The 112320-nt window shown below is 54.6% G+C and carries 113 protein-coding genes, 2 tRNA genes and 2 pseudogenes; 51 read left to right on the plus strand and 66 right to left on the minus strand.

Annotation, left to right across the window (positions count from 1 at the left end; translation table 11 throughout):
- From ACOTX5_RS12665 to ACOTX5_RS12695, 7 genes are all read left to right on the plus strand, one after another.
- Positions 1-101, plus strand: a 101-nt coding sequence (locus ACOTX5_RS12665) for a hypothetical protein (RefSeq protein WP_230391880.1), incomplete at its 5' end; no start/stop codon positions are given.
- A gap of 429 nt (positions 102-530) precedes the next feature.
- Positions 531-1061, plus strand: coding sequence for a fimbrial protein (locus ACOTX5_RS12670; protein ID WP_015570717.1), 531 nt, complete (start codon positions 531-533; stop codon positions 1059-1061).
- 56 nt (positions 1062-1117) lie between these two features.
- A complete protein-coding gene (locus tag ACOTX5_RS12675; protein ID WP_047727410.1) occupies positions 1118-1795 on the plus strand; it encodes a fimbrial biogenesis chaperone in 678 nt (225 codons plus the stop codon).
- A 27-nt stretch (positions 1796-1822) separates the two neighbouring features.
- Positions 1823-4366, plus strand: coding sequence for a fimbria/pilus outer membrane usher protein (locus ACOTX5_RS12680; RefSeq protein ID WP_045911648.1), 2544 nt, complete (start codon positions 1823-1825; stop codon positions 4364-4366).
- A 1-nt stretch (position 4367) separates the two neighbouring features.
- Positions 4368-5315, plus strand: coding sequence for a fimbrial protein (locus ACOTX5_RS12685; RefSeq protein ID WP_045339484.1), 948 nt, complete (start codon positions 4368-4370; stop codon positions 5313-5315).
- Positions 5316-5326: 11 nt separating this feature from the next.
- On the plus strand, positions 5327-5839 hold the full coding sequence (locus ACOTX5_RS12690) for a fimbrial protein (protein ID WP_026094315.1): 513 nt from the start codon (positions 5327-5329) through the stop codon (positions 5837-5839).
- 41 nt (positions 5840-5880) lie between these two features.
- Positions 5881-6534: a helix-turn-helix transcriptional regulator gene (locus ACOTX5_RS12695; protein WP_032103715.1), complete on the plus strand. Its 654-nt coding sequence runs from the start codon at positions 5881-5883 to the stop codon at positions 6532-6534.
- Between the two features lie 49 nt (positions 6535-6583).
- Here the strand turns inward: ACOTX5_RS12695 and fdhF are convergent, their stop codons facing one another.
- The 4 genes from fdhF to ycgZ all read right to left on the minus strand — a co-directional run bounded on the left by fdhF (position 6584) and on the right by ycgZ (position 9795).
- The gene (fdhF, locus tag ACOTX5_RS12700; RefSeq protein WP_045907495.1) at positions 6584-8734 is read right to left on the minus strand and encodes a formate dehydrogenase subunit alpha; all 2151 of its coding nucleotides are present in this window, start codon (positions 8732-8734) and stop codon (positions 6584-6586) included.
- A 188-nt stretch (positions 8735-8922) separates the two neighbouring features.
- Positions 8923-9201 carry a biofilm/acid-resistance regulator YmgB/AriR gene (locus ACOTX5_RS12705; RefSeq protein WP_003857748.1) on the minus strand — a complete coding sequence of 93 codons (279 nt, stop codon included), beginning with the start codon at positions 9199-9201 and terminating at the stop codon, positions 8923-8925.
- A 29-nt stretch (positions 9202-9230) separates the two neighbouring features.
- Positions 9231-9551 (minus strand): hypothetical protein, encoded by a 321-nt coding sequence (locus ACOTX5_RS12710; RefSeq protein ID WP_045339481.1) that lies wholly within the window; start codon positions 9549-9551, stop codon positions 9231-9233.
- Positions 9552-9555: 4 nt separating this feature from the next.
- A complete protein-coding gene (ycgZ, locus tag ACOTX5_RS12715; protein ID WP_017384632.1) occupies positions 9556-9795 on the minus strand; it encodes a regulatory protein YcgZ in 240 nt (79 codons plus the stop codon).
- Between the two features lie 339 nt (positions 9796-10134).
- Here ycgZ and ACOTX5_RS12720 point away from each other — a divergent pair, with 339 nt between their 5' ends.
- Together ACOTX5_RS12720 and ACOTX5_RS12725 are read left to right on the plus strand one after the other, a co-directional pair.
- Entirely contained in the window at positions 10135-11355 is a 1221-nt protein-coding gene (locus tag ACOTX5_RS12720) for a diguanylate phosphodiesterase (protein ID WP_015570710.1), read from the plus strand.
- Positions 11356-11543: 188 nt separating this feature from the next.
- The gene (locus ACOTX5_RS12725) at positions 11544-12272 is read left to right on the plus strand and encodes a MerR family transcriptional regulator (protein WP_015570709.1); all 729 of its coding nucleotides are present in this window, start codon (positions 11544-11546) and stop codon (positions 12270-12272) included.
- Positions 12273-12381: 109 nt separating this feature from the next.
- On the opposite strand, the gene ACOTX5_RS12730 is transcribed toward ACOTX5_RS12725, so the two are convergent.
- Entirely contained in the window at positions 12382-12834 is a 453-nt protein-coding gene (locus ACOTX5_RS12730) for a DUF3828 domain-containing protein (protein ID WP_017384630.1), read from the minus strand.
- A 633-nt stretch (positions 12835-13467) separates the two neighbouring features.
- On the opposite strand from ACOTX5_RS12730, the gene sufA reads away from it, so the two are divergent.
- The 7 genes from sufA (at position 13468) to ldtE (ending at position 20096) form a co-directional block, all read left to right on the plus strand.
- Positions 13468-13836 (plus strand): Fe-S cluster assembly scaffold SufA, encoded by a 369-nt coding sequence (sufA, locus tag ACOTX5_RS12735; RefSeq protein WP_045911652.1) that lies wholly within the window; start codon positions 13468-13470, stop codon positions 13834-13836.
- Positions 13837-13844: 8 nt separating this feature from the next.
- The gene (gene sufB, locus ACOTX5_RS12740; RefSeq protein ID WP_045911653.1) at positions 13845-15335 is read left to right on the plus strand and encodes a Fe-S cluster assembly protein SufB; all 1491 of its coding nucleotides are present in this window, start codon (positions 13845-13847) and stop codon (positions 15333-15335) included.
- A gap of 9 nt (positions 15336-15344) precedes the next feature.
- Positions 15345-16091 carry a Fe-S cluster assembly ATPase SufC gene (gene sufC / locus ACOTX5_RS12745; protein ID WP_003857736.1) on the plus strand — a complete coding sequence of 249 codons (747 nt, stop codon included), beginning with the start codon at positions 15345-15347 and terminating at the stop codon, positions 16089-16091.
- Positions 16066-17337: a Fe-S cluster assembly protein SufD gene (gene sufD, locus ACOTX5_RS12750; RefSeq protein WP_045911654.1), complete on the plus strand. Its 1272-nt coding sequence runs from the start codon at positions 16066-16068 to the stop codon at positions 17335-17337. Before sufC ends, sufD begins: the two co-directional genes overlap by 26 nt.
- Complete coding sequence (gene sufS, locus ACOTX5_RS12755; protein WP_017693567.1) at positions 17334-18554, plus strand: cysteine desulfurase SufS; 1221 nt, start codon at positions 17334-17336, stop codon at positions 18552-18554. The genes sufD and sufS overlap by 4 nt, the downstream gene beginning before the upstream one ends.
- 14 nt (positions 18555-18568) lie before the next feature.
- A complete protein-coding gene (gene sufE / locus ACOTX5_RS12760; RefSeq protein ID WP_015570705.1) occupies positions 18569-18985 on the plus strand; it encodes a cysteine desulfuration protein SufE in 417 nt (138 codons plus the stop codon).
- Positions 18986-19082: 97 nt separating this feature from the next.
- Positions 19083-20096, plus strand: coding sequence for a L,D-transpeptidase LdtE (gene ldtE / locus ACOTX5_RS12765; RefSeq protein ID WP_017384625.1), 1014 nt, complete (start codon positions 19083-19085; stop codon positions 20094-20096).
- 60 nt (positions 20097-20156) lie between these two features.
- On the opposite strand, the gene lpp is transcribed toward ldtE, so the two are convergent.
- From lpp to ACOTX5_RS12790, 5 genes are all read right to left on the minus strand, one after another.
- Complete coding sequence (gene lpp / locus ACOTX5_RS12770) at positions 20157-20393, minus strand: murein lipoprotein Lpp (RefSeq protein ID WP_001082307.1); 237 nt, start codon at positions 20391-20393, stop codon at positions 20157-20159.
- Positions 20394-20705: 312 nt separating this feature from the next.
- Positions 20706-22127 carry a pyruvate kinase PykF gene (gene pykF / locus ACOTX5_RS12775; protein ID WP_045911655.1) on the minus strand — a complete coding sequence of 474 codons (1422 nt, stop codon included), beginning with the start codon at positions 22125-22127 and terminating at the stop codon, positions 20706-20708.
- A 7-nt stretch (positions 22128-22134) separates the two neighbouring features.
- Entirely contained in the window at positions 22135-22467 is a 333-nt protein-coding gene (locus ACOTX5_RS12780) for a hypothetical protein (protein WP_418235933.1), read from the minus strand.
- A gap of 36 nt (positions 22468-22503) precedes the next feature.
- Positions 22504-23649 carry a trans-sulfuration enzyme family protein gene (locus ACOTX5_RS12785; protein ID WP_045911656.1) on the minus strand — a complete coding sequence of 382 codons (1146 nt, stop codon included), beginning with the start codon at positions 23647-23649 and terminating at the stop codon, positions 22504-22506.
- A 12-nt stretch (positions 23650-23661) separates the two neighbouring features.
- Positions 23662-25032, minus strand: coding sequence for a pyridoxal-phosphate dependent enzyme (locus tag ACOTX5_RS12790; RefSeq protein WP_017693563.1), 1371 nt, complete (start codon positions 25030-25032; stop codon positions 23662-23664).
- Between the two features lie 399 nt (positions 25033-25431).
- Between ACOTX5_RS12790 and ACOTX5_RS12795 the strand changes: the two genes are divergently transcribed.
- The 4 genes from ACOTX5_RS12795 to fumD all read left to right on the plus strand — a co-directional run bounded on the left by ACOTX5_RS12795 (position 25432) and on the right by fumD (position 28269).
- Positions 25432-26454 (plus strand): methionine ABC transporter ATP-binding protein, encoded by a 1023-nt coding sequence (locus ACOTX5_RS12795; RefSeq protein ID WP_015570701.1) that lies wholly within the window; start codon positions 25432-25434, stop codon positions 26452-26454.
- Positions 26447-27115 (plus strand): methionine ABC transporter permease, encoded by a 669-nt coding sequence (locus tag ACOTX5_RS12800; protein WP_045334087.1) that lies wholly within the window; start codon positions 26447-26449, stop codon positions 27113-27115. Before ACOTX5_RS12795 ends, ACOTX5_RS12800 begins: the two co-directional genes overlap by 8 nt.
- A gap of 23 nt (positions 27116-27138) precedes the next feature.
- Entirely contained in the window at positions 27139-27951 is an 813-nt protein-coding gene (locus ACOTX5_RS12805; protein WP_003857677.1) for a MetQ/NlpA family ABC transporter substrate-binding protein, read from the plus strand.
- A gap of 108 nt (positions 27952-28059) precedes the next feature.
- A complete protein-coding gene (fumD, locus tag ACOTX5_RS12810; RefSeq protein WP_003857676.1) occupies positions 28060-28269 on the plus strand; it encodes a fumarate hydratase FumD in 210 nt (69 codons plus the stop codon).
- Here the strand turns inward: fumD and ACOTX5_RS12815 are convergent.
- From ACOTX5_RS12815 to ACOTX5_RS12830, 4 genes and pseudogenes are all read right to left on the minus strand, one after another.
- Positions 28250-28936, minus strand: coding sequence for an amino acid ABC transporter permease (locus tag ACOTX5_RS12815; protein ID WP_045911657.1), 687 nt, complete (start codon positions 28934-28936; stop codon positions 28250-28252). The genes fumD and ACOTX5_RS12815 overlap by 20 nt on opposite strands.
- On the minus strand, positions 28920-29666 hold the full coding sequence (locus ACOTX5_RS12820; protein ID WP_045911658.1) for an amino acid ABC transporter permease: 747 nt from the start codon (positions 29664-29666) through the stop codon (positions 28920-28922). The genes ACOTX5_RS12815 and ACOTX5_RS12820 overlap by 17 nt, the downstream gene beginning before the upstream one ends.
- Entirely contained in the window at positions 29666-30481 is an 816-nt protein-coding gene (locus ACOTX5_RS12825) for an amino acid ABC transporter ATP-binding protein (protein WP_032103702.1), read from the minus strand. The genes ACOTX5_RS12820 and ACOTX5_RS12825 overlap by 1 nt, the downstream gene beginning before the upstream one ends.
- Position 30482: 1 nt before the next feature.
- Positions 30483-31313: pseudogene (locus tag ACOTX5_RS12830) on the minus strand (ABC transporter substrate-binding protein).
- 244 nt (positions 31314-31557) lie between these two features.
- Between ACOTX5_RS12830 and ACOTX5_RS12835 the strand changes: the two are divergent.
- Positions 31558-31725, plus strand: a complete 168-nt coding sequence (locus ACOTX5_RS12835; RefSeq protein ID WP_032653328.1) for a hypothetical protein — start codon at positions 31558-31560, stop codon at positions 31723-31725.
- A gap of 144 nt (positions 31726-31869) precedes the next feature.
- Complete coding sequence (locus ACOTX5_RS12840; RefSeq protein ID WP_045911659.1) at positions 31870-33276, plus strand: DUF1996 domain-containing protein; 1407 nt, start codon at positions 31870-31872, stop codon at positions 33274-33276.
- Positions 33277-33335: 59 nt separating this feature from the next.
- Here the strand turns inward: ACOTX5_RS12840 and ACOTX5_RS12845 are convergent, their stop codons facing one another.
- On the minus strand, positions 33336-33476 hold the full coding sequence (locus tag ACOTX5_RS12845; protein WP_003857665.1) for a hypothetical protein: 141 nt from the start codon (positions 33474-33476) through the stop codon (positions 33336-33338).
- Positions 33477-33601: 125 nt separating this feature from the next.
- Here ACOTX5_RS12845 and ACOTX5_RS12850 point away from each other — a divergent pair, with 125 nt between their 5' ends.
- On the plus strand, positions 33602-34384 hold the full coding sequence (locus tag ACOTX5_RS12850) for an MBL fold metallo-hydrolase (protein WP_045911660.1): 783 nt from the start codon (positions 33602-33604) through the stop codon (positions 34382-34384).
- Between the two features lie 72 nt (positions 34385-34456).
- Positions 34457-35092 carry a carbonic anhydrase gene (locus ACOTX5_RS12855; RefSeq protein WP_015570694.1) on the plus strand — a complete coding sequence of 212 codons (636 nt, stop codon included), beginning with the start codon at positions 34457-34459 and terminating at the stop codon, positions 35090-35092.
- 28 nt (positions 35093-35120) lie between these two features.
- On the opposite strand, the gene ACOTX5_RS12860 is transcribed toward ACOTX5_RS12855, so the two are convergent.
- Positions 35121-36716, minus strand: coding sequence for an FAD-NAD(P)-binding protein (locus tag ACOTX5_RS12860; RefSeq protein ID WP_045911661.1), 1596 nt, complete (start codon positions 36714-36716; stop codon positions 35121-35123).
- 749 nt (positions 36717-37465) lie between these two features.
- Here ACOTX5_RS12860 and ACOTX5_RS12865 point away from each other — a divergent pair.
- The 3 genes from ACOTX5_RS12865 to ACOTX5_RS12875 all read left to right on the plus strand — a co-directional run bounded on the left by ACOTX5_RS12865 (position 37466) and on the right by ACOTX5_RS12875 (position 38610).
- Positions 37466-37588: a hypothetical protein gene (locus tag ACOTX5_RS12865; RefSeq protein WP_254909560.1), complete on the plus strand. Its 123-nt coding sequence runs from the start codon at positions 37466-37468 to the stop codon at positions 37586-37588.
- Positions 37589-37767: 179 nt separating this feature from the next.
- Positions 37768-37968: a cell surface composition regulator GlgS gene (gene glgS, locus ACOTX5_RS12870; protein ID WP_023296382.1), complete on the plus strand. Its 201-nt coding sequence runs from the start codon at positions 37768-37770 to the stop codon at positions 37966-37968.
- A gap of 171 nt (positions 37969-38139) precedes the next feature.
- Positions 38140-38610, plus strand: coding sequence for an Hsp20 family protein (locus tag ACOTX5_RS12875; RefSeq protein WP_026080712.1), 471 nt, complete (start codon positions 38140-38142; stop codon positions 38608-38610).
- 179 nt (positions 38611-38789) lie between these two features.
- On the opposite strand, the gene ACOTX5_RS12880 is transcribed toward ACOTX5_RS12875, so the two are convergent.
- From ACOTX5_RS12880 to mdtK, 3 genes are all read right to left on the minus strand, one after another.
- A tRNA-Val gene (locus tag ACOTX5_RS12880) sits at positions 38790-38866 on the minus strand.
- A 4-nt stretch (positions 38867-38870) separates the two neighbouring features.
- Positions 38871-38947 (minus strand) — tRNA-Val (locus ACOTX5_RS12885).
- A gap of 153 nt (positions 38948-39100) precedes the next feature.
- Positions 39101-40474, minus strand: a complete 1374-nt coding sequence (gene mdtK, locus ACOTX5_RS12890) for an MdtK family multidrug efflux MATE transporter (RefSeq protein WP_017384611.1) — start codon at positions 40472-40474, stop codon at positions 39101-39103.
- Between the two features lie 225 nt (positions 40475-40699).
- On the opposite strand from mdtK, the gene ACOTX5_RS12895 reads away from it, so the two are divergent.
- Positions 40700-41341: a riboflavin synthase gene (locus ACOTX5_RS12895; protein WP_017384610.1), complete on the plus strand. Its 642-nt coding sequence runs from the start codon at positions 40700-40702 to the stop codon at positions 41339-41341.
- A gap of 31 nt (positions 41342-41372) precedes the next feature.
- On the opposite strand, the gene cfa is transcribed toward ACOTX5_RS12895, so the two are convergent.
- The gene (gene cfa / locus ACOTX5_RS12900) at positions 41373-42521 is read right to left on the minus strand and encodes a cyclopropane fatty acyl phospholipid synthase (RefSeq protein WP_017384609.1); all 1149 of its coding nucleotides are present in this window, start codon (positions 42519-42521) and stop codon (positions 41373-41375) included.
- Between the two features lie 298 nt (positions 42522-42819).
- Entirely contained in the window at positions 42820-44019 is a 1200-nt protein-coding gene (punC, locus tag ACOTX5_RS12905; protein WP_017693555.1) for a purine nucleoside transporter PunC, read from the minus strand.
- Positions 44020-44130: 111 nt separating this feature from the next.
- On the opposite strand from punC, the gene punR reads away from it, so the two are divergent.
- The gene (gene punR / locus ACOTX5_RS12910; protein ID WP_234101239.1) at positions 44131-45042 is read left to right on the plus strand and encodes a DNA-binding transcriptional activator PunR; all 912 of its coding nucleotides are present in this window, start codon (positions 44131-44133) and stop codon (positions 45040-45042) included.
- Positions 45043-45059: 17 nt separating this feature from the next.
- Here the strand turns inward: punR and purR are convergent, their stop codons facing one another.
- Positions 45060-46085 (minus strand): HTH-type transcriptional repressor PurR, encoded by a 1026-nt coding sequence (gene purR / locus ACOTX5_RS12915; protein WP_003857634.1) that lies wholly within the window; start codon positions 46083-46085, stop codon positions 45060-45062.
- A gap of 297 nt (positions 46086-46382) precedes the next feature.
- Here purR and ACOTX5_RS12920 point away from each other — a divergent pair, with 297 nt between their 5' ends.
- Both ACOTX5_RS12920 and ACOTX5_RS12925 read left to right on the plus strand, forming a co-directional pair.
- Positions 46383-46472, plus strand: a complete 90-nt coding sequence (locus tag ACOTX5_RS12920) for a YnhF family membrane protein (protein WP_003857632.1) — start codon at positions 46383-46385, stop codon at positions 46470-46472.
- Between the two features lie 161 nt (positions 46473-46633).
- The gene (locus tag ACOTX5_RS12925) at positions 46634-47800 is read left to right on the plus strand and encodes an MFS transporter (RefSeq protein ID WP_017384607.1); all 1167 of its coding nucleotides are present in this window, start codon (positions 46634-46636) and stop codon (positions 47798-47800) included.
- A 37-nt stretch (positions 47801-47837) separates the two neighbouring features.
- On the opposite strand, the gene sodB is transcribed toward ACOTX5_RS12925, so the two are convergent.
- Together sodB and ACOTX5_RS12935 are read right to left on the minus strand one after the other, a co-directional pair.
- The gene (gene sodB, locus ACOTX5_RS12930; RefSeq protein WP_023296387.1) at positions 47838-48419 is read right to left on the minus strand and encodes a superoxide dismutase [Fe]; all 582 of its coding nucleotides are present in this window, start codon (positions 48417-48419) and stop codon (positions 47838-47840) included.
- 122 nt (positions 48420-48541) lie between these two features.
- The gene (locus ACOTX5_RS12935; RefSeq protein ID WP_023296388.1) at positions 48542-49300 is read right to left on the minus strand and encodes a C40 family peptidase; all 759 of its coding nucleotides are present in this window, start codon (positions 49298-49300) and stop codon (positions 48542-48544) included.
- A 338-nt stretch (positions 49301-49638) separates the two neighbouring features.
- Between ACOTX5_RS12935 and grxD the strand changes: the two genes are divergently transcribed.
- Complete coding sequence (grxD, locus tag ACOTX5_RS12940) at positions 49639-49986, plus strand: monothiol glutaredoxin 4 (protein WP_003832760.1); 348 nt, start codon at positions 49639-49641, stop codon at positions 49984-49986.
- A 77-nt stretch (positions 49987-50063) separates the two neighbouring features.
- Here grxD and rnt read toward each other — a convergent pair whose 3' ends face one another.
- The 5 genes from rnt to eptA form a co-directional block, all read right to left on the minus strand.
- The gene (rnt, locus tag ACOTX5_RS12945; RefSeq protein WP_003857625.1) at positions 50064-50723 is read right to left on the minus strand and encodes a ribonuclease T; all 660 of its coding nucleotides are present in this window, start codon (positions 50721-50723) and stop codon (positions 50064-50066) included.
- A 96-nt stretch (positions 50724-50819) separates the two neighbouring features.
- Positions 50820-51227: a lactoylglutathione lyase gene (gene gloA, locus ACOTX5_RS12950; protein ID WP_003857623.1), complete on the minus strand. Its 408-nt coding sequence runs from the start codon at positions 51225-51227 to the stop codon at positions 50820-50822.
- Positions 51228-51326: 99 nt separating this feature from the next.
- Positions 51327-52424, minus strand: a complete 1098-nt coding sequence (locus ACOTX5_RS12955) for an alkene reductase (protein WP_023299948.1) — start codon at positions 52422-52424, stop codon at positions 51327-51329.
- A 53-nt stretch (positions 52425-52477) separates the two neighbouring features.
- Positions 52478-53077, minus strand: coding sequence for a TetR/AcrR family transcriptional regulator (locus tag ACOTX5_RS12960; protein ID WP_017384602.1), 600 nt, complete (start codon positions 53075-53077; stop codon positions 52478-52480).
- A 41-nt stretch (positions 53078-53118) separates the two neighbouring features.
- Positions 53119-54744: a phosphoethanolamine transferase EptA gene (gene eptA, locus ACOTX5_RS12965; RefSeq protein WP_045911692.1), complete on the minus strand. Its 1626-nt coding sequence runs from the start codon at positions 54742-54744 to the stop codon at positions 53119-53121.
- 147 nt (positions 54745-54891) lie between these two features.
- Between eptA and ACOTX5_RS12970 the strand changes: the two genes are divergently transcribed.
- From ACOTX5_RS12970 to sodC, 3 genes are all read left to right on the plus strand, one after another.
- A complete protein-coding gene (locus tag ACOTX5_RS12970) occupies positions 54892-55131 on the plus strand; it encodes a DUF1289 domain-containing protein (RefSeq protein ID WP_032619785.1) in 240 nt (79 codons plus the stop codon).
- Between the two features lie 48 nt (positions 55132-55179).
- A complete protein-coding gene (locus ACOTX5_RS12975; protein ID WP_017693550.1) occupies positions 55180-56076 on the plus strand; it encodes an aldo/keto reductase in 897 nt (298 codons plus the stop codon).
- A gap of 81 nt (positions 56077-56157) precedes the next feature.
- Positions 56158-56676 (plus strand): superoxide dismutase [Cu-Zn] SodC, encoded by a 519-nt coding sequence (gene sodC / locus ACOTX5_RS12980; RefSeq protein ID WP_023303563.1) that lies wholly within the window; start codon positions 56158-56160, stop codon positions 56674-56676.
- On the opposite strand, the gene ACOTX5_RS12985 is transcribed toward sodC, so the two are convergent.
- The 3 genes from ACOTX5_RS12985 to ACOTX5_RS12995 are packed head-to-tail and all read right to left on the minus strand — an operon-like array spanning position 56655 to position 59787.
- The gene (locus ACOTX5_RS12985; RefSeq protein WP_045911693.1) at positions 56655-58688 is read right to left on the minus strand and encodes an FUSC family protein; all 2034 of its coding nucleotides are present in this window, start codon (positions 58686-58688) and stop codon (positions 56655-56657) included. The two genes, sodC and ACOTX5_RS12985, sit on opposite strands and share 22 nt — an antisense overlap.
- Entirely contained in the window at positions 58688-59548 is an 861-nt protein-coding gene (locus tag ACOTX5_RS12990) for an HlyD family secretion protein (RefSeq protein WP_026080710.1), read from the minus strand. Before ACOTX5_RS12990 ends, ACOTX5_RS12985 begins: the two co-directional genes overlap by 1 nt.
- 2 nt (positions 59549-59550) lie before the next feature.
- The gene (locus ACOTX5_RS12995) at positions 59551-59787 is read right to left on the minus strand and encodes a DUF1656 domain-containing protein (RefSeq protein WP_045911664.1); all 237 of its coding nucleotides are present in this window, start codon (positions 59785-59787) and stop codon (positions 59551-59553) included.
- A 187-nt stretch (positions 59788-59974) separates the two neighbouring features.
- On the opposite strand from ACOTX5_RS12995, the gene slyA reads away from it, so the two are divergent.
- Positions 59975-60415 (plus strand): transcriptional regulator SlyA, encoded by a 441-nt coding sequence (gene slyA / locus ACOTX5_RS13000; RefSeq protein WP_006808997.1) that lies wholly within the window; start codon positions 59975-59977, stop codon positions 60413-60415.
- 35 nt (positions 60416-60450) lie between these two features.
- Here the strand turns inward: slyA and ACOTX5_RS13005 are convergent, their stop codons facing one another.
- Positions 60451-61815: a sensor domain-containing diguanylate cyclase gene (locus ACOTX5_RS13005; RefSeq protein WP_045911665.1), complete on the minus strand. Its 1365-nt coding sequence runs from the start codon at positions 61813-61815 to the stop codon at positions 60451-60453.
- A 192-nt stretch (positions 61816-62007) separates the two neighbouring features.
- On the minus strand, positions 62008-62475 hold the full coding sequence (gene slyB / locus ACOTX5_RS13010; protein ID WP_003857604.1) for an outer membrane lipoprotein SlyB: 468 nt from the start codon (positions 62473-62475) through the stop codon (positions 62008-62010).
- 255 nt (positions 62476-62730) lie between these two features.
- Between slyB and anmK the strand changes: the two genes are divergently transcribed.
- The 5 genes from anmK (at position 62731) to pdxY (ending at position 67313) form a co-directional block, all read left to right on the plus strand.
- Complete coding sequence (gene anmK, locus ACOTX5_RS13015) at positions 62731-63855, plus strand: anhydro-N-acetylmuramic acid kinase (RefSeq protein ID WP_015570673.1); 1125 nt, start codon at positions 62731-62733, stop codon at positions 63853-63855.
- Positions 63856-63942: 87 nt separating this feature from the next.
- A complete protein-coding gene (gene mliC, locus ACOTX5_RS13020; RefSeq protein WP_087924270.1) occupies positions 63943-64272 on the plus strand; it encodes a C-type lysozyme inhibitor in 330 nt (109 codons plus the stop codon).
- 57 nt (positions 64273-64329) lie between these two features.
- The gene (gene pdxH, locus ACOTX5_RS13025) at positions 64330-64986 is read left to right on the plus strand and encodes a pyridoxamine 5'-phosphate oxidase (protein WP_032648127.1); all 657 of its coding nucleotides are present in this window, start codon (positions 64330-64332) and stop codon (positions 64984-64986) included.
- Between the two features lie 125 nt (positions 64987-65111).
- The gene (gene tyrS, locus ACOTX5_RS13030; RefSeq protein ID WP_017384594.1) at positions 65112-66386 is read left to right on the plus strand and encodes a tyrosine--tRNA ligase; all 1275 of its coding nucleotides are present in this window, start codon (positions 65112-65114) and stop codon (positions 66384-66386) included.
- 66 nt (positions 66387-66452) lie between these two features.
- Positions 66453-67313: a pyridoxal kinase PdxY gene (gene pdxY / locus ACOTX5_RS13035; RefSeq protein ID WP_015570669.1), complete on the plus strand. Its 861-nt coding sequence runs from the start codon at positions 66453-66455 to the stop codon at positions 67311-67313.
- A 90-nt stretch (positions 67314-67403) separates the two neighbouring features.
- Here pdxY and gstA read toward each other — a convergent pair whose 3' ends face one another.
- From gstA to blr, 12 genes are all read right to left on the minus strand, one after another.
- Positions 67404-68009, minus strand: a complete 606-nt coding sequence (gene gstA / locus ACOTX5_RS13040) for a glutathione transferase GstA (RefSeq protein WP_047727407.1) — start codon at positions 68007-68009, stop codon at positions 67404-67406.
- Positions 68010-68114: 105 nt separating this feature from the next.
- Positions 68115-69623, minus strand: a complete 1509-nt coding sequence (gene dtpA / locus ACOTX5_RS13045; RefSeq protein WP_003857596.1) for a dipeptide/tripeptide permease DtpA — start codon at positions 69621-69623, stop codon at positions 68115-68117.
- 613 nt (positions 69624-70236) lie between these two features.
- Positions 70237-70872 (minus strand): endonuclease III, encoded by a 636-nt coding sequence (gene nth / locus ACOTX5_RS13050; RefSeq protein WP_015570668.1) that lies wholly within the window; start codon positions 70870-70872, stop codon positions 70237-70239.
- The gene (locus tag ACOTX5_RS13055) at positions 70869-71555 is read right to left on the minus strand and encodes an electron transport complex subunit E (protein ID WP_003857592.1); all 687 of its coding nucleotides are present in this window, start codon (positions 71553-71555) and stop codon (positions 70869-70871) included. Before ACOTX5_RS13055 ends, nth begins: the two co-directional genes overlap by 4 nt.
- A gap of 2 nt (positions 71556-71557) precedes the next feature.
- Complete coding sequence (gene rsxG, locus ACOTX5_RS13060) at positions 71558-72178, minus strand: electron transport complex subunit RsxG (RefSeq protein ID WP_017384591.1); 621 nt, start codon at positions 72176-72178, stop codon at positions 71558-71560.
- Between the two features lie 10 nt (positions 72179-72188).
- Entirely contained in the window at positions 72189-73241 is a 1053-nt protein-coding gene (gene rsxD, locus ACOTX5_RS13065; RefSeq protein WP_045911668.1) for an electron transport complex subunit RsxD, read from the minus strand.
- Positions 73242-75263, minus strand: a complete 2022-nt coding sequence (gene rsxC / locus ACOTX5_RS13070) for an electron transport complex subunit RsxC (RefSeq protein ID WP_015570665.1) — start codon at positions 75261-75263, stop codon at positions 73242-73244.
- Positions 75256-75834: an electron transport complex subunit RsxB gene (gene rsxB, locus ACOTX5_RS13075; protein WP_015570664.1), complete on the minus strand. Its 579-nt coding sequence runs from the start codon at positions 75832-75834 to the stop codon at positions 75256-75258. Before rsxB ends, rsxC begins: the two co-directional genes overlap by 8 nt.
- Positions 75834-76415: an electron transport complex subunit RsxA gene (rsxA, locus tag ACOTX5_RS13080; protein WP_000133206.1), complete on the minus strand. Its 582-nt coding sequence runs from the start codon at positions 76413-76415 to the stop codon at positions 75834-75836. The genes rsxB and rsxA overlap by 1 nt, the downstream gene beginning before the upstream one ends.
- A gap of 76 nt (positions 76416-76491) precedes the next feature.
- Complete coding sequence (locus tag ACOTX5_RS13085; RefSeq protein ID WP_033487090.1) at positions 76492-76932, minus strand: DUF2569 domain-containing protein; 441 nt, start codon at positions 76930-76932, stop codon at positions 76492-76494.
- An 85-nt stretch (positions 76933-77017) separates the two neighbouring features.
- On the minus strand, positions 77018-77233 hold the full coding sequence (ydgT, locus tag ACOTX5_RS13090; protein WP_000217941.1) for a transcription modulator YdgT: 216 nt from the start codon (positions 77231-77233) through the stop codon (positions 77018-77020).
- 229 nt (positions 77234-77462) lie between these two features.
- Positions 77463-77588, minus strand: a complete 126-nt coding sequence (blr, locus tag ACOTX5_RS13095; protein ID WP_151884424.1) for a division septum protein Blr — start codon at positions 77586-77588, stop codon at positions 77463-77465.
- Between the two features lie 239 nt (positions 77589-77827).
- Here blr and ACOTX5_RS13100 point away from each other — a divergent pair, with 239 nt between their 5' ends.
- Positions 77828-78868, plus strand: coding sequence for an oxidoreductase (locus tag ACOTX5_RS13100; protein WP_032648137.1), 1041 nt, complete (start codon positions 77828-77830; stop codon positions 78866-78868).
- Between the two features lie 56 nt (positions 78869-78924).
- On the opposite strand, the gene add is transcribed toward ACOTX5_RS13100, so the two are convergent.
- The 3 genes from add to malX form a co-directional block, all read right to left on the minus strand.
- Positions 78925-79923 carry an adenosine deaminase gene (gene add / locus ACOTX5_RS13105; protein WP_033487089.1) on the minus strand — a complete coding sequence of 333 codons (999 nt, stop codon included), beginning with the start codon at positions 79921-79923 and terminating at the stop codon, positions 78925-78927.
- 96 nt (positions 79924-80019) lie between these two features.
- Positions 80020-81192, minus strand: a complete 1173-nt coding sequence (locus tag ACOTX5_RS13110) for a MalY/PatB family protein (protein ID WP_033487087.1) — start codon at positions 81190-81192, stop codon at positions 80020-80022.
- A gap of 49 nt (positions 81193-81241) precedes the next feature.
- Positions 81242-82834, minus strand: a complete 1593-nt coding sequence (gene malX / locus ACOTX5_RS13115) for a maltose/glucose-specific PTS transporter subunit IIBC (protein WP_015570659.1) — start codon at positions 82832-82834, stop codon at positions 81242-81244.
- Between the two features lie 179 nt (positions 82835-83013).
- Between malX and ACOTX5_RS13120 the strand changes: the two genes are divergently transcribed.
- Entirely contained in the window at positions 83014-84042 is a 1029-nt protein-coding gene (locus ACOTX5_RS13120) for a Mal regulon transcriptional regulator MalI (RefSeq protein WP_045911669.1), read from the plus strand.
- A 101-nt stretch (positions 84043-84143) separates the two neighbouring features.
- Here ACOTX5_RS13120 and ACOTX5_RS13125 read toward each other — a convergent pair whose 3' ends face one another.
- Entirely contained in the window at positions 84144-85670 is a 1527-nt protein-coding gene (locus ACOTX5_RS13125) for a YdgA family protein (RefSeq protein ID WP_033487085.1), read from the minus strand.
- A gap of 99 nt (positions 85671-85769) precedes the next feature.
- A complete protein-coding gene (manA, locus tag ACOTX5_RS13130; protein WP_032648147.1) occupies positions 85770-86945 on the minus strand; it encodes a mannose-6-phosphate isomerase in 1176 nt (391 codons plus the stop codon).
- A 199-nt stretch (positions 86946-87144) separates the two neighbouring features.
- Between manA and fumA the strand changes: the two genes are divergently transcribed.
- Positions 87145-88791 carry a class I fumarate hydratase FumA gene (gene fumA / locus ACOTX5_RS13135; protein WP_063945189.1) on the plus strand — a complete coding sequence of 549 codons (1647 nt, stop codon included), beginning with the start codon at positions 87145-87147 and terminating at the stop codon, positions 88789-88791.
- Positions 88792-88973: 182 nt separating this feature from the next.
- On the plus strand, positions 88974-90368 hold the full coding sequence (gene fumC, locus ACOTX5_RS13140) for a class II fumarate hydratase (protein WP_017693543.1): 1395 nt from the start codon (positions 88974-88976) through the stop codon (positions 90366-90368).
- On the opposite strand, the gene tus is transcribed toward fumC, so the two are convergent.
- The 3 genes from tus to ACOTX5_RS13155 all read right to left on the minus strand — a co-directional run bounded on the left by tus (position 90369) and on the right by ACOTX5_RS13155 (position 93180).
- Entirely contained in the window at positions 90369-91298 is a 930-nt protein-coding gene (gene tus, locus ACOTX5_RS13145) for a DNA replication terminus site-binding protein (RefSeq protein WP_045911672.1), read from the minus strand.
- A 74-nt stretch (positions 91299-91372) separates the two neighbouring features.
- A complete protein-coding gene (gene rstB, locus ACOTX5_RS13150) occupies positions 91373-92671 on the minus strand; it encodes a two-component system sensor histidine kinase RstB (RefSeq protein ID WP_023303638.1) in 1299 nt (432 codons plus the stop codon).
- A gap of 281 nt (positions 92672-92952) precedes the next feature.
- Positions 92953-93180, minus strand: a complete 228-nt coding sequence (locus ACOTX5_RS13155; RefSeq protein ID WP_017384578.1) for a hypothetical protein — start codon at positions 93178-93180, stop codon at positions 92953-92955.
- A 151-nt stretch (positions 93181-93331) separates the two neighbouring features.
- On the opposite strand from ACOTX5_RS13155, the gene ACOTX5_RS13160 reads away from it, so the two are divergent.
- Positions 93332-93496 carry a YnfU family zinc-binding protein gene (locus ACOTX5_RS13160; RefSeq protein ID WP_213083756.1) on the plus strand — a complete coding sequence of 55 codons (165 nt, stop codon included), beginning with the start codon at positions 93332-93334 and terminating at the stop codon, positions 93494-93496.
- A gap of 161 nt (positions 93497-93657) precedes the next feature.
- Here the strand turns inward: ACOTX5_RS13160 and ACOTX5_RS13165 are convergent, their stop codons facing one another.
- The 3 genes from ACOTX5_RS13165 to rstA form a co-directional block, all read right to left on the minus strand.
- The gene (locus ACOTX5_RS13165) at positions 93658-93876 is read right to left on the minus strand and encodes a cold shock domain-containing protein (protein WP_017384577.1); all 219 of its coding nucleotides are present in this window, start codon (positions 93874-93876) and stop codon (positions 93658-93660) included.
- 387 nt (positions 93877-94263) lie between these two features.
- Complete coding sequence (gene iraM, locus ACOTX5_RS13170; RefSeq protein ID WP_063438844.1) at positions 94264-94683, minus strand: anti-adapter protein IraM; 420 nt, start codon at positions 94681-94683, stop codon at positions 94264-94266.
- A 390-nt stretch (positions 94684-95073) separates the two neighbouring features.
- Positions 95074-95790 (minus strand): two-component system response regulator RstA, encoded by a 717-nt coding sequence (rstA, locus tag ACOTX5_RS13175; RefSeq protein ID WP_015570649.1) that lies wholly within the window; start codon positions 95788-95790, stop codon positions 95074-95076.
- 127 nt (positions 95791-95917) lie between these two features.
- Between rstA and ACOTX5_RS13180 the strand changes: the two genes are divergently transcribed.
- Entirely contained in the window at positions 95918-96253 is a 336-nt protein-coding gene (locus ACOTX5_RS13180; RefSeq protein WP_017384576.1) for a GlpM family protein, read from the plus strand.
- Here ACOTX5_RS13180 and folM read toward each other — a convergent pair.
- The 3 genes from folM to ydgH all read right to left on the minus strand — a co-directional run bounded on the left by folM (position 96250) and on the right by ydgH (position 99524).
- The gene (folM, locus tag ACOTX5_RS13185; protein WP_003857550.1) at positions 96250-96972 is read right to left on the minus strand and encodes a dihydromonapterin reductase; all 723 of its coding nucleotides are present in this window, start codon (positions 96970-96972) and stop codon (positions 96250-96252) included. The two genes, ACOTX5_RS13180 and folM, sit on opposite strands and share 4 nt — an antisense overlap.
- A gap of 39 nt (positions 96973-97011) precedes the next feature.
- Positions 97012-98394, minus strand: coding sequence for an amino acid permease (locus ACOTX5_RS13190; RefSeq protein ID WP_003857548.1), 1383 nt, complete (start codon positions 98392-98394; stop codon positions 97012-97014).
- Between the two features lie 185 nt (positions 98395-98579).
- The gene (ydgH, locus tag ACOTX5_RS13195) at positions 98580-99524 is read right to left on the minus strand and encodes a DUF1471 family protein YdgH (RefSeq protein ID WP_000769339.1); all 945 of its coding nucleotides are present in this window, start codon (positions 99522-99524) and stop codon (positions 98580-98582) included.
- Positions 99525-100059: 535 nt separating this feature from the next.
- Here ydgH and pntA point away from each other — a divergent pair.
- From pntA to ACOTX5_RS13210, 3 genes are all read left to right on the plus strand, one after another.
- Positions 100060-101589 (plus strand): Re/Si-specific NAD(P)(+) transhydrogenase subunit alpha, encoded by a 1530-nt coding sequence (pntA, locus tag ACOTX5_RS13200; protein WP_047727403.1) that lies wholly within the window; start codon positions 100060-100062, stop codon positions 101587-101589.
- Between the two features lie 10 nt (positions 101590-101599).
- Positions 101600-102988: a Re/Si-specific NAD(P)(+) transhydrogenase subunit beta gene (gene pntB, locus ACOTX5_RS13205; protein ID WP_003857541.1), complete on the plus strand. Its 1389-nt coding sequence runs from the start codon at positions 101600-101602 to the stop codon at positions 102986-102988.
- Between the two features lie 107 nt (positions 102989-103095).
- Positions 103096-104205, plus strand: coding sequence for a mechanosensitive ion channel family protein (locus ACOTX5_RS13210; RefSeq protein WP_045911674.1), 1110 nt, complete (start codon positions 103096-103098; stop codon positions 104203-104205).
- A 42-nt stretch (positions 104206-104247) separates the two neighbouring features.
- Here the strand turns inward: ACOTX5_RS13210 and uspE are convergent, their stop codons facing one another.
- From uspE to ACOTX5_RS13240, 6 genes and pseudogenes are all read right to left on the minus strand, one after another.
- Positions 104248-105198, minus strand: a complete 951-nt coding sequence (gene uspE, locus ACOTX5_RS13215) for a universal stress protein UspE (protein ID WP_006808916.1) — start codon at positions 105196-105198, stop codon at positions 104248-104250.
- A gap of 137 nt (positions 105199-105335) precedes the next feature.
- Complete coding sequence (gene fnr / locus ACOTX5_RS13220) at positions 105336-106088, minus strand: fumarate/nitrate reduction transcriptional regulator Fnr (RefSeq protein WP_000611906.1); 753 nt, start codon at positions 106086-106088, stop codon at positions 105336-105338.
- Between the two features lie 183 nt (positions 106089-106271).
- On the minus strand, positions 106272-106787 hold the full coding sequence (gene ogt / locus ACOTX5_RS13225) for a methylated-DNA--[protein]-cysteine S-methyltransferase (protein ID WP_015570643.1): 516 nt from the start codon (positions 106785-106787) through the stop codon (positions 106272-106274).
- Between the two features lie 9 nt (positions 106788-106796).
- A complete protein-coding gene (gene abgT, locus ACOTX5_RS13230) occupies positions 106797-108323 on the minus strand; it encodes a p-aminobenzoyl-glutamate transporter (protein WP_045911675.1) in 1527 nt (508 codons plus the stop codon).
- 44 nt (positions 108324-108367) lie between these two features.
- A pseudogene (locus tag ACOTX5_RS13235) lies at positions 108368-109813 on the minus strand (M20 family metallopeptidase).
- Positions 109813-111123: a M20 family metallo-hydrolase gene (locus tag ACOTX5_RS13240; protein WP_045911677.1), complete on the minus strand. Its 1311-nt coding sequence runs from the start codon at positions 111121-111123 to the stop codon at positions 109813-109815. The pseudogene ACOTX5_RS13235 and the gene ACOTX5_RS13240 overlap by 1 nt, the downstream one beginning before the upstream one ends.
- Positions 111124-111298: 175 nt before the next feature.
- On the opposite strand from ACOTX5_RS13240, the gene ACOTX5_RS13245 reads away from it, so the two are divergent.
- Positions 111299-112204, plus strand: coding sequence for a LysR family transcriptional regulator (locus ACOTX5_RS13245; RefSeq protein ID WP_045911678.1), 906 nt, complete (start codon positions 111299-111301; stop codon positions 112202-112204).
- Positions 112205-112320 lie beyond the last annotated feature (116 nt).

Below are 112320 nucleotides of genomic sequence, written 5' to 3' on the forward strand. Positions count from 1 at the left end.
GGCATTCTGGCTACACAATAACAAGGGAAGACTTACTCGTGGCTGCAACCCTACTAGCTCAAAATTTATTCACACATGGTTACGCTTTGGGGAAATTATGAGGGGATCTCTCAGGGCTTAGCGCCGAGCACTGTTGACTTATCAATATCTGACTCAGGCGCGAAACGGGTATTCATGTGAAACCTCACTGACTGATGCGATCATTTTTTGATCGGCATAAAGAATTATCTTAAAAACCAGCAGATCAGGGAATGTTTGCGGCGAGTCTAATTATAGACTCGCTTTTTTTTGAGTCTTAATTAATTGAAATTGAAACCTTTTTTATTCAGGTCTAAAAGTAGACTTTGGCCATTATTCTTAAGGTGTTTCCGAGTGAATATGTTTTGTAATTGTTAAAAGAGAGTCTACAGCTAGACCTCAAAATTGATTGTATGCGGAAAAAGAGTTGTATAAATTTTGACTCGTCGGAAGGTCTTTTGTTTCTGCAACTGAATGTCGGTAATAAATAAAGTAATACGGGATATAAAATTATGAATACAAAATTGATGATGGCAATGTTAGCGGCAGGTTCTGTACTCACCATGACCAATGCATTCGCAGCGGCCGGTACCGTTAATTTTAACGGGAATATTCTGGATTCTGCCTGCGACGTTGATGTGGCATCCCAGAATCAGGTGGTGGTATTAGGCGATTATTATAAAACGGAATTCCCGACAACCGGGGCGAGAACGGCTGCGACGCAATTCAATATTATTTTGAAAAACTGTCCGGTAACGGTCACCAATGCAAAAGTCCGTTTTGACGGCACGCCGGATTTAACCAACGCCAGCCTGCTGGCGATTGATACGTCCGTGGCGGGGGCGGCCACCGGGGTGGCGATTAACCTGATGACGGCAGATAAAGCCGATCTGCCGCTGCACGGCAGCAACAGCTATATTTACCCGCTCAGCAGTACGGCTGATAATACGCTGAACTTCTACGCGCAGTATATCTCCACCGCGGCATCCGTGACCGCGGGCCCGGCTAACTCGGTCGCAAACTTCTCAGTGGTATACAACTAAGTCATTGCAGTAATCAGCAGGGGGCCGCCCGGCCCCTTGTTTTATGAGGTATTAAAATGCATTTTATCACGACAATGGGCCTGGCTATGGCGCTGTTACCGCTGACGTTAACATCCGTCAGTGCAGGCGTAATTATTGGCGGCACCCGTATTATTTTTGATGGGACTAAAAAAGAGGCGTCAATAGGTATTACTAATCCTGATAACGTTCCTTATTTAATCCAGTCGTGGATAGATGTTCAGGATGAACAATCGGGTAAAGCGCCTTTTATTATTACGCCACCACTGTATCGGCTGGACGGCGGGCAAAAGAACCTTGAGCGTATTGTCATGACCGGCTCACTGCCTCAGGGGCGGGAGAGTTTATTCTGGCTGAACATTAAAGCTATTCCTTCAGCCTCAAAGCAGATGAACTCGCTGCAAATTGCCGTCAAAACGCGCATCAAATTAATTTATCGACCAGAGACTCTTCGTGCGTCTACCCCCGAGGAGCAAGCCAATAAATTAACCTGGCGTCGTTCGGGAAATACCCTTCAGGTTAATAACCCTACGCCGTACGTTATCAATTTCAATGAAATTACGTTGGGTAATAAGAAGCTTGACGATGTCACGTACGTGATGCCTTCAGGCACAGCCCGTTTTCCGTTACCGAACGGAACCAGTGGCAATACGCTGACGTTTAAAGTCATTAACGATTATGGCAGCCCTGGCGAATTACACCGGGCCAGTTTGTGATCCTTACGCGTTAATCAGGTGTTCGTCATGACAACGGCATTGAATGCAATGCAGCCTGCGCGCCTGGCAATATTTATTGCCCTCGCGCTTGCTGGTGTCTCTCCCACACTGTATGCCAGTGAGACGTTTAATACGGAACTGGTAGAGCTGGATAATCCCGGAATGGGAAAAGCGGATTTATCTGCCTTTGAATCCGGCTCGCAGGCGCCCGGGACATACCACGTTGATATTATTCTTGACGATCGGCTGCTGGAAACGCGGGATATTCGTTTTATGGCAGTGAAGGATGCTAACGGCAGTGAAACGTTGCAGCCGTGCCTGAGTATCGGGCAGTTAAAAGCGTGGGGCGTGAAAACGGCGCTTTTCCCGCAGCTCGCCGCCGGGGAAGGTGAATGCGCCGATCTCAGGGCGATCCCACAGGCCAGCGCGGATTTCCAGTTTGGCGCCCAGCGTCTGGCGATTAGCATTCCACAGGCGGCTATAGACCTGCCAGCGAGAGGTTACGTTCCGCCGGATATGTGGGATGAAGGCATTACCGCGGCCATGCTCAACTACAGCCTGAGCGGGGCAAACGGCCGGGCAAGAAGCGGGGCAGGCACCCGCAGCGACAGCCAGTATGCAAACCTGCGGCCGGGGATCAACGTCGGTCCCTGGCGGTTACGCAACTACACCACCTGGTCCCGCGATGCGTCCGGCCAGGATAAGTGGGACAACGTCTATACCTTGATGCAGCGCGCGATTATTCCCCTGCAAGCCCAGCTTACGCTCGGAGACAGTTCCGCGTCTGCCGATGTCTTTGACAGCATGCCGTTTCGCGGCGTCCAGCTGGCGTCCGACGACGATATGCTGCCGGATTCCCTGAAAGGCTATGCGCCGGTGGTGCGCGGTATTGCGCGAACTAACGCGCAGGTCGTGGTGCGTCAGAATGGCTATCAAATCTACCAAAGCTATGTGGCGCCGGGCGCGTTTGAGATCGCGGATATGTATCCCACCGGCGGCGCGGGCGATCTTGATGTCACGATCGTCGAAGCTGATGGTAGTGAGCAACATTTCACCCTGCCGTACGCTTCGCTGCCGGTCCTGCAACGGGAGGGGCGCCTGAAATATGCCCTTACCGCCGGGCAGTATCGCTCGTATAACCGTAGCGTGGAGAAAACCCCCTTCGGGCAACTGACCGGAATTTACGGCCTCCCTCACGGTATTACGCTCTATGGCGGCGTCCAGGGGGCAGATAAGTACCAGTCGGCGGCTCTGGGGGTGGGCAAGAATATGGGCGATCTCGGGGCTGTATCCGCAGACGTCACTCAGGGCTGGTCAACGCCGGAGCATGCCGCGAAAACAAACGGTCAGTCGTGGCGGGCCCGATACAGCAAGAATTTTATCAATACCGGGACCAACTTTTCGATTGCCGGGTATCGCTACTCGACCCGCGGCTATTACGGGATGCAGGACGTCCTCGATTCTTACGGCGACAGCAGCGCGCTTCATGACAGGCGACGTAACCGTGCCGAGCTGACGATGAGCCAGACGCTGGGGGACAACCTGGGCGCGCTTACCCTCAGTGCGGCGCGGGAAGATTACTGGAATGACGGTAAGTCGATGGCTTCGTGGAGCGTCGGCTATAGCAACTACTGGCATAACATCAGCTATGGCCTGACATGGACTTACAGCAAAAATGTCCGCTCAGCGTCAGAAACCCGCGACAGCCAAAAAAACGCTGACCATGACCAGCTTCTGGCGTTCAACGTCAGCATTCCGCTGGATAAATTTTTGCCGCAGACATGGGCTAACTATGGCATGAACGCCAGCGGGAATAACGGGACGACGCATAACGTCGGCCTGAACGGGGTAGCGCTCGAGAACCGTGCCCTGAACTGGAACGTACAGCAGGGATACGGAACAGAGGGTGTGGGCTATACCGGCAATGTTAACGCGGACTACAAAGGCGCCTATGGCGAAGTCACGGCAGGTTATGGTTATGACAAAAACAGTGAACGCCTGAATTACGGGCTGCAAGGCGGCATTCTCGCCCATGCTGATGGCATCACGCTTTCCCAGCCGCTGGGGGAGACCAGCGTCTTAATCAAAGCCCCTGGCGCCCACGACGTGGATATCCGCAATCAGCCCGGTGTACGGACAGATTTTCGCGGATATACGGTCGTGAGCAACCTTTCTGTCTACCGGAAAAACGATCTCACCCTCGACCCGGAAACGATGCCGGACGATGTCGAGCTGGAGATCAACACCCGCACGGTGACGCCGACGCGGGGAGCGGTGGTGAGAGCCGATTATCTGCCGAAGTCAGGACACCGGGTGCTGATGACCTTGACCGACAACGACCGCGCCGTTCCGTTTGGGGCGGTGGTCACCCTTGTGGGTGATGACAGCGGCAGTTTTATTGTCGGCGATCGCGGTCAGGTCTATTTAACCGGGATGCGCGAGCAGGGAACGTTAGTCGCTACATGGGGAAGTCAATCCAGTCAGCAATGCCGCGCTGATTTCACGCTGCCGAATCACTCAACGTACGGTGGGATCGCTGATATGCGCGCCACCTGCCGTCAGGAACGCTAACATGAAATGTCTTAACGCGATGCTGCTGCTCTGTTTGCTCGCGGCGGCAAATATGGCTCGTGCCGGTACCTGCACCACCATCACCCCGCAGCTTTCCACCCTGTCCGTGGGGACGATCAACGTGCAGCGCGATGCGCCTGTCGGCACGGTGGTATTTTCTGGCGCGGCGTCAGCCACAGGCTCCTATCTTACCGGGTGTACTAATCCGCTGATGCTGGGATTTAGCCTGCGCTACAACGGCGCCACGTTGAGCAGCTACGGCAACCATGTTTACAACACGAACGTCAGCGGGATAGGGATACGCTTTTCTTCCAACGGCTATTTTGAAAACCCGAGCAATACGTTCTCGTACAATGCGCAGACCTCCTATGTGGACTGGTACGGCGGGAGGATTGAGCTGGTGGTGACGGGGCCGGTCTCATCGGGGGCATTAACGCCGGGGACGATCGGCGTCGTGACGCTACAGGGAAGCGATGGCCTCTACCGTGACGGTCTGACCACGCAGCTCACCTCCGGCACCATCAATGCGCTGGCGTGCACGGCGAATACGGCCCAGCTGACGTTTCCGATAGGGGATATTCCCGCCTCGGCGTTCGGCTCCACGGTGGGCACCACGCCAGCGGGAGCACAGAACACGCAAAACCTGGGCCTGACCTGCGCCGCCGGAACCAATATTACGGTCTCGCTCAGTGGAATACAGAACCCGGACAGCGCCAATACCAGCGTGATGGCCTTAACCGGGCAGGGAAATGCCGGCACTGCGAAAGGGGTGGGGGTGCAGCTTATCTATAACGGTGCACCGCTGGTGATGAACAGCCGACTATTCTTGCGGCAGTCTGCCGGGGGGCAAGAGACGTTGCCATTAACGGCCCGGTATTACCAGACGTTAACCCGCGTGGAGTCAGGTTCAGCGAATGCCTCCGCCACCCTTAATTTGACCTACCAGTAGCAGGTAAGAAGATGAAAATAAGATGCAGGACACTGCTTTTACTTGCCTTACTCAGCGGGAAGGTATGCTCCGCTGATAGCGTCAACATCGGTGTGACGGGAAATATCGTTGCGTCGCCGTGCATATTTAATGGCGGCAGTAACAGCCTCGATGTCAACCTGGGCAATATTCAGGCAACCAATATGGCGACGCCGGGCTCAACATCGGATCCGGTGCCTTTCAGTCTGCTGTTTACCCAGTGCCCAACGGGAACGCAGAGTGTGACCGTCGCTTTCACCGGCAGCCCCGATCCCGAGGCGGGAGCGGACTATTTCATGAACAGCGGTTCGGCCACGCATGTGGCGATAGCCATGCGCGATGCCCAAACCGGCGCGCTTAAAGGAACAGGCACCAGTATGACCCAGACCATTGCCGCGGACAGAACCGCGACATTGGCTATGCTGGCCTCGGTAAAATCCATGCCGGGAGGCGCCACGCCGGGAAGCATCAGCGCGGTTGTGGTAATGACGATGCAGTACAACTAAATGCCGGTGATAAGCCTTTTTTAAAGACGTTGGTGTGAACTATGTTAAATATTCTGATTCAGGAAACGGATCTGTTTTTTCAGGCTGGGCTACAGAGCTTTTTCGACGATTTTTTTAAGCATAACTTTCATCGCTCCATCACATTTCACCTGGCGCTGACCAATGAAAACGTCAGCCAGGCTGATATTATTGTTCTTTCATTATGTCAGGGGGAAACGCTGACCTGTTTTCCGGAGTTACTGGCCCGGCAAAAAGGAATTGTGATAGGTCTCGTCGACGATGAACTGCGCTTTTCGGCGCTGCCTTCCTGCTTTCAGGACATCATTTTTCTCCCGCGCCGGGCGTCGCTTGATCGTATTAGCGGCGTTCTGTTTATCGCGTGGTTCAGGACGCAATTACCAGGTTACACGTTGAATAAAAAGACCTGTTTCGACTGCCAGCATAAAGGGTTATCCCGGCAACAGATTCGTATTATGGTCAATTTTTACCGGGGGCTGTCGGTGGTGCAGACCGCGAACGCGTTGAAGATGAGCGAAAAAACGGTCTTTACCCATAAATATATGATGATGCAGAAATTTAATCTGCGAAGCGATTACGAGCTGATCGTACTGTTGAGAAGGCTGATGGAGAAAAAGAGCCGTCCGAACCTGCTTCGCGATTACCTGGAAAATAATTATGCACAACAAATAGCCTAAAACGGCAGCGGATAGCGGGCCGGGCAGCGATAGCTACCCGGCAATGCATTTAAACATTAACCGCAGCGATCAACCGCGTCTTCATGGTCTGGTATGCGGAAGCCGCAAAATCCTCCGCCCAGCGCTGGTCCTCGATCGCCTCCAGCTGCACGGCGCAATACTTCGTTTCCGGCGTTCTGGAGATCGGGTCGAGATTATCCTGCGTCAGCTCATTACAGGCGCCAATCCACCACTGGTAGGTCATATAGATTGCTCCCGCATTGATGCGCTCGCTGATGCTGGCGCGCGTGATCACTTTACCCCGGCGTGAACGTACCCAGACCAGTTGGCCCTCGGCAATCCCCCGTTCATCCGCGTCGGCCGGGTTGATCTGCACCCGGCCCGGCTCGTCGGCCAGGCTTTGCAGCGCCGCGCAGTTCCCGGTCATTGAGCGACAGGAGTAGTGACCCACTTCGCGCACCGTGCACAGTACCAGCGGGTAATCCGCATCCGGTGTCTCCGCCGGGGCGCGCCAGGGGGCGGCAAATAGCTGTCCTTTGCCAGTAGGGGTGTCGAACTGATTATCCTTGTACAGGTAGGGAGTGCCGGGATGATCGAGGGATGGGCAAGGCCACTGCACATGGCCCATCTCGCCCATTTTTTCGTAGGTCACGCCGTAGAAGAGGGGGCACAGCTCGCGCATTTCGTCCCAGATCTGCTGGTTATCCTCGTAATGCATGGGATAGCCCATCTCCGTGGCCAGCAGGCTGATGATCTCCCAGTCGCGCTTCACGTTGCCGCTGGCCTCAACGGCTTTGCCGAAACGCTGGAAGCCGCGATCGGCGCAGGTGAACACGCCGGCGTGTTCTCCCCATGAGGTGGCAGGGAGCAGCACGTCAGCCACCTCTGCCGTTTTGGTCATAAAGATGTCCTGAACCACCACAAAATCGAGCGCCTCAAAGCCGCGGCGGACCAGTCCCAGATCGGCTTCTGTCTGAAGCGGATCTTCCCCCATGATGTAATACGCTTTGATCTTTCCTTCCAGCGCGAGATGTGGCACTTCGGTGATACGCGTCCCGACGCGATCGTCCATCCGGTTGACATTGATTTTCCACGCATCGGCAAATTTCAGTCTGACCGCCGGGTCAGTGACGTCCTGGTAGCCGGGGAACATATTGGGCAGAACGCCCATATCGCAGGCACCCTGAACGTTATTTTGCCCGCGAACCGGACCCACGCCGACGGCAGGGCGGCCCAGGTTGCCGGTCAGCAGCGCCAGGCTGGAGAGACCTTTCACCACATCGACCGCCTGACCAAACTGCGTGACGCCCATCCCCCACATCACCGTTGCTGAAGGCGCCGCTGCGAACATGCGCATTGCCTGACGAACATCCCGCGCGCGGATCCCCGTCAGATGTTCAACCTGCTCGGGTGCGTAATCTTTTACCGTCAGCCGGTACGCCTCAAGCCCTTCGGTAAAGCGGGCAACGTAGTTTTTGTCGTACAGTTCCTCTTCCAGCAGGACATAGCCAAAGGCATTGACCAGCGCCATGTTACTGCCATTTTTTAGCTGAAGATGAAGATCGGCAATGCGTGCCGTTTCAATATGACGCGGATCGCAGACGATGATTTTAGCGCCATTTTCACGTGCTTTAAGCACGCGTCGGGCGACGATGGGGTGAGAGTCGGCGCAGTTATAGCCGAATACCAGCAGGCATTTTGAGTTTTCAATATCGTTAATGGAATTGCTCATGGCGCCGTTGCCGAGGGTCTCCTGTAAACCGGCAACGGACGGACCGTGACAGACGCGGGCGCAGCAGTCGACGTTGTTAGTATTCAGCACCGCACGGGCAAATTTTTGCATCACATAGTTGGTCTCATTGCCCGTTCCCCGTGAGGAACCCGTGGTCATAATGGACCGAGGGCCATACTGTTCTTTGATGCTTTTAAGCCTGTGAGCGGTATAACGAATGGCCTCTTCCCAGGTAACAGGGGTAAAGGCCTCGCCTTTGCTGTAGCGGATCATGGGCTGCGTCAGACGGGGGGTAAGCAGCCGTGTGTCGTTAAGAAAGTCCCAACCGTAGAAACCTTTCAGGCAAAGCGTGCCTTGATTGGTTACGCCATCAGCGGCTTCGGCACGGATAATCCGGTTATTTTTAACGACGAGGTTTAGTTTGCAGCCTGCACCGCAGTAGGGGCAGACGCTGGCGATTTTTTTCATCAATAACAGACCTGTTAAGAAATGAAGCAATGTTTACTGGAAAGCCCAGTCCCTTAGCGGACTAAGCAGGATCCATGCCACATTCAGCGTTCTTGATTAACAGGGCGTTTGTGGAGAGAGGGTGTGTCATCGTCAGTATGTTCGTCACAATTGACGATGACACGCTATCCGTAGGGATGGGGGAGGCATTAAAGATCGTCCATGGTGTAACCGACGACAATTTCCAGCGTCTTGCGGATCACATCCGCCTTAACGACATCGTCGGTGGATTCCAGCGTCTGGATTAGCCAGAGAATGATCGCTTTGTTGGTCAAATGACCTTCGGAAGCAAGAACACAACGAACCGCAGTCGAAAAAATGGCAGACTCTTCAGCAAAGCGATCGCCTGCGTGACGGAAATACTCCGACAACGCGCTATCTAAAAAGGCGGAATGGTATTCGGGTTGAAGCTGAATATTTTGTCTCATTTGTTCTCACCGTAGCTGTAAAGTTGTAGTCAATGTATCTTTTTAGGATCGGACGGTTTTCCATTTCCAAATAACGGCACTACATTGTCTCGGTTATTTTTGAGAGATCCCTCTCTCTGTATTCGTCCTTGTGCGGTTCTGCGACCTTTAAAAGCGACCGTGCCAGAGCTGATGTCAGCTATCACTCGCGCTAATGTCTCCCGCCGCTGGGGATCCGTTTCATATGCTTGCATGTTACGCAGACGCTGAACCAATCCCTCGGTCGTCACGGGATCGCGCTCCTTCAAAAGTGAAAGAGCGGCTTCTCCAATAAGCTGGTCGATCAGTCTGTCCGCATCACTGCTGTTCATGACATTAACGTTCGAAGAGCAGGCCAAGAAGCATGTGATAATGATGTTCCTCTTCCGGGCCATTGGCCTTTTCAAGGCGACTCAACAGTTTTGTGCAGAGCGATTTGCGATTCAGATTTCGCCCGTCGCTAAGGATTTCAACAACAACCTGACCCAATGTTTCCTGTTGGGTTGGAAGCGCGGCTTTTTCGAAATACTGCGCAATCGCTGTTGCCGAGTCTGCGAGGTGTCCGTTCTGCTGCATGTTTCGCTCCTGTAAATTTTAGTAATCAGTAACGTTACATTTAAGGTATACATAATTTTCAAATCTGTACATTTAAAATGTACAATTTTTTAAATATTTTATAATATATTTTATAAAATCATTATTTATCAGATACTTATTCTTATGCGATTTACTGCGGTATTCACAAGATATATTGTACAATCCGAAGCGGCGTCGCAGAGTTGTACAAGCCCGTAAATGACGCAAAAAAGCCGTGTAAATCGTTGAGATGTAAATTATTTGTTGGGCAATTAATGTGCTATAACAGAGTTTTCCCCACGTGTTTTCGTGGTCACCCCCTCAATCTTCAGGATTAGCATGCTCACAACCATCATTTACCGCAGTCATATCTGCGAGGACGTTCCAGTGAAAGCGCTGGAAGACATGGTCGCTGCTGCAAATTGTAGAAATCGCCAGTTCGATGTGACGGGGATTTTGCTGTTTAACGGCACACACTTTTTTCAGTTACTTGAAGGGCCCGCTGATAACGTTAAGGAGATCTATGAGCTCATCTGCCGTGACCCACGGCATCACAACGTGGTCGAATTGTTAAGCGATCACGGGCCTTCAAGACGTTTTGGCAACGTGGGTATGGAGCTCTTTGACCTTCGTCAGTACGATACCGACGAAGTGCTGCAACAGGTACTCGATAAAGGCACAACGCGCTATCAGCTGACCTATAACGATCGCGCCCTGCAATTTTTCCGCACCTTCGTTGAGGCCACTGAAAAAGCCAACTACTTTGAGCTGCCTCCGGCTGACGCCTGGGAGTTTGTCACCGAAAATACGCCGTTATCCTCCCAGCCGACAGTAGTGGCAAAGGGCGCGGACTGTAGTTTCGCATTTCAACCTATCGTCGATCCGTTTATGCAGCAGGTAGTTTCCTGGGAAGCCCTGATCCGCACGCCGTCCGGTGAGTCCCCGGAAAGCTATTTTGCCAACCTGTCGCGTGAGGCGCTGTACGAATCGGATCTGAAGAGTAAACAGGTGGCTTTGTCGATGGCCAGCGCGCTGGGCCTACAGACTCAAACGTTGTCCATTAATCTGCTGCCGATGACGCTGGTCAATGTTCCTGGCGCCGTCGATTTTTTACTGACGGCAATTGAGGCGAACGGTTTTGTGCCGGAGCAAATTGTGGTCGAGTTCACCGAGAGCGAGGCGATCTCGCGCTTCGAAGAGTTCACCAGCGCGGTCAGACAGCTTAAAAGCGCCGGGATCAGCGTGGCCATCGATCACTTTGGCGCGGGATTCGCCGGTCTGCAACTGCTGGCCCAGTTTCAGCCGGACAGAATCAAGATTAACCGTGACTTGATTGCCAACGTGCACAAGAGCGGCCCTCGTCAGGCGATCATTCAGTCAATTATTAAATGCTGCGCCTCCCTGGAAATTCTGTTCTGTGCGGTAGGCGTAGAGCTGGCTGAAGAGTGGATGTGGCTGGAATCTGCCGGGATTTCTCAGTTCCAGGGGCACCTTTTCGCCAGCCCGCGCCTGGGGGGCATACCGGCGATTGCCTGGCCCGAGAAAAAGTACGATTTATAAAAACCTGTACGTAACTCTTAAAAGTGACCTGTACGTACGGCTAAATTTATACAACAATACATTAACGAGTGAGTGGTTCGTTGAGCCATTCACTTGTCTCAGAACGAGGAGTTAGTTATACAAATGATTTGTACAATCTGATAAGGTTGGTTTGGTTAGGTATGGAAGTATTGTGCGTGAGGGAGTTAATGGCCTATTACAGTATCGGCGAAGTGGCCGAACGATGCGGTATCAACCCCGTTACGCTGCGTGCCTGGCAGCGCCGTTATGGATTGTTGAAGCCGCAGCGAAGCGAAGGGGGTCATCGTCAGTTTGACGATGAAGATATCCTGCGTATCGAAGAGATCAAACGCCTGATGAAAACGGGTGTTTCGGTCGGTAAAGTAAAAGCGCTTCTTGAAAATACAGAAGTAATGACTCAGGGGAACTGGGCATCTTTTCAGGAAGAGATGTTAACCGTTCTGCGCTATGCCAGTCCGGCAAAACTGCGCGCCAAAATCGGCGAGTTCCGCCGTGACCATGCGATGGATGTTCTGATAGATAACATCATCACCCCTGTGCGGCAGCGAATGAACCAGGACCAGAATACGGTGCGTCACATGGCGAGCCTGCTGGACGGTGTCCTGATTGAGTTTGCCGTTGCAAGCCTGGGTGAGTCGCGAAAAAAAGCAGGTAAGGATGCGCTGCTGATTGGGTGGGAGTGCGACGACCGTACGCATTTGTGGCTGGAAGCGGCCCGTCTTGCCTACAAAGGCTGGCATATCGACGTGCTGGCTGAGCCGATTGATTCTCCACGTCCTGAACTCTTCCCCGGGCAAAAAATCTTCGTCTGGACCGGTAAAGCGCCTACGCCTCGTCAACAGGAGCAGCTCGACCACTGGCGTGAACAGGGTTTCGCCGTTTCGTTCCATCACTGATGTTAAGGGGGCCAACGGTAAACCGCCAGTGCGGGATTTTGCCTTCTGGCGATACGACAGGGGTATCCGCGAAGATGCATAGCATCAGTACCCCTGTCATATCGTCGGTTTATTCCATCATCAGGTTGTCTGAAATATTCATACTGGCCACGGATTCAACTTTCCACACGCCATCTTCCTTGACCATGCAGTCAATCACGGTGTGATCCCGCTTTTTGCCGAATGAGATATAAACCTGCATACAGGCGGCATCGTAATCCAGCGCCCGCGCACTGACGATGCCCCAGTCATCTTCATATCCCTGAGCCTTGATGAACATATCGACGTCAGGCACGTCATATTCATCTGGATCCAGCTTATCCATGGCTTTGAGTTTGCTGATAGTTTCGCGGGTTACATATGGCCTCAGCGCTTCATAGTTTTTCAGGGGCTCTTTCCCGATAATAATTTGCGAGATGTACCACTTATTAAACTGAAGGGCAGCGGATACCTCAGGGGGGAACTTCTGTGCAGCGGATGCGAGAGTGGGCAGAAGCAGGATCGCCAGAATTATTTTTTTCATGTCAGTCATGCCTGTAAATTGCATATGCTGTCTTTACTTGCCGGTATTGCTATTAAAGAAAATTCTGCACATCTTTTCTGGCTATACTGACCTGCATGCTGGCGAGCATGAGCTGCGGCTTTATAGGTACTCCACATAATTTAATCCCTTATTGAATAAATGGTTAACAAGGGAAACATTACGTCGAAAAGGGATGAGTTTATGTAATTAATCATGATCGGAATTTAACCACTATCAGACTGATAAATAATGGTTAACTTATCCATCAAACGTCTTTATGCGCGCCCAGGTAAGGCAAAAAAGGATTAAAAAGAACCTGGCTTAAGGGGGAGGCATACGTAAAAAATGTATATGGTGCCTGCGCGTACTTTAGCTATCTTAAAAATAGGTATTTCCAATACAATTTTTATCATTGCCCGTCACCTTACCGCCTTTCTTATGAAATGCATTATTTATCAATACATTGAACAAATCTAACCATCCCATCCGCATCCCGTCACAGGGTCTATGCTTAATGAAAGTAGCCAAAAAGGGCGGTTTAGCCCAAAGCCCCTGCTCGCAGGGGGTTGAAGTGATAATCGTTATCACTAACATGGTGTTATGCCCTGGTGGCTTATCAGATGAGGTGGACCTATGGAACTGCATTCAGAAACCTTCAATCCGGCCGATTTTGCCTGGCGTGGCTTAACGCTGACGCCCGCGGCGGCGGCGCATATTCATGAGCTGGTGGCAAAAAATCCCGACATCCTCGGCGTACGCTTAGGCATTAAGCAGACTGGCTGCGCGGGATTTGGCTACGTGCTGGACACCGTAACCGAACCTCAAAAGGACGATCTGGTCTTTGAAACCGACGGTGCAAAGTTATACGTCGCGCTACAGGCGATGCCGTTTATCGATGGAACCGAAGTCGACTACGTTCGGGAAGGTTTAAACCAGTTATTCAAATTTCATAACCCGAAAGCCCAGAACGAATGCGGCTGCGGCGAAAGCTTTGGGGTATAGGCGGTACTATGTCTCGTAATACTGAAGCAACGAGTGATGTAAACACCTGGAGCGGCGGACACCTCAACTATAAAGAGGGTTTCTTTACGCAGCTGCAAACCGATGAGCTGGCGAAAGGCATCAACGAAGAGGTCGTGCGCGCCATTTCGGCGAAACGTAACGAGCCGGAGTGGATGCTGGAGTTTCGTCTGAGCGCATTCCGCGCGTGGCTGGAGATGGAAGAACCCCACTGGCTGAAAGCGCATTACGATAAGCTGAACTATCAGGATTATAGCTACTACTCCGCGCCCTCCTGCGGCAGCTGTGATGATACCTGTGCCTCGCAACCCGGCGCGGTTCAGCAAACTGGCGCGGATAACAGCTTCCTGAGTAAAGAGGTGGAAGAGGCGTTTAATCAGCTCGGCGTGCCCGTGCGCGAAGGCAAAGAGGTGGCGGTAGACGCCATTTTTGACTCCGTCTCGGTGGCAACCACCTACCGTGAAAAACTGGCGGAGCAGGGGATCATTTTCTGTTCCTTTGGTGAAGCCATTCACGATCACCCCGAGCTGGTGAAAAAGTATATTGGTACCGTGGTGCCGAGTAACGATAACTTCTTCGCGGCACTGAATGCGGCGGTGGCGTCAGACGGTACTTTTATCTACGTGCCGAAAGGCGTGCGCTGCCCGATGGAGCTCTCGACCTATTTCCGCATCAACGCGGAAAAAACCGGCCAGTTTGAACGCACCATCCTGGTGGCCGATGAAGGCAGCTACGTCAGCTATATCGAAGGCTGTTCGGCACCTGTGCGCGACAGCTACCAGCTGCACGCGGCGGTGGTAGAGGTGATCATCCATAAAGACGCGGAAGTGAAATACTCTACGGTACAGAACTGGTTCCCGGGCGACGGCAACACCGGTGGTATTCTGAACTTCGTTACCAAGCGTGCGCTGTGCGAAGGCGAAAACAGCAAAATGTCCTGGACGCAGTCAGAAACCGGCTCCGCCATTACCTGGAAATACCCGAGCTGTATTCTGCGCGGCGACAACTCCATCGGTGAGTTTTACTCAGTGGCGCTGACCAGCGGTCATCAGCAGGCCGATACCGGCACCAAGATGATCCACATCGGTAAAAACACCAAATCGACCATCCTCTCCAAAGGGATCTCTGCCGGTCACAGCCAGAACAGCTATCGCGGGCTGGTGAAAATCATGCCGACGGCAACCAACGCGCGTAACTTCACCCAGTGCGACTCCATGCTGATTGGCGCGGACTGCGGGGCGCATACCTTCCCGTATGTCGAATGCCGCAATAACAGCGCCCAGCTTGAGCATGAGGCAACTACGTCACGTATTGGTGAAGATCAGCTTTTCTACTGCCTGCAACGCGGGATCAGTGAAGAAGATGCGATTTCAATGATCGTTAACGGCTTCTGTAAGGACGTGTTCTCTGAACTGCCGCTGGAATTTGCCGTTGAAGCCCAGAAACTCCTCGCCATTAGTCTTGAACACAGCGTCGGTTAAGGAAAGCACATGTTAAGCATTAAAGATTTACAGGTTAGCGTGGAAGAGAAAGAGATCCTGCGTGGCCTCAATTTTGACGTCAAACCGGGTGAAGTTCACGCCATCATGGGGCCAAACGGCTCCGGGAAAAGTACGCTTTCAGCGACGCTGGCAGGACGCGAAGATTATGAAGTTACCAGCGGCTCCGTTGAGTTTAACGGCAAAGATCTGCTGGAGATGTCGCCGGAAGAGCGTGCCGGCGAGGGCATCTTTATGGCCTTCCAGTATCCGGTGGAAATTCCGGGCGTCAGCAACCAGTTCTTCCTGCAAACCGCGCTGAACGCGGTGCGCAAGTATCGCGGCCTTGAGGCGCTGGATCGCTTTGACTTCCAGGATCTGATGGAAGAGAAGATCAAGCTGCTGAAAATGCCGGAAGATCTGCTGACCCGCTCGGTAAACGTGGGTTTCTCCGGCGGTGAGAAGAAACGTAACGATATTCTGCAAATGGCGGTTCTGGAACCGGCGCTGTGCATTCTCGATGAGACCGATTCAGGGCTGGATATCGATGCCCTGAAGATCGTTGCCGACGGGGTGAACTCCCTGCGTGACGGCAACCGCTCATTTATCATCGTGACTCACTATCAGCGAATTCTGGATTACATCAAACCGGACTATGTCCACGTGCTTTACCAGGGACGCATTGTGAAATCCGGTGACTTTACGCTGGTTAAACAACTGGAGGAGCAGGGTTATGGCTGGCTTACCGAACAGCAGTAATGCACTTCAGCAGTGGCACCGGCTGTTTGAAGCGCAGGGTGGAGTGCGCTCTGAACAGGCTCAGCACCATCTCCAGCAGATGCTGCGTCTCGGTTTACCGACGCGTAAACATGAGAACTGGAAATATACTCCGCTGGATGGCCTGCTGAACGGCGAGTTTGTCACCCGTCTGGCGCAGGTCAGCCCCGATCAGCGCGACATGCTGGCGCTGAGCGTGGATGCCGTGCGTCTGGTGTTTGTCGACGGTCTGTTCCGTGCGGAGCTGAGCGACAGCGTGCAGGAGAGCGGGTTCGATATCGTCATTAACGATGAACGTCAGTCGCTGAACGCGCCCGTTCAGCCTGAAGTCTTCCTGCACCTGACAGAGAGCCTGTCGCAATCTGTCACCCATATTCGCGTTAAGCGTAACCAGCGCCCGGCGAAACCGTTGCTGCTGATGCATATCACCCAGGGCGTTGAGGGTGATGAGATTAACACCGCCCACTATCGCCACCATCTTGAGCTGGCAGAAGGGGCGGAGGCGACGGTGATCGAGCATTACGTCAGCCTTAACGACACCCGTCATTTTACCGGTTCGCGTCTGACGATGAACGTGGCGGCCAATGCCCAGCTGCACCACATCAAGCTGGCGTTTGAGAATCCGCTCAGTCACCACTTCGCCCACAACGATATTCTGCTGGGCCAGGATGCCGCGGCGTACAGCCATAGCTTCCTGCTTGGCGGCGCGGTGCTGCGCCACAATACCAGCACCCAGCTGAACGGTGAAAACACTACGCTGCGTATTAACAGCCTGGCGATGCCGGTGAAGTCAGAAGTGTGCGACACGCGCACCTGGCTTGAGCATAACAAAGGCTACTGCAACAGCCGTCAGCTGCACAAAACCATCGTCAGCGACAAAGGACGTGCGGTGTTTAACGGCCTGATAAACGTGGCGCAGCACGCCATCAAAACTGACGGGCAGATGACCAACAACAACCTCTTGCTGGGACGTCTGGCAGAGGTGGACACCAAACCACAGCTGGAAATCTATGCGGACGATGTGAAATGCAGCCACGGCGCGACGGTCGGGCGTATTGACGATGAGCAGATGTTCTACCTGCGCTCGCGCGGGATAGACCAGCAGGCCGCGCAAAAGATGATTATTTACGCCTTTGCGGCTGAGCTGACGGAAGCGCTGCCCGATGGCGGACTTAAACAGCAGGTGCTGGCCCGTATCGGTCAGCGGCTGCCTGGAGGCGAAGCATGACATTTCCCGTAGAGAAAGTCCGGGCAGATTTTCCGGTACTGACCCGTGAAGTGAACGGTCTGCCGCTGGCCTATCTCGACAGTGCGGCCAGCGCGCAAAAACCAAATCAGGTGGTGGATGCGGAAGCCGAGTTTTATCGCCACGGTTATGCGGCGGTACATCGCGGGATCCACACCCTGAGCGCCGAGGCGACCCAGCGCATGGAAAACGTGCGCACGCAGGTTGCGGCCTTCCTCAACGCGCGTTCGCCGGAAGAGCTGGTGTTTGTGCGTGGCACCACCGAAGGGATCAACCTGGTGGCTAACAGCTGGGGCAATGCGCAGGTGCACGCGGGGGATAACATCATCATCACCCAGATGGAGCACCACGCCAACATCGTGCCCTGGCAGATGCTCTGTGAGCGTGTGGGGGCGCAACTGCGGGTGATCCCCCTGAATGAAGACGGCACGCTCCAGCTGGAAAAGCTGGACGCCCTGCTGGACGACAGAACGCGGCTGGTGGCGGTGACCCACGTTTCAAACGTGCTGGGGACGGAAAATCCGGTGGCGCTGATCGTCGACAAAGCCCATCAGGTTGGTGCGAAAGTGTTGATTGATGGCGCCCAGGCGGTGATGCACCATGCGGTTGACGTTCAGGCTCTGGACTGCGATTTCTACGTCTTCTCCGGGCACAAGCTGTATGGCCCGACGGGCATCGGCGTGTTGTATGTGAAAGAGGACATTCTCCAGGCCATGCCGCCGTGGGAAGGGGGCGGGTCAATGATCGCCACCGTCAGCCTGACGGACGGCACAACCTACGCCCGTGCGCCCTGGCGCTTCGAGGCGGGTACGCCCAACACGGGCGGGATCATCGGGCTGGGCGCGGCCATTAGCTACGTCTCTGAAACGGGGCTGGCGGCGATTCAGGAGTACGAACAGCAGCTGATGCATTATGCCTTGCAGGAGCTGGCCAGCGTCCCGGAACTGACCTTATATGGCCCTGCTGACCGTCTGGGTGTGATAGCCTTCAACCTCGGCAAGCATCACGCCTATGATGTGGGCAGTTTCCTTGATAATTACGGCGTCGCCGTGCGTACCGGGCATCACTGCGCGATGCCGTTGATGGCGTATTATCAGGTACCGGCTATGTGCCGCGCATCGCTGGTGATGTACAACACAACGGAAGAGGTCGACAGACTGGTGGCGGGACTAAAACGTATTCACCAGCTGCTTGGCTAACGGAGAGGCGAGAGATGGCAGATTTGCCGGACAGAGATAAATTGCTGCGCAACTTTGGGCGTTGCGCAAACTGGGAAGAGAAATACCTTTATATCATCGAGCTGGGTCAGCGCCTGCCGCCGCTCAGCGAAGAGGCGCATAACCCGGACAACATCATTCAGGGCTGCCAGAGCCAGGTCTGGATCCTGATGCAGCAGACGGATGAAGGCGTAATTCAATTACAGGGTGACAGCGATGCCGCCATTGTGAAGGGGCTTATTGCCGTCGTATTTATTCTTTATCACCAGATGTCGGCACAGGATATTGTCGCCTTTGACGTTCGCCCGTGGTTTGAAAAAATGGCCTTAACTCAACACCTCACCCCGTCCCGATCCCAGGGGCTGGAAGCGATGATCCGCGCCATACGCGCCAAAGCCGCAATCCTTAGCTAAACTGACAGAACAGCATTCATTCTGTTTCGCGGGGTGGTTTCCACCTCGCTGGTTTTTCAGCTTTCTGACGTTTGGTCAGTGAATAAGGAATCTCAGCATGAAGCGCGCGTCTCTAATAACTCTATTACTCCTTGGTTCGCTCAGTGCTGTTAATTCAGCCTGGGCGGTTGATTATCCTTTACCGCCCGCAGGCAGCCGCCTGATTGGGCAAAACCAGACATACACCATTCAGGAAGGTGACAATAAACTTCAGTCTATCGCTCGTCGCTTTAATACCGCCGCACAGCTGATCCTTGAAACCAATAATACCATTGCTCCGGTGAACCCTGCGCCAGGAACGGTCATTACCATCCCTTCCCAGATGCTACTGCCGGACACCGAGCGTGAGGGCATTGTGGTGAATCTGGCGGAGCTGCGTCTTTACTTCTATCCGCCAGGCGAAAATATCGTGCAGGTCTATCCGCTGGGTATTGGTCAGCTTGGGCTGGAAACACCGGTCAGTACCACCCGTGTGAGTCAGAAAATCCCTAACCCTACCTGGACCCCCACAGCGGGCATCAGAGCGCGCTCACTGGCCCAGGGCATTAAACTGCCGCCTGTGGTACCCGCAGGGCCAAATAACCCGCTGGGGCGCTTTGCGCTTCGTCTGGGTATCGGGAATGGGGAATATCTTATTCACGGCACCAGCGCGCCGGACAGCGTAGGGTTGCGGGTCAGCTCGGGTTGTATGCGAATGAATGCGCCGGATATCAAAGCGTTGTTTGAGCAAGTGCGCGTCGGCACGCGGGTGCAGATCATCAATGAGCCGGTGAAGTTCTCCGTCGAGCCGGACGGCAAACGTTATATCGAAGTGCACAGGCCGCTGGCGCAGGCTGAGGGCGAAAACCCACAGACGGTGCCGTTCACGCACTCGGCGGCGTTTACCGCCTTTGCAGCGGAATCAGGTAGCGATAAAACGCTTATCGATAAAGCCCTGGCGCGCAGAGCGGGGATCCCGGTGGCCGTTTCAGCAGGCAGTGGTTCGTCAGCCAGCAATTCTGTCCTGTCGGTGCAGAACAGTCGTGTCTCAGCGGCGGTGGCGGAAGGCGAGGGAGAGAAGGCGCTTCAGTAGAGGTTTGACGAAGGCAAAAAAAATGGCGCACAATGTGCGCCATTTTATTAACAGGTACTATTACTTACGGTATTTAGTAGCCTGGTTGTCCAGACGCTGGTTAGCGCGAGCTGCGTCGTCTTTAGCAGCCTGAACGTCGGAACGCATTGCGTTCACGTCGTTGCTCAGCTGGTCAACTTTAGCGTTCAGAGTCTGAACGTCAGAAGACAGCTGATCGATTTTAGCGTTGCTGGAGCAACCTGCCAGCAGAGTAGAACCCAGGATTACCGCGCCCAGTACCAGTTTAGTACGATTCATTATTAATACCCTCTAGATTGAGTTAATCTCCATGTAGCGTTACAAGTATTACACAAAGTTTTTTGGGTTGAGAATATTTTTTTGATGGGATTACGCCTATTTTTGATCGTTCGCTCAAAGAAGCAACGAAATCGGCAATTTTGACGAAAAAGCTATGTTAAAAAAGGCATTTTTCATCGGATTCATCTTAGATAAATCGCGATTAAATAGAAAAACCCGATTTGCTTTTTGAATAGTTCTGGTTAAAGGCGGGAATAAAAAAAGCGCCCCGAAGGACGCTTTTTAACAAAACAATAATTTGTTCGTGAAATATTACAGCACGTGGACAGATGCCGTGTTGGTGGTGCCGCTTGGAACCAGTGCACCAGAAACCATAACCACCACGTCGCCTTTCTGAGCCAGGCCACAATCAACCAGTTCCAGCGCCACTTCTTTACCCAGACGATAGAAATCATCGGTAGAGGCAATCTCTTTCACCAGGTGTGGGATCACGCCTTTGCTCAGCACCAGCTGACGCGCGGTGGTTTCGTTGGTGGTCAGCGCCAGAATGGTCGCATCCGGGAAGTATTTACGCACGGCACGCGCAGATTTACCGCCCTGGGTCGCCACGACAATCAGTGGGGCTTCCAGTTTTTCGGCGGTTTCTACCGCACCACGGCACACGGCTTCGGTGATGCGCAGTTTACGGCTGTCGTTGTTGTAATCCAGACGGCTTTTCATCACGCGGTCGGTACGCTCACAGATGGTCGCCATGATGCTGACCGCTTCCAGAGGGTATTTCCCTTTTGCAGATTCGCCAGACAGCATAACGGCATCGGTACCGTCGAGGATGGCGTTTGCTACGTCGCCTGCTTCAGCGCGGGTAGGGCGTGGGTTTTTGATCATGGAGTCCAGCATCTGCGTTGCGGTGATAACCACTTTACGCGCGCGAACACATTTCTCGATCATCATCTTCTGCGCGAAGATCACTTCTTCAACCGGGATTTCAACGCCCAGGTCGCCACGCGCTACCATGATACCGTCAGACGCTTCGAGGATTTCGTCGAAGTTGTTCAGGCCTTCCTGGTTTTCGATCTTGGAGATGATCTGAATGTTCTCGCCGCCGTGCGCTTTCAGGTGCTCACGGATCTCAACCACGTCAGAACGTTTACGGATAAAGGAGGCAGCAACGAAGTCCACGCCTTGTTCGCAGCCGAAGATCAGGTCTTGTTTGTCTTTTTCAGCCAGCGCTGGCAGAGCAATGGAAACACCCGGCAGGTTAACGCCTTTATTTTCGCCCAGATCGCCGTTGTTCATCACTTTACAGATAACCTTGTTACCTTCGATCGCGGTCACTTCCATGCCGATCAGGCCGTCATCCACCAGCACGGTGTTGCCAACGGACAGATCGCTGGTGAAGCCTTCGTAGGTCACGGCAACGATTTCGTTATTACCTACAACGGATTTGTCGGTGGTGAAGGTGAAGGTCTGGCCCGCTTTCAGGGAAACGTCGTTACCGCCTTCCAGTTTGATGGTGCGGATTTCAGGACCTTTGGTGTCGAGCAGGATTGCCGCTTTTTTCCCGGTCTTGCTCATCACGTTGCGCAAGTTCTGGATACGCTGACCGTGTTCAGCATAGTCGCCGTGGGAGAAGTTCAGACGCATCACGTTCATGCCGGCATCCAGCATTTTGCTCAGCATCTCTTCGGATTCGGTTTTCGGGCCGATAGTACAAACAATTTTCGTCTTTTTCATGACAGTCTTAGTCTTTAAGTTGGGAAGGATATGGAAATCTCGCTCCGGGGGCGCACCGCCGCGGAGTCAAACCTGTGTTGCGAAAGAGTATATGACACGCACTAAGAATAGGTGACATCAAATGAGCGTGCAGAAGAAAGTGTGCCTGAGTGCCAGCCCAACGAAGGAGAGGAGAAGTTGTACGTTGTTTTTTGTATTCCAAGCGCTGAAACCATTCACCAGGGATTTGGCGCGCATTATACGCTGATTTACAGTAAAAAGGAAAATGGAAACAGCGTTTCAAAACAATCTGTGCAGATTCACATAAGTTTGTTATCAAGGCGTTAAGGTCTAATGTCATCTTATGACGGCAGGCGCAACGCCCGCCGTTTTTTGCTCACTTTTCCAGCGCCTGCTGAAGGTCGGCGATCAGATCCTTCGCATCCTCAATCCCCACCGACAGGCGGATAAGCTGCGGCACAATGCCGTTTGCAAGACGCTGCGCCAGTGGTATGGAGGCGTGGGTCATGCTGTAGGGCTGGCTCACCAGACTCTCCACACCGCCCAGACTTTCCGCCAGGGTAAAGAGCGTAAGATGACGGATCACCTCTGTCGCGCGTTGCGCATCGCCTTTAATCACAACGGAGATCATGCCGCCCGGCAGCGCCATTTGTCTGCGGGCCAGCGCATGCTGGGGATGTGACGCCAGCCCGGGATAGAACACGCGGTCTACCTGTGGATGCTGCTCCAGCCATTGCGCAATTGCCAGTGCGTTGGCGCTGTGCTTCTCAACGCGCAGTGAGAGGGTGCGAATCCCCCGCTGCGTCAGGAAACTGCTGAACGGATCCAGAACGCCGCCAACCGCGTTTTGCAGATAGCCCAGACGCTCCGCGAGATCCTTATTTGCCCCGACAACAGCCAGCCCGGCAACCACGTCTGAATGACCGTTGAGATATTTAGTGGCGGAGTGGACCACTATATCGAACCCCGCCTCCAGCGGCCGGTGAATGACCGGGGAGGCGAAGGTATTATCCGCCACGCTGATCGCATTATGGCGCCGGGCAATGTCCGCGATGGCCTCCAGGTCGGCCAGTTTCAGCAGCGGGTTCGTTGGCGTTTCCACCCAGATCATGCGCGTGTCCGGGCGAATGGCGGCCTCAAGCCCGGCTACATCGTCCGGCTTAACCCAGCTCACCTGTAACCCGGTGCTGCGCTTGCGCACGTTTTCGATCAGGCGATACGTACCGCCATACACGTCGTCAATGGCGACGATATGGCTGTCTTTATCCAGCAGTTCGAGCACGGTGGAAATGGCTGCCAGCCCTGACGCGAAAGCGTACCCGCGCGTGCCGACTTCCAGTTCGGCGATGGCGGTCTCCAGCGCGTGGCGGGTTGGATTGCCGCTCCGGGAGTATTCGTAGCCGGTATGTTCACCCGGTGCCGGTTGCGCAAACGTCGACGTGGCGTAAATTGGCGGCATCACGGCGCCGTGCGGGTCGTGATACTCACCGCTGTGAACGCTGAGGGTGGCCAGGTTTTTCATCTTTTGCTCCTTTTATTTTGTCAGGCGGTTACGCCAGGCGGTGAGTACGTCACTGCGTGTGATCAGACCCAGAAAGCGATCTTCGTCATAAATAATCGCCACCAGGCCACGGTCAAAGATGGCGTACAGGGCGCTCTCCGGGGCCTGCTTATCCAGATATTCGACCTGACGCGTCATGGCTGCCGTCACGGGGAGAGAGAAGCGATCGGCATCTCCCCCAATGTGTCGCAGCAGGTCCCACTCGTCGATGATGCCGACGACCTTGTCGTTATCGAGCACCGGCAGCTGGGAGATGTCGTACAGGCGCATGCGGGCCAGCACGGTGGAAAGCGTGTCGTCCGGGGCGGCAGTCACCGTCGCGCCTTCATCGTGGCGCAGGGCAATATAGTCCGAGAGATCGCCTGCCTGCGGACGCGAAATCAGCCCCTGCTGGCGCATCCAGTCGTCGTTGAACATCTTCGAGAGGTATTTATTGCCGCTGTCGCAGGCGAAGGTGACCACACGTTTTGGCGTAGTCTGCGCCTGGCAATATTTCAGCGCCGCCGCCAGCAGCGTGCCGGTGGAAGAGCCCGCCAGGATCCCTTCCGTTTTTAGCAGATCGCGGGCGGTGGTGAACGCCTCGCCATCGGTAATGCGCCAGGCGCGGTTAACCCCTTCGATGTGCGCCAGCGGAGGGATAAAGTCTTCGCCAATCCCCTCAACCAGCCACGATCCGGCATCGTGATGGCGTCCGGTCTCAACCTGGTCCGCCAGCACCGACCCGGCCGGATCGGCAAGCACAAATTCCGTCTGCGGCGAATGTTCTGCAAACCACGCCTGTAAGCCGCCCAGCGTACCGCCGGACCCCACGCCGACGACGATGGCATCGATCTGGCCGTCAAGCTGTTCAAACAGTTCCGGTGCGGTAGTGGTGCGGTGCGCCAGCGGATTGGCCGCGTTATTGAACTGATCAATATAAAACGCGCCTGGCAGTTCGTTCGCCAGCCGCCGGGCATAATCCTGGTAGTAGGCCGGATGCCCTTTATTCACATCTGAACGGGTCAGCACGACCTGCGCCCCTAACGCGCGCAGGTGGAAAATCTTCTCGCGGCTCATTTTGTCCGGCACCACCAGGATCAGCGAGTAGCCCTTCTGCGCCGCAATCAACGCCAGCCCCAGGCCGGTGTTCCCCGCCGTGGCTTCAATAATGGTGCCGCCGGGCCGTAGCTGGCCCGTACGCTCGGCTTCATTAATCATCGACAGCGCGACGCGGTCTTTAATCGAGCCGCCGGGATTCTGGTTTTCCAGCTTCAGAAACAGCGAGCAGGGGCCGGTGTCCAGCTTGTGCAGCTGGATGAGTGGCGTACGGCCAATCAGTTCGGTGACGGAGTGGTAAAGCGTCATGGTCATGTCCTGTGAAGAGGTGATGACCGGATGATAGAACCATGAAATTTTCTCAATAAAGAACCTTTCACTGAGTTTTAGAACGGAAAGGAATAATTCTTGTGTTTTCAGATGGAAAGACAGCAAGACGTAAAGTTGTCCGGATGTGAGGATGGCTATATCCGCATAAAGTGCTGCAAAATTAGCCGATTTCGTCGGGTGAGTAAGACCTGATATGCAAATGGCAGATAATTATTGCTGATATTCATCTAAATGCTTTTCACCCGCCAGTTCGCTGCTTATTCCTGAGCATTATAAGAAATTCTTTTTTGGTCATTTAAAAGCTGATAACGGCTGTTTACTATCTTTTGGACATCCATACTGCTAAACCGCTATATGCGAAACGGATAACGAATAAGAATGATTGTACTCAGCAATATTTCGAAGGTTTTTGACAACGGGAAACAGGCGCTGACAGCCGTAGATAACGTCAACCTGACGATAGAGCAGGGACAGATTTACGGGATCATCGGTTACAGCGGGGCCGGGAAAAGTACGCTGATCCGTCTGCTGAACGGTCTGGAAAAGCCCAGCGCCGGCAGCGTCAACATTAACGGTCAGGATATCTCCGCCGCGAAGGGAGAAGCGCTGCGTCAGGCACGCCTGAAAATCAGCATGGTGTTCCAGCACTTTAATCTGCTCTGGTCACGCACGGTGAAGGAAAACATCGCCTTTTCAATGCAAATTGCCGGTGTGCCAAAAGCGCAAATTCAGGCTCGCGTTGCCGAGCTGGTGGAGCTGGTCGGCCTGAAGGGGCGCGAGAATGCCTACCCATCCCAGCTGAGCGGCGGGCAAAAACAACGTGTGGGCATTGCCCGCGCGCTGGCCAATCATCCGGACGTACTGCTGTGTGACGAAGCCACCTCGGCGCTGGATCCGCAGACCACCGATCAGATCCTCGATCTGCTCCTGGACATTAATCGTCGCTTTAACCTGACCATCGTACTCATTACGCATGAGATGCACGTGGTGCGCAAAATCTGCGACCGCGTGGCGGTGATGGAAAACGGCAAGGTGGTGGAAGAGGGGGACGTGCTGAGCGTGTTTACGCATCCGCAGCAGCCGATCACCCGGCAGTTTGTCCGCCAGGTGAGCCAGTACGCGGAGGAAGAGACCTTCAACACCGAACTGGCAAACGATCTGGAAGGCACGGTAATCAGGCTGACCTTCACCGGGCACAGCACGCACAGGCCGATCGTCGGTGAACTGACCCTGCGCTACGGCCTGCCGTTTAACATCCTGCACGGCAAAATGACGCAAACCGCCCACGGTGTTTTCGGGCAGCTCTGGGTGCACGTGGTGGCATCGGACGAACAACTGAACAATATCCTCGCCGACCTGAAGCAAAGCGATATTGAAGGCGAGGTAATCAAGCATGGCTGAAGAACTCTTTCCGCACCTGAAGTGGGATCAGCTTTGGGCTGCAACCCAGGAGACGCTTTACATGACCGCGCTTTCCGGCGTGGCAACGTTTGTCCTGGGGATCGCGCTCGGTCTGGCGCTGTTTTTAACCGCCCGCGGCGGGTTATTCCACAACCGCACGGTCTACAGCGTGATGTCGATTGTGGTGAACGTGTTCCGCTCGATTCCGTTCATCATTCTTATCGTTCTGCTGATCCCGTTCACCAAGACCGTTGTGGGGACCATTCTTGGCGCTAACGCTGCGCTGCCCGCCCTGATTGTGGGTGCGGCGCCGTTCTACGCCCGTCTGGTCGAGATTGCCCTGCGAGAAGTGGACAAAGGAGTCATTGAGGCCACGCGTTCGATGGGCGCGCGGCTGAGTACGTTAGTGTTTCGGGTTTTATTGCCGGAATCTTCACCCGCACTGGTTTCAGGTATGACGGTGACGCTGATTGCGCTGGTGAGCTACAGCGCAATGGCAGGGGTGATAGGTGCTGGCGGTTTGGGAAATCTGGCTTATCTGGAAGGATTCCAGCGCAACCATGGTGACGTCACGCTGGTGGCAACGGTGACCATTCTGATCATCGTGTTCATTATCCAGTTCGTCGGCGATGCCATTACTTCACTGTTAGATAAACGCTAATAAATACACACAGGAACCACATCATGAAAAAGACACTGACACTGATCGCCGCCGCAACCCTGAGCGCCCTGAGCTTTGCCTCCTGGGCGGACACGCTCACCGTGGGGGCGTCCAACACCCCGCACGCGGAAATTCTGGAGCAGGCTAAGCCGATTCTGGCGAAGCAGGGGATCGATCTGGAGATTAAACCGTTCCAGGACTACATTCTGCCAAATACGGCGCTGGCGGGGCATGACATTGACGCCAACTATTTCCAGCACATCCCTTACCTGAACAGCGTCCTGAAAGATCACGCGGGCGATAAGGATTATGATTTTGTCAGTGCGGGCGCAATCCACATTGAGCCGATCGGGATCTATTCGAAAAAATACAAATCGCTGAAGGATCTGCCGGAAGGCGGCAAAATCATCATGCGTGATGCGGTTTCCGAGGAAGGGCGTATTCTCTCCATCTTCGAAAAAGAGGGCGTGATCAAGCTGAAGCCAGGCATCGATAAAGTGACCGCGCGCATCAGCGATATCGTGGAGAACCCGAAAAAGCTGCAATTCACCCCTAACGTCGAAGCGTCTCTGCTGCCGCAGATGTACAACAACGACGAAGGTGCTGCGGTGGTGATCAACGCCAACTACGCAATTGATGCCGGTCTGGATCCGGTGCACGATCCCATTGCGGTAGAAAGCGGTGAGAATAACCCGTACGCCAACATCATTACCGTTCATCGCGGTGACGAGAAGAAGAAGGATATCGTCGCGCTGGTGAACGTGCTGCACTCCAAAGAGATTCAGGACTGGATCCGCACCAAATACAAAGGCGCAGTGATCCCGGTAAACAACTAATCTGCTGATTTTCCAGACGAAGCCCGGCGAACAACACGCCGGGCTTCTTTTTTGTATCCAGCCGACGAATGATTTAAGCTGACGGTTTAGGGCAACGGAGTGATGGCAATGGGCAATGTGACCAAAGACGAAGCGCTGTACCAGGAGATGTGTCGGGTGGTAGGCAAGGTCGTTCTCGAAATGCGTGATTTAGGGCAGGAGCCGAAACATATTGTCATTGCGGGCGTTCTGCGTACCGCGCTGGCGAACCAGCGCGTTAAGCGCAGTGAGTTGACCACCAAAGCGATGGAAACGGTGGTTAAAGCGCTGGCCGGTTAACGCGCCAGCGCTTCGCGAGCAGCTCAAGCGAGCAGCAGAGCAGGTAATAGATCACACCCGTAAAGATAAAAATGGCCGCCGGGTAAATTTGCACCCGGTTGTTAATCTGTCCCGCCACCGTGGTCAGTTCAGGAACGTTCACGATAAATGCCAGCGACGTATCCTTCAGCAGGCTGATAAAAATCCCCACCAGCGACGGCAGAATATTTCTCAGCGCCTGCGGCAGCAGCACGCGCCACAGCGTTTGCTGCGTACTGAACCCTTGAGAAAGCGCGGCCTCATTCTGGCCCAACGGCAGGGCTCTCAGTCCGGCTAACACCGAATGCATCACCGCAGCCGCGGTAAACCAGGCCAGCGCCAGCGTGACGGTCGTCGCGCCCGGGAGATCCCTGCCGGTTATCAGTGGCAGCAGATACCACATCCAGAATATCACGAAGATCAGGGGGATCCCGCGAATCAACTCTGCCCACGCAAACAGCGCACTGCGCACCACGCCGGGATAGCGCCAGGCGACGCAAGCCAGCACAATCCCGCCGGGCAGGGCAAGCGCGGCGGCGCCTGCGGCCATCAGCAGTGAGAGCAGTACGCCGCCGGGTTCTCCCGCAGCCGCACGTCCCCAAAGCAGATAATCCAGGTTTTCGACAATAACGTTAAATCCGGGGATCATGATATTTCCTCCCTGAATGGGGGCCGAGCCGCACCAGCACGCTTCCCGTCACCATCCCGGTAAGCAAGTAGAGCACCGTACCGACGGTGAAGGCTTCCAGTGCATGGGCGTTGTAACTTTCTATCTGGCGGACCTGGTAGGTCAGTTCGGCGAAGCCAATCCCGCTCGCGAGCGAGGAGAGCTTCATCAGGTTAAGGTACTGGCCGACGACGGGCTGCCACGCGTTAGCGAGCCCCTGTGGCAGAAGAATGTAGCGAAACAGACGCCATGAGGAAAATCCCTGAGCGAGCGCCGCCTCCCGTTGCCCGGCAGGTACGGAACGCAGCCCCGATTCCACTTCTTCAATTAAAAACGCCGAGGTAAAGACGCCTAACCCCCAGGCGGAGCATAAAAACTCGGGCGTAAACCACCAGACGTCACCGGGTAAAATGGACCAGCTGTGGTCTGCGTTCACCGCGTCACGCAGCCCCTGCGGCAACCCGTTCCAGTCGGCGAAATACCAGAACAGCAGCTGTACCAGCAACGGCGTATTGCGAAACAGCGATACCCAGCAGCTGACGATCAATGTCCCGAAACGTCCCCCGGAAAGCCGCAAAAGCATAAAGAACAAGGCGAGCAGGCTGGCCAGCATAATCCCCGCCAGCGTCACCCACAGAGTGGTGAGAAATCCGGAGAGGATCCAGTGCAGGGGCTGTCCGGCCAGCACCCCCTGCCAGTCCAGAGCGGGCATTACAGTTGCTCCTGATGCAGCGGATCCAGCACTTTTTGCAGGAAACGCCTCGCACGGGGATGCGACGGTTGATTGAAAAATTGCGCCGGGGGCGCGGTTTCCAGAATTTTTCCGCCGTCGATAAAGACGATTCGATCGGCAATTTCCCGGGCGAACTGCATCTCATGGGTAACGACAATCATGGTGATCCCGCTGTGGGCGAGGGTTTTCATCACAAACAGCACTTCGCCAATCATTTCCGGGTCGAGTGCCGACGTCGGCTCGTCAAAGAGAATGATTTGCGGCGACGAGGCCAGAGCACGGGCAATCGCCACGCGCTGCTGCTGTCCGCCGGAAAGTTCAGCGGGGAAGCGGTGCGCCTTCTCCAGCATGCCGACCTTCTCCAGCAGCGCCAGCGCGCGCTCCTGGGCGGGCAGGGGTTTCCAGCCGTGAACGTGCTCCAGTGCCAGGGTGATGTTCTGACTGGCGGTAAGGTGGGCATAGAGATTGAACTGCTGGAACACAAACCCGACGCGGCTGCGTAACTGACGTAGCCTGCTGCCGGAAAGCTGTCCGGTCGGCTTGTGGTCGATCAGAATCTCCCCGCCGCTCAGGCTCTCAAGCTGGTTGATAAGCCGAATCAGGGTCGATTTTCCGGAACCCGAAGGGCCGAGAATGGCAACCACTTCACCCGGCATGATGGTGAGGTTAATGTCGGTTAAAACCGGATGGTCGCCGTAGCGTTTGTCCACATGGCGAAACTCAACGCTGGCCTGTTCCAGATGTGAAAAATCCGCGGCATTGGCCGCGGAGCGTGAAAATAAACCTGAGAGCATATTACCGGGCTTCTATTTTAAAGTTACGAGGCTGTGGAGCTGGGGTGCCTGGACCGAACCAGACGTCATAGATTTTTGCCGCCTGGCCGTTTTTCTCCAGGGTTACCAGCTCATCGTTAACGGCTTTCAGCAGCGCCGTTTCACCCTTTTTCACCCCCACGCCAATCTCTTCTTTACTGAGCAGGTCGGGCAGGATTTTGAAGTCGGCTTTATCCGGCGCCTGCGCCAGCAGACCGGCCAGAATGGTGCTGTCCTGGGTAATGGCCTGCACGTTGCCATTGCGCAGTGCCGTCAGCGCCAGCGGAATATCATCATAAGAGAGGACGCGGGTCTGCGGAAAACGCTGGTGCAGCGCCTGTTCACCCGTCGTACCTTTTACGGCGCCAATGCGTGCCCGGCTATAGTCATCAAGCTTGTCCGGTGATTTTGCCGGAACCAGGAACTGCTGGCCGGTGACAAAGTAAGGCGTTGAGAAATCAATGACCTGTGCGCGTTCCGGAGTGATCGTGATATCCGCCACGATGAGATCCGCTTTTCCGGACTGTAGCAGCGGAATACGGTTAGCCGGATTAGTGGCGACCAGTTCAAGCTTTACGCCGAGCGATTTCGCCAGCGCTTTGGCAAAGTCCACGTCGTAACCCACTATCTCATGCGTTTTGGCATCAATCGAGCCAAAGGGTGGATTGGCATCAAACGTGGCCACTTTCACCACGCCTGCTGCCTTGATATCCGCCAGCCGATCGGCCTGCGCCTGCGCTTAGACCAGGCCCCAGGCTGCCACTAATCCCAGAACCTGCGCCCGTTTTTTAAACCTTTTCATTTTTGCAGCCATAGTCATACGCCATCCCGTTGTTTTTGTTTTACCCCGTTACGCTCCCATAAGGGAAAGCTATCGCCAAATAAGAAATCGTTCTTTGCTATGAGAAAAAAAGCATGAGTGAACAAGGTGTTAAAGAAGAGAGCAGACGGCGGGGCGCTATTTGCAGATCCTGCACATCGACAGTGGATTTTGATATTTCCCCGGGCGCAATTTGGGTGTTTAACTGAGGACAGGTTAAGCGAGAAGGGTAATGACGATGAAAAAATGGATAAGCACGTTACGGCGGTTTTTTGCGCCCCGACCAGTGAATGCGGAGAACAGCGCGCAACGTGTTCTTGAGTCAATATTGCCTGTCGCCAGCCTGTATGGCGTGGACGTAGCCAACATCGACCCGGAGTGGTTCCATGATAAAACGTCACGCTGAACTGCGCCGGACGCGCGAAATGTACTGGAATGAGCTGTGCGTGGTGTCTGTAAAGCGAGGATGAAGGGAAAAATACCCAGGCTAATCCTCGGTAAATGATGGCCGTTTTGTTACCACTATCTCCTTTCACAGATGGAGATAATAATGAAACGGACAGTATTAACCCCCGCGCTTTCTGCCTCCGCACTTCTGCTTACCATGCAGGCGGTACACGCTGGTCCACAGGCGCATGTTGTATGTAGTTATTCCCACACCCTCGGCGATGATGCCATTATGATGTTCGGCATGCCCAATGAGGCTATGCTGCACGATTTTTTTGGTAACGTGCACGCGGATGCTTACTCCAGCCGTGAATCTCTGCGTACCCAGGAAAAGACCACCTGCGATAACAAAGCAGACAGCTCGGCCTACTGGGCTCCGTCGCTAAAATTGCCGGACGGAACGGTGGTCAAACCCGCCTATCAAAAAACCTATTATCAGGCATCGAACGTTGACGCCTGGCCGCTTCATCCGTTCCCGGCGGGGCTGTCGCTGCTGGCGGGCGATCACCACGGCACCGCGCCAAATCCGCATATCACCTTTTTATGCGCCAATGGCAAGGGCTACACCACCAGAACGGGTGAAGTCTGCGGCTTACGCAAGGCGAAGGATGCCGTGCAGTTTAATATCGGCATTCAGTTCCCGAACTGCTGGGACGGGGTCAACCTGAAGCCCGCCCACGGCCTGGCTAACGCCACCTACGATACGAAAGGACAGTGTCCGTCCGCCTTCCCGGTGAAGATCCCGACGGTGAACATGAATATTGCGTACGTGCTTCCGACAATTAGCTCTCTGGATACCAGCAAAGTCCAGCTTTCCCTCGACCCCATCATGCATGGCAGTGAGCGTGAAGAGCGGTGGGGGAGCCTGTATACGGCGCATGCTGACTTCATGAACGGCTGGACGGAAGATGCCGCGCGATTTATGACCGACCTGTGCATGAACCGGGGAATGGATTGCGGCACCACCGTGCCGTATGGTTATTCAAAAGCGAAGGCTAACGTCTGGCTCAGCAGCATGGAACCGGCACTTTCACAGCCCGATCCCCAGGTCTTACTGGTGCAGGATAACTGGAAGAACGGTGGACGCACGAAAAACAGCGAAACATTGTCGCTGGTGAAGTTCAACATCCCTCCGCTGCCTGTCGGACAGGATCCTGCCAAGTTTAAATACCGCGTGAGAATTTATGGCGGGAAAGTGGAAACTGACGGCGCGGATCAAATCTTCTTCTATCCGGCGAGTAACGACTGGGAACCGGCCACCGTGAGCTGGCAGTCACGACCGTCCTGCAACTATCGCTCGGATGCGGTGCTGTACCTGAACCACTCCCGCGAATACCGGATGGTGGACGTGGATAAAGCGGTGCGCAAGGCGCTGGCAGAAGGGAAAACCGACATTTCGTGGTATATAGGCGGCGATCGTCAGGGAAATCACTATCAGTTTGAGACGGGGTCATCTCCCCAAAGCCTGATCCTGATGCTGACCGGGTTTAGCAAAACGCCGGAGATCTGATAGCGGGTAGCAAAAGGCATTCATAAAAAAAAAGCACCGGGGAGCCCGGTGCTTTTTCTTCAGATCTTGCAGGCATCGCCGCAGTCGTCATCGGCGACAATCGCCTGGGCTTTTTTATCCGCATCGTCGAGACGTTCCGCGTTGCGCTCTTCTGCTTCATCCAGCCCGTTAAAGACTAAGTTATCGAGATCAATTTCCATGTGCCACCTGCGTTATTCAGTTTTTGATACTCGCACAGTATAAGTCAAAAAAAGCGGGCCAGGCACCCCTCAGCACATATGGATAATCCCTGCCATACTCAGTGCTTTATTGCTGAGGAAAGCCGATGATTACACTCTGTCAAACCTGCGGTACCGCTTACGATGAACAGCCTAAAAACTGCCCGATTTGTGACGATGAGCGCCAGTATGTCCCGGTGACGGGCCAGGCATGGACGGACTTCGACAGCCTTACGACCACGCACACCAACAAATGGCAACAGCTGGAGCCGCAGCTGTTCAGCATCAAAACTGTTCCCTCTTTTGCCATCAACCAGCGGGCGCTTCTGCTGCGTACGCCACAGGGCAATGTTCTGTGGGACTGCATCGCCAATCTTGACCCGGCGACCAGAGCGTTAGTTGACGCGCTCGGGGGAATCAGCGCGATCGCGATTTCGCACCCGCATTACTACACCACCATGCAGGAGTGGGCCGCGGCGTTTAACGCACCGATCTACCTGCACGCCAGTGATCGGCAGTGGGTGATGCGTGACAGCCCGGCGATACGCTTCTGGGAGGAGGACGCCCTGGAGATTATGCCTTTGGTGACTCTTCTGCGGCTGGGCGGGCATTTTGCCGGCGGCACGGTGCTGCACTGGCAGTCAGGCGACGGCGTGCTGCTGGCCGGTGATATTTTGCAGGTTACGCCCGGTCAGGACGCCGTGTCGTTTATGTGGAGTTATCCGAATATGCTGCCGCTGCCTGCCCGCACCGTTGAGTCGATGATCGGTCGACTGACAGGGAAAACGTACCAGCGCCTGTACGGGGCCTTTGAAGGGCAGAACATCCCGGCGAACGCGGATGAGATCGTGCAGCGGTCGGGCCAGAAATATATTGCTTGTCTCCGCTAAGGCGCGGTGGTTAAATTTTACGAGTGTGATCGCGATCATACCTAAACTAAAACAGATAAAAGAGAAATGGCTATGCAACATATCATTGAAGGTTTTCTCAGCTTTCAAAAAGAGATTTTCCCGCAACGTAAAGAGCTTTTTCGTAGTTTAGCGTCCAGTCAGAATCCCAAAGCGCTGTTCATCTCCTGCTCCGACAGCCGTCTGGTTCCGGAACTGGTTACGCAACAGGAGCCAGGACAGCTCTTTGTCATTCGAAACGCGGGCAACATTGTGCCACCGTTCGGGCCGGAGCCTGGCGGTGTCTCTGCGACCATCGAATATGCTGTTGTTGCCCTGGGCGTGACCGATATCGTTATTTGCGGCCACTCCAACTGCGGCGCAATGAAGGCGATTGCTGACAACGCCGATCTGGAGCCGATGCCGGCCGTTTCCCACTGGCTGCGCTATTCTGATGCGGCAAAAGCGGTGGTTGAGAAGAAAACCTGGGATAAGCCAATCGATAAGGTGAATGCGATGGTGCAGGAGAACGTCTTTGCGCAGCTGAGCAACATCAAGACCCATCCGTCGGTGGCGGTAGGCCTGCGCAACAACGCCATTCGCCTGCACGGCTGGGTATATGACATCGAAAGCGGCAAAATCCTTGCCCTGGACAAGAACACTAAATCGTTCGTGTCGCTGTCGGAAAACCCGGACGTCTTCTTCGAGTAACCCGACCCCGCAGGGCAGGGAAGCTCTGTTAAAATTCCATGAATGGTAACTTCCTTCGCACGCCCGACGCAGGTTTTCCAGCCGCTTTCGCCATCGCTTTACCAATTTCAGCGCACTCAGACAAACCCTGAACAAAGGGATGATCGTGCATCAGCCAGGGGATCGCCCCAAAAGCGATGCGCCCCCGCAGTGATGCAGGCGCCAGCAACGTATAGTCTTCCCCCACGTCCGGGACGTCATCGCCGGTTTCCGCAAGCTGTTTACGCAGGGTGGGGAAGGGAATGTCCTTGTTTCTGAGCGGCTTTTGCCCGCGCGCATCAATAAACACGTCGAAGCGGTAACGCTTTTCTGCCGTGGTGATGACGGTCTGATCGCTGCCGATATCCAGGTCGTAATCATCACCGAGTGCGACCACGCTAATGATCCCTGCCTCGCGCAGCGCCAGTAAACGGTGGATAGACTGCGGTGGAATGGCGGCATAATTATCGATAAACACACGCTCCAGCCCGGATTTAAACCGCTCTCTGTCATGCTCACTGAGTGAAGGGACGATGGCCTGAACCACTTCATGCAGACGAAGCACGGTATAGCGCCAGGCAACGGTGCGTTTTTCGCGCTTGTTGCGCTCCACTTCTTTCAGATTCGCTTCGGCCCAGGTGAAAGGGCCATGCTTTTTACGATCCTCAAACCAGACATCACGAAGCGTGTCGGCATTCAGCGTACCGAGCGATATCGCCTGGCACCAGCGCGGATCGGCCAGCTCGAGCTCTTTCACCATCAGCGCAAAGATGCGGTCAAGCAGCCCTTCCGGGCCTTTGGCGATTTCGCTCTCCGCCACAGGCTCCGTTAACACGGACAGCGGTTCATAAGGGATAGGGCAGTAAAAGTCGGCCTCCGGCAGAACGCCCGTGCGGGACATCAGCGTGATTTTTAGCCCTTCGCTGCCTTTATTGACAACGAACTGCTCCCCGCTAAACCGGCCATGCTGCATCACAACCGCCATTGCAGCGTCCAGGCCGCTGAGGGAAGTACCCATGATCCCCACCTCACAGGCTCGGACCTCCGCGTCCATCAGCCCTGACCATGGGCTTGGGAAATATGCGCGGGTGGTATCATCTTCATCAGGCCAGACGTGGCCGGTGGCAACAACCGCAAGATCAAACCGCCTTGAGAAAGGGGCATCGTTCACTGAAAGGGCCACGCCGTCTGCATCAGCCTTAATATCCGTGACTTCTGCGTTGGGGTGCACCTCGACATTAAAGCCCGACTTTTTCGCCTCAGCAACGACGGCGAGAAAGCGGTCGTGAAAATATTCACCCAACAGAATACGCGGCAGGAATTGCCGGTCATGCAGTTTCTCACTGTCGACGTTATAGCGGGCAAGATGGGCCGCACTCTGCTGTTTGAGCCAGTCGAGATAGGTAATAAAAATGGGCGGGATTTCGATACTGGCGATGTTCGCCAGCATCAGCCGGGAATTATCCTCGTCGCTGTAGGGCATCCCGACACCGGGTTGGTCTGCCTTTTCGAACACGGTGATCGAAAGCGGTGCTGCGTTGTTAAGAAGTGAGTAAAAGGTATAAATCCCTGTTGGGCCTGAGCCGATAATGGCGATTTTTTTCATCGAAAGCGTTCCTGCATTTCTGAACCATAAAATAAGCGTAGCAGGAGAAAGGTTAAATCATTCAATGAAGGGAGAAATTAAGACGTTTAGAAGAGGGGATGTTGCGCCCCTTCCTGAACTTATGGGAAAGTCAATTCAATTGACCCTGGCTGATTAGATATGATTCTGCCTGATTTCTGAAAGGAAAGACTGTTTGGTCCCAGGTTTAACGATTATCTGTATGTGATGGGGGTTAAAAAGTACGGTAACTTCGCCGGCGGGCTTGACCTGCACAGCGTCAGTGAGGAGAACCAGCTGATTTTATCAGGAGAATTCTCCATCTTACGGTCAGTGTACTTTTTAACATGCAGGCTGATGCCGCCCGTGGAAGACAGCCCTGCTCGTGCTCAAAAGGTGGCATAGCACACTGTACATCGGATGGTCGTTTTGTCTGCAATGACGGAAGTCTGAGCCAGTCGAAGCGATTCTGTTCAGGTTATGGTGCCTCCGAACTGCCCCCGCAGGTAAAACCCTCCCCCTCCGCCAGGAAAGCGCAGACGAAAAAGAGAATAGCCGTGAAAGGCCAGGAGCAGCGTGTTGTAGAAAACAATGCGCAGTTCGATACACAACCGCGGCAACCTACATGCGCCCTTCTCTATATGGCCAACAAGCCCGGATTCACCCATTTACCCGTTTGTTCAGGAAATCAGTATTAATCCGCCAGTGTAAACGTTCTTTGTCTGTTATTCGAACTGATAAGACGCTTGCAGGTGGAAACCCACCTGAACGCGCTGGGCGACCTGTTACAGCGTCTGGCATTAAAGCATGCCGTTCGCACCTTCCGGCTACATGGCGAACTTACTGCATGGCTGGCGTTTATGTTTTCTGCATGATTGATAAAAGGGAGGGAAAATTATGACCAGGGCTGAAGAGTTTTGTCGTTCCTGAAATGTGAACACTGGCAGATGGATGCGCACGCATCGCTCAAAAAACGATCTTTTTCGGGCGGATACTGAGATCAGAAAAGCATATGACCTTGAACAGTAATCACAATGACTGGAGGGATATGCTAATGAAGCGACAAGATATAAACGCATTAAAGAATTTTGATTTTCTGGCACGCAGTTTTGCCCGTATGTACGCCCTGGGCCAGCCAGTTGATATCGATGCCGTGACCGGCAATATGAGTTATGAACAGCAGGCATGGTTCCGGGAGCGATATGACCACTACCGAAAGCAGGCTGAGCGGGCGAGAGTGATAGAACTGCGATGATGTAACGAATAACGGGCTTAACGGCCCGTTGCGTTTTTTAAGTTCCAGCTACATTTTGCAGCTCCTGAGGTTGAAATATTGTGCGGTAACCTCATATAGAAAGCGGGTAAGGAATACCTGCCCGTAAGACATGAACTTTTTGAATATCCTTTTTTACTGTTCAGGAGGTACATGATGACTCTGAGAGCTTTTCCCATGTTGAACGATCTCTCCGACTCTCTGTTTGCGGACCGTTTTAACCGTATCGATCGCCTTTTTAGCCAGCTAACCGGCAGTACGCCGTTGCCCTCCACGCCTTCTTACAATATCCGGCGGGTGGGTGATAACCGCTATGAACTGACGCTGAGCGTGCCGGGCTGGAAAGAGAGCGAACTGGAAATTGAAACCGTTGGCGGTCAGCTGAATATCAGCGGTAAACGTGAAGAAGAGAAAACCGAAAACGGCGAAGAAGGGTGGATCCATCGGGGTATCAGCCGCAGCGACTTCCGGGCCAGCTATAGTCTGCCGGAGCATGTGAAAGTAACCGGCGCTTCGCTGGAAAACGGCTTGCTGGCGATTGAATTACACCAGGATATCCCGGAAGAAGAGAAACCGCAGCGCATCGCCATCAACAACAACCCGGCGATTGAACATAAGCCGTAATCATTGATTGACGTTGTTTTCACGCCCGGCAAACGCCGGGCGTTTTGCTAACCTGATGGGACTTATGCCATTCCGCTCTTTCGCTGCACGCGCGGGCTGGAGGTCACTTTCGATGTGCTTAAAAGGTTTGCTGCCTCTGCATGAGGCTGAACGGGAATGAAATGTGCGAGAAAACAGATTGGTGCGTCTGAATGGACTCGAACCATCGACCCCCACCATGTCAAGGTGGTGCTCTAACCAACTGAGCTACAGACGCAGAATGGTGCGTTCAATTGGACTCGAACCAACGACCCCCACCATGTCAAGGTGGTGCTCTAACCAACTGAGCTATGAACGCATTGTGTTGTCGGTGACAACGGGGACGAATATTAGCGGCACAGCCCCAAGGTGGCAAGAGGGAAAATGCATTTTTCTCTCTGATTTCACGCGATTGCTTCATTACCGCGCAAAGTGAAGAGAAAGTAGCCGCCAGGCGGCGGCTACTGTGTTATTAACGTGCAGCGCGCTGCAAAATTACCGCAGACGGCTGACGTTGCAGGAAGCGCATACGCAGCATCATCATAATGGCCGCAGACGTTAAGCCGATGATAAAGCCCATCCAGAATCCGGCTGGCCCCATGCGATCCACCACCAGATCCGTGAGCGCCAGAATGTACCCGCACGGCAGACCCAGCACCCAGTAAGCGATAAAGGTGATGAAGAAGATGGAACGCGTATCTTTATACCCACGCAGCACGCCGCTGCCAATCACCTGGATGGAGTCAGAGATCTGATAAATGGCCGCCAGCAGCATCAGATGCGAGGCCAGGGTCACTACCTCCGGGTTGTCGTTATAGAGCAGGGCAATTTGCTCACGCAACAGCACGGTAAAGAGCGCGGTACAGACTGCCATGCAGACGCCGACGCCGAGGCCGGTGCGGGCTGCCGTTTGCGCGTCCAGCGTCGAGCCTTGCCCCAGACGGAAGCCCACGCGAATCGTCACCGCGGCAGCCAGGGACATCGGCAGGACGAACATCAAAGAGCTGAAGTTCAGGGCGATCTGGTGTCCTGCGACATCAATAATCCCTAACGGCGAGACCAGCAGGGCGACGACGGCAAACAGCGTCACTTCGAAGAACAGCGCCAGCGCAATGGGTAACCCCAGCTGAATGAGACGGGTCATGAGCGTCCAGTCAGGTGCGCTGAACGAGGTGTCGTTACGAATGTCACGCATGGATCGCGCATGTTTAATGTAGGTGAGCATACAACCGAACATCACCCAGTACACCGCAGCCGTTGCCACGCCGCAGCCCACGCCGCCGAGTTCCGGCATGCCAAAATGACCGTAAATGAAGATATAGTTCACGGGAATGTTCACCAGCAAGCCGATAAAGCCCATCACCATGCCCGGCTTGGTTTTTGCCAGCCCTTCACACTGGTTACGTGCCACCTGGAAGAACAGATAGCCGGGCGCGCCCCAGAGCAGGGCACGCAGATAACCGACCGCCTTATCCGCCAGCGCCGGGTCGATATTATGCATGGCGCGAATAATATACCCGGCGTTCCACAGGACGATCATAATCAGGACGGAGACACCCCCGGCCAGCCAGAAGCCCTGGCGCACCTGATGGGCCACGCGGTCGCGTCGACCGGAGCCGTTAAGCTGCGCGATAACCGGCGTCAGCGCCAGCAGCAGGCCGTGACCAAAAAGAATGGCCGGAAGCCAGATTGAGGTTCCGATCGCCACGGCGGCCATATCGGTGGCGCTGTAACCACCGGCCATTACCGTATCCACAAATCCCATTGCGGTTTGGGCTACCTGCGCGACGATCACCGGTATGGCCAGTGCCAATAACTGACGCGCTTCGATCATATACTTCTGCACGTGAACACCTTTGTATTGTAGTTATTTGAGAGACTAAAAAGGCCGCCGTTACTGGCAGCAAGAAGAAAAAACAGAGGGATGCCAGCTATTGTAGCGGGGTTTAACTAATTATCTAGTGAAAAAATCGCCAGAAATTGCGCATCACTGGCAACCTGTTTTTTCAACTGTTATTGTGGTGGGATTATACGGTGTCATCGCCGTTCGGAATGAACAGGAGCTGTAAGCATGTTTACTGGTATTGTGCAGGGCACTGCCAAAGTGGTGTCCATTGATGAAAAACCGAATTTCCGCACTCACGTAGTTGAGCTGCCTGAATATATGCTCGACGGCATTGAAACCGGGGCGTCGATAGCGCATAACGGCTGCTGCCTGACGGTGACCGAAATTAACGGTAACCAGATAAGCTTTGATTTAATGAAAGAGACGCTGCGTATCACTAACCTGGGTGAGCTGGTGGTGGGAGATATCGTCAACGTGGAACGCGCGGCGAAATTCAGCGATGAGATTGGCGGGCATCTGATGTCGGGCCATATTATGACCACCGCAGAAGTGGCGAAAATCGTGACCTCGGAAAATAACCGTCAAATCTGGTTTAAGGTGCAGGATCCGTCATTAATGAAATACATCCTTTATAAAGGATTTATTGGCATCGATGGGATTAGTCTGACCGTCGGTGAAGTGACGCCAACGCGTTTTTGCGTGCATTTAATTCCTGAAACGCTGCAACGTACTACGCTTGGCGCAAAAAAACTGGGGCAGCGCGTAAATATCGAAATTGATCCTCAGACCCAGGCGGTCGTGGACACCGTTGAGCGCGTACTGGCGGCGAAAGAGGCGGCGATAATAAAAACCGTGGAAGAAGAATAAAAAATAACCCCGGTTAACCGGGGTTATTTTTTCAGCGAGCCACACGCAAACCGTGCTCAATCCCACGACTAAACACCACCTGCCACAGCTGTATATCCCGCGCACGGAACGCGCCCGCACAGGCATTCAGATAATAGCTAAACATCCGTTTGAATCGTTCCGAATAGTTGTCGGCGATTTCAGGCCATGCAGCCTGGAAACGTTCATGCCAGGCCATCAGGGTGGTGTCGTAATCTGCGCCGAAGTTATGCCAGTCTTCCACAATAAAATGCGGTTCGCTGGCGTTCGCAATCTGGCGAACAGAGGGTAAACAGCCATTCGGGAAGATATATTTGTTGATCCAGGGATCCACATTGTTATCGGTGCGTTTAGAGCCGATGGTGTGTAGCAGGAAAATTCCCTCAGGCTTCAGGTTACGATCGGCGACCTCGAAGTAAGTCTTGTAGTTCTTCGGCCCCACGTGCTCGAACATACCTACGGAAACAATGCGATCGAACTGCTCGTTCAGGTCGCGGTAGTCCTGAAGCCGAATATCAACATCCAGACCCAGACAGCGTTCCTGCGCCATCTTCTGCTGTTCAGCCGAAATCGTGACGCCGACTACGCTGACGCCGTAATTTTTAGCCATAAACCAGGCAAGACCACCCCAGCCACAGCCGATGTCCAGCACACGCATACCGGGCTGTAACTGCAATTTATCGCAGATCAGTTGCAGCTTGTCCTGCTGCGCCTCTTCCAGGGTCGTCGCTTTTTTCCAGTATCCGCAGGAGTACTGCATTAAAGGATCGAGCATACGGCTGAACAGATCGTTGCCCAGGTCGTAATGCTCTTTACCGACGATCCACGCCCGTTTTTTACTTTGCAGATTGAACAGGCGGGCGGAGGCAATACGTAAGGTATCTTTGAAATGACGAGGGAGCTGTTTTTCAAGACCGGCGCGTAATACGCTGGAGAAGAACATATCCAGCCGCTCACACTCCCACCAGCCGTCCATATAGCTTTCACCCAGCCCTAACGACCCCTCCTGTAACACGCGTTTGAAAAAATCGGGATGCTTTATCTGGGGATCGGAGGGGGATGAGCCATTAATCGTAATGCCCGCACGTCCCAACAGTTCACTGACGATCCGGGACCAGTTATCGTCCGGAACGCTGACTTCTTCTATACACGATGAACTCATAGCTTCTCCATCACCTTGCTGTGATCAGAACCTTAAAACAGCGTAGACGCTTTTTTGGTTTGTGAGAAATCTCACGGTAAATGCCCGCGAGGCTAATATCCGACGTAGAACAGAGGAAGGGAGATAACCCTTGCCGAAATGCCTTCCATGGTAAAACGGGAGCGCTCCGGCTCCCGTTAACACTTAATATTTATCGTATTTAATCGAACCAAATTTAGTATAGGCCGCAAAATTTGGTGATTCAACAGAAAATTGTTAGCAACCTAATCACTGGTATTTAACATAGTTTCCCGCGCAATCAGGCGTGCGACGTTTCTGTCTGCGCGTTTTCACTCTGCTCGCGATGGGCTGAGGACTGCATGCGATAGCCCAAACCCGACAGCGCAACGGTGACCAGCATCACGCTGGTAGTGGTGAGCAGCGGGGTTGCAATCAACGCAGAGACCACGAGACTTGCCAGGAAGCACAGGCCAAGTTGCAGGGTATTTTGCAGCGCGGCAGCGCGGCCTGTCGCCTGCGGAAATGGACGCAACGCCTGGGCTACAACAATAGGGTAGATGGCCCCGTTAGCGATCGCCATGACGCAGAACGGAATCAAAATTTCTGCAAGCCCGGCGCCGGGAATAAAGCCGACAGCCCAGGTCGCAATCACGCTTAGCGCATACAAAACCAGCAGCCAGGGCAGCATCTGTTGGCCTTCCCATTTTTGCAGCGCGGCGCGACAGCCATAGCCACCCACCAGGAAGGCGATGGTCTGTGGTACATAGCTCAGGCCGATAGCCGCCGGGCTGTAGCCCATGTCATGCAGAATGAACGGCGAACCGGTTAGCCAGGCAAAGAAGCTGGCAGAGCAGGCAGCATAAATCAGCACGTTACCGCGATAGGCTTTCGACCGCAGTAAAGAGGTAAAGGTGATGGGCTTTGCGTCCGGATGCGTCTCTTTTTTATGCGCAGGTTTAAGCCCGAAAGCAGGCAGCATCAGGACCAGCGTAATAGCAAAGAGCGTGGCGAAAATGGCCTGCCAGTCGAAATGCGCCAGGATCCAGCTGCCCAGTAACGGGGCAAGCGCCGGCGACAGGCCGACCAGCGGCATAATAGTGGCGAATATGCGGTTAGTGCGCGAGGCGGGGTAGTAATCGGTCACCAGCGCCTGCCAGGTCACCGCTGCGGCGCAGACACCGACCGCCTGAATAAAGCGCAGCGCCAGCAACCAGGCGGCATCGCGGACCCACAGCATGCCCAGACAGCCTACGGCAAAAATCGCCAGCCCCAACAACAGGACGGGCTTACGGCCAAAACGATCCGAGAGCGGCCCCCACAGCAATTGCGCAAAAGCAAAGCCGGCGAGGAACAAACTTAAACTGGCGCTGATGGCGGCGGCAGGGGTTTGCAAATCTTCCTGCATCGCGGCGAACGCGGGCAGATACATATCGGTCGCCAAAAAGCCCAGCACGCTTAAGCCGCCGAGCCAGACTAAAAATCCTTTCCTGGGTTGCACTTTTTTCTCCTGAGGAGGCAGGTGTACGTTGGCGCAGAGTGTAGGGAGTGCAAAGCGGCTTGTGAAACGCTAATATTTGGCGGGTGCGTTCAAAAAATTTGCAGGCTAAAGATGTGGTCAGATTATTCCCTTGAAGTGGTTGATGCCGTGGCGCGTAACGGCAGCTTTACCGGTGCCGCCCAAGAGCAGCATCGCGTTCCCTCGGCTATCAGCTATACGGTGCGCCAGCTGGAAGCGTGGCTGGCGGTCCCGCTGTTCGAGCGGCGCCATCGCGACGTGGAGCTCACGCCTGCCGGAGCGTGGTTTTTGAAGGAAGGGCGGTCTGTTATCAAAAAAATGCAGATCACCCGTGAGCAGTGCCAGCAGATCGCCAACGGCTGGCGCGGGCATCTCGCTATCGCGGTGGATAACATCGTTAAGCCGGAGCGGACCCGGCAGATGATCGTCGATTTCTATCGTCATTTTTCCGACGTCGAACTGCGTGTTTCGCAGGAAGTGTTCAACGGCGTCTGGGATGCGCTGGCGGACGGCAGGGCGGAGATGGCGATTGGTGCAACCCAGGCGATCCCGGTTGGGGGGCGCTACGCGTTTCGCGACATGGGCATGCTGAGCTGGACCTGCGTGGTCGCGCGCGATCACCCGCTGGCGGCGCTGGAAGGTCCGCTGAGCGATGACACCTTACGCAACTGGCCCTCGCTGGTGCTGGAAGATACCTCCCGCTCGTTGCCCAAGCGCATTACCTGGCTGCTGGATAATCAGCGCCGCGTGGTCGCACCGGACTGGGAGTCGTCGGCCACCTGTCTGAGCGCGGGGCTGTGCGTTGGCATGGTGCCGGTGCATTTTGCGCGCCCGCGCATCGACGCGGGAGAGTGGGTGGCTCTGACGCTGGAAAACCCCTTCCCGGATGCCGCGTGCTGTCTGACGTGGCAGCAAAACGACGTCTCGCCCGCCATGGCCTGGCTGCTGGATTATCTGGGCGACAGCGAAACGCTGAACCGGGAGTGGTTGCGGGAACCAGCATAGCTGGCCCCGTAATGAGATTAACGACGGTAGTCGCGGAACGGACCGTCCGCAACGGAACGGCGTTCAATCAGGCGCGGGTGAACTTCAATGGACTGGGACTGTTCACGCTTGTTGACGATCCTGTCCAGCAGCATATTGAAGGCCGTTTCACCCAGCGAATCTTTCGGCTGGTGAATGGTGGTCAGCGCCGGGGTAAAGAAGCGGGCGTTGCGCACGTTGTCATAGCCGATCACCGAGATATCCTGCGGGACGCGCAGGCCGAGTTCATCCGCCGCGCAGAGCGCGCCCATCGCCATGATGTCGCCGCCGCAGAACACCGCGGTAGGGCGATGCGGCTGGGAGACGATCTGCTGCATGGCGCGATAGCCCGACTCCGGCTCGAAGTCGCCCTGAACAATCCAGTTTTCCGGCACGGTGATCAGCGCCTCTTCCATCGCTTTCATGAAACCGGCCAGACGGCCAGCCCCGGTGTTACGCTCCAGCGGACCCGGGATCACGCCAATTTCACGATGACCGCGTTCTACCAGATAACGCCCCGCCATGTAGCCGCCTTCAAAGGCGTTATCAATAACGGAGTCGGTAAAGTCTGCGCGCGCTTCGCCCCAGTCCATGACCACCATCGGAATGTGGCGATACTCTTCCAGCATGGAAAGGACCGACTCGGGGTATTCAGAACACATTACCAGCAGGCCGTCGACGCGCTTTTGCGCCATCATTGACAGGTAAGCGCGCTGTTTTTCAATGTTGTTCCACGCGTTGCCCAGAATCAGGGTATAGCCTTTCTGGAAGCAGTTTTTTTCAACGGCTTCGATGATTTCAGCAAAGTAGGCCGCTTCACTGCTGGTGGCCAGCAGACCAATCGATTTGGTGTGATTAACCTTCAGGCTGCGGGCGACCGCACTTGGCGAGTAGTGCAGCTCTTTGATTGCCGCCCAGACGGCATTACGCGTCTCTTCAGCGACGAAACGCGTTTTGTTAATAACATGTGATACGGTTGTAGTGGAAACGTTTGCGCGTTTTGCTACGTCTTTAATTGTTGCCATTAAATGTCACTCCAGACCATATCCTAAGCTCCTGAAAAAATTGAAGGTAAACGTTTGCCTTCTCTCACCCTTATCACGCAAACATGAGTTGCGACACGCCGGGAAAACGACACAGGACGTCAGGAGGGGGTCAGTGGCCGGTACGCTAATAAATTTAGCGTGGAATTTTGTCCTATCTTGATGAAAAGGGGAAGAGGTAAAGTGGATATCCGTTTAAATCCTGGAAGATTTTTGACCTGAACTGTGTAAAAATGAGCAAGCTCACTTTTCGTAGGGTGAATAAAAGGAGAAAAATTGATGAGTACCGATCTGAAGTTTTCGCTGTTTACCACCATTGTTGTTCTTGCTCTGATTGTTGCCGGTGGTTTAACCGCTGCACTGCACTGATTCAGGCAGAGGGAGAACTTTCTCCCTCTCTTGCCGCTATTGTTACCTCTCCGGCAAAAATCTTTTGCCAAAATGTTAACTTCTCATTTTTTGTGATTGATGTCATGCTTTTGACTTCTTAGTTCTGTGCCGGGTTATGGCACGGTATCCGGAGTCTCTTCATGAAAATCAATTTTCCCCTGCTGGCCCTGGCGATTGGCGCCTTTGGGATTGGCACCACTGAATTCTCCCCTATGGGGTTATTGCCTGTTATCGCCCGGGGTGTGGACGTCTCTATCCCTGCGGCTGGTATGTTAATTAGCGCTTACGCGATTGGCGTGATGGTGGGCGCGCCGCTGATGACGCTGCTGCTTTCCCACCGCGCTCGCCGCAATGCGCTGATTTTCCTGATGGCGATTTTCACTCTCGGAAATGTGCTTTCCGCGATTTCGCCCGATTACACCACTCTGATGCTTTCGCGCATTCTGACCAGCCTCAACCATGGCGCCTTCTTCGGACTGGGCTCGGTTGTTGCCGCCAGCGTGGTGCCAAAACATAAGCAGGCCAGCGCGGTAGCCACTATGTTCATGGGCCTCACCATCGCTAATATCGGCGGCGTTCCCGCTGCCACCTGGCTGGGAGAAGCCATCGGCTGGCGTATGTCTTTCCTCGCAACCGCCGGACTGGGCGTGGTCGCGATGGTTGCGCTGTTCTTCTCACTGCCGAAAGGAAGTGCGGGAGAACGTCCGGAAGTACGTAAAGAGCTGGCGGTGCTGATGCGTCCTCAGGTGTTGTCCGCGCTGCTTACCACGGTACTGGGGGCCGGGGCGATGTTTACGCTCTACACCTATATCTCCCCGGTGCTGCACGACATTACCCACGCAACGCCACTCTTTGTTACCGCGATGCTGGTGCTGATTGGTGTCGGGTTCTCGATTGGCAACTATCTCGGCGGGAAATTTGCCGACCGCTCCGTCAGTGGAACACTGAAAGGTTTTTTAACGCTGCTGATTGTCATCATGGTGGCGATTCCGTGGCTGGCGCGTAACGAAGTGGGTGCCGCGATTGCCATGGTGGTGTGGGGCGCCGCAACCTTTGCCGTGGTGCCACCGTTGCAGATGCGCGTAATGCGCGTTGCGCACGAAGCGCCGGGGCTCTCTTCGTCGGTGAATATCGGTGCGTTTAACCTGGGCAATGCGCTGGGGGCCGCAGCGGGCGGGGCGGTGATCTCAGGTGGTTTGGGTTACAGCTTTGTGCCGGTGATGGGGGCGATCATTGCTGCACTCGGCCTGCTGCTGGTGATGATGTCTGGTCGTAAACAGCCTGAAGCGGTGTGTACGGCGGAATAAACAAAAACGCAGAAGGGCTGCCCCTTCTGCGTGTCTCTTACGCGGCGAAGTTCTTCGCAACAAATTCCCAGTTAACCAGTGCCCAGAAGTGTTCCAGGTAGTTCGGGCGCGCATTACGGTAATCAATGTAATAGGCGTGTTCCCATACGTCCACGGTCATCAGCGGCGTGGCGCTGGTGGTCAGAGGGGTACCCGCATTAGAAGTGGAAACGATAGCCAGTTTGCCATCAGCCTCTTTTACCAGCCAGGTCCAGCCGGAGCCAAAGTTTTTAACGGCTGCGTCAGTAAACTTCGTTTTAAAATCCGCGAAACTGCCGAACGCGGCGTTAATCGCTGCCGCCAGCTCACCGGTAGGTTCTCCGCCTGCATTGGGGGCCAGGCAGTGCCAGTAGAAGGTGTGGTTCCACACCTGTGCGGCGTTGTTGAATACGCCGCCGTCTGAACTGCGCACGATCTCTTCCAGCGTTTTGCCTTCAAAATCGGTGCCCTTGATCAGATTGTTCAGGTTGGTGACATAGGTCTGGTGATGCTTGCCGTAATGGTACTCCAGGGTTTCCGCGGAAATGTGCGGGGCCAGGGCGTCTTTTGCATACGGTAGTGCAGGTAATTCGAACGACATTGCTTCTCTCCTTATAGTTTTATACGTTGCCAATAACCCTACAGACAACAAGGACAGAATAGCAAATTGAAAGGGTATGCAAAAGAGGAACTTACCCTGCCATGGAGGCGGCACGGCAGGGTTTAGCGAATGGTTTTTGGCGTCATCACGCGGCGCGCACCCACATAGTGGCGCACCCAATAATCTTCGCTGAGAGAGGTGATCTGAATGTCCTGACCGCTGCGCGGTGACTGGATAAATTTACCGTTACCCACATACACCCCAACGTGATCGGCCGTACCGCGTCCCTGGGTGCGGAAGAACACCAGGTCGCCATTTTGCAGTTCGCCACGGTTTACAGGCGCGGCGTCGCGCAGATGGTACATCTCATTGGCGGTGCGTGGAATGCGAAACTTCACCAGATCTTTATAGGCATAATAAACCAGCCCACTACAGTCAAAACCGGTGCGCGGAGAGGTGCCACCCCAGCGATACGGTTTACCTATTTGCCCCATCAGTTTGTTCATCGCCGTTTTTTGCGCTTTCTGCATACGCGCTTTATGCACGTCAGCCAGCTTCGTCACTTTTGCGCATCTCGTTTTATGGCCTTTGCGCACGATGCATTTTTCATTCACCAGGCTGGCGGTCGTGCGGGTGGTTTTGTGCGTGCCGGAACGGAGAGTTTTGGATTTACTGGAGGCGGTCTTTTTGGTCTGAGCGGTGGTTTTCTTCTTTACTGTTTTACTGGTGGTTTTTTTCTTACGTTCTGTGGTTTTTGCCAGATGCGATTTTTGTACAGCAGAATGCCGCGCCTGTTCAGAGGCGTTCGCCGCTGGCGTAAATGAGAGTGTGGTAAACAGTAAAGCACAGAGCGTCATCGAGATTTTAGTTATCCGCGCCACTGGGCAGTCCCCTGATAAATGCAGGCCACAATGCATACCCGCGTGAGATTTACAAAACCTGTCGATTCTAATCCATAAATTCAGAAGAAGTTAATAGCATTTTTCATTCAAAAATTATGTTTCGTTAGCAAGTGCAAAAAAATTCACCATTCTGACGCACTCCTGTTCGCTCCTTAAGCAAAACCGCACCTCGTCTGGGGATAAACGACATTAGCAATGCAACTTTATGCGATAAGCGATAAAATAATTAGACGTGACAAAAATGTTATTTTCCGATGTCGGCCTGACCCGCTACAATGTCAGACTGATGCCGTAACAGAAGTTAAAGGAAGCAAGACATGAGCACCACTATTGAAAAAATTCAGCGCCAGATCGCTGAAAACCCGATTCTCCTGTACATGAAAGGTTCTCCGAAGCTGCCAAGCTGCGGCTTCTCCGCGCAAGCGGTTCAGGCGCTGTCCGCCTGTGGTGAGCGTTTTGCTTACGTTGATATCCTGCAAAACCCGGACATTCGTGCTGAACTGCCAAAATACGCCAACTGGCCGACCTTCCCACAGCTGTGGGTTGATGGTGAACTGGTCGGCGGATGCGACATCCTGATTGAAATGTATCAGCGCGGCGAACTGCAACAGCTGATCAAAGAGACTGCGGCGAAGTATAAAACCGAAGAGCCGGACGCAGAGTAAGTTTTCTGCGGATATAAAAAAGCGACCACATTATGTTGGTCGCTTTTTTTTGCCTGTGGGACTGTTGATTACCCAACCTACGATTGAAGATCGGCCTCGTCGCCCATCGGCAGCGGCCAGCCGCCGAGACGTTTCCAGCGGTTGACGATCTCACAGAACAGCTCCGCCGTACGCTCGGTGTCGTATAACGCGGAATGCGCCTGGGTGCCGTCAAACGCAATACCCGCCGTGATGCAGGCTTTAGAGAGCACGGTTTGCCCCAGCGCCAGGCCGCTCAGCGCGGCGGTGTCGAAGGTCACAAACGGATGGAATGGATTACGCTTGAGCGAGGCACGCTCGGCGGCAGCCATAGTGAAGCTGTGATCAAAGGTGGCATTGTGGGCCACCATGATGGCGCGGCTACAGTCATTCTCTTTCATGCCTTTGCGCACCATTTTGAAAATGGCGTGCAGCGCCTCGTATTCGCTTACCGCCCCGCGCAGCGGGTTTGTCGGATCGATACCGTTAAAGGCCAGCGCCTCTGGCTGTAAGTTTGCCCCTTCAAAGGGTTCAACGTGGAAATGCAGCGTGGTGTCCGGTACAAGCCAGCCCTGTTCATCCATCTTCAGCGTGATGGCGGCAATCTCAAGCAGCGCATCGGTTTTAGCGTTAAATCCGGCTGTTTCAACATCAATGACAACGGGATAAAAACCACGAAAACGGTCGCACAGACCGGTAAATTGAGCGTTATCGGACATCAGGGTCTCTTACAAGGGGGAAAAAGCAGTGCGCATTATGGCAAATTTTGAGAGGGGATGCAGCAAAACAACGGGCGCATAGTGCGCCCTGCGGGATCAATTGCCCAGGCCGCGACCAGCGTCTTTGGCTTCGATCAGTTCGATTTTATAACCGTCCGGATCTTCCACAAACGCAATTACGGTGGTACCGCCTTTAACCGGACCGGCTTCACGGGTGACGTTACCGCCATTGCTGCGGATACGTTCGCAGGCTTCGGCGGCGTTATCCACTTCCAGCGCGATGTGGCCGTAAGCTGTACCCAGCTCGTAGCTGTCCACGCCCCAGTTGTAGGTCAGCTCGATGACCGCTTCATCAGATTCCGGGCCGTAACCGACAAACGCCAGAGAGTATTTATATTCCGGATTTTCGCTGGTGCGCAGCAGCTTCATGCCCAGAACGTTAGTGTAGAAATCGATGGAACGTTGCAGGTCGCCAACGCGCAGCATGGTGTGAAGTAGGCGCATAATTTCCTCATTAACCAGTGGAATGGATTATCTTTTTGAACAGAAACGATGTTTTAGTATAGCGGCGAAAGGTCGCCGCTATCAATGTACAAAGCGGGATTACAGTGAAGGGTAGTCGGTATAACCTTCCGCGCCGCCGCCATAGAAGCTTTCAGGACGCTGCGGGTTCAGTTCGGCTTTTTTCTGCAAACGGGCAACCAGATCCGGGTTAGCAATGTAGTCACGGCCAAAGGCCACGGCGTCGATCAGGCCTTTACCGATCAAATCCTCGGCTTTCTCTGCCGTATACGCACCCGCCCCGATAATCACGCCGTGGAAGCGCTCGCGCACTTTCTGACGGAAGGCTTCACTGTAAGGCTTGCCGCCTGCCCAGTCCGGCTCGGACATGTGCAGATAGGCGATACCGCGTTTCGCCAGCTCTTCAATCAGATACAGCGCGTCTGCTTCTTCGTTCGGACCGTTGTCGACGTTCTGGAAAGTACCGATCGGGGAGACACGAATACCAATGCGGTCTGCGCTCCACTCATTACAGACAGCATCCACCACTTCAAGCACCAGACGCGCGCGGTTTTCAACGCTGCCGCCGTACTGGTCGGTACGCTGGTTGGAAGACGGGGACAGGAACTGATGCAGCAGGTAACCGTGCGCAGAGTGAAGCTCAACCAGGTCGAAGCCCGCTTCCCGGGCGTTGGCGACGGCCTGACGGAAATCATTCACGATACCCGGGATCTCGTCCAGCTCCAGCGCGCGTGGCGTGGTGGTGTCGACGCGGATCGCATTACCGTTTTCATCGCGCAGGGAAGTGCGGGTATTGGCGTTCAGGGCAGAGGCAGAAACCGGCGCCTGACCGCCAGGCTGGATGCTGCTGTGTGAGATACGACCGGTGTGCCACAGCTGAACCGCAATACGGCCATCTTCAGCATGCACGCCTGCGGTGATTTTTTTCCACGCGGCGATCTGTTCCGGGCTGTGCAGACCCGGTGCACCGGCGTAGCCTTTTGCCTGGGCAGAAATCTGCGTGGCTTCGGAGATAATCAGGCCCGAGCTGGCGCGCTGACGGTAATACTCACCCATCAATGGCGTTGGGATATCGCCCGGCTCGATGCTGCGCAGACGGGTAAGTGGGGCCATAAACACGCGGTTTGGGGCAGTAACGGCACCCACTTTCAGTGGGGTAAACAGCTTTTCAGCGGACATAACGGCTCCTGAGTAGACCAGTCGACTAGTAAAAGGGTAAATAAAAACGCCGGCTACACGCCAGGCGCGGTAATACAGTTTTTCACATGCGCCAGCGCGCTTTCGAGCGGCACGGCGCTGCGAGACATTTTTGCTTGCAGGTTGGCGCCTAACCAGAGGGAATAGAGCACCTGTGCCTGCGTGAGCGGATCGCCGGAGAAGGAGAGCGTTTTTTCATTGCGCCCGCTCTCCAGCGCCTGAGCCAACAGGGCAATAACGCCGCTGGCCCCTTTATCCATTGCGGTGCGCATATCTTCGGAGAGATCGCACACTTCGGCAGACAGTTTTACCGTCAGGCAGCCGCTGATGATGCCCTGCTGACAGAACTGCGTCAGCGTTTCCTGATAGTAGTTCAGAACACGATCCCGGTAGTCACCTTCACCGCTGGCGAAGTGGGTTGCCAGGCGCTGATGGTAGCTGGCGTAGTGCCGCTCCAGCATGGCAACGCCAAACGCCTCTTTGGATCGAAAATAGTGATAAAACGATCCCTTAGGTACTTCAGCGGTTTTTAACAACTCGCTCAGCCCCATACCGGTAAACCCGCGATGCATGCAAAGGCGCTCGCCGGTAGCCAGCAAATGTTCTCGTGTATCGTGTTCAGTGTGTCTGCTCATGCCCTTACTCTAATAGACCGTTCGGTCTAATGCAAGCCCGCTTAGCGACGACATTGCGACAGAATATCCAGCTGCGGTTGATAAACCGCTGATTTCACGTCCATCATGCCCAGAACGGTGGCGAATAAATTGTCCTGTGAAACCGCCTCTTTTGCGGCATGGTCACGCAGGCAATCCGTGTTTACGCCGAAGTTTTTCGCATAATCCGGGGAGAGCCAGAACATAAACGGAATATGCGTTTGCTGCTCCGGGGCCAGCATATACGGCGTACCGTGCAGGTAAATTCCGCTTTCACCCAGCGATTCACCGTGATCGGAGAGGTAAATGAGCGCCGTGTTCATGTTGGCCTGCCGGGCTTTTAGCGCGTCGATGGTTCGGCTGACCACGCTGTCGGTATACAAAATCGAGTTGTCATAGGTATTGATCAGCGACTGATGATCGCAATCCTGAATTTCATTGGTATCGCAGGTTGGGGTGAACTTGCGAAAGCTGTCCGGATAACGGTTGTAGTAGGCCGGACCGTGGCTGCCCATCAGATGAATAACCAGAACCGTATCCTGCTTTATTCCATCCAGTACGTTGTCCAGACGGTAGAGGTTGACGTCGTCGATACAGGATTTGTCCTTACAGAACTGATCCAGTTTCCACTGGGTCATGTCCGTGTGCGGCACGCGGTCGCAGGCGCCTTTACACCCGCCGTCGTTGTCGCGCCACAGCAGGTTGAAACCGGCATGGTTAAGTACATCGAGCAGACCTTCCTGGTGATGGGCGAGGTCCGCGTCATATTTTTTCCGCGTCATGCCGGAGAACATGCAGGGGACGGAAACGGCGGTTTCCGTGCCACAGGAGGAGGCCTGGGGGAAGCTGATGACATCCTGCTTTTTCAGCTCGGGGTTGGTTTCACGCGGGTAACCATTTAACGAGTAGTTTGCGGCGCGGGAGGCTTCGCCCACCACCACAATCAGCACGGTTTTCTTGCGTTGGCTGGAAATCAGCGCGCCTTTATGAGCATCCTCGCCAATGCGGACCAGCGTCTGGTCGCCGGCAAACCAGCGCATTTTGCTGTATTTCACCACGGCGCTCACGTAATTCGCCGGGGTGACCATTTTGACGATGCTTTTGTTATTGCGGAACAGCGAAGCATAGTCTTTATAAAACACCGCCGCGACCAGGATGATCACCAGCAGCGCACCCAGCATAGCGGCGACACGCGTCAGGAGGGCATACCACCATTTTCCGGTGCGAATGCGCGTCAGGGCTAAAATAATCGATGGAACCAGACCCGCAACGACCAGCCACAGGATCATCTGCGGCGTCACCAGGGCAGTCGCTTCCTGGGAATTAGTTTCGAACACGTTAACAATCATGTTCTGATCGATAACCGTGCCATAGGTATACATAAACCAGGTTGCGGCGGCGCATCCCAGGGTCAGGACAATCATGAGCGGCTTGCGAACAAAGGGAATATTCAGCAGGCTGAAGACAATCACCCAGCCGCAGAACAGCACCAGCGGCACGCTGGCAGCAAACAGGAGATCGTGCAGATGCGCAGGCGCAATGATTGACCAGCTGCGCTGGATAAACAGTGCATTCAGTACGGTGAAGAAAAGTGCACAGCCCAGAGTAAATTTTATATCGTTACAGTGTAACTTTTTAGTGAACCACATGATGACCAGACCATTCGTTATATCAATGCGGCGAGTATAAGAAGGGAAGATTAGCGAAACCTTAATGCTCTGTTTGTGGCGGACATCCTTGCATGCAAGCCATTTAGGGTCTTCACTGTAGGGAATAATGACGTTCTGGAGGTAGGTGTGGCAGAGCAACTGGAGTTTTTCCCTGTCCAGAGCCCGTGCCGGGGTATTTGCCAGGTAGATGAACGAGGATACTGTCGTGGCTGCATGCGCACGCGCGATGAACGTTTTAACTGGCAAAATTTCAGCGACGCGCAAAAGCAGGAGGTCTTACGGCTCTGTCGACAGCGTCTGCTGCGTAAAATTCGTGCAAACAAAGCGGTTGAAAGCGTAGAACCTCAGCAACCTTCACTGTTTTAGCAGGGTAATTGCGTATACTGGTGACATGACTTCCTTGAGGAAAATGTTATGGTTCAGCGTATTACCCTTGCCCCGCAGGGCCCGGAATTCTCCCGATTTGTTATGGGCTACTGGCGCCTTATGGACTGGAATATGTCTCCGGTCCAGCTGGCGGACTTTATAGAAGAGCATCTCGATCTCGGGATCACCACCGTCGATCACGCTGATATTTATGGCGGCTATCAGTGCGAGGCTGCCTTTGGCGAAGCGCTGAAGCGTGCGCCGGCGCTGCGTGAACGTATGGAGATTGTGACCAAATGCGGTATTGCCACCACAGCAAAACCGGAGCATGCGCTTGGGCATTACATCACTGACAGCGCGCATATCGTTAAAAGCGCCGAGCAGTCACTGATTAACCTGGCCACCGATCGTATCGACCTGCTGCTGATCCACCGACCCGATCCGTTGATGGATGCGGATGAGGTCGCGGAAGCCTTCCTGACGCTGCACCAGAGCGGCAAAGTGCGCCATTTTGGCGTGTCTAACTTCACCCCGGCACAGTTTGCGCTATTGCAGTCTCGCCTGCCGTTTACGCTGGCGACGAATCAGGTGGAGATCTCGCCTGTTCATCAGCCGCTGCTGCTGGATGGCACGCTCGACCAACTGCAACAGCTGCGCATCCGTCCAATGGCATGGTCCTGTCTGGGAGGCGGCCGCCTGTTTAACGATGAGGCATTCCAGCCGCTGCGTAACGAGCTTGAAACGGTGGCGCGCGAACTGAATGCGGAGAGTATCGAGCAGGTGGTTTACGCCTGGATCCTGTGCCTGCCGTCTAAACCGCTGCCAATTATTGGCTCCGGCAAAATTGAGCGCGTCCGCGCTGCGCTTGTGGCTGAGGAGCTGGATATGACGCGTCAGCAGTGGTTCCGCATCCGCAAGGCGGCGCTGGGCTACGACGTACCCTGAGCACGCCTGTACCTGACTTTCCGGTGAAATCTGCGCCGCTGGTATAGACTTAAGGTGCAAAAAATAACCCGTGGAGGTCTTATGAAGCGTTTTGCTCTGGCAATGGTCACGCTGGTTGTTTGTGCAGGTGCGCAGGCAGCCAGCGAGGACGTTGAAATGAATCTCGTCACTTCTCAGGGGGTAGGCCAGTCCATCGGGACGGTGAAAATCACCGAAACCGATAAAGGGCTGGAATTTGCTCCCGATCTCAAGGCTCTTCCACCCGGCGAACATGGTTTTCACGTTCATGCCAAAGGCAGCTGTCAACCCGCAATGAAAGAGGGGAAACCAACAGCTGCGGAAGCCGCAGGGGGGCATCTCGACCCGCACAACTCCGGTAAGCATGAAGGCCCGGAAGGGATGGGGCACCTCGGCGATCTGCCGGTGCTGGTGGTAAATAACGATGGTAAAGCCACCGATCCGGTTGTGGCGCCACGACTCAAAAAGCTTGACGAGGTCAAAGGCAAGGCGCTGATGGTCCACGTGGGCGGCGATAACATGTCCGATCAGCCTAAACCGCTTGGCGGCGGCGGGGCGCGCTATGCCTGCGGGGTGATCTGATCGCCAATCGTTCCGGGTGGCGGCGCCTGTTCCAGCTGTGACAGGGAGCAGTGCAGCCGCCAGATAATGGACGCCAGATCGCGGGCCGCAGGCTGATGATGGTGCGCCAGCGCGTCGCAAATACGCTGAAGCTCGGCGAGCGTGACGCTCAGGGGGCGCTGCTGCACCCCGCGCTCGCTCATCACATCTCGGAGCATGGAAATACAGTTATCACGGACCTGCGACAGCGGATCGGAACGCGTCTCCCAGGCGCGCAGTTGCCACACCACGTGCGAACAGTTTAACAGCACCACGCCCCAGCGCAGCAGCCAGCGACGGGAGAGTGAATCCTGGCTGTTGTTCAGCTGGCTGACATGATGGTAAACCAGCGATTCATACTCGCTTTCGCGCAGATGTGGCCTGCGGCTCAGCTGATCGACAAAACCCCTGCGCAACTCCCGAATATGCCTGCGGCTTTTACGCGCGTCCGAGCCCGGGCGTAGCACAGCGAAAGCCAGCCACGCCAGCCCCACGCCGAGGATCTTCGCCAGGTTGTCGTTGAGAAAATCAGCGTAATCGTAAACCGGTGGATTCGTTACAGAGATAAATGAGCCCATAAAAACAATCAACTGACCCCACAGACCGGCCAGTTTAGGCATTTGCAGTTTGAGCAACTGCATGGTGGTTAATAGCGGGAAGAGAAACAGCAGAAATTGCCAGAGGTCGGTTATCTGCACCATCAAACCAAATTTCACCACGAAGCTGAATAGCGACAGCAGTACCAGCGTACGCAGCAGAAGCGTAAGGGAATTAAAGGGGGAAGCGGCGACGGAATAGAGCACGCAGCTGATTGCCGCAAGCGTCAGGGCCGCACTGCCCGCATCCCATTGCGTGGTGATGGCCCATGCGCCCACGGCCATCAACGCACAAAACGTACGAAAACCGCTCCACAGCGCCTCCATTGCGTCGGTATGGCGCGCCAGAGCAGGACTACCGGGAACGGAAAATTCGGTGACGGGCGTGGCATTTTCGACGGCTTTTAACCAGCGGCTGCTACGCAGATACAGGCGGCAGAAATAGTTCAGACGCTGCCAGAAGGCACGATGCCTGTAGTCATATTCATCCGTTGGGGCGAGCGGCGCGATAATGCGGGCCACGGTATAGATATCGGCATCCGGACGCGCAAGAGCGGCGAGCAGCGCCTCGATAATCTCCCGGGTATGGGCTGGCGGTGCAGGCCAGTTCAGCAACATCCGGCGAAGGCTCGAGATCGCGCTCGTCATCCGCAATTGCTGGTGCAGTAAATAGTTCAGAAGCGTGTTCTGGCGACGAAAACGGTAGTGGCTCCAGAAAGCCTGGATGCGCAACAGGTTCATGGTCAGGATCTGGCCGATGACCTTTTCGTGCGCGAGGCGGATGTCATCGCTGCTGTCAGGCTGCCAGAGCAGGCTGGCATGTTCCAGCAAACGTGCGTGCATCGTTTTAAGGGCGGTGATAAGCGTAGTGCCATCTGAGGTACTGGGCAGGATCATCATCATGACGCCTCCGCACAGAATGCCGACCATCACTTCACACACGCGTGCCTGGGCGATATCCCACAGCTCGGTGGTATCCAGCACGTTGACGACCGGAAAGGCGATAATGGCCGCGGTGTAACCCGCCAGCTGAAACGCATAGGCAACGTTATTGGTAAAATGGGCGCAGGCCCAGGTACACAGCCCCAGCCATGCCGACATGCTTAACAGAAAGAGCCAGGGATCGTTCAGGGTATGGCCGGCAAGAAGCAGTGCGGCGGTTGCCCCCAGCAGGCTACCCGCCACGCGCCCGAGGCTTTTACTGATAACGCCCCCGACGGTAGGGAAGCTGACGACCGCCGCAGAGGTCATCGCCCAGTAAGGCTCATCCAGATTCAGATAATAGGCAACCGTAAGCGCAAGGCACATGGCGATGCCGTTGCGCAGCGCGTAACGCCACTGCGGCCGTGTCGCTTTTATCCACGGCGTATTGCGCCAGGAGAAAGCCCCCAGGTTCATCATCGCGATCCGATGGCGACGGTGCAGGTTGTGCCAGAGACCAGGGTAATGTCTTTCGGCAGTTGATCAAACTCGACGCGAACAGGCACCCGCTGAGCCAGGCGCACCCACGGGACGTTGGGTTTAATGTCAGGCACCAGGCCAGAATCGGTTTCCACGCTCTGATCGTATATTGCCCGACCTATGCTGCTAACGTGACCCTGTAACGTTTCTGCGCCGCTGTAAAGCGTGATCCGGGCAGGCGCTCCCTCGCGGATATGGCGCAGCTTGGTCTCTTCAAAATAACCTACAACATAGAAAGAGTGGCTATCGACCAGGGCGAAGACCGGCTGGCCTGTGGTGGCGTAATCACCCACACGGGTAGACAGGCTCGTGATCCATCCATCCACCGGGGCTTTGACCACGGTCTGGGTCAGTTGCCACTCGGCCTGTTTCAGCGTTGCCTCTGCAACCTTCAGGCTGGCCTGCATGGCTTTTACATTGATATTGGCGGTATCGAGATCCTCCGCAGAGATGTAATTTCTCGACAGATGGCGGCGGCGTTCGGCTTCGTTATTGGCTTTTGCCAGATCTGATTGAGCTTTTGCGAGCTGCGCCTGGGCATTAAGCACCGCAATGTGGAAAGGGGTCTCGTCGATGCGGAATAGCACATCGCCCGCATGAACGTACTGGTTGTCCTTCACCAGCAGCGCGCTGATACTGCCGGACACCTGTGGCGTGATGCTGACCTGTTCCGCGCGGATCTTGCCGTCACGCGTCCAGGGCGACTGCATGTAATAATTCCAGAGCCACCAGCCGGCCATCACCGCCAGCGCTAAAACGAAAAGAGTGGAAAAATATTTTAACGTTTTCAATGCTATTCTCACCACACGGTTAACACGGCAAGGCCAAGACAGACGGAGAGGGTAAACAGGGAGAGATCCATTAACATCGGGTGCCAGATTTCACCAGAATACATCCAGTCGCGCAGCAGACGATGCGCAATGAGCCAGATTACAAAACCGACCATCACGGCTTTAAACAGTGGCGGAAAGTAGACCGATGCGCCAACAATCAAATCCTGGAGGGGCAACCCTGGGGAGAAGGAAAACAACGTCACAAGCAGCGATCCTTTGCGGTGGAATGAGGGCCACATTGGCAGATTTCAATGCGATGGCGCATTACCATTCAGTGTAAATCATCCTTTAAGGAATGATGAATACCGTGATTGCATTTGTTTTGGCAATACAAATACTGCAAACTATTCTAAAATCACTATAATCACTTAGCAAGCTAATTATAAGGAGATGAAATTGGAATCGCCATTAGGTTCTGATCTGGCAAGGTTGGTACGCATCTGGCGTGCTCTGATTGACCATCGCCTGAAACCTCTGGAACTTACGCAGACGCACTGGGTTACGCTGCATAACATTCATCAGCTCCCGCCCGATCAGTCACAGATCCAACTGGCAAAAGCGATTGGTATTGAGCAGCCTTCTCTGGTGCGTACCCTTGACCAGCTGGAAGAGAAGGGACTCATCTCCCGACAAACCTGCGCCAGCGATCGTCGCGCCAAGCGGATTAAATTGACGGAAAAAGCGGCCCCGATTATTACTGAGATGGAGACCGTCATCAGTAAAACGCGAGGGGAGATCCTGGCCGGTATTTCCCCCGCTGAGCTGGAAATGCTGATCGGACTCATCGCCCGTCTTGAGCAAAACATCCACGATTTACAGTCGCGCGACTGACGTTGTTTACAGGCCTTGCTGGTGCAAGGCCTCTGTCATGTTCTGAACACCACCACCCGGTTGCGGCCCGTCTCTTTTGCCTCGTACATGGCTTTATCCGCGCTTTCCACACAGGTTTCAGCGCTGGTCTCCGGCGAGGTGGCGGTGAATACCCCCATACTGATAGTAATCGGTTCCGGGAGATAACCGCCGCTGCTGACGTTGTCGAAACCGCTCAATTTGAGACGTATGCGTTCGGCAACCTGTTGCGCAAGATCGGAAGGGGTATTTGTCAGCATGAGCACAAATTCTTCGCCGCCGATCCGCGCTGCGATATCCTGCGGTCGCACTGAATCGGTCAACAGGTTTGAGACAAACTGTAAAACCTTATCCCCCTGCAAATGGCCGTAGCAGTCGTTAATGCGTTTGAAACGGTCAAGATCGCTCACGAGCACCGATACCGGGTGCGCCAGGGTTGCTGTACTCAGCGCGTGGTTTAATGAATCATAGAAATAGCTACGATTATACAGACGGGTGAGGGGGTCGCGTATCGAGTTTTGATAAGACTGCTGATATTTTACATGCGAGTCACGATACAAATTAAATACATCGGAAAGTAAGATGAAGATAATGATTAATGTAGCGACAGTTTCGAATAACCGTGCCCGGTACCATGAAATATCTTCAGCGTGTCCGCCTAACAATAGCATGAGCAGGGTGACGATATAACAGACGCATAAAAAATTGCCGCCGACCCAAAACAAATTTCTCACGCGGGTAATGGCCATCAGGGTGATTAACGTTACTACCCACAGGACGATCAAAATAATATTAATCGCCTGGCTCCAGAGAACCATAAACTGTCGGGTTTCATTGTCTACCAGGTCCAGTGTGAGCAGGGTTGAATGGCTGGAATAGAACAATGCCAGCCCAAGCATACTGCCCGTAAAGAGCGAGGCGCCGACAACGATACCGATGTGGGTGCTTCGTGAGAGAGCGGACGTACGCAGGGTATACAGCAATGCCGAGATGATTATCAGCACCGCCATTAAAAAGTGGCGGAACATATAGAAAATCATGGCGTCATTATAGTTCGCCACGTTGAACTGATAGAGATCAAGCCAGGCCGGGAAGCTGGACAGAGTCCCCACCATCAATAACGCTGAGCCGGCAAAGGCCAGGGCAATGGGAACAAGATATAATCGCCTTCTGTCGCACCAGTATTTCATTGCCATAAAACAGGCAATAAACAGATGAAACACCAGAAGAAATATCGTCAGCGTAGGGAAAAACAAAGGTGAAAACGAAGGAACCCATTCAACAAGTTTTATAAAAAAAGCTTGTAATACGGCAATGATAACAATGCATCCAAGCGCGAAGGCCACAAAGCGGTTCTTTACAAATCGACAGATCGCAAGCATAGAGAATTTAAATATTAAAAAAGAAAAGAGATTGCGAAGAGTTTAAGTGAGGGAAATAAAAAATACTTTGCGCACGGACAAAAATAGATGAAATGAATAATTCACCGTGTGAATGTATTGTGCAAATATATTGTTGGAGACGATGATTTTGTTAAATGGATGCGGTCTGAACAGACCACATCCATCAGGATATTAGCGCGGGGAGACGGTAACCTGGCTGCCGTTGCTTGCCAGTACAACACGCTGGCCAGCAGAGAAGCGGGTGTTACCCTGTTTCTGCACAACCATAATGGTGCTGCCATCGTCTTTACGGATTTCCAGCTCAACGCCCTGAGTTTTGTTCATCGCACCCTGAACGCCCTGACCCGCTACGCCGCCTGCAACTGCGCCCGCTGCGGTAGCCAGAGAACGTCCGGTGCCGCCGCCAATGGTATTACCCAGGAAACCACCCAGCACAGCACCACCGATTGCGCCCACCACGTTCGTGTCATCGCCACCCTGAATCTGAACAGGACGGGCATTAACGATAGTACCGTATGTCACGTTCTGTACCTGTTTAGCTTCAGAAGCACTATATACGTCGCCGGAGAGTGAACTGTCATTCACACAACCCGCCAGTGTTAAACCAATCAGCGAAACGCCCAGTACACGTAAAATCATTTGACTCTCCTGTTCACCAAAAAACGCCCGGTTGGGGCATCCGTTATGGCTAAATTATATGGCATTCCTGACCACAGTTCATATCTTTGCATGCCGAATAGATAAATTTTACTTCAACAGGGCTTAACGGGACATAAACAAAAACCGTCTGTGCTACAGGTCTGAGATTGTTAAAAAATATTATCACCGCATAGCAAAGCCGCGTTATTTATGATGGAGTGTTTGCACTTAGCCCATGTAACGTAAGGAAAGCGCATGAAATCGGGTCGCTATATCGGTGTGATGTCTGGTACCAGTCTTGACGGTGTGGATGTCGTTCTGGCCGCCATTGATGAAAACATGGTGGCGCAGCAGGCAAGCCTGACCTGGCCTATTCCTGTCTCGTTAAAAGAAGAGATCCTGAACATCTGCCAGGGACAACAGCTGACGCTTTCCCAACTGGGCCAACTGGATGTGCGTCTGGGGGCGCTGTTTGCTGAGGCGGTACTGGCCCTGATGCAGCAGGAAAGACTCCACCCGCAGGATATCGTGGCAATAGGTTGCCATGGGCAGACCGTCTGGCATGAACCTGTCGGCGAGGCGCCGCACACGATGCAAATTGGCGATAACAACCAGATTGTGGCAAAAACCGGTGTGACGGTGGTGGGTGATTTCCGTCGTCGCGATATGGCCCTCGGCGGGCAGGGGGCGCCGCTGGTTCCGGCATTTCATCAGGCGCTGCTGGCGCACCCGGTAGAGCGCAGGATGGTCCTGAACATCGGCGGGATCGCCAACCTGTCGATGCTTATTCCCGGGCAGCCCGTGCGGGGGTACGATACCGGACCCGGTAATATGCTGATGGATGCCTGGATCTGGCGTCAGAGCGGTAAAGCCTACGACAAAGACGCGCAGTGGGCCAGCCAGGGGAAAGTGATCCTTCCCTTGCTGCAAACCCTGTTAAGCGATCCTTTCTTTGCTCTGCCCGCGCCGAAAAGCACGGGGCGGGAATATTTCAACTACGGCTGGCTTGAACGTCAGCTGGCGCGCTTCCCCGGCCTTGCGCCTCAGGATGTGCAGGCTACGCTGACGGAGCTCACCGCGGTGTCGATTTCTGAACAGGTGTTGCTGAGCGGCGGATGTGAGCGCTTGCTGGTATGCGGAGGCGGAAGCCGCAACCCGCTGGTGATGGCACGCCTCGCCGCCTTGCTGCCAGGCACCGAAGTCACGACCACTGATGAAGCCGGGATCAGCGGAGACGATATGGAAGCGCTGGCCTTCGCCTGGCTTGCCTGGCGTACGGTTGCCGGTCTGCCGGGGAATTTACCCTCCGTAACCGGTGCGCGGGAGGCGAGCGTCCTTGGGGCCATTTTCCCCGCAAACCCGCGCCATAATCAGAGTTAACTGAAATTCAGCGGGAGGCGTAACCCGTAAAATAGGGAAAAACAGGAGGGCGGTTAGGCCCTCCAGGACCAGGATAGTCTTCGGAATCTGCCCATGAAAAAACTTCTTCTCATTGCTGTACCTTTTCTTATGACCGGATGCAGCGCCTATAACCAGTTCGTTGAGCGTATGCAAACCGATACGCTGGAATATCGTTGTGATGAAAAACCGCTGACGGTGAAGCTGAACAACCCGCATCAGGAAGCCAGCTTTGTTTATGACAATAAGTTGTTAACGCTGAAGCAGGGAATGTCGGCCTCCGGTGCGCGCTACTCAGACGGGATCTACGTCTTCTGGTCGAAAGGCGACAGCGCCACCGTCTACAAGCGTGACCGCATTGTGCTGAACAATTGTCAGCTTGAAAATCCGAAGCGTTGAGATTTTTGAAGGGGGCGCGCACAATAGCGCCACCCAATCTCACTTTCAGCTAACGCCATGTCAGATAACGACGAACTACAGCAAATTGCGCATCTGCGCCGTGAATACACCAAAGGCGGTCTGCGCCGCCAGGATCTTCCCGCCGAACCGCTGGTGCTTTTTGAACGCTGGCTGAAGCAGGCCTGCGAAGCGAAACTGGCTGACCCGACGGCAATGGTCGTTGCCACGGTTGATGAAAATGGTCAGCCGTATCAACGCATCGTTCTTCTCAAGCATTATGACGAGAAAGGGCTGGTGTTCTACACCAACCTTGGCAGTCGTAAAGCGCATCACCTTGAAAATAATCCGCGTATTAGCCTGCTCTTCCCGTGGCATATGCTGGAGCGCCAGGTGATGGTCACCGGCAAGGCGGAGCGCCTCTCTACGCTCGAAGTGGTAAAATATTTCCACAGCCGCCCGCGCGACAGTCAGATCGGCGCCTGGGTCTCTAAACAGTCCAGCCGAATCTCAGCCCGCGGCGTGCTGGAGAGTAAATTCCTCGAACTCAAACAGAAGTTTCAGCAGGGTGAAGTACCGCTGCCGAGTTTCTGGGGCGGGTTCCGCATCCCCATTGAACAGATTGAGTTCTGGCAGGGCGGTGAACACCGTCTCCACGACCGCTTTTTATACCAGCGCGACAACGGTGGCTGGAAAATCGACAGACTGGCCCCGTAATCCCCAAAATTTGTTGATTTAAGCGCTAGCGCACACCGCGCTGGCGCTTTATTCTATGGTCCTTTCGCATCAGGCGAAAAGTCGTGTACCGGCAAAGGTGCAGTCGTTTATACATGGAGAATTTGATGGCAAGCAGTAACTTGATTAAACAATTGCAAGAGCGGGGCCTCGTGGCCCAGGTGACGGACGAGGAAGCGTTAGCAGAGCGACTGGCGCAAGGCCCGATCGCGCTCTATTGCGGCTTCGATCCCACCGCTGACAGCTTGCATTTGGGGCATCTTGTTCCATTGTTATGCCTGAAACGCTTCCAGATGGCCGGCCATAAGCCTGTCGCACTGGTTGGCGGCGCGACCGGTCTGATTGGCGACCCAAGTTTCAAAGCCGCTGAACGTAAGCTGAATACCGAAGACACCGTGCAGGAGTGGGTGGATAAGATCCGTAAACAGGTTGCACCGTTCCTGGATTTCGACTGCGGTGACAACTCTGCGATTGCGGCGAACAACTACGACTGGTTTGGTGGCATGAACGTGCTGACGTTCCTGCGTGACATCGGCAAACACTTCTCTGTTAACCAGATGATTAACAAAGAAGCAGTGAAGCAGCGTCTTAACCGTGACGATCAGGGTATCTCTTTCACCGAGTTCTCCTACAACCTGTTGCAGGGGTATGACTTCGCCTGCCTGAACAAGCTGCACGGCGTCTCTCTGCAAATTGGCGGTTCCGACCAGTGGGGTAACATCACCTCCGGTATCGATCTGACCCGTCGCCTCCACCAGAATCAGGTGTTTGGTCTGACCGTGCCGTTGATCACCAAAGCCGACGGTACCAAGTTCGGTAAGACCGAAGGCGGCGCGGTATGGCTGGATCCGAAGAAAACCAGCCCGTACAAGTTCTACCAGTTCTGGATCAACACGGCGGATGCCGACGTTTATCGCTTCCTGAAGTTCTTCACCTTTATGGATATCGAAGAAATCAATGCGCTGGAAGAAGAAGACAAGAACAGCGGTAAAGCACCACGCGCCCAGTACGTGCTGGCGGACGAAGTGACTAAACTGGTTCACGGCGAAGAAGGTCTGGCGGCGGCGAAGCGCATTACGGCTAGCCTGTTCAACGGAACCCTGAGCGATTTAAGCGAAGCGGATTTCGAACAGCTGGCGCAGGATGGCGTGCCGATGGTTGAGATGGAAAAAGGCGCCGATCTGATGCAGGCGCTGGTGGACTCCGAGCTCCAGCCGTCTCGCGGTCAGGCGCGTAAAACCATCGCCTCTAACGCGATCACCATTAATGGCGAAAAACAGGCCGATCCGGAATACACCTTTACCGAGAACGACCGTCTCTATGGTCGCTACACGCTGCTGCGTCGCGGTAAGAAAAATTACTGCCTGGTCTGCTGGAAGTAATTAAAAGTATGCAGGGGCGTGGGAAACCACGCCCCTTTTGTTTTGACAGGGTTTGGTAAGTACAACATGAAGAACATCCTCGCCATTCAGTCCCACGTTGTGTTTGGACATGCTGGCAACAGCGCTGCGGAATTCCCGATGCGCCGCCTCGGCGTTAACGTCTGGCCCCTCAATACCGTCCAGTTCTCGAATCACACCCAGTACGGTAAATGGACCGGCTGCGTAATGCCGCCGTCGCATCTGACGGAAATCGTTCAGGGGATTGCGGATATCGACCAGCTTAAACGCTGCGATGCCGTACTGAGCGGCTATCTGGGTTCGGCGGAGCAGGGGGAACATATCCTCGGCATTGTGCGCCAGGTGAAAGCGGCAAACCCCGCGGCGAAATATTTCTGCGATCCGGTGATGGGACATCCGGAAAAAGGCTGCATCGTAGCGCCGGGCGTTGCGGAGTTTCATGTCCGTCATGCATTGCCCGCCAGCGATATTATTGCCCCCAACCTGATTGAACTTGAGATCCTGTGCGAGCATCCGGTCAACAGCGTAGAAGAGGCTGTAAGCGCCTCTCGCGAGCTGATCGCCCAGGGGCCAGAGATTGTGCTGGTTAAGCACCTGGCACGCGCAGGGTTGAGCCAGGACCGTTTTGAGATGCTGCTGGTGACGAAGGATGAAGCCTGGCATATCAGTCGACCGCTGGTGGATTTCGGTGCACGTCAGCCTGTCGGGGTCGGGGATGTGACCAGCGGTTTGCTGCTGGTGAAGCTATTGCAGGGCGCGAGCCTGCGCGATGCGCTGGAGCACGTCACCGCAGCCGTTTATGAAATCATGATTGCGACGAAGACGATGCAGGAATATGAGCTCCAGGTCGTCGCGGCGCAGGATCGCATCGCGAAGCCGGAGCACTATTTTAGCGCAACGCAGCTTTAGAAAACGCCCGTCGCCGCTGCGCTTGCACGGGCCTACGGAATTTATAGGCCGGGTAAGCGTCAGCGCCACCCGGCAATCCAGGCCGCTCGGTTAATTCAACCCTTCCGCTTTCAGCGCCGCTGCCACCGCAGGACGCTCCGCCACGCGCGTCATATACGATGCGACATGGTCTAATCCTTCCATGTTCAGCTTAACCGCGCGCGCCCAGCGCAGAACGGTAAACAGATAGGCATCGGCGATGGTGAAACGCGAGCCACAGATCCACTGGTCGTCTTTCAGCGCGTCGTTAACGTACTGCAACTTTTTCTCCAGCAGCGCGCGCACGGTAGGTTTGTACTCTTCCGGCGTGTCCGGGCGGAACAGGGGCGTAAAGCCTTTGTGCAGTTCGGTGGCAATATAGTTCAGCCACTCCAGCGTTTTATAACGCGCAATGCTGCCGGTGGGGGCAAGGAGCTGACGATCCGGTACGTTGTCCGCCAGGAATTGCATAATCGCCACCCCTTCGGTCAGTAGGGTGCCATCATCCAGCAGCAGGGCCGGAACCTGGCCTTTTGGGTTAATCGCAAAAAAGTCATCCCCGTTTTCCAGACGCTTTTTCATCAGGTCAACGCCGTCCAGCGTGAAATCTTTACCGCTCTCGCGAAGCGTAACATGGGAAGCAAGAGAGCAGGCGCCCGGTTTATAGAACAGTTTCATCGGTAACTCCTTTTTGCTGAGGTTCCAGCTATGTTAGTGCGCGTTCGGATAAAAAAAAAGCCGCTAATCAATTAGCGGCTTCTGTTTAGTCGTTTCCCGATGACATTACGCGTTCGCGGTTTTGATCGCTTTAGCGGATTTGTCGTCGTCCTGCGTCATACGATTCAGTTTAGGTGCGGTCAGCAGCATCAGCACGGCAATCACGGCGGTCGCGATACCAATTTGCATGAACACGGTGCCGTAGACATTCAGGGAAACCAGCGGGTCGGTAACGTTGTCTGGTACCGCCATCAGGTTCGCAATCTTACCTGCGATGATAGCCGCGCCAGCGGTGGTCAGGAACCAGCTGCCCATGATGAAGCCCATCAGACGCTGAGGGACCAGCTGCGCAACCATCGCCAGGCCCAGACCGGAGATCATCAGTTCACCGATGGATTGCAGCGCATAGCTCAGGATCAGCCAGTTAACAGACACGATACCCGCGTCGGTCGCGAATTTCGTCCCCAGCGGCAGCACCAGGAATGCGCCAGAGCACAGCACCATACCGATAGCGAACTTGTGCGGCATAGGCAGACGGTCGCCCATCTTGTTATAGATAGCGGCCAGAATCGGGCTACCAATCATGATCCAGAACGGGTTCAGGGCCTGATACTGCTCCGGCTCGAACGCGATACCAAGGATGGAGTGCTCAACGTTGCGGATAGCGAAGAAGTTCAGAGACGTTGGCATCTGGCTGTACAGAACGAAGAAGATGATCGCTTCCAGCATCAGGATGAACGCCACAATCATCTTACGACGTGCCGCACCCTGCATCGCAAAGGCTTCTTTCGCGAAGATAATCACGATACCCAGCGCAACCACGCCCAGTACGGCACGTGCAACGCCCTGGTTGTGCAGCAGCCAGGTGGCGACAGCGGCCAGGATCACGATGCCGACGATGGTTGCCAGCAGTTTGCCCATGTGCACGGGTTCGAAGTCTGGTTTTGAACCATAGTCTTTAACCCAGCTACGGCAGAACAGGAAGTTCACAACGGTGATCAGCATACCCACGAAGCTCAGCGCAAACGCTACGCTCCAGCCGAATTTTGCGGCCAGCCATGGGGTTGCCAGCATAGAGAAGAAGGAACCGATGTTGATGGACATGTAGTACATGGTAAATGCACCGTCCAGACGTGGGTCATCTTTGCTGTAGCAGGTAGAGAGCAGGGAAGACGGGTTCGCCTTGAAGAGGCCGTTACCTACCGCGATGGTAGCCATGCCCATGTAAACCACACCTGCATCGTGCCCGGACCAGGCAACCAGCCCATAGCCAATCGCCAGAACAACGGCGCCCAGCATAATGACTCGTTTAGTACCGAGGACTTTATCGCCTAACCAGCCGCCGATAGCGACCAGGCCATACACCAGGGCGCTGAAGGAAGAGAACAGCGTGATGGAATCGGCTTCAGACATACCCAGCTGTTTAACCAGGTAAACCGCCATGATCCCTTGCAGGCCGTAGTAGCCAAAACGTTCCCATAATTCGATAGAGAAAATGAGATAGAACGCTTTAGGCTGTTTGAAAGCGTTAAGACTTACGCTCTCATCTGTTGGTTTATTGTTTGCAGTAGACACATATACCTCTTTTTTTACATCCCATATTAACGGGGGTGTTCATAGCGTGATGACCGTAGTCCATCCGCTTTATAGTTATATTGGGAGGGGAAACGGCGGGTAATGTTCACTATCCAGCCCCATCTGGCAATACGTTTGTAATAATCTGTTACATATAACTCTGGCGGTATAATCATCGGTTCATGCAAATGTTATACAGCGTTAAATCTCATCCGTTCAAAATTGATGGTTTTTTTCACTGTAATAGACCCTGTTTAATGGCTGTATGGCGATATGTTCTGCTATTTTGGGTGAATGGCAGTGATATAGCCCATATTCTGAAAAATGACTGGTCTTATGTTCGGTATGGAATCGATGAAATCTTGTCTGACAAAGGGGTTGGGCGGGTTTTAACAACAAAAATCCAACATCAGGTTATCAGAGTGATCGCGATCACAGATGTATAGAAATTTTTGGTGATGAAAAAACTATTAACCTGTTTGAGTGTTAAATGACCGAAGAATCGACAATGCGTAAAGGAGAAAGAGAGGGCAATTTATGGTCAATTGGGAAGATATCAGAGCCCTTGTTAATTTTAAGGGCTTGAACAGGTAAGAAGTAAGGTGGTTTACGCTCAGGGATAGACTTTTTCTTTGTATTCGCAGAGATCTTCGATAATGCAGGAACCGCAGCGTGGCTTACGGGCAATACAGGTATACCGTCCGTGCAGAATCAGCCAGTGGTGGCAGTCCACCTTAAATTCCGCCGGGACCACTTTTAACAGCTTCTCTTCCACCTCTTCCACGTTTTTACCCGGCGCGAACCGGGTGCGGTTAGAGACGCGAAAGATATGGGTATCCACGGCGATAGTCGGCCAGCCAAACGCCGTGTTCAGCACCACATTTGCCGTTTTACGCCCGACGCCCGGCAACGCTTCCAGCGCAGCGCGGTCTTCCGGGACTTCACCGCCGTGCTGCTCCAGCAGGATCCGGCAGGTCTTAATGACGTTTTCGGCCTTGCTGTTAAACAGGCCAATGGTCTTGATATAGGATTTCACACCTTCAACGCCCAGCTCCAGCATGGCCTGCGGCGTATTGGCGACAGGGTAGAGCAGGGCCGTGGCTTTGTTGACGCTCACGTCCGTCGCCTGTGCAGAGAGCAGCACCGCGATCAACAGTTCAAACGGCGAGTTAAAGTTCAGCTCTGTCGTAGGATGAGGATTCTCATCGCGCAGGCGCGTCAGGATCGCAATGCGTTTCTCTTTATTCATACTGCTTTCTCGGGGATCCCTTCCTGTACGCTGCGCTCAGCGGCGCGGCGTTTACGTTTTTCATCAATCAGGTATTTTAACGCCAGCATCATCCCAAGGCCAATGAAGGCGCCAGGCGGCAGCATGGCCAGCAGGAACGGAGTGTCCGTATGGAACACCTCAATACGCAGCGATTTCGCCCAGCCGCCAAGCAGCGCGTCCGCACCGTCGAAGAGCGTACCGTTGCCCAAAATTTCACGCAGAGAACCGAGAACGAACATGGCGGCAGTCGCGCCCATGCCGATGGAAAAACCATCCAGCGCGGATATGGCCGGATTGTTTTTCACCGCAAAGGCTTCAGCGCGGCCTACGACAATACAGTTAGTCACGATAAGCGGAATGAAAATCCCGAGCGACTGGTACAGGCCAAATGCGTAGGCGTTAATCAGCATTTGCACCACGCTGACCACCGACGCAATGATCATGACATAGATCGGAATACGGATTTCCGACGGCGTCCAGCGGCGCAAAACAGAAATGGAAAAGTTAGTCAGGGTCAGCACCAGCGTGGTCGCCAGCCCCAGCCCGAGCGCGTTGGTGGCGGTAGACGTCACCGCCAGCAGCGGACACAGCCCCAGCAGCTGTACCAGCGCGGAGTTGTTCTTCCAGAGACCCTGGACGATAACCTCTTTAACCTGGCTCATGGTCACTCCTCACAGGTGGAAAGATGATTGATCTGCGCGGGCAGCGTTTCGGCATACAGCCCGGCGCGCTTGACGGCGTTGACCACCGCGCGCGGGGTAATCGTGGCACCCGTGAACTGGTCAAACTCGCCGCCATCTTTTTTCACCGCGAAAGCAGGATCGTCTTCGCCATGAATCATCTTACCGGCGAAGTGTAAGATCCAGTCGCTTAAGCGTGTTTCAATTTTGTCGCCAAGGCCCGGCGTTTCGTGATGTTCCGTCACGCGCGTGCCCAGCACGGTGCCGGAAAAATCGCTGCCAACCAGCAGCTGAATCGCACCGGAGTAACCGTCCGGCGCGGTGGCTTCCATGACGGCACCCACGGGATTATCGCCCTTGCGGGCAATATAAACGCGATGGGGTCCTTTACCGAGCTGCGGAGCCTGCACGACAAAGCAGCTTTTTTGCAGGTCATTATCGTAGAGGTCGGATGGGATCACCTGATCGAACAGCGTCTTTTGCTGCTTCATTGCCTGCTCTGCAATGGTAGTTTTCGTCAGTTCATTTACCAGCGCGGTCAGCCCGGTGAGGGCGGCAGCGAAGATCGCCAGCGTAACGCCGTGTTTTTGCATTGTTTTTAGCATGGCGTGACCCTTAGCGATGACCGTACACGCGTGGCCGCGTGTAGTAGTCGATGAGCGGAACGGTGATGTTAGCCAGCAGCACGGCAAATGCCACACCGTCCGGATAACCGCCAAAGCTGCGAATAAGCCAGACCAGCAAGCCCGCCAGCGCGCCGAAAATCAGACGACCACGGTTGGTGGTAGACGCGGTGACCGGATCGGTCAGAATAAAGAATGCCCCGAGCATGGTCGCGCCGGAGAGCAGATGGAGCTGCGGGCTGGCCAGTGACTCAGGTGAGATGACCCAGCCGAGCGTCGAGCAGACGGCCAGCGTCACCAGGAAGCTCACCGGAATATGCCAGCGGATCGCCTTCTGTTGCAGCAGGAACGCGCCGCCCAACAAATAGGCCAGATTGACCCACTGCCAGCCAGCACCCGCCAGTACGCCGCTGTAAATAGACGATTCCATCGCCTGCTCCACGCTGTGTCCGGCACGCAGGGAGGTTTTGAAGGTATCGAGCGGGGTGGCCTGGCTGATGCCGTCCACGCCCATGCGAAGCGCGTTCATATCTGCGCCCAGCGCGGTGTGGCCGGTAAAGATAACGTGCAGGGCATCCATAAAGCCGGGGACGGTGGCGGCGATCTCATGCGGCGGCAGCCAACTGGTCATCTGTACCGGGAAGGAGATCAGCAGTACCACGTAGCCAATCATCGCCGGGTTAAACGGGTTATGGCCCAGCCCGCCGTACAGCTGCTTGGCGATGATCACCGCAAACACCGTTCCCAATACCACCATCCACCACGGGGCGAACGGGGGAATGCTGATGGCCAGCAACAGGCCGGTCAACAGGGCGGAGTTATCGCTCAGGATGCGAGTCACTTCCATTTTGCGCAGCTTCAGGATCGCAGCTTCCGCTGCGACGGCACTGGCGCAACCCAGAACTAACTGGAAAAGCGTACCCCAGCCGAAAAACCAACACTGTACGGCAATACCTGGCAGCGCGGCCAGGCACACCAGCATCATAATACGCGATGTCTGGCGCTGGTTATGGGTATAAGGGGAACTTGCAATTCTGAAAACCATTTAATCCTCGTTAACGGCTTGCTGCGCGGCTTTCTTTGCCTGAACGCGCGCAATCGCGGCGGCGACTGCGGCTTTGCGTGGATCGTCGTTGGCGGCCGCAGGCCGTTCGTCCTGCTGTGCCGCTTTTCGTGCTTTGGCACGGGCGATGGCCGCTTCAACGGCGGCTTTACGCGGGTCGACAGGCGCTTCACTCTCTTCGGCTGGCTGAACCTGTGCCGCTTTTCGTGCTTTGGCACGGGCGATAGCGGCTTCAACGGCCGCCTTGCGCGGATCCGTCGCTTCCTGTTCAACCACCACTGTCTGCTGACCGGCCTTACGGGCTTTTGCCCTGGCGATAGCCGCTTCCACCGCCGCTTTACGCGGGTCGATGTCGGCTTCCGGTTTGGCGTGTTGCGCTTTCTCCGCCTGACGCGCGCGAGCTTCGGCTTTACGCGCTTCGCGGGCCGCAATCGCTTCGCTGTTGTCCGGTCTTTCTCCCGGAGCGATCACAACCGTCTGGGCGGCGGTGGCTTTCTTCTCGCGCACGCGGGCCAGGGCTGCGTTAATGGCATCCTGATCTTTCGCCGCAGGCTGCACGGCAGCCTGCTTATGGCGTTCCTGACGGGCTTGTTTCTCGCGCTCCAGTCGCGCCTGACGCGCTTCAAAGCGGGCCTTCGCTTCAGCGGCACGTTTTTCTTCCATGGAGATGGCGTAGATTTCGGCTTTCTCCTGACGGAAGTATTGCACCAGCGGAATATTGCTTGGGCAGACCCAGGCGCAGGCACCGCATTCAATACAGTCAGCCAGGTTATGCGCCTGGGCTTTATCGTGCAGCTGGCCTTTGCTGTACCAGTACAACTGCTGCGGCAGTAAATCTGCCGGGCACGCGTCCGCACAGGCGCTACAGCGTATGCAGCCTTTCTCTTCCTGCGTTTCGCCCATCTCCGTTGGGGAAGGGGCGAGCAGGCAGTTGGTAATCTTCACCACCGGCACATCCAGCCACGGCAGGGTAAAGCCCATCAGCGGGCCACCCATAATGACCAGTTGATCGCTACCCGGGCAGAAGCCAGCCTGTTCCAGCAGATGACGCACCGGCGTACCCAGACGCGCCCAGACGTTGCCGGGACGGGAGACGGACTCGCCGGTCAGCGTGACGACGCGCTCGGTCAATGGCTCGCCGTCAATCACCGCACGTTTCACCGCGTAGGCGGTTCCCACGTTTTGCATCAGCACGCCGATGTCGGACGAACGGCCCCCGTGGGGGACCTGTTTGCCGGTCAGGATCTGCGTCAGCTGTTTTGCCCCGCCGGACGGGTATTTGGTCGGGATCACTCGCAGGGCGATATCGTGGCTGTCCGCCAGTACCGCACGCAGCATCGAAATGGCCTGCGGTTTATTGTCCTCAATACCGATCAGCACTTCGCGGGGTTGCAGAATATGCGCAAGAATGCGAATCCCTTCCACTACCTGCGCGGCACAGTCCTGCATCAGACGGTCATCGGCGGTGATGTACGGTTCGCACTCGGCGGCGTTGATGATCAGCGTTTCGATTTTATCGCCGCCGCCGTGAAGCTTAGCGCCGGTCGGGAAGCCTGCGCCCCCCAGACCCGCCACGCCGAACTGATGAATGCGTTCAATCAGCGCTTCACGACTGTGGGAACGGTAGTCGCTCCAGCCGTCACGATCGATCCAGCGGTCTTCACCATCGGCTTCAATGATCACGCTCAGCTCAGACAACGCCGACGGATGGGCAACGGTATGGGGGGCAACAGCCACCACCTTACCGGAAGTCGGGGCATGTATCGGCAACATCCGTCCGCGACCAAAGGTCAGCGGCTGGCCGCGAAGAACGCTATCGCCTTCTTTCACGCACAGTTCACCTTCCGCGCCGATATGCTGTTTAAGGGGCATAACGTAACGGGTCGCCAGCGGGATCTGGCGCAGCGGCGTGCCGTTAGACTGCGATTTCATCTCAGGCGGATGAATGCCGCCGTCGAAATCCCAGATCTTCTCTTTTCTGAAGGCAGAAAATAACTTAAGCATGTTGTTCCACAGGAATATTGCGAACCGGAATGGTCTGAAGGTCCCACTTCCAGCTTTCAGTAGTCGTTTCAACCGGGCGTAGTTCTATACACTGCGTCGGGCAGGGCGCCACGCAGAGATTACAGCCGGTGCACAGATCCGCCACAACGGTGTGCATCGCGCGCGTTGCGCCCACAATGGCGTCAACAGGACACGCCTGAATACATTTGGTGCAGCCAATGCAGTTGGCTTCGTCGATGACAGCAAGGGCACGAACGGGCTCCTGGGCCTGTTCATCGCCGTCGACAGGCTGGGGATCGACGTTCAGCAGGGCAGCTATTTTAAGCATGACCGCTTCGCCACCCGGTGCGCAGCGGTTGATCTTTTCGCCCTGCACGCCCACCGCCTCAGCGTAAGGGCGGCAGCCAGGGTAGCCGCACTGCCCGCACTGGCTCTGCGGTAAAAGTTCATCAATTTTTTCAACCACCGGATCGTCCTCCACCGCAAACCGGCGGGAGGCATAACCCAGAATGATGCCAAAGACGAGTCCCAGTACGCTGATGGACGCGATGGCAATCCAGATAGCACTCATTACAACTTCACCAGACCACTAAAGCCCATAAAGGCCAGAGACATTAAACCTGCGGTCACCAGAGCGATGGCGTTACCGCGAAACGGCGCGGGAATATCCGCCGCGGCCAGACGCTCGCGAATCGAGGCGAACAGGACCATAACAAAAGAGAAACCGACCGCCGCGGAAAAACCGTACAGCGCCGATTGCAGGAAATTATGCCCAAGGTTGATATTGAGCAGCGCCACGCCCAGCACCGCGCAGTTGGTGGTGATGAGAGGCAGGAAAATGCCCAGCAGGCGATACAGGGCAGGGCTGGTTTTCCGCACCACCATCTCGGTAAATTGCACCACAACCGCAATGACCAGAATAAAGGACAAGGTGCGCAGGTAGAGCATGTCCAGTGGGATCAGGATCCAGGTATCAATCAGCCATGCGCAAATGGAGGCCATCGTCATCACGAAGGTGGTCGCCAGCCCCATGCCCATTGCCGTCTCCAGCTTTTTGGAGACGCCCATAAACGGGCACAGGCCAAGGAACTTCACCAGTACGAAGTTATTAACCAGCACAGTTCCGACAAAGAGCAGTAAGTAATCGGTCATTATTTAGCCTGAAATAAAATAGCCGCCTATTATCGGATAAACGACAACAGGCCACAACAGGTTAACTGTAAGGTTATTACGGGTTGACAAAGGTCTTCTTAACGCGCGTCGAACGCTTGAAATAAGGGACCATAAGCGCCGTCGCCAGTAGCGGAAACAGTAACTGGCGAACCGCCAGCGCGTCAGACACTGGCGAGAAAGCGAATGCTTTGACAGCCAGCAGCACGGAGACCAGCAGCCAGATAATGTAATGTTTTGGCACGTTTTTGCGGCGTTTGAAGAAGGCGATAGTCAGCCACAGCGTGTAGTACCACATCGCGATCGCGAAAACGAACGACACAAACCACGTTGCAATATTGAGCGCACTCTGGGACATCAGTGCCTGGATAGCATGAGGCGTAACCAGTGCGGTGGTGTATAGCAACAGCGCCAGCGAAGCGCTTAATAATGCCACCAGCAGCCATGCCAGCGGGGCGATTAACCAGCCCCCAATTCTCTCTCCAGGCAATGCGGTCATACGCTCTCCCATAGTCTGCGCGAAATGTTATACAGAAATTTGCAGGGCGGAGAGTATATAACATTTCACGCCGAAGGCTACTTTCTTATACAACGTAACGCCATACGGATTTAGGCACTTCCCCCACATTGAACAGACGACCGCCAGAGACCAGTTCGGCGCGACGATGGTCAGCAGCGCGGTACATATTGATGATGTCCTGATTATCCGACAGCGTGTAGTTCAGATGGTCAAACAGTTTTTCCAGGCTTTCAAGGGAATTGATCTTGCGAAATTTTAATAAATAGTCCTGAACTGTCATATTAATAAGTTTCCATATAAAAGGGTAATACCCATAAAGGTAATGCGTTCGAATAATAAACGGATTAATAAAGACGTAAACTGTCCACTCGGGTAACGCGACGAAATTAGGAGTTTTCTTTGCGAAGAATCAGGCATCAGCAGATGCCTGGAAGAGAAGGGTAACTCCGTTCATTACGGCTGGCAATACGTTCCATGACGTAATGTGTCACGCTTTATGACGACACGGCTTACTTTTGTTGTGCGACAGTAACAGGCTCCGGCGGCTGGTAGTTATCGATATGGCTGGCAATGCCGAGCAACACGACTGAAACCCCAAGGACAATCCATCCCGCTAATTCAATGATTCGATTAATTATTGACGACATAATTTGTGTTTGTAATTTATCCATAAATACAGATTACAAATGTTACAGCGCCCTTTTCGCCAGAGCAAGCGCTTTGGGAACGATTCCTCGAACCCATATACACACTTTAATGCGAGGTAACAAAAAACGCTGTCGCGAGATGCTATTTTAACTCACAGGGCACATTATTAATCTGTGCGTTAAGCACATGGCCAGTGATAAATAAGCGCACAGCGAGGGGGCAAACGATGAGTGAAAACATACGCGTCGGTCTTATTGGCTACGGGTACGCAAGCAAAACCTTTCATGCTCCGCTGGTTGCCGGCACGCCGGGAATGGAACTGGCGGCTATCACAAGCAGCGATGAGACTAAGGTCCGCGCCGACTGGCCAGCCGTGCCGGTGGTAACGGAGCCTAAGCATCTGTTTAACGATCCTAATATTGACCTTATTATCATTCCAACTCCTAACGACACTCATTTCCCCCTGGCGAAAGCGGCGCTGGAGGCAGGGAAACATGTTGTTGTCGATAAGCCCTTCACCGTGACGTTGTCACAGGCGCGCGAGCTGGATGCGCTGGCGCGAAGTCTGGGTCGGTTATTATCGGTCTTTCACAATCGGCGCTGGGACAGCGATTTCCTGACGGTTAAGGCGCTGATAAACGAAGGCACGCTCGGCGAAATTGCTTTTTTTGAGTCGCATTTCGATCGTTATCGTCCGCAGGTGCGAGATCGCTGGCGCGAGCAGGCGGGACCGGGTAGCGGCATCTGGTATGACTTAGCGCCGCATCTTCTCGATCAGGCCGTTCATCTGTTTGGTTTGCCCGTGAGCATGACGGTCGATTTAGCGCAGCTCAGGCCGGGGGCGCAGACCACCGACTATTTCCATGCCATTTTGAGTTATCCGCAGCGGCGCATTGTGCTGCACGGGACAATGCTTGCGGCGGCGGAATCGGCCCGCTATATCATTCACGGGGCGCGCGGCAGCTATGTGAAGTTCGGCCTGGATCCGCAGGAAGAGCGCCTCAAAAATGGCGAACGCTTACCGCAGGAGGACTGGGGCTACGACATGCGCGACGGGGTGGTGACGCGTGCGGAGGGTGAGGTACTGGTTGAAGAGACGGTATTGACCCTGCCGGGGAACTATCCAGCGTATTACGCCGCCATTCGTGACGCGCTGAACGGTTCAGGTGAAAATCCGGTTCCCGCAAGCCAGGCAATCCAGATTATGGAGCTGATCGAGCTCGGGATCGAATCTGCCAAACATCGCGCAACGCTCTGTCTGGCATAAGTGCCAAACGCTTTCGTAGGCCGGGTAAGCGCAGCGCCACCCGGCAGTAAAGAGGACTACTGAACAACTTTATCGCGCAGCGCCTGTTTCTCTTCAGGCGTCAGGAAGGCGATCTCCAGCCCGTTGATTTGCGCCTGACGGATCTGCTCGCGGCTCAGCCCGGCCTGTGGTGCGGCGATGTTGTATTCGTGAATAATATCCACGCCCTGAACCGCCGGATCGTCCGTGTTCAGCGAAGCCAGCACCCCGTGTTCGAGGAAGGTTTTCAGCGGGTGTTGCGCCAGCGACGCTACTGTACTGGTCTGAATATTGGAGGTCAGGCAGGATTCGATTCCAATACGTTGTTCGGCGAGGAAATCCATCAGCGCGCGATCTTCAATGGCTTTCACGCCATGACCTATACGTTCCGCACCCAGTTCACGAATGGCCTGCCAGATGCTTTCCGGCCCCGCAGCTTCGCCCGCATGAACGGTAATATGCCATCCTGCATCACGTGCGCGGTTGAAATGAGACAGGAACAGACTGCCCGGGAAGCCCAGCTCGTCACCGGCCAGGTCAATGGCGGTGATCTGGTCGCGATGCGCCAGTAATGCTTCCAGTTCCTGAAGACAGGCCGCTTCACCGAAGGTACGGCTCATAATGCCGATCAAACGCGCCTGAACGTCAAAGGTTTTACAGCCTTCACGCACGCCTTCAATGACCGCTTCAACCACGCCCGCTACGGGGAGGTTGTGGGTCATCGCCATATAGCCCGGGGAGAAACGCAGTTCGACATAGTGCAGGCCGTTACGCGCGGCATCTTCGATGTTTTCAAAGGCGACACGGCGACAGGCATCGACCGAGGCCAGCATCTTCACGCCCCAGTCGAGCTTGCTCAGAAAACTCACCAGATCCGGTTCGTTCGACGTGACCTGAACATGCGGGATCAGGGTTTCAAGCGTTTCGGCAGGGAGGGTTAAATTGAACTGGCGACCAAGATCGAGAATGGTTTGGGCACGAATGTTTCCGTCGAGGTGGCGATGAATATCAGTTAAAGGCAGGCGTGTATCAATCATGGTCGCACTCTTTGCTGGTTAAAGTGCGCCATATTATAAAAACAAAACGGGGTAAAAAGCTATTTGCGCAAGGGAATATTCCGTTGCGCAAATGATTTACAGCAGAGTGTTGATGCCAGCGATAAGGCGTTGAACGCCCTGTTCAAGCTTACTACGCGGACAGCCAGCGTTCAGACGCACATAGCCTTTACCTTCATCCCCATAGGTATATCCCGGCATGATGGCCACTTTTTGCTGATCAATTAGCACGTTTTGCAGCGTATTGTCATCAATGCCAAGCGGGCTGAGATCGATCCATGCCAGATAGGTGGCCTCGGGCGGTTGCCAGTTGAGTGTCGGAAATGCAGTATTCAGTTCGTCAGCAATGTAGCACAGGTTTTCTTCGAGATAGGTCCGCAGCGCGTCCAGCCAGGGTTCTCCATGTCGGTAGGCAGCAATGTGCGCGGTCAGCGCCAGCACGGAAGGGGAAGAGAGTCCGTCCCGACCTTTTAATGCATTCAGATAGGCGTTACGGCTGGCGTCATCGGCGATAAGCCCCCAGGCACCCGTCAGAGCCGGAATATTGAAGCTTTTGGAACCCGAGGTCAGCAGCGCCCATTTATCGCGCGCAACCTCATTCCACGGGGTATGACGATGCGTGCCCCATACCATGTCCATATGAATTTCGTCGCTGATCACCGCTACGTCATAACGTTCACACAGGGCCGCCATTGTGGTCAGCTCTTCCCGCGTCCAGACTTTGCCGGTCGGGTTTTGCGGGCTACACAGCAGCAGCACCTTGTTTTCCGGTTTTGACAGCGCCGCTTCCAGCGCGGCCATATTGCCCTCCCAGCCATGCGCTGTTTTCTGCATCGGCACGGAAACAACGGTACGCTGGTTGCCTTCGATGGCTTTATAAAAGGCATCGTAAGCCGGGGTATGGACCACCACGCCGTCGCCAGGCGAGGACCAGAGGCGGATCAGCTCCGAGACCATATAAATGACCGACGGCCCATACACCACGGTTTCGGTATCAATCTGACTGTTAAAGCGTTGGCGGAACCAGTGCGCCACGGCGGCCAGAAATTCGTCATTTTTCCAGCGACTGTAGCCAAACACCCCGTGGTTTATTCGCTGGTGCAGCGCATCGGTAATGCAGGGGGCGGTGGCGAAATCCATATCAGAGATGGTGAAGGGCAGCAGGTCGGCAGCGCCAAAACGGTCAGCGACATAATCCCACTGGGTACACCAGGTGCCGTGTCGATCCACGACGGTAGAAAAATCAAACATGACGGTGCTCCGTAAAGTAAAACCCCCTCATGACGAGGGGGGCGAGGCATCAGGCTTCGACGGTTCGCATCAGGGTTGCCAGCTCATCCTTCACTGACTGTACCTGCGGGCCAATGACGACCTGCAAATTGTGTTGATTTAACTGTACTACGCCAATAGCCCGGTTAGCTTTAAGTGCGTTGGTATCCACTTTGGACATGTCCGCCACCGACAAACGCAGGCGGGTGATGCAGTTATCCAGAGAGGTAATATTATCCGCACCGCCCAGCGCCGCCAGAATAGCCGGCGTGTTATATCCGGATTTCCCAATGGTGCCGGCTACCGCCTGTTCAACGCTGGTGGCCGTATCGGTATCGCGGCCAGGCGTTTTCAGGTTAAAGCGGGTGATGGCGAAGCGGAAGATCCCGTAGTAAACCGCGAACCAGATGGCGGCCACAACCGGCACCAGATACCACTTGGTGGACAGACCGTGCAGGATACCGAAGACCACGAAGTCAATCACGTTACCGTCGGTGTTACCGATGGTCACACCGAGCACAGCCATCACGGTAAAGCCCAGGCCCGTCAGTACGGCGTGGATGAGGTACAGTACCGGCGCTACGAACAGGAACAGGAACTCGATAGGTTCTGTCGTACCGCCCACCACGCAGGCAATAACGCCGGAGATCAGCAGACCTTTAATTTTATGACGATTTTCCGGACGGGCACAGTGGTACATCGCCAGCGCTGCGCCCGGCAGGCCGCCGAGGAAGGCAGGCATTTTACCCTGAGAGAGGAAACGCGTCGCACTTTCAGAGAAGCCGTGAGTGGTCGGGCAGCTCAACTGGGCCTGGAAGATGGTCAGCGCACCGCTAACGGAATGACCGCAAACGTCCATGGTACCGCCGGCTTCGGTAAAGCGGATCAGGGCAACCAGGATGTGCTGTAAACCAAATGGCAGCAGCAGACGTTCACCCGTACCGAAAATCATCGGGCCGAAATCACCCGCGCCGTTGATAATGCGGCCGATACCGGTGATCCCCATGGCAAAAATCGGCCAAATCAGAGGGATGATCAGACCAAACAGACCCATCACAACCAGCGTAATGATTGGCACAAAGCGGGTCCCGCCGAAGAAGGCCAGCGCATCGGGCAGGCGGATGTTGTGGAAGCGCTCGTGCAGCATCCAGATAATCACCCCCGCGATCACGGCTCCAAGGATCCCGGTATCGATGGACTGAATACCAATCACGCTCTGAATGTTATTGGCTTTCAGTACCGCCGCGTCGGTCGTGGGCAGGATCCCTTTGGCAGTCAGCCAGAAGTTAACCGCAAGGTTCATGACCGCATAGCCAACGAAGCCCGCAAACGCCGCCACGCCTTTATTTTCGCGCGCCAGACCCAGAGGAATGGCGATACAGAACATTACCGGCAGGAAGCTAAAGGCAAAAGAGCCGACCTTGCTCATCCAGATGAAGATCGCCTGAAGTACCGGATTTCCGAGGAAAGGGATCAGGGTAATGACGTCGTGGCTGCTTAACGAGCTGCCGATCCCCAGCATGATCCCGCAAAAAGAGAGAAGCGCCACGGGCAGCATAAAGGTTTTACCCAGTTGCTGGAAAAACTCCCACAGCGATATTTTTTGTGCTGCTTTCGTCGTCATAAAACGACTCCTTAAATGGTAGAAAGAGATTTAACGACCTCGATGGGGCGAGAAGATAAAACGTTTTATCAAACTTTAGTGCGCGCTAAATCACATTCTCAGGCTTTTACTGGTAGTATAAAGATAACGTATTGATAAAACGTTTTAGCGATCTCATTATCAAGGAGTCACGCCACCACATGGCTGTAGCGAAAAAGATCACCATCAACGATGTCGCGCTGGCGGCGGGGGTTTCCGTCAGCACCGTTTCGCTGGTATTGAGCGGGAAGGGGCGCATCTCTCCTGCAACGGGTCAGCGCGTCAACGAGGCCGTTGAGCAGTTAGGCTTTGTGCGTAATCGCCAGGCGTCGGCGCTGCGCGGTGGGCAAAGCGGGGTGATAGGGCTGATCGTTCGCGACCTCACGTCGCCGTTTTATGCAGAACTGACCGCCGGGCTTACCGAGGCGCTTGAAGCGCAGGGGCGAATGGTTTTCCTGCTCCACGGTGGGCGCGAACCGGAGCAGCTGCTCTCCAGGCTGGATATGCTGCTGACGCAAGGGGTGGATGGGGTGATCGTGGCCGGCGCGTCCGGCGTGGGCAGTGAATTGTGTGAGCGCGCGGCGCAGAAAGGCGTACCGCTGGTGTTTGCCTCGCGCGCCAGCTATCTCGACGAAGCCGATACCCTTCGGCCAGATAACATGCAGGCCGCGCAAATGCTGACCGAGCATCTTATTCATCGCGGCCATCAGCGCATCGCCTGGCTCGGCGGTAAAAGCTCGTCCCTGACGCGTGCCGAGCGGGTGGGCGGTTACTGCTCCACGCTCATCAAATACGGCCTGCCGTTTCACAGCGAATGGGTGGTGGAGTGTGAATCCAGCCAGAAAAAAGCCGCGGAAGCCATCGGCACGCTGCTTCGCAACAGCCCGACGATCAGCGCGGTGATTTGCTATAACGACGTCATTGCGATGGGGGCGTGGTTCGGTTTGATCCGAGCCGGACGCCAGAGCGGTGAGGGCGGGGTAGAAACGTTCTTCGGCCATCAGGTGGCGCTGGGGGCATTTGCGGATGTCGGTGAAAATGCGTTAGACGATCTCCCCATCGTCTGGGCGACGACGCCGGCTCGTGAGATGGGGTACACCCTGGCAGACAGGATCATGCAGCGCATTGAAAATACGGACGTGCAGGCCGGGCATCAGATTATGGCTGCGCGGTTAGTGACGGTGAAGTAAACGCTTTGCTTGCACGGGCCTGCAACGGCTCAGGATCGGAGGCCGGGTAAGCGTCAGCGCCACCCGGCAATAAAAAACCCCTCATGCGAGGGGTTTTTCGTTTACTGCTGCGGTACTGCCGGCGGCGCTGCCGGTTCAGCCGGTGCCGGAATGCCCAGCGTCGGCATACCAAACATACCGACAAACTCTTCCAGCGGCATTTTGTCGCCGTTGAGCGTCACCTGGCCATTAGCATATTGCAGGCTGGTGGAAATGGTGTTGTCTTCCACCTTCGTGATGCGGAACATCTGGCCCATCGCCGCCAGGCCTTTCACCTGTTGGTTTGCCAGTTTCCCTGCATCTTCTTCACCATACCCTTCAAGTTTCGCAATCTGCGTCATGAACTCGGTCGCCATATCCATCGGGATGGTCAGCTTGCTGTCGAGCGATTTCACGCTGCGGTCAACTTCCTGCGCCAGGGTCTGCGGTTCGCCGGTCGCAGCGGCCGGATCCTTCAGGAACAGCGACAGGTTGAAGTTGGTTTCGCCTTTGCCGTTTTTCCAGCTCAGTGGCGCAACGGTAATCACCGGCTCGCCCTTCAGCAGGATCGGCAGGTTATTAAACAGCACCGTCATCGCCTGCTGCTGGTACGCCTGCGGGTTCTGTTGCAGGGCGGCATCGGTCAGCAGAGCCTGGCTCTCTTTACTGTATTTCTGACTGAATTCATGCCACGCCTGGCCGTCAATGTTGCCGATTTTCAGAGACAGCTTACCGGTACCCAGATCCTGATTCTGTACTTTCAGGCTTTTCAGGCTGTAATCCAGCTGGGTGTTGATGCTTTTACCGTCTTTGGAGACGTCAGACTTACCGTCCAGATCCATGCCTTCCAGCACCGCCATCTCTTTGCCTTCGATCGCAATGGCGATCTTATCGAGGCTCAGTTTCTGGTCGCCGATACGCTCATCAAAATCGGTCATACGGCTATTGCCGCTGGCTTTAAGGTTGTTGAAGGTAAGCTGAACCTTCTGGTTATATTCATTGACTGAATTCACCAGGCCGCTGGCGGCATCGCCGGTAAGGGAGACATTCTTGCCGTCGCGATCGGCATCAAGCTGGAAATTACCGCCGCTGAAGGCGACTTTATCGGTGCCTTGTTCGTAATTCAGGGCTTTCAGGTCGATGTCGGAATGCGTATCACCGGCATAGCTGATGCGGGTATTGATCTCAAACGGCGACTCATTTTTCGCCATATCGAAAATCGGCTTCGTCACCTCGTTATTCACCAGTACGGTTCTGGCGGATGCCATGGAGGGGATCAGGTTAAACTTTTTCAACTGCGCCAGCGGGAACGGACCGTGGCTGACCACTTCATCCAGCACCACGCTCTGGCCCGGTTTCAGCCAGGCGTTCTGATTACCCGCAACCGGCTTCACCACCACCTGCATATGGCTGGTAAACACGCCACGCTGGTAGTTCTGGTAGCTCAGCTCCAGACCTGCTTCAGGCGCGCTGCGCTTAATCTCGCTGTTTGCCTGCGTCATCATCTCTGCCAGACGGCTTTCCAGCTGTTTCCCGGTATACCAGGAAGCACCCGTCCAGATCACGCCTAAAGCAACAATCACTCCTACCGCTACGACCGATTTTTTCATTGCGATTATCCCTAAAATGAAACCAGGCGGTTAAAACCGCCTGGTGTTACAACGCCTGTTACTAGCTTAGCAAGAGTTGTTAAAAAATTCAGTAAGTCCCTAAAGCTTATTAAAAACACGCGCCAGGCGACCGGTGCCGCTCACCCGGACAGGCGACTCGTTGGCCGCGACAAAGGCGGATTCACCCGGTTTGAGCACCAGACGCTCGCTATCTTTATGCAACGTCGCTTCGCCTTCCACACAGAACAGGATCGCGGCGCTCTCCTGTGCAATGGCGGTTTCGTCTGCGCTGAGGTCATGCAGCGAGAAGGCAAAATCGTCAACCGGAATCGGGAAGTCCAGCTCTGCGCCGTTTTTCACCGGCTGCGTAAGCAGCTCCGCAGCAGGTTTTGCCACGAACTTCACGTTGGCAACCAGCTCAGGGATGTCGATGTATTTTGGCGTCAGGCCCGCGCGCAGTACGTTATCGGAGTTAGCCATCACCTCCAGCGCCACGCCGTTCAGGTAGGCGTGCGGGGTTTCAGCGAACAGGAACATTGCTTCGCCCGGGTTGAGCTTCACCACGTTCAGCAGCAGCGGAGAGAAGAGGCCGCTGTCGTCCGGATAAAACACGGAAATTACGCGAATGGTGTCCCATGGCTCACCCTGCTGGCTGTTCAGCGCGGCTTTCAGCACCGCCAGCGCGTGGGATTTTTCCTCGCCCTGCATATTCAGCAGGCTGGCAAACAGCTCGCTCAAGGCTTCTGCGTTCGGGTTTTCCAGGAAATGGGCGATCGCGTTGTGAGCCCCGGCGACCGGTTGCAGCAGGGAGATGATCTCGGAAAACTCGCGGAAGGCATTCATCGCCAGGAAAGGGGTAAGGGCGAAAACCAGTTCCGGCTTGTGGTTAGGATCTTTGTAGTTACGCTCTGCGGCGTCTAACGGAATACCGGCGGCATTTTCTTTGGCAAAGCCCAGCTCAGAGGCTTTTTTGTTCGGGTGAACCTGAATGGAGAGCGGCTGGTCGGCGCACAATACCTTGAAGAGAAACGGCAGCTCACCAAAACGATTCGCCACTTTATCGCCGAGCAGTGCGGCTTTGTCGGCGTCGATGACGTCACGCAGGCTGCGAACCTGGCCGCTGGCATCTTCAATTTTTGAGCTGCTCTTCGGATGCGCGCCCATCCACAGCTCTGCCATCGGCAGGTTGTCCGGGTTGGCGATACCGTAGAGATCCGTTAACGCAGTTTTACTTCCCCAGGCGTAGTTTTGCACTGAGTTGATGAGTTTTTGCATTATCAAGCCCTGATTCATATGTGGAATTAACTCCGCGTATTAAAGCAATAAACCGAATGGAAGTAACCTGCGGATGTAAAAAGTCGTACTAGTCTCAGTTTTTGTTAAAAAATTGTGTAGGATAAGCTGACTCGCTTTTAAGCCGGGCAGCGGAACATCTGCCCTGAATAAACAGACCGAAGCAGTAAGTGAGAGAACAATGTCGAATAAACCCTTCCATTATCAGGATCCTTTCCCCCTCAGTCAGGATCAGACCGAGTATTACCTGTTAACCCGCGATTACGTTTCTGTCTCTGAGTTTGAAGGGCAGGAGATCCTCAAAGTTGACCCGCAGGCGCTGACGCTGCTGGCGCAGCAAGCCTTCCACGATGCTTCCTTTATGCTCCGTCCGGCGCATCAGCGGCAGGTTGCTGATATCCTTAGCGATCCGGAAGCCAGCGAGAACGATAAGTACGTTGCCCTGCAATTCCTGCGTAACTCTGATATCGCCGCGAAAGGCATTCTGCCGACCTGCCAGGACACCGGCACGGCGATTATCACCGGTAAAAAAGGCCAGCGCGTCTGGACCGGCGGCGGTGACGAAGCGGCGCTGGCGCGCGGCGTTTACAATACCTACACCGAAGACAACCTGCGCTATTCGCAAAACGCGGCGCTGGATATGTACAAAGAGGTGAACACCGGCACCAACCTGCCTGCGCAGATTGACCTCTACAGCGTCGACGGTGACGAGTACAAATTCCTCTGCATCGCCAAAGGCGGCGGTTCAGCCAACAAAACCTATCTTTACCAGGAAACCAAAGAGCTGCTTACCCCGGGCAAGCTGAAGAATTATCTGGTCGAGAAGATGCGCACCCTCGGCACCGCGGCCTGCCCGCCGTACCATATCGCGTTTGTGATTGGCGGTACGTCTGCCGAAAGCACCCTGAAAACCGTTAAGCTGGCCTCAACCAAATACTACGATGGCCTGCCAGCGGAAGGTAACGAACATGGTCAGGCGTTCCGGGACGTGCAGCTTGAGCAGGAACTGCTGGCCGAAGCGCAGAATCTGGGCCTGGGCGCGCAGTTTGGCGGCAAATACTTCGCGCATGACATTCGCGTGATCCGCCTGCCGCGCCACGGTGCTTCCTGTCCGGTGGGCATGGGCGTCTCATGCTCGGCGGATCGCAACATCAAGGCGAAGATCAACCGCGACGGCATCTGGATCGAGAAGCTGGAGAACAACCCGGGCAAATATATTCCTGAAGAACTGCGTAAAGCGGGCGAGGGGGAAGCGGTTCGCGTAGACCTGAATCGTCCGATGAAAGAGATCCTCGCGCAGCTTTCGCAGTATCCGGTTTCAACGCGCCTTTCCCTGAACGGGACGATTATCGTGGGTCGCGACATCGCCCATGCGAAGCTGAAAGAGCGCCTGGACAACGGCGAAGGGCTGCCGCAGTACATTAAAGATCACCCGATCTACTACGCAGGCCCGGCAAAAACGCCTGATGGATATGCTTCCGGCTCGTTAGGCCCAACCACGGCGGGCCGTATGGACTCCTACGTCGACCAGTTGCAGGCAAACGGCGGCAGCATGATCATGCTGGCGAAAGGCAACCGCAGCCAGCAGGTGACGGACGCGTGCCACAAGCACGGCGGCTTCTACCTCGGTAGCATCGGTGGCCCGGCAGCGGTGCTGGCGCAGGGCAGTATCAAGAGCCTTGAGTGCGTGGAGTACCCGGAACTGGGTATGGAAGCGATCTGGAAAATTGAAGTGGAAGACTTCCCGGCGTTCATCCTCGTGGATGACAAAGGTAACGACTTCTTCAAACAGATCCAGTCTTCCCAGTGTTCGGCGTGTGTGAAGTAATTCTGTAAATTGCCGGGTGGCGCTGACGCTTACCCGGCCTGCATTCTCGTAGGTCGGGTAAGGCGCAGCCACCACCCGACATCAAAAAGAGCGCACAAAGCGCCATAACGTTTCTCAGAAGTCATCAATACTTATCTCTTAAGCATGTGAGCAATCCCATCTTTGTTATCAAGGAGTAAGTAATGACAATGCATCGCCGCGAGAAAGACTCCATGGGCGCCATCGACGTCCCGGCCGACAAGCTATGGGGCGCACAAACCCAGCGTTCGCTGGAGCATTTCCGCATTTCGACAGAGAAAATGCCCGTCTCGCTAATCCAGGCGCTGGCGTTGACCAAACGCGCTGCCGCCAAAGTCAATCAGGATCTGGGCCTGCTGGATGCCGATAAAGCCACCGCCATCATCAATGCCGCCGACGAAGTGCTGGCGGGCAAACATCCCGACGAATTCCCCCTTGCCATCTGGCAGACCGGCTCAGGCACCCAGAGCAACATGAACATGAACGAGGTGCTGGCGAACCGCGCAAGCGAGCTGCTTGGCGGCGTGCGCGGCATGGAGCGCAAGGTCCACCCGAACGATGACGTGAACAAAAGCCAGAGTTCCAACGACGTGTTCCCGACGGCCATGCACGTGGCGGCCGTCATCGCTATCCGCGAGCAGCTTATCCCGCAGCTCAACGTGCTTAAATCTACGCTTAACGAGAAAGCGCAGGCCTTCCGCGACATCGTTAAGATTGGTCGTACGCACCTTCAGGACGCGACGCCGCTGACGCTCGGCCAGGAGATCTCCGGCTGGGTGGCGATGCTGGAGCACAATCTTAAGCATATCGACAACAGCCTGCCGCATCTGGCGGAGCTGGCGCTCGGCGGAACGGCGGTGGGCACTGGCTTAAACACCCATCCCGAGTACGCGGTGCGTGTGGCCGAAGAGCTGGCGAAGATCACCGGGCAGCCGTTTGTTACCGCTCCGAATAAATTCGAAGCGCTCGCGACCTGTGATGCCCTGGTGCATACCCATGGCGCGCTGAAAGGGCTGGCGGCCTCGCTGATGAAAATTGCCAACGACGTGCGCTGGCTGGCCTCCGGCCCGCGCTGCGGCATCGGCGAAATCAGCATTCCGGAAAACGAGCCGGGCAGCTCCATTATGCCGGGTAAAGTGAACCCGACCCAGTGCGAAGCCATGACCATGCTGTGCTGTCAGGTGATGGGTAATGACGTGGCGGTTAACATGGGCGGCGCGTCGGGTAACTTCGAGCTTAACGTCTATCGCCCGATGGTGATCCACAACGTACTGCAATCGATTCGTCTGCTGGCCGATGGCATGGAGAGCTTTAACGAGCACTGCGCGGTGGGCATTGAGCCTAATCGCGAGCGAATCAGCCAGCTGCTGAATGAGTCTCTGATGCTGGTAACGGCGCTGAACACCCATATTGGTTATGACAAAGCGGCCGAAATCGCTAAAAAAGCGCACAAAGAGGGGCTTACCCTGAAAGCCTCTGCGCTGGCGCTGGGCTACCTGACGGACGCCGAGTTTGATGCCTGGGTCCGCCCGGAAGCGATGGTGGGCAGCCTCAGATAATCACTGCGCCACATACAGGTGCAGCCGCGGAATAATCAGCTGTAGCGGCTGCGCCTGGGGTTTATAGCGATGCTGAACGTTTTCAGCATCGTAATTCAGCAGTTCCCCGATATCCGGCACCACCGCACCCTGATCGGCATCGTAGAGCGCAATCAGCGGCGTCGGGCAGGCGTATTGCACCTGCTTTTGTTGTCCGGCGTACCAGACGCGGGCGATAGGCTGCACCTTCACCGGACGCTTTATTTTAAGACGAGTATCAGCTGGCAGGGAGGCAATGCTGTGGTACTCCTGCTCCAGCCGTTCAATCCACTGTTCCCGCGACCACGGGGCGACCGTTCGCGGCGATTTCAGGCTTTTCTCCAGCTGAGCCAGGATCTCATCGCGCGTGAAATTTTTAATGATGTGCTTGTTGGCCCAGCCGAAGCGCAGCGTGGCGGGATGGCGCAGTACCGTCAGCGTGCGGTAAGCATTCAGGGTGATAAGCCCCGGAAGCTGGCGATGCACCCATTCAAAACGGGCAGCCGGCACCAGCCCGGACTCAACGGTTACAATCTTCTCAAACGCGGCTTTCAGCGTATTGATATGCGTAATCTGCGCCTCAATTCCTTCACGCGTTGCGGCATCCGTTTGCAGACAGATGACGCCGGGCAGGCGAACGGCGGCCTTACTGCTGCGATTTTCGGACTGCTGCTGGATGAAAAGGCGACGAAAGTGCTGCAACGTCATTTCCAGCGCCGCCTTGCCAACATGCTGCGTCACCTCAATGGTGTTCAGCGGGTCGTGCTCCGCGCCTTTCGCCACCTCGGGCAGAGAAAAGACGCGGGCGGCCAGCAGGCGGCAGTCATGAAGTTGCCCCGTGAGGGTCAGTAACGCCTGCTCTATTTCCCGAAATGTGGTGTTAAGCCTTTCGATGAGATCGTAAGTTGCCATGGCAGCCCTTAATTAGTTACAACATACTACTGATATAGCATAACACGCGGGGTCAGGCCAGCGTGCGGTTTAGGTCAGGCAGGTACGGGAAGGGGAAGATTGTGATAGATCGGCCAGCTAAAGACGAACCGGGCTCCACCCAGCTCGCTCGCTTCGCAGCGAACCGAACCGCCCATCGCCTGGGCAATAGAACGGACAATAGCCAGCCCCAGACCACAGCCGCCGGTAGCCCGGTCGCGGCTGGGATCGAGGCGCACAAACGGCTCAAAAACTTTTTCACGCTCCGCCGGCTCAATGCCGGGGCCATCGTCTTCCACACACAGAATCGCCTGGCTTCCCTGCAAATCTAAACCTATGCGCAGCGTCGTTTCGCTGTAGCGCATGGCGTTGTTCATCAGATTATCCAGCACGCGTTCCATCAGGCGCATGTCCAGTGCGCCGTACGCGCCGGGGGTAATGGCTGTCAGCAGTTTTCGCTGAGGGTTAACGCTCTGCACATCGTTAATATGCGTCTGTAGCCAGACGGGGAGATCCGGTGTACTGAGGTGCAACTCCGTCTGAGGCCGATCGAGGCGGGCATAGGTCAGCAGCTCTTCAATCAGCGCTTCAAGCTGGCCAATATCCCGATTGAGCGCCTGCGATTCCGCCCCGGTGAGGTTCTCGCTCATCTCCAGGCGATAACGCAGGCGTACCAGCGGAGTGCGCAGTTCATGCGCAATACCATCGATCAGCTGCTTCTTGCTGGCAATCAGTGCGTTGATGTTATCGGCCATCTGGTTGAAGGCAATACCGAGCCGGTCAAAACTGGAACCGCTGTCGAAATGTATGCGTTCAGTTAAATGACCCTCCCCAAAACGCTGTGCGGCGGATTCCAGTTTCAGCATGTCCTGCCAGTGCGGTCGCATCCAGATGAACACAGGTAAAGCTAGCGAAATGGCAATAAAGCCCAGCAGAGCGAGATCCAGCAGGCGCATCTGGTGCAGGTAATAGAGATAGGGCACTGGCCCGACGGCCAGAACATAATGGCTGCGCGGAATACGCTGAATGAAGGTATATTTCTCGTCCAGTGCGACGATGTCTCCGTCGCGCAGACGCTGCATCGCAGGCGGCGCTAAGTCAAAATCCTTCATGGGTTCGATACGCAAATCAAACGACAGATTCAGATCCAGCTCTTTTAACGTGCGCGCCCAGTCATGAGGAGGAATTTCTCGCAGCTCGCTACGCATCAGATAGAGCGAGCTTTTCATCAGATCGTCCAGGGATTGCCTGCCCGCGCGCTCTGCGGTGAATTTGTAGACCAGCCCGACCAGCATGGTCATCACCAGAAAGCAGACAAACAGCAGGAGATAAAACTGCACAAACAGCTTTTTCATTGGATAGCACCGCTAAATCAATCAATTAAGAACCCGGCTTTACTTCGTCAGCCCTGCGTGGACATCCATATCACCACAGGAACGAAGAAGGTTGATGATACACTTTCTTCGGAAACAGAGGGAGCAAAGTGAGCAGCACGATTATGCGGAATAGTTAAATTTAAAGGGCAATGTCGTAAAAAAGCCTGCATTTTGCAGGCATTAATAATGATGGATTGTAATTTTTCTCATTCTGAGTGAAATAAATGCTGTGTTGTTAACCGGACTAGTGACAGAAAATATTATAAATATTGTTTGGCAGCATCAGATATTTCCTGAGAGGTAAGTTCCCTGTCTGAAGCAACATAGATAGAATTATGATCTCCCGTCAACGACGGAAAGCTTGCAGTCATGATCTGAAGATTTATTTCTTCACCATCCGGATATGTCTGGCGTACAGACGTTATGCCCTTAAGCACGATAATGACTTTGCTGGGGTTGGCATTAAAAAAAATGATCACCTTTTTCATATATCACTCTATATCTCTTTGTGATTGTGCAAGGTAAGAATGTTCCAGAAGCGTGGCTCCTTTCCTTTTTTTGCTCTCTTTGGGAAATAAAAGCAAGCAATATCCTGCCTTAACGTGTATGGTGGCAATCCTTTTCATTCAGGAGCAGCCTATGTCGGGACGTAAAAACTCGCAACTTCGTCGCAATTATTTAGTCAAATGTTCATGTCCAAACTGCGCTAAAGAGTCAGAGCACAGTTTCACTCGCATACAAAAGGGGGCCCAGCTTGTCTGTCCCTACTGTAGCGCTTTGTTTAAATCCTCTCAGCGTCTCTGAAGAAATACTCATACAAGAAGTGGAAGAGACGATGTTTTTCGCGGCCGCCTGACCTCAATAACACTTTACTGATTTACAAGCAGTTAGCATCGGATTGTAGACTGCTTGTGCAGTCCACGAGCCAGAAGCAACATCATCGTCAACGCGGCTGTGTGCTGATATTATTTATCGCAAAGCGTTACATTCGCAGCAGCAGGGCCTTTATCGCCGCTTACGATGATAAATTCGACTTTCTGACCTTCAAAAAGTGTTTTGAAGTTCTCTCCCTGAAGGGCAGAGAAATGCACGAAAACATCTTTGCTGCCATCTACAGGGGAGATAAAACCAAAGCCTTTATCTTCCTTAAACCACTTAACCAGACCTAAAATTTTTGATGACATAAAGACTCCATTTGAACATTTCCGAAGTGATATAAAAGCTAATAAACATATAATGCTAAGGTGTGGACTCAAAAGGAGGGGATATCAGCGATAGCGCCTGGTTATGAGAATTGTCATGCAACTTGTCCAACTATTATTGGATCGGACTAACGAGACCATTAATGCACGGGCAGGGTTAATTAGCAATTTTTATTTTAGCCTTCCGGATGGCTTGCTTAAAATTGCACAATAAAAATTAATTTGGTACAAGAAGCCAGAGTTGCCAGGCGTGACTACAGCCCAAATGTCCCCACAGGAGCATTTGGGCTGTAGTCACGGAGATTTATCCGGACAAAGGCGGTGCAGCAGAAATATTAATTATCTTGATCTCAATATTTCCGATTTTCGCTAATGTCTGGATTTACCTGTGCTGACAATCAGTGGGTTGGTGGCAAACCCATGCGGGCATTTCCGCGCGTTGCAATGCACCGCGTAAGTGCATATCTCCTCGTGCTGGTTTCGATTGTATGGGCAGGCCATCTTGCTTTTTATTTCACTCCACAACATTTCGTTGTAAGGTGATATGTTGTATATCGATATAGGCTTGAAAACACCATTTATGAAGACGCCATTTTTTGTCGGATATATCCTGTCACCGGGGTACAAATAGACATCGCTTTCATACCAAATGATGAGTTTCAAGAACTTGAGTCCCAAGATGCTTGAATAAACGATTCCCGTGTTAGGACAAATTACCGAGCTAATGACTCTCCATGACATTGCTATACCTCTTTCATTAAATAATTGAGAGAGTATAAGGTTTAGCATGAGAATTAGATTTCTGCAAACACGTAAGCTATTGAAAAAGATCGATATTATTTATATGTTCGCCATTACCCCCTTTGTTTTCATAAGGATAAGATAATGATTAAGTCAATTGTAAAGATCATTTTTAGCCTAATGTGCATTTAAGTGACGGATTTTTGATCGATGATGGTGCCTGCTCTGCTGAATATATATTGTACTATAGCAATCAAATACATTAGCGCTACTTTTGTTTACGCGAAAAATGCACATCGAAATAGAACTGGAGAGAGGAATCAGACCAGAGGATATGTCATAACTGACGATGCATATAATCGATAACTTTCGACGAATATCGATAACAATTCCGATGCATCGTCAGTTATTTTTCGAATATTCCTGTTTGCTCCTTTTTCAGGTTTCCCAGGCGTGCGGTGCAAACAGATAGCCCTTGTTGCGTACGGTTTTGATGCGGTAAGGTTCCGTGGCGTTATCCAACAGTTTTTTACGCAGTCGTGAAATCGCCACATCAACGCTACGATCCATTCCGTCGTAACTTACGCCGCGCAGATTTTTCAGTAATGCATCCCGGTCCATAATTTGTCCGGCATGGGTTGCCAGCTCCCACAGCAGGTCAAAATCTGCGGTTGAGAGCGCAATCAGCTCCCCGGAAAGCATAACCTGTCGGTTGACCGGGTCGATAGAAAGTGTGCCGAAACGCATCGCTTTATGCGGCGTTAAGGAGGGCGCAGGCGCTTCACGCTCAGCGCTGGCACGCTGACGCAGATGGAGGCGTAAACGGGCTAGCAGTACCGCCGGCGGCGTGGTTTTCAGGATGTAGTCGTTTGCGCCCATCTCAAGCGACAGAATATGATTCATATCGCTGTCGAGAGAGGTCAGCAGCACGATCGGGCCGTCCCATTTCGCGCGCAGATCCCGGCAGAGCGTCATACCATCTTTCCCGGGCAGCATGATGTCCAGCAACACCAGATCCGGATTTTCGCGGTTGACGACGTCTTCAGCGCGATCGCCACGAGGCTCGACAACCACTTCCATATCATGTTTACCCAGATAAGCGGCGATTAATTGCCCCACCTCGGGTTCATCTTCAACATAAACAATCTTATTCATACAACGTCTGTCATCGCGAAAAACGTCAACATACACCGCGCAACCTTAACCTTCCATTAATCTTTCAAAATTAGCCGGAGTTCCGTTATCCTGCACGGGAATGTTATTTGATTGTTAAGGGAAAAGAATGGGGCTGGTGATAAAAGCCGCGCTAGGTGCGCTGGTCGTGCTGCTGATTGGGGTGCTGGCTAAAACGAAGAACTACTATATTGCCGGGCTGATCCCGCTGTTTCCCACCTTTGCGTTAATCGCGCACTATATTGTGGCCTCTGAGCGGGGTATTGAGGCACTGCGCGCCACCATTGTGTTCGGGATGTGGTCGATCATCCCATATTTTATCTACCTGCTGTCGCTGTGGTACTTCACCGGTTTTATGCGTCTGCCCCTGGCGCTGGGCGGGGCGGTGGTCTGCTGGAGCCTCAGCGCCTGGGTGCTCATCTTCTTCTGGAGCCGCTTTCACTAGCGCAGGGGGCGGCCACCGTCCACGGCAAACGTTCGGCCCGTGACGTAACAGCTGGTCAGCAGATAATCGATCAGGTCGATCACCTCTTTCTCGCCGGGCGCAATTTTCATTAACGACTTGTTGAGCGCCTGCTGACGATACTCGGCATCATCGCCTTCGTTAAATAAAATCATCGCCGGAGCAATCGCGTTGACCTTTACCTCGGGCGCCAGCTTGCGTGCGAAAGAGCGGGTCATATTATCCAGCGCGGCTTTGCTGGCCGCATAGGCGATGTGTTTGTCGCTTCCTCGCTCCACCACGTAATCGGTGAAATGGATAATGTCTCCTGCGGCATGGCCGTGTCCGCGCAGCAAATCCTGTAGGGCATGGTTGAGCAGATAAGGCGCATTAACGTGGATCTGCATCATGCAGGCGAGCGTTTCGCTGAGTGAATGTCCTGCTTTTTCGGGAAGCCAGGTACTGGCGTTGTGAATAACCGCCCGCAGTCCGTGGGTGGTCGACTTCACTTTGTCCGCGAAGGCGAGAATACCTTCATCTGTGGAGAAATCCGCCTGAATGCAGACTGCTCCGGCATTTCGTAGCCCTTCAATGGAGGGATATTCCGTGCGGTAACTGACGATAACCGGATGGCGAAGATTGAGAAAGTGATGGGCGAGGGCGAGGCCAATGCGACGGCCTGCGCCAGTGATCAATATTGGGCGTTGCTGCGTGTGTCCCATCGTAATCTCCTTTTCAGTTCAACAATGGGACAGGCGGCGCTATCCCATTAACATCCACGTTGCCGGTACGGCAGCGACTAACAGCAAACCTATCAATGCCATTTCGCGGCGCTTAAGGGCATTATCAAGCTGATGTGTACGGCGAGCGTAGATAAACACCAGCAGGCCCGGCGCGTAGAGCACCACGGACAGCAGCAGATGCATCGGTCCGGAAGCATACAACAACCATAGACCGTAAATACAGGCGCCGACGCCTACCGCATAGTGTGCCGGGCGGGTCGCAATTTTTAACAGATATGCGCCCACTAAGAAATAGGGTACCAGAATCATCTCGGAGGCAATGGTCAGCAGCGTGTTATAGTCCGATCCTGTGAGCCAGATCAGCACCAGACAGACCTGCACGCTGATGTTGGTGAGCCACAGAGAGGCCGATGGCGCACTGTTTTTGTTCTGACGGGCAAACAGGCGCGGGAAAGCTTTGTGCGTGGCGGCCAGGAACGGGACTTCCGCTGCCATAATGGTCCAGCTCAGATAGGCGCCGCAAACGGAAACAATCAGACCCGCCGCGATAATCACGTCCCCCCAGGGGCCCAACATTTTCACCATCAGCCCGGCCATGGACGGGTTACGCATTTCCGCCAGTTCAGGGCGGGCCACCACGCCGAGCGACAACAGCGTCACCAGCAGATAAACGCCCAGCGCCGCCAGTACGGCCAACAGCGTGGCGCGTCCCACATCGCGCTTGTTACGCGCGCGGGCAGAGACCACGACGGCACCTTCAACGCCGATGAACACCCACAGGGTGATCAGCATGGTATTTTTCACCTGTTCCCAGACGGGGACGCCCAGCGCAATGCCGCTGAAATCGAGCGTAAAGACATCGAGACGGAAGGCGAGGAAGGCCAGCACGACGAACAGGCCAAGCGGCACCAGCTTGGCCAGCGTCGCCACCAGGTTAATGCTGGCTGCGGTCTGGACGCCACGCAAAATCAGCCAGTGAACTATCCACAGCAGGACCGAGGCGCCGACGATGGACTGCCAGGTATTGCCGTCGCCAAACAGGCGCAGTTCGGGCGTATCGGTAAAGAAGCTGAGCGCCGAGAAGACGATAACCAGATAGGAGACGTTGGCGATCACCGCGCACAGCCAGTAACCCCAGGCGGAGCAGAAGCCGATCAGCTCGCCGAAACCTTCCCGGGCGTAAGTGAATATTCCGCCGTCCAGATCCGGTCGGATACGGGTCAGCAGCAGCATGGCGAACGCCAGCAGCAAAATCCCGACACCGGTAATGCCCCAGCCAATCAGTAATGCGGCCGGGCTGGCGACGGCCGCCATGTTCTGCGGCAAACTGAATACGCCCGCGCCCAGCATTGAGCTCAATACAAGTGCAGTTAAAGCACTCAGGCCAAGTTTCTTTTCCATTGGCTTCCTGTTATGAAAAGTCCAAATCCAGAATAATTATTTCGCTAAGGCGCATAAAAATGGTGGATCACGCTAAGGCGCGGGATTTTACGGAGTGTGAAGGATGCATGCAATGACGTGTGGCAGAAATCAGAAAAAAAGTAACAAAAAAGGCGGCACTGCGCCGCCTTTATGAAACCGTTTTGTTACTTGTACAGATCGGCGCTGATGGTCAGGTTGTTACCACGTTCCTGCCACTGGCGGGTGATGTGGTAATACTTCGCGCCTTTCTTCGCAGCACGCTTCGCCACCTGATAGGAGATTTCCGTCATGTTGCCATAGTTGCCCGTAAACTTGATGCTGTCGAACGGAACCATCTGCGCGGCAGTGGCTTTGTTCAGCTCTTCAATTTTCGTGCCGTCTGGTAACGTAACGGTATAACGACCGCCTTTGGTGGATTGGGTTTCAAAGAAACGACCCACTTCAGCGCTTGGTGCCGCCGAGGTTGCAACGCCCGGAATTTCCACTTTCTTCGCTTCTTCACCGCCTTTCGCTAACGCGGCACGTCCCGCATCTGAATCCGCTGGAATGGCATCCGGGCTTTGTACTACGCGTTTTTTCGCATCTTGCTTATAGATGAAGGCGGTGATGCGCTGGTTTCCGCCCTGGTTGGCATCAACCTGACGCACGATATAGAACGCGTAAGCGCCTTTTTCTCTCGCGGCTTTGGTGATGGCATCGTTAACTTCAGGCTGGCTGCGGTAGAAGCCCTGAACGGTCACGGTGTCATACGGTTCCAGCTGAACAGCCTGATCTTTCGGCAGTTCAACAATGCCGTTAATCACGCGGTTTTTCTGTTCATCTGCTTTTGGGGCATTCTCTTTGTACAGCGCAATCGTCACGCGCTGGTTGCCGCTGTTGCCCTGATCGGACTGGTCAACAACGTAAAACGAGGCAGCGCCGTTTTTATCGGCGGCTTTTGATGCGGCGGCGACGGCATCGCCAATAGAGTTATAGCGACCCACAATGACCGTATGGTCAAAAGGTTTTAACGCTGCCGCTTGCTCCGGCGTCAACTCTGTCGCGGCATTCGCAGACAGGGCGGTCGCGGAAAGAAGTGCGGACGCCAGGAGTGTGTTCTTAAGCTTCATAAAAATAATCCTTCGCCTTGCGCAAACCATGTACTGGTGTTGTTGTTAATTTGAGACGGTCCCGATTATGGCATTTAACACCCGTCGCTGTCTGCGGCATTTTTCACAGCCTGTGCTCACCAAAGGACCTGATTCGATAACATTTTGTGATATGTGGAAAAAACAGGCGCTTCACAAGCAAAACTGATTAAGCATATGACTTTTACAAGTTAATTTAATGTTAATGAGTTGTTCTTTTATGGCGCTATATCATGTTTTTACCGCTTCGCTTGCGCGATTTATCGGTCCTGAAGGCGAATTTAAGGTAAATATCTCTGTCAGTGACCCCGATCGCTTATTTTTCACAGATAAAGTAAGAAATAGTGTTTTCTGGCGGTAGATCACGGGCGCTATTTTCAGTAGGTTATAGAAAGTTTGTTACTGTTTTATTTTCCGGGGTTAATCATTCTCCGTCGATATCTCGATGGTGAAAATTGATACAAACCGTGGGCAATTATCGACAAACCATCATCAAAAACCGATGGAAGGGTAAACTATGCGTATTGGGGTACCAAAAGAACGGTTAGCCAATGAAACCCGCGTAGCGGCAACACCAAAAACGGTGGAGCAACTGCTTAAACTGGGTTTTACCGTCGCGATTGAAAGCGGCGCGGGCAAACTGGCGAGTTTCGATGACGAGGCCTTTACTCAGGCTGGCGCGGAAGTAGTGGACGGTGCTGAGGTCTGGCAATCACCCATCATCCTGAAGGTCAACGCACCGGAAGAGAGTGAAATTGAACTGCTGAACGCGGGCACGATGCTTGTGAGCTTTGTCTGGCCAGCCCAAAACCCGGAGCTGATGGAGAAGCTGGCAGCACGCGGTGTCACCGTGATGGCGATGGACTCCGTGCCGCGTATTTCGCGCGCGCAGTCTCTGGATGCGCTGAGCTCCATGGCGAACATTGCCGGCTATCGCGCCATTGTCGAAGCTGCGCATGAGTTTGGTCGCTTCTTTACCGGTCAGATTACGGCGGCAGGTAAAGTACCACCCGCGAAGGTGATGGTGATTGGTGCCGGTGTGGCAGGTCTTGCCGCTATCGGGGCCGCAAACAGCCTGGGCGCTATTGTTCGCGCGTTTGATACCCGGCCGGAAGTGAAGGAGCAGGTGCAGAGTATGGGCGCCGAATTCCTTGAGCTGGACTTCAAGGAAGAAGCGGGCAGCGGTGATGGTTACGCGAAGGTCATGTCTGAAGCCTTTATTAAGGCGGAAATGGCGCTCTTTGCGGCGCAGGCAAAAGAGGTGGACATCATTGTCACCACCGCGCTTATTCCGGGTAAACCGGCGCCGAAGCTGATCACCCGTGAGATGGTGGATTCCATGCAGCCGGGCAGCGTTATTGTCGATCTGGCGGCGCAAAACGGCGGTAACTGTGAGTATACCGTGCCAAACCAGGTCACGACGACCGCGAACGGCGTGAAGGTGATCGGTTATACCGACCTGCCAGGGCGTCTGCCAACCCAGTCCTCTCAGCTGTACGGCACGAACCTCGTTAACCTGCTGAAGCTGCTCTGCAAAGAGAAAGACGGCAACATTACCGTTGATTTTGATGATGTGGTGGTGCGTGGCGTTACCGTGGTGCGTGAAGGGGAAATCACCTGGCCTGCACCGCCGATTCAGGTTTCCGCTCAACCTCAGGCTGCGCCGAAAGCGGCGCCAGATCCCGCGGAGCCAGCAAAACCTGCGTCGCCGTGGCGCAAATACGCCATCATGGCGCTGGTTATTATCCTGTTTGGCTGGCTGGCGGATGTCGCGCCAAAAGAGTTCCTTGGCCACTTCACCGTCTTCGCGCTCTCCTGCGTGGTGGGTTACTACGTCGTGTGGAACGTTTCTCATGCGCTGCATACCCCGCTGATGTCGGTCACCAATGCCATCTCCGGGATTATCGTGGTCGGGGCATTGCTGCAAATTGGTCATGGCGGCTGGATCAGCTTCCTGAGCTTCATTGCGGTGCTGATCGCCAGTATCAATATTTTCGGTGGTTTCACCGTGACTCAGCGCATGCTGAAAATGTTTCGTAAAGGCTAAGGGGTAGCATATGTCTGGAGGATTAGTTACAGCCGCATACATTGTTGCTGCAATCCTGTTTATTTTCAGTCTGGCGGGGCTTTCCAAACACGAAACGTCTCAGCAGGGAAATAACTTTGGTATCGCCGGGATGGCGATTGCGCTGATTGCCACCATCTTTGGGCCGGATACCGGCAACGTGGCGTGGATCCTGGTGGCGATGATCATCGGCGGCGCGATTGGTATTCGTCTGGCGAAACGCGTTGAAATGACCGAGATGCCGGAGCTGGTTGCCATTCTGCACAGCTTCGTGGGTCTGGCGGCGGTGCTGGTGGGCTTCAACAGCTACCTGTACCACGAACCGGGCCTGGAGCCGATTCTGGTGAACATCCACCTGACCGAAGTGTTCCTCGGCATCTTCATCGGTGCGGTGACCTTCACCGGGTCGATTGTGGCGTTCGGCAAGCTGCGCGGGAAGATCTCTTCCAAACCGCTGATGCTGCCTAACCGCCACAAGCTGAACCTGGCGGCGCTGGTCGTTTCCTTTGTGCTGCTGGTGGTCTTCGTGCGTACCGAAAGCGTAGGCTTGCAGGTGCTGGCGTTACTGGTGATGACCATCATCGCGCTGGCCTTCGGCTGGCATCTGGTGGCGTCTATCGGCGGAGCAGATATGCCGGTGGTGGTTTCCATGCTGAACTCCTACTCCGGTTGGGCGGCGGCGGCGGCAGGCTTTATGCTGAGCAACGACCTGCTGATTGTCACCGGTGCGCTGGTCGGTTCTTCCGGTGCGATCCTGTCTTACATCATGTGTAAGGCGATGAACCGTTCGTTTATCAGCGTCATTGCGGGTGGCTTCGGTTCTGACGGCTCATCAACCGGTTCTGATGAGGAAGTGGGTGAACACCGTGAAATCAGCGCGGAAGACACCGCAGAGATGCTGAAAAACTCGCATTCCGTCATCATCACCCCAGGCTATGGCATGGCGGTGGCGCAGGCGCAGTATCCGGTGGCGGAAATCACCGAGAAACTCCGCGCGCGCGGCATCAAGGTTCGCTTTGGTATTCACCCGGTGGCGGGGCGTCTGCCAGGCCACATGAACGTGCTGCTGGCGGAAGCGAAGGTGCCTTACGACATTGTGCTGGAAATGGACGAGATCAACGATGATTTCGCCGACACCGACACCGTGCTGGTGATTGGCGCGAACGACACCGTTAACCCGGCGGCGCAGGACGACCCGCGTAGTCCGATTGCGGGTATGCCTGTTCTCGAAGTGTGGAAGGCGCAGAACGTCATTGTCTTCAAACGCTCTATGAACACCGGCTATGCTGGCGTGCAGAACCCGCTGTTCTTTAAAGATAACACCCACATGCTGTTTGGCGACGCCAAGGCTAGCGTGGATGCGATCCTGAAAGCGCTGTAATTGCGCTTCATCCTGACAAACCGCCCCCTGGGGCGGTTTTCTTATTTCTGCGGCCAGCTTTTCTCCTCTGTCTATACTTTACCCTTTGTGTAATACGAGGAGGTGTAATGCGATTTTTGTCCCGCTTCGACATCATCGAGCTGATGATGACGCCATCTTTCTGGATCGGCGTCGCCACGGTGGTTTTTGTGACTCTGCTGGTGTACTGGCTGCTGACGCGTCTGATAGCCTTCGTTAAGAAAGGGATCACTACCTGGGGCGACAAGCACCCCACCATCAACCGGATGCGTTTTATCCTGACGGATATGCTTAACCGCACCAGCCGCTTCCTGCTTTTTGTCGTGGCGCTGTTGTTCAGCCTGCGTTTCGTCGACTTACCGGATCATCTCTTTGGTACCGTGAGCCACGCCTGGTTCCTGGTCTTCGCTATCCAGGTGGCGCTGTGGATGGATCAGGGGGTGGTGTCGTGGCTTCGTCACGTCATGCTGGCGCCGGGAAGCCATAAAAACCCGGTGACGCTGGTGATCACGGGGCTTATCCTCCGTGCCATAGTCTGGTCAGTGATGCTGCTGTCTATTCTTGCTAACGCGGGCGTCAACATCACTGCTCTGGTTGCCAGCCTTGGGGTAGGGGGTATTGCTATCGCCCTCGCGGTGCAAACGATCCTGAGCGACGTGTTTGCATCGCTTTCCATCGGTTTTGATAAGCCGTTCGAAATTGGCGATTTTGTGGTGTTTAACGATGTCGCAGGGACAGTAGAGCACATTGGCCTGAAAACCACCCGTATCCGCAGCCTGAGCGGGGAGCAGATTGTCTGCGGGAACGCCATTCTGCTGCAACAGACGCTGCATAACTACAAACGGATGCAAACGCGCCGGATCGTCTTTACCTTCGGGGTTGCCAGCGACACGGCGCCGGACAAACTGCGTTCAGTGGGTGATATGGTCAAACAGATCATTACCGACGTCGGGGAAACGAAGTTTGACCGCGCCCATTTCCTGGGCTTCGATCGCGATCGCCTGACCTTCGAGGTGGTCCATATCGTTAATACGGCGGACTACAACAAGTACATGGATATTCAGCAGGAGATCAATATCCGTATTCTGGAGGGGCTGAACCAGCAGGAGATCAAGCTGGCGCTGCCGAGCATGGTTCTGCACGCGCCCTGGATGAATGCCGGCGACGAGGCACCGACGCAGCGGTTGAGCGAAGCGTAACAAAAAAAGCCCGCCGTTACCGGCGGGCTTTTATTTTGGGGGTCAATCGTCTTCCTCATCGTCCAGTTCAACCGGCGTTTGATACTGATCCGGTTTGATGACCAGAAGGTCGCAGCGCAGATGGTCGATCACCTGCTCGGCGGTATTTCCCAGGAACGCGGCAGAAATACCGGTCCGGCCAATGGTGCCCAGCACCACAATCCCGGCCTGCAAATGCTCCGCCAGATCCGGAATAACCTCTTCCGGTAACCCTTTTTCTACGTGCGTCATATTCTCATCGATACTGAATTTCTGGCGCAGCGCTTTCATGGCCAGCAGATGCTGACCGCGAATCGCGTCGTTATACACGCTCGGGTCAAATTCAGGCAACTCGATGGCGATATTGATTGGCGTAACCGGATAGGCACCCACCAGATGGACTTCGGTGTGGTTAACCTGGTCGGCAAGCTGGATGGTTTCCTTCACCAGCTTCTCGTTCAGCGAATTGTGATAATCCTCTTCGCTGGCCAGATTCACCGCCACGACGGCTTTCCCGCCCTCAGGCCATGGCTGATCTTTCACCATCCATACCGGGCAAGGGCATTTGCGCAGCAGGTGCCAGTCGGTTGGAGTGAAAATCACAGATTCCAGTTTGTCATGCTGGTGCGCCATTTTCAGCAGCAGGTCATGCCCACCGGCCACCACTTCCTGAATAATGGCTTCGAAAGGTCGGTTGTGCCAGACCACTTTGATATCAATCGGTACGCCCGCTTCCAGGTAATATTTCGCCTGCTCGCGGATCCACGCGGTACGCTGGCTGATCACTCCCTGACGCATAGCGGTGCGCTCGTCAGGCGACAGAAGGGTGGTCATCTCGTATGAGAAGTCATAAATCGGCAAAAAGGCTTTAATTTTGCCACCAATCCGTTGATGTAAATACACAGCACGTCGTAATGCCGGCTGATCGTCCTGATTAGGATCGATAGCCACCAGCATGTTTTGATACTTTGCCATACAGGTCTCCTTACTACTGTCACCACAGTCTGTAAGTAAAAGAGTAACCTATATATCTTGAATGAAACAGGGGGGAAGTTTTTGCCAGATCAATAATCATGAAAATTTATCGACCTGGCATAAGATATCCGGGAGAGTTATGCCACGTTACGTGAGTGACCCGCCAGAATGGCCAGCGCTTCACCGTTTTCGATGGTGATGTACTTACCTTTAACCGCCAGCATTCCGCTCTTCTGGAAGCGACCCAGCAGACGGCTGATGGTTTCCACGGTCAGGCCCAGATAGTTGCCAATATCGCCGCGCGTCATGGTCAGACGGAATTCACGTGGGGAGAAGCCACGCTCCGCGAAACGGCGGGAGAGGTTATAGATAAAGGCGGCCAGACGCTCTTCGGCATTCTTTTTGGAAAGCAGCAGGATCATATCCTGATCGCCTTTGATCTCACCGCTCATCAGACGCATCATCTGCTGACGCAGGTTCGGCATCTTACCGGACAGATCGTCCAGCGTCTCAAACGGGATTTCGCAGACCATAGAGGTTTCCAGCGCCTGAGCAAAGCTCGGGTGATGGCCACTGCCGATGGCGTCAAAGCCGACTAAATCGCCTGCCAGATGGAAGCCAGTGATCTGCTCGTCGCCCTGTTCGGTAATGGTGTAGCTTTTGATGGTGCCAGAACGGATAGCATAGAGCGATTTCAGTTCGTCTCCCGCCTTAAACAGCGTCTGCCCTTTCTGAATAGGCTTTTTGCGCTCGATGATATTGTCAAGCTGATCGAGTTCGTGCTCATTCAGAGTAAACGGGATACAGAGCTGGCTGATGCTGCAATCCTGGCAATGGATAGCACAACCGCCAGACTGAATGCGTCGTATAATTCGCTTTTCCGGGATCATAGGTTTGCTCAAGCCTTAATTGATATTGGTCAATTTTAACATCTTTTTGGTAAGGACGTAAGTCTGGCAAACCCCCAATAAAGACAAGAGACGGCAGCGTGTTGCCATCTCCTTGAAATTCCACAGAATGATTAAGGATTATGAACCTAACAGGAAGAAAATTAAGCACAAAAAGCCTGGGAATTACAGCAGGAAATACCCTTCGTGACGCAGCAGCCACTCTTTGCGCTGTACGCCCCCGGCATAGCCGGTGAGGGTGCCGTTGCGCCCGATCACGCGATGGCAAGGCACCACAATGCTGACGGGGTTAGAGCCATTTGCCGCACCGACCGCGCGCGCCGCGCCGGCACGGCCAAGCTGTTCTGCCAGCTGACCGTAGTGCATCACCTGCCCGCAGGGAATATTACGCAGCGCCTGCCACACCTCGCGCTGGAAAGGGGTGCCCGCCGTGGCGGTTGGCAGGGTATTAATAATGCTGAGATCGCCCTCGAAGTAGGCCGTCAGTTTATCGCTCAGCCCGCCAGGATTACGGGCAGTAATACGCTCGTAACCCTCGGCGCGATAATGGATGTTGAGCAGCTCAACCATCCGGTCGCTGTGCTCTTCCCATTCAACCGCGCGCAGATTGAACGCTTCATCCGCGATAACCCACAGCGGCCCCAGCGGCGTCGCAATCTTATCTTCGAGTAATCTCAGCATCAGTACTCCTTAGTTCAGCCTCGGGTAAACACCCGGTCCAATCGGCAGGCCGACAAGATACCACGCCACCAGCATCACCAGCCATACCCCTAAGAAGATAAGCGGATAGGGCAGAACCAGCGAATAGTAGGTACCCAGCTTAGCCTCCGGTCTGTAGCGTTGCAGGAAGCCTAAAAACAGCGGAACGAAGGGTGACACGGGCGCCAGCGGGATCACCGAGGAATCGGCGACACGGAACAGGATCTGGGCGAATGCAGGATGGAAGCCGAGCATCATAAACATGGGGATAAAGATGGGCGCCAGAATCGACCAGATGGCCGACCCGCTGGCAATAAACATGCACAGCAGGGACGACAGCAGCGCCAGGCCGACAAACGCCGGAACACCGCTCAACCCCGCCGCCTCCAGCGCGTCCGTCAGGCTCACGGCCATAAACTTGCCCATGTTGCTCCAGTTAAACATGGCGACAAACTGCGCCAGCGGGAACACCATCACGATAAAACCCGCCATCTCCTTCATCGGCTCGATCATCAGGTGCGGCAGATCTCCCTGACGGCGGATTTTGCCGGTGGCGATGCCGAACGCGAGCGAAACGACGAAGAAGAAGAGAATTATCAGCGGCACAATGCCCTGAATAAACGGCGAGGGCAGTACGGTGTGTTTGATCGGATCGCGCAGCACGCCATTTTCCGGCACCACCATCAGCGCCACCACCGCAATGAACGCCAGCGAGACGATCCCGGCTACGCGCAGGCCGAACTGCTGCTCTTTGCTCAGCGTCTCCAGCTTTTCATCGCTCCGGCCTTCCCATTTACCCAGGCGCGGCTCAATGATCTTATCGGTAATCAGCCCCCCGACAATCGTCAGGACAATCACCGAACTGGCCATAAAGTACCAGTTGTCGATCACGCTGACGTGCATAGTCGCATCGATGGTGCTGGCTGCCTCCGTACTGATGCCGGAGAGCAGCACATCGGTGGTCACGATAAGCAGGTTAGCGGTAAACCCACAGCCGACGCCCGCAATCGCCGACAGCAGGCCCGCAACAGGATGACGGCCAACGGCGAGGAAAATCAGCGCCCCCATCGGCGGCATGATCACCAGCGCCGCGTCGGACGAGATATGGCTGAAGAAGGCAATAAACAGCACCATATAGCTGGCATAACGCGCGCTGACGTGCGAGGCCATTTTCACCATCAGCGCGGGCAGCAGACCCACGCGTTCGGCCAGTCCCGCGCCTAACACCAGCGCCAGGATGGCGCCCAGCGGCGCAAAACCGCTGAAGTTTTTAATCACGTTCGGCAAAAACCAGTGCAACCCTTCAACGCTGAGCAGGTTTTTCACTGCTACCATACTGCCGTCGGCCGGGCTGCGCACGCTCACCTCAAAGGCGGACAGCACGGCCGTCGCGACCATCAGTATGACAATTAAATAGATAAAAAGCAGGAAAGGGTGCGGCACTTTATTGCCGATCCTTTCAACCCAGCCATAGAGCTTACCGGATGGGGAATGCGAAGGTATGGAAGACATACTCATGGGCGTTCCTCGGGACTGTTGTTGTGTTGTTGTGTTGTGTTTTTTTATTTTAAAGGTGACGGTGTCACGCCCTGCGGGATCGGACACTCGTACGGTTTTTCTGTTATGTGTTGTTCGAGCTCTTCCCGGCATTTTCGCAACAGGTCGGCATCCTGAAGCAGATGCAGCGCGGTCGCGCCCATCACTTTTCCGGCCAGCAACATGCCTTTATGGGCAATTGAGGTACGCCCCTGCGCCACTAATTGCCAGGTATGCAGTGGGGTGCCGACGGTAAAACAGGGGCTAAAGCACTGTGCAACAGGCATCTTCCAGCTGACATCTCCCACATCGGTGGAGCCTGCCAGCACGTTATCGGTGATGGCGTAAGGGGCAACTTCATCCACCAGCAGCGTCTCCTGATGGCGTCGGGCAAACGCTTTTCCCTCTTCGGCCCCCGTTGCGGCAATGTTTTTCAGGCTGTTTTGCAGGTCGTTTGCCGTGAGCGTGGCGCGGATTTCACGGGCAAATTCGCGTTCCTCTTCCGTCCAGGCCGGCGTGCCATAATGCTGCAATGCGCGGTACATCGCCGCTTCGAGCGTACGGTTCGGCAGATAGCTGGAGCAGGCTTTATCAAAGCGGCACTCGACGGTGGTTTCGGTCATCATCGCCGCACCCTGGGCGATTTTCTCGATGCGCGCGTAGATCTGCTGCGCATCGGCCATCTCCGGGGCGCGGATCAGGTACAGCACCTCGGCCTGGGCCTGTACCACGTTGGGCGAAATCCCGCCGGTATCGGTGATGGCGTAATGAACGCGCGCTTTTTCAATGATGTGTTCGTTGAGGAAGTTTGTACCGGTGGTCATCAGCGTCACGGCATCCAGCGCGCTGCGCCCCAGATGTGGGGAGTTTGCGGCATGAGCGGCGATCCCCTTAAACCGCCAGGCGGCCTGAATATTGGCCAGCGTGCTGACGTTAAACATCCCGGCAAAGGCCTCCGGGTGCCATGTCACGGCAGCGTCCACGTCGTTAAACAGACCTTCACGTACCATAAAGGTTTTACCGGAGCCGCCTTCCTCGCCGGGGCAGCCGTAAAATCGTACCGTTCCGCTGCCGCCGTGTTGTTCCAGCCAGCTTTTCACCGCCACCGCCCCGGCGAAGGCAGCAGTGCCTAACAGGTTATGCCCGCAGCCGTGGCCGTTCGCCCCCGGGGTGGCGGATTGCGCCGTCGCGCAGTGCGCCTGCTGGCTTAGCCCGGCCAGGGCATCGTATTCGCCCAGAAGGGCGATAACGGGCTTGCCGCTGCCGTAGCTGGCAATAAAGGCATTGGGAATGCCTCCGGCTTCCCGCGTCAGGGTAAAGCCCTCTGCTTCCAGCGCGCTGGCGAGCCGTTAGGCGGACCAGAACTCTTCGAAGCGCGTTTCGGGATGATCCCAGATGTCGTCGGCAATATCGGTAAACGTCTGACATCGCGTGTCGATGGCATCAGCGATAAAAGCATAGTTCTCCTGCATTACACACCTCGCGTCCACGGGAAATTAAGCGCAGTTCGCGCCAGCGTTTCGATGGCAACGTTCATCACCTGCTCATCAAAATCGAATTTTTCGTTGTGATGTCCGGCGCTCAGCTCGGTGCCGAAGACCATATACGAGGCCATGCCGCCGTTCTGCTGTACGCGGGCCATCATTAGCGTGGCATCTTCGGAGCCCGCAGGCGCTTTGACCTTATTAATGGCATGAGTCACGCCGGGCACCTGGCTTGCCTGTTCGCGCAGATAATCGACCCAGGCCGGAGAAGGGGCGCTGGAGGTCGCCGCCCCCATCAGGTTTACCCCGGCTGTTACGCCGTAGAGCGCCGCCGCGCCGGTAATTACCGCCTGCGCGCGCTCAAAGACATACTGATTAATGGCCTCGCTTTCGCCGCGGGTTTCAACCTTAAGCAACGCATCAGCCGGAACCACGTTGCGTCCGCTGCCCGCCTGCATGACCCCGACGTTAACCCGGGACGCGCCTTCGCTGTGTGGTGCGATGCCATGCAGCGCGATGGCGGCCTGGGCAGCCGCGAGCAGGGCGTTACGGCCCTCTTCTGGTTTACCGCCAGCGTGTGCGGCGACCCCGGTAAAGCGCACGTCAAATTTGGTGGTCGCCATGAAGTTATCGCTGCCGCAGATCACCGTCCCTTCCGGAACGCCGGTCCCGATATGAATGGCGGTAAAGTAGTCCACGCCGTCCAGCGCGCCTGCGGCGACCATAGCCCGCGCGCCGCGCGTACCCTCTTCAGCAGGCTGGAAGATCAGTTTGATGATGCCGTTGAGCTGCGCTTCATGCTGCTTAAGCACCTGCGCGAGCCCCAGACCAATGGTGGTATGCCCGTCGTGGCCACAGGCGTGCATCATGCCCGGGTTGCAGGAGGCAAAACCGTCGCGGAAGGGGCGATGACTTTCGTCAAGCGCTTCGCTTAAATCAAGTGCATCCATGTCTACCCGAAACGCCAGCGTTGGGCCCGGACGTCCGGTATTCAGGGTCGCCACAATGCCGGTAAATCCGCCCTCAAACGGCGCCAGCCATTTCTCCGGCGCACCCTGCGCCCGGGAGCGGGCAAACTCTCGTGAAAGGGTGGCGTCATCGGGCAGTCCCATACGGCTTTCGGCATCGACCACGTCGCGCCCCATCGCCAGTTCGTAGCCCAGCGAGTCGAGGATCTCCGCGACTTTCGCAGCTGTTCGAAACTCTACCCAGCCGGATTCCGCAAAATGGTGGAAATCGCGACGCCATGCGCTCAGTTGTGGAGCTAATGTCTGAATGTACTGCGCCAGTGCGTTCATATCTTTTCCTGTCATCATTAAAATATGTGAACTGCTTCACGCTGTGATAGTTTTTACTTATCACTAATCGTTTTTTCACAGTTTTAACCGTTCAGGAATTACCCTCGCACATCCGTTTCCATTAAAGTAGATGACAGTTTCTTTACTCTGATAAACAACGGTTATCGGTCTCGTTATGTCATTTCAGATTAAATTTCATCAAATCAGGGCGTTTGTCGAAGTGGCGCGTCAGGGCAGCATTCGCGGCGCCAGCCGGACGCTTAATCTTTCGCAGCCCGCGCTGACCAAATCCATTAAAGAGCTGGAGGAGGGTATGGCGGCCCAGCTATTTGTGCGCCGGAGTAAAGGCGTCGCGCTGACCGAGTGCGGGGAAGGGTTTTATCACCGCGCTAATTTGATTCTGGAAGAGCTGCGTGCAGCGCAGGATGACATCCGCCAGCGACAGGGCGAGCTTGCCGGGCAGATCAATATTGGGATGGGGGCCAGTATTTCACGCAGCCTGATGCCGGCCGTCATTACGCGTTTTCATGCGCAGCATCCTCAGGTCAACGTCCGGATTATGGAAGGCCAGCTGGTGTCGATGATTAATGAATTACGTCAGGGTGAGCTGGACTTTACCATCAATACCTATTATCAGGGGCCGTACGATCACGAATTTACGTTTGAAAAGCTGTTCGAAAAGCCTTTTGCTGTATTTTGTCGGGCAGGGCATCCGGCGACAGGGGCGACCTCAATTAATGAGCTTTTGCAATATAACTGGACGATGCCTACGCCCCGGGGAAGTTATTATAAGCAGTTGCAGGATACTTTTAGCCATCGATCTCAAATACCGCGAATTGGCGTTGTCTGTGAGACCTTTTCCTCCTGTATTAGCCTCGTCGCACAAAGCGATTTCATCAGCATTTTACCGCAGGAGCTGGGCTGCGATCCGCTTCTGGCGCACCGTCTGATAATGCTGCCGGTTATCGAAACTCTGCCTAAAGCAGCATATTATTTAATTCAGCGTCGTGATTCTCGCCAGACACCGCTTGCCGAATCATTAATCACGCAGTTTCGAAGGGAAGCCAGGAAATTAATTTAATAAAAATAACAACAATAAAAAAATAGAGTCTGCCCGACATCAGACAGACTCCACAGTACACACAGTCGTGCGTCCTTTCGCGGATCCTACTTGCATTATCCATTGGGCAGGTTTAT

The sequence above is a fragment of the Enterobacter cloacae complex sp. IR5441 genome, assembly GCF_049238215.1.
GTDB classification, from domain to species: domain Bacteria; phylum Pseudomonadota; class Gammaproteobacteria; order Enterobacterales; family Enterobacteriaceae; genus Enterobacter; species Enterobacter hormaechei_C.

What these genes read in the sequence shown, in the direction of transcription:
- ACOTX5_RS12670 (WP_015570717.1), top strand. Translation starts at nt 531, where the DNA reads ATGAATACAAAATTGATGATGGCAATGTTAGCGGCAGGTTCTGTACTC.
- ACOTX5_RS12675 (WP_047727410.1), top strand. Translation starts at nt 1,118, where the DNA reads ATGCATTTTATCACGACAATGGGCCTGGCTATGGCGCTGTTACCGCTG.
- ACOTX5_RS12680 (WP_045911648.1), top strand. Translation starts at nt 1,823, where the DNA reads ATGACAACGGCATTGAATGCAATGCAGCCTGCGCGCCTGGCAATATTT.
- ACOTX5_RS12685 (WP_045339484.1), top strand. Translation starts at nt 4,368, where the DNA reads ATGAAATGTCTTAACGCGATGCTGCTGCTCTGTTTGCTCGCGGCGGCA.
- ACOTX5_RS12690 (WP_026094315.1), top strand. Translation starts at nt 5,327, where the DNA reads ATGAAAATAAGATGCAGGACACTGCTTTTACTTGCCTTACTCAGCGGG.
- ACOTX5_RS12695 (WP_032103715.1), top strand. Translation starts at nt 5,881, where the DNA reads ATGTTAAATATTCTGATTCAGGAAACGGATCTGTTTTTTCAGGCTGGG.
- fdhF (WP_045907495.1), bottom strand. Translation starts at nt 8,734, where the DNA reads ATGAAAAAAATCGCCAGCGTCTGCCCCTACTGCGGTGCAGGCTGCAAA.
- ACOTX5_RS12705 (WP_003857748.1), bottom strand. Translation starts at nt 9,201, where the DNA reads ATGAGACAAAATATTCAGCTTCAACCCGAATACCATTCCGCCTTTTTA.
- ACOTX5_RS12710 (WP_045339481.1), bottom strand. Translation starts at nt 9,551, where the DNA reads ATGAACAGCAGTGATGCGGACAGACTGATCGACCAGCTTATTGGAGAA.
- ycgZ (WP_017384632.1), bottom strand. Translation starts at nt 9,795, where the DNA reads ATGCAGCAGAACGGACACCTCGCAGACTCGGCAACAGCGATTGCGCAG.
- ACOTX5_RS12720 (WP_015570710.1), top strand. Translation starts at nt 10,135, where the DNA reads ATGCTCACAACCATCATTTACCGCAGTCATATCTGCGAGGACGTTCCA.
- ACOTX5_RS12725 (WP_015570709.1), top strand. Translation starts at nt 11,544, where the DNA reads ATGGCCTATTACAGTATCGGCGAAGTGGCCGAACGATGCGGTATCAAC.
- ACOTX5_RS12730 (WP_017384630.1), bottom strand. Translation starts at nt 12,834, where the DNA reads ATGAAAAAAATAATTCTGGCGATCCTGCTTCTGCCCACTCTCGCATCC.
- sufA (WP_045911652.1), top strand. Translation starts at nt 13,468, where the DNA reads ATGGAACTGCATTCAGAAACCTTCAATCCGGCCGATTTTGCCTGGCGT.
- sufB (WP_045911653.1), top strand. Translation starts at nt 13,845, where the DNA reads ATGTCTCGTAATACTGAAGCAACGAGTGATGTAAACACCTGGAGCGGC.
- sufC (WP_003857736.1), top strand. Translation starts at nt 15,345, where the DNA reads ATGTTAAGCATTAAAGATTTACAGGTTAGCGTGGAAGAGAAAGAGATC.
- sufD (WP_045911654.1), top strand. Translation starts at nt 16,066, where the DNA reads ATGGCTGGCTTACCGAACAGCAGTAATGCACTTCAGCAGTGGCACCGG.
- sufS (WP_017693567.1), top strand. Translation starts at nt 17,334, where the DNA reads ATGACATTTCCCGTAGAGAAAGTCCGGGCAGATTTTCCGGTACTGACC.
- sufE (WP_015570705.1), top strand. Translation starts at nt 18,569, where the DNA reads ATGGCAGATTTGCCGGACAGAGATAAATTGCTGCGCAACTTTGGGCGT.
- ldtE (WP_017384625.1), top strand. Translation starts at nt 19,083, where the DNA reads ATGAAGCGCGCGTCTCTAATAACTCTATTACTCCTTGGTTCGCTCAGT.
- lpp (WP_001082307.1), bottom strand. Translation starts at nt 20,393, where the DNA reads ATGAATCGTACTAAACTGGTACTGGGCGCGGTAATCCTGGGTTCTACT.
- pykF (WP_045911655.1), bottom strand. Translation starts at nt 22,127, where the DNA reads ATGAAAAAGACGAAAATTGTTTGTACTATCGGCCCGAAAACCGAATCC.
- ACOTX5_RS12780 (WP_418235933.1), bottom strand. Translation starts at nt 22,467, where the DNA reads ATGACATTAGACCTTAACGCCTTGATAACAAACTTATGTGAATCTGCA.
- ACOTX5_RS12785 (WP_045911656.1), bottom strand. Translation starts at nt 23,649, where the DNA reads ATGAAAAACCTGGCCACCCTCAGCGTTCACAGCGGTGAGTATCACGAC.
- ACOTX5_RS12790 (WP_017693563.1), bottom strand. Translation starts at nt 25,032, where the DNA reads ATGACGCTTTACCACTCCGTCACCGAACTGATTGGCCGTACGCCACTC.
- ACOTX5_RS12795 (WP_015570701.1), top strand. Translation starts at nt 25,432, where the DNA reads ATGATTGTACTCAGCAATATTTCGAAGGTTTTTGACAACGGGAAACAG.
- ACOTX5_RS12800 (WP_045334087.1), top strand. Translation starts at nt 26,447, where the DNA reads ATGGCTGAAGAACTCTTTCCGCACCTGAAGTGGGATCAGCTTTGGGCT.
- ACOTX5_RS12805 (WP_003857677.1), top strand. Translation starts at nt 27,139, where the DNA reads ATGAAAAAGACACTGACACTGATCGCCGCCGCAACCCTGAGCGCCCTG.
- fumD (WP_003857676.1), top strand. Translation starts at nt 28,060, where the DNA reads ATGGGCAATGTGACCAAAGACGAAGCGCTGTACCAGGAGATGTGTCGG.
- ACOTX5_RS12815 (WP_045911657.1), bottom strand. Translation starts at nt 28,936, where the DNA reads ATGATCCCCGGATTTAACGTTATTGTCGAAAACCTGGATTATCTGCTT.
- ACOTX5_RS12820 (WP_045911658.1), bottom strand. Translation starts at nt 29,666, where the DNA reads ATGCCCGCTCTGGACTGGCAGGGGGTGCTGGCCGGACAGCCCCTGCAC.
- ACOTX5_RS12825 (WP_032103702.1), bottom strand. Translation starts at nt 30,481, where the DNA reads ATGCTCTCAGGTTTATTTTCACGCTCCGCGGCCAATGCCGCGGATTTT.
- ACOTX5_RS12835 (WP_032653328.1), top strand. Translation starts at nt 31,558, where the DNA reads ATGAAAAAATGGATAAGCACGTTACGGCGGTTTTTTGCGCCCCGACCA.
- ACOTX5_RS12840 (WP_045911659.1), top strand. Translation starts at nt 31,870, where the DNA reads ATGAAACGGACAGTATTAACCCCCGCGCTTTCTGCCTCCGCACTTCTG.
- ACOTX5_RS12845 (WP_003857665.1), bottom strand. Translation starts at nt 33,476, where the DNA reads ATGGAAATTGATCTCGATAACTTAGTCTTTAACGGGCTGGATGAAGCA.
- ACOTX5_RS12850 (WP_045911660.1), top strand. Translation starts at nt 33,602, where the DNA reads ATGATTACACTCTGTCAAACCTGCGGTACCGCTTACGATGAACAGCCT.
- ACOTX5_RS12855 (WP_015570694.1), top strand. Translation starts at nt 34,457, where the DNA reads ATGCAACATATCATTGAAGGTTTTCTCAGCTTTCAAAAAGAGATTTTC.
- ACOTX5_RS12860 (WP_045911661.1), bottom strand. Translation starts at nt 36,716, where the DNA reads ATGAAAAAAATCGCCATTATCGGCTCAGGCCCAACAGGGATTTATACC.
- glgS (WP_023296382.1), top strand. Translation starts at nt 37,768, where the DNA reads ATGAAGCGACAAGATATAAACGCATTAAAGAATTTTGATTTTCTGGCA.
- ACOTX5_RS12875 (WP_026080712.1), top strand. Translation starts at nt 38,140, where the DNA reads ATGATGACTCTGAGAGCTTTTCCCATGTTGAACGATCTCTCCGACTCT.
- ACOTX5_RS12895 (WP_017384610.1), top strand. Translation starts at nt 40,700, where the DNA reads ATGTTTACTGGTATTGTGCAGGGCACTGCCAAAGTGGTGTCCATTGAT.
- cfa (WP_017384609.1), bottom strand. Translation starts at nt 42,521, where the DNA reads ATGAGTTCATCGTGTATAGAAGAAGTCAGCGTTCCGGACGATAACTGG.
- punR (WP_234101239.1), top strand. Translation starts at nt 44,131, where the DNA reads ATGTGGTCAGATTATTCCCTTGAAGTGGTTGATGCCGTGGCGCGTAAC.
- purR (WP_003857634.1), bottom strand. Translation starts at nt 46,085, where the DNA reads ATGGCAACAATTAAAGACGTAGCAAAACGCGCAAACGTTTCCACTACA.
- ACOTX5_RS12920 (WP_003857632.1), top strand. Translation starts at nt 46,383, where the DNA reads ATGAGTACCGATCTGAAGTTTTCGCTGTTTACCACCATTGTTGTTCTT.
- ACOTX5_RS12925 (WP_017384607.1), top strand. Translation starts at nt 46,634, where the DNA reads ATGAAAATCAATTTTCCCCTGCTGGCCCTGGCGATTGGCGCCTTTGGG.
- sodB (WP_023296387.1), bottom strand. Translation starts at nt 48,419, where the DNA reads ATGTCGTTCGAATTACCTGCACTACCGTATGCAAAAGACGCCCTGGCC.
- grxD (WP_003832760.1), top strand. Translation starts at nt 49,639, where the DNA reads ATGAGCACCACTATTGAAAAAATTCAGCGCCAGATCGCTGAAAACCCG.
- rnt (WP_003857625.1), bottom strand. Translation starts at nt 50,723, where the DNA reads ATGTCCGATAACGCTCAATTTACCGGTCTGTGCGACCGTTTTCGTGGT.
- gloA (WP_003857623.1), bottom strand. Translation starts at nt 51,227, where the DNA reads ATGCGCCTACTTCACACCATGCTGCGCGTTGGCGACCTGCAACGTTCC.
- ACOTX5_RS12955 (WP_023299948.1), bottom strand. Translation starts at nt 52,424, where the DNA reads ATGTCCGCTGAAAAGCTGTTTACCCCACTGAAAGTGGGTGCCGTTACT.
- ACOTX5_RS12960 (WP_017384602.1), bottom strand. Translation starts at nt 53,077, where the DNA reads ATGAGCAGACACACTGAACACGATACACGAGAACATTTGCTGGCTACC.
- eptA (WP_045911692.1), bottom strand. Translation starts at nt 54,744, where the DNA reads ATGTGGTTCACTAAAAAGTTACACTGTAACGATATAAAATTTACTCTG.
- ACOTX5_RS12975 (WP_017693550.1), top strand. Translation starts at nt 55,180, where the DNA reads ATGGTTCAGCGTATTACCCTTGCCCCGCAGGGCCCGGAATTCTCCCGA.
- sodC (WP_023303563.1), top strand. Translation starts at nt 56,158, where the DNA reads ATGAAGCGTTTTGCTCTGGCAATGGTCACGCTGGTTGTTTGTGCAGGT.
- ACOTX5_RS12985 (WP_045911693.1), bottom strand. Translation starts at nt 58,688, where the DNA reads ATGAACCTGGGGGCTTTCTCCTGGCGCAATACGCCGTGGATAAAAGCG.
- slyA (WP_006808997.1), top strand. Translation starts at nt 59,975, where the DNA reads ATGAAATTGGAATCGCCATTAGGTTCTGATCTGGCAAGGTTGGTACGC.
- ACOTX5_RS13005 (WP_045911665.1), bottom strand. Translation starts at nt 61,815, where the DNA reads ATGCTTGCGATCTGTCGATTTGTAAAGAACCGCTTTGTGGCCTTCGCG.
- slyB (WP_003857604.1), bottom strand. Translation starts at nt 62,475, where the DNA reads ATGATTTTACGTGTACTGGGCGTTTCGCTGATTGGTTTAACACTGGCG.
- anmK (WP_015570673.1), top strand. Translation starts at nt 62,731, where the DNA reads ATGAAATCGGGTCGCTATATCGGTGTGATGTCTGGTACCAGTCTTGAC.
- pdxH (WP_032648127.1), top strand. Translation starts at nt 64,330, where the DNA reads ATGTCAGATAACGACGAACTACAGCAAATTGCGCATCTGCGCCGTGAA.
- tyrS (WP_017384594.1), top strand. Translation starts at nt 65,112, where the DNA reads ATGGCAAGCAGTAACTTGATTAAACAATTGCAAGAGCGGGGCCTCGTG.
- pdxY (WP_015570669.1), top strand. Translation starts at nt 66,453, where the DNA reads ATGAAGAACATCCTCGCCATTCAGTCCCACGTTGTGTTTGGACATGCT.
- gstA (WP_047727407.1), bottom strand. Translation starts at nt 68,009, where the DNA reads ATGAAACTGTTCTATAAACCGGGCGCCTGCTCTCTTGCTTCCCATGTT.
- nth (WP_015570668.1), bottom strand. Translation starts at nt 70,872, where the DNA reads ATGAATAAAGAGAAACGCATTGCGATCCTGACGCGCCTGCGCGATGAG.
- ACOTX5_RS13055 (WP_003857592.1), bottom strand. Translation starts at nt 71,555, where the DNA reads ATGAGCCAGGTTAAAGAGGTTATCGTCCAGGGTCTCTGGAAGAACAAC.
- rsxG (WP_017384591.1), bottom strand. Translation starts at nt 72,178, where the DNA reads ATGCTAAAAACAATGCAAAAACACGGCGTTACGCTGGCGATCTTCGCT.
- rsxD (WP_045911668.1), bottom strand. Translation starts at nt 73,241, where the DNA reads ATGGTTTTCAGAATTGCAAGTTCCCCTTATACCCATAACCAGCGCCAG.
- rsxC (WP_015570665.1), bottom strand. Translation starts at nt 75,263, where the DNA reads ATGCTTAAGTTATTTTCTGCCTTCAGAAAAGAGAAGATCTGGGATTTC.
- rsxB (WP_015570664.1), bottom strand. Translation starts at nt 75,834, where the DNA reads ATGAGTGCTATCTGGATTGCCATCGCGTCCATCAGCGTACTGGGACTC.
- rsxA (WP_000133206.1), bottom strand. Translation starts at nt 76,415, where the DNA reads ATGACCGATTACTTACTGCTCTTTGTCGGAACTGTGCTGGTTAATAAC.
- ACOTX5_RS13085 (WP_033487090.1), bottom strand. Translation starts at nt 76,932, where the DNA reads ATGACCGCATTGCCTGGAGAGAGAATTGGGGGCTGGTTAATCGCCCCG.
- ydgT (WP_000217941.1), bottom strand. Translation starts at nt 77,233, where the DNA reads ATGACAGTTCAGGACTATTTATTAAAATTTCGCAAGATCAATTCCCTT.
- ACOTX5_RS13100 (WP_032648137.1), top strand. Translation starts at nt 77,828, where the DNA reads ATGAGTGAAAACATACGCGTCGGTCTTATTGGCTACGGGTACGCAAGC.
- add (WP_033487089.1), bottom strand. Translation starts at nt 79,923, where the DNA reads ATGATTGATACACGCCTGCCTTTAACTGATATTCATCGCCACCTCGAC.
- ACOTX5_RS13110 (WP_033487087.1), bottom strand. Translation starts at nt 81,192, where the DNA reads ATGTTTGATTTTTCTACCGTCGTGGATCGACACGGCACCTGGTGTACC.
- malX (WP_015570659.1), bottom strand. Translation starts at nt 82,834, where the DNA reads ATGACGACGAAAGCAGCACAAAAAATATCGCTGTGGGAGTTTTTCCAG.
- ACOTX5_RS13120 (WP_045911669.1), top strand. Translation starts at nt 83,014, where the DNA reads ATGGCTGTAGCGAAAAAGATCACCATCAACGATGTCGCGCTGGCGGCG.
- ACOTX5_RS13125 (WP_033487085.1), bottom strand. Translation starts at nt 85,670, where the DNA reads ATGAAAAAATCGGTCGTAGCGGTAGGAGTGATTGTTGCTTTAGGCGTG.
- manA (WP_032648147.1), bottom strand. Translation starts at nt 86,945, where the DNA reads ATGCAAAAACTCATCAACTCAGTGCAAAACTACGCCTGGGGAAGTAAA.
- fumA (WP_063945189.1), top strand. Translation starts at nt 87,145, where the DNA reads ATGTCGAATAAACCCTTCCATTATCAGGATCCTTTCCCCCTCAGTCAG.
- fumC (WP_017693543.1), top strand. Translation starts at nt 88,974, where the DNA reads ATGACAATGCATCGCCGCGAGAAAGACTCCATGGGCGCCATCGACGTC.
- tus (WP_045911672.1), bottom strand. Translation starts at nt 91,298, where the DNA reads ATGGCAACTTACGATCTCATCGAAAGGCTTAACACCACATTTCGGGAA.
- rstB (WP_023303638.1), bottom strand. Translation starts at nt 92,671, where the DNA reads ATGAAAAAGCTGTTTGTGCAGTTTTATCTCCTGCTGTTTGTCTGCTTT.
- ACOTX5_RS13155 (WP_017384578.1), bottom strand. Translation starts at nt 93,180, where the DNA reads ATGAAAAAGGTGATCATTTTTTTTAATGCCAACCCCAGCAAAGTCATT.
- ACOTX5_RS13160 (WP_213083756.1), top strand. Translation starts at nt 93,332, where the DNA reads ATGTCGGGACGTAAAAACTCGCAACTTCGTCGCAATTATTTAGTCAAA.
- ACOTX5_RS13165 (WP_017384577.1), bottom strand. Translation starts at nt 93,876, where the DNA reads ATGTCATCAAAAATTTTAGGTCTGGTTAAGTGGTTTAAGGAAGATAAA.
- iraM (WP_063438844.1), bottom strand. Translation starts at nt 94,683, where the DNA reads ATGCTAAACCTTATACTCTCTCAATTATTTAATGAAAGAGGTATAGCA.
- rstA (WP_015570649.1), bottom strand. Translation starts at nt 95,790, where the DNA reads ATGAATAAGATTGTTTATGTTGAAGATGAACCCGAGGTGGGGCAATTA.
- ACOTX5_RS13180 (WP_017384576.1), top strand. Translation starts at nt 95,918, where the DNA reads ATGGGGCTGGTGATAAAAGCCGCGCTAGGTGCGCTGGTCGTGCTGCTG.
- folM (WP_003857550.1), bottom strand. Translation starts at nt 96,972, where the DNA reads ATGGGACACACGCAGCAACGCCCAATATTGATCACTGGCGCAGGCCGT.
- ACOTX5_RS13190 (WP_003857548.1), bottom strand. Translation starts at nt 98,394, where the DNA reads ATGGAAAAGAAACTTGGCCTGAGTGCTTTAACTGCACTTGTATTGAGC.
- ydgH (WP_000769339.1), bottom strand. Translation starts at nt 99,524, where the DNA reads ATGAAGCTTAAGAACACACTCCTGGCGTCCGCACTTCTTTCCGCGACC.
- pntA (WP_047727403.1), top strand. Translation starts at nt 100,060, where the DNA reads ATGCGTATTGGGGTACCAAAAGAACGGTTAGCCAATGAAACCCGCGTA.
- pntB (WP_003857541.1), top strand. Translation starts at nt 101,600, where the DNA reads ATGTCTGGAGGATTAGTTACAGCCGCATACATTGTTGCTGCAATCCTG.
- ACOTX5_RS13210 (WP_045911674.1), top strand. Translation starts at nt 103,096, where the DNA reads ATGCGATTTTTGTCCCGCTTCGACATCATCGAGCTGATGATGACGCCA.
- uspE (WP_006808916.1), bottom strand. Translation starts at nt 105,198, where the DNA reads ATGGCAAAGTATCAAAACATGCTGGTGGCTATCGATCCTAATCAGGAC.
- fnr (WP_000611906.1), bottom strand. Translation starts at nt 106,088, where the DNA reads ATGATCCCGGAAAAGCGAATTATACGACGCATTCAGTCTGGCGGTTGT.
- ogt (WP_015570643.1), bottom strand. Translation starts at nt 106,787, where the DNA reads ATGCTGAGATTACTCGAAGATAAGATTGCGACGCCGCTGGGGCCGCTG.
- abgT (WP_045911675.1), bottom strand. Translation starts at nt 108,323, where the DNA reads ATGAGTATGTCTTCCATACCTTCGCATTCCCCATCCGGTAAGCTCTAT.
- ACOTX5_RS13240 (WP_045911677.1), bottom strand. Translation starts at nt 111,123, where the DNA reads ATGAACGCACTGGCGCAGTACATTCAGACATTAGCTCCACAACTGAGC.
- ACOTX5_RS13245 (WP_045911678.1), top strand. Translation starts at nt 111,299, where the DNA reads ATGTCATTTCAGATTAAATTTCATCAAATCAGGGCGTTTGTCGAAGTG.